The sequence below is a fragment of the Rhodococcus sp. P3_B8 genome, from assembly GCF_056402775.1.
On sequence record NZ_JBFUGT010000020.1, the window covers coordinates 1 to 104,465 of the forward strand.

Here is a 104,465-nt window from a genome sequence, read left to right on the forward strand (position 1 = left end):
GGCGTGGGTGCACTGGTACAACACCGGCCGGCTCATGCATCGTCTCGGGCGGATCCCACCGGCCGAGTACGAAGCCAAGTACTACGCTGAACACCGTGCCGATCAACCGGTCGCACACAAATGACAGTGTGTGCATGAGACCCGGGATGGTTCATGGCGTGGGAGGGGCCGGGGTGGTCGGTGACCGGATCTGCAGGCGGCCGCCGCGCATCGACCACCGGACCGGGCAGCGCCCGGCGACCGTGTCGTCGTGGGTGCTCACGACCAGGGCGGCGCCGAGCATGTCGACGGTCTCGAACAGCACGTCGAGGACCTCGGCGCCGGTGCGGTGGTCGAGTTGCCCGGTTAGCTCGTCCGCCAGCACGAGCTGCGCGGTGCCGGCCAACACGCGGGCGAGCGCAACCCGGTGTGCTTGCCCACCGGACAGTTCCTCCGGAAGCCGCCCGGCCAGCGGTTCGAGCCCCAGCCGAGCCAGGGCGGTCCTCGCCCGCGCCCGGGCCGCGGTGTCCGAGCAGCCGGCCAAAACTTGAGGGAGCGCCACGTTTTCAGTGACGTCGAGGGCCGGAATCAGGCTCGGGGCCTGAAAGACCACCCCGATGCGGGTGCGGTCGCGGCGGGGATCGGCGCCCAGCCCCGGCCAGGAAATGTGCCCCGCGCTGGGGGCGTCGAGGGCCGCGAACAGGTGGATCAGGGACGATTTCCCCGAGCCGGACGGGCCGGTCAGGGCGATGCGGGCACCGCGGTCGATGTCGGCGCTCACCGAGTCGACCGCCACCCGCGCGGTGCGCCCGGACCCGAAGACCCTGCTCAGATCCCGGCACCGCAGCAACGGCCCGGCCGCGGCACTGCCCGGCCGGGTGCTCATCACAGCACCCGGCCGTCGACGAGTTCGATCACCCGGTCCGCCCTCGCCCGCACCGCCGGGCTGTGACTGGCGACCAGCACCGCTGCCCCGCGTCGGCACCACGCCCGCAGGAGTTCGAGCACCGCATGTTCGGAATCGGGATCGAGCTCCCCGGTCGGTTCGTCGGCGAGGACCACCGCGGGATCGTTCGCCAGGGCGACGGCCAGCCCGGCGCGGGCCGACTCGCCACCGGACAGCGAGGACGGATACGAATCGGCCGCCGCTGCGAGCCCGAGCCGCGACAGCAGATCAGGCACCGGCACCCGGCGGACAGGAGCAACCAGTCGACGTACCAGGTGCACGTTCTGGGCTACGGTCAGGTGTTCGAACAGGTTGTCCTGCTGAAACAGCACCCCGATGTGATCGGCGCGGAGTCGGGCGCGGACGGTCTCGGGTCGATGGCTGAGCGCTTCGCCGTGCACGCGCACCATGCCGCCGTCGGGCTCGGCCAGGCCCGCCAGACACGCCAGCAGCGTGGACTTGCCAGATCCCGAAGGGCCCGCGACGGCGACCATCTCACCCCCGCTAACCCCCAGCGACACTCCGCGCAACGCCAGCGTCTCCTCGCCGGCGGCGCGGTAGAACCGGTAGAGCTCCACGGCGCTGATCACCGCAGCTCGGGGGTCGGCGGTCACGAGGTCCACCGGACGGAATCGGTGACCGTGCGCCACGGATCGACGTTGTCCGCCCCGACCGGACCCGACAACGTCACGGTCACCAGCTGGCCGTCGCGGAAAAACTCGTACCGCTCCACCTCGTCCGTGACGGACTTCCCCGAGACGGGATTGGTCGGCCCGGCGATCCGGTAGGTCGCCTCCACCGCAGTGCCGGCCGGCCGGGTCACCGACGTCACGGTGCCCGACACATATCCGTCCGCAGAAGCGAACTGTTGATCGACGTCCTGTCGCACCGCGGTCTCGGACGGAGCCGTCGCCGCAAACTCTGAATCGACGGTAATCGCGTTCAATTTGTCGGTGAACGTCACCGCCGGTCCCGCCGTCGTCATCGCCCACCCCTCGGGCACCTTGACCGCGAACCCGGGAAACGGGGTCACCTCGACAAAGGCCTGATCGTCCGGAATATCGCCCGGCGCGGCCACATCCGGGGCGGGCGTGGTCGGGCCCGCACCCGAGCAGCCGGTCACCAAGGCCGCCGTGACAACCCCCAGGGCGGCAACCACCGACAGCGTAGCCACCCAACTATCTCGTGCACTGATCATCGATGCCTCCCATCGGCGGCACATCTACCCATCAGGGTGCGCGGATGATGCTGTGGACACGCTGAGAACCATCGCCCCGGCCGTATCGACCTCCCCAGCGCACCGGACCACCCACCTACGTCCACTACCCACCCAGTGGCAGCAGTGAGACCCGCCAGGCGCGACGTGTCAGGCAGGTCAACGTACGCCGACAGCACGACGGCATTACCGTGCTCGTCCCCTTTCGTCCTGTCGACGTCACCGCCTCTCAGCGTGCCTTCAGCAAGATCCCCCTACGGTCAGGGTTGTGACCGAGACGACGAGCTCTGCCAGCAAAACCCGGCGCGTGATGCTGAGCAAGGTCCCCGAGATCACCGTGTGGTTCTGGATCATCAAGATCCTGTGCACGACCGTGGGTGAGAGCTTCGCCGACTGGATCAACATGACCTTGGGTCTCGGCCTGAACACCACCGCGCTCATCTTCACGGTGATCCTTGTCGCGGTGCTGGGATGGCAACTGCGGCTGAACCGGTACGTGCCGTTCGTCTACTGGCTGACGGTCGTCGTGCTCAGCGTGACCGGCACGCTCTACACCGACATCCTCACCGATGACCTGGGCGTCCCGCTCGCGGTGAGCACCAGCGCCTTCGCGGCGGTCCTGGCCGTCGTGTTCAGCGTGTGGTTCGCCCGCGAGCGGACACTGTCGATCCACAGCATCGTCACGACCCCGCGAGAGGTGTTCTATTGGCTCGCAGTACTGGTCACCTTCGCCCTGGGCACAGCAATCGGTGACTGGATACTCGAGCTCACCGGCTGGGGACCCGGCATCTCGGTACTCCTACCGGCAGGCCTGATCGCCTTGATCGCGATCGGCTGGCGACTCGGCGCAAATCCGGTCCTGTCATTCTGGCTGGCGTACATCCTGACTCGCCCGCTGGGTGCGAACCTCGGCGACTGGCTCGCGTCCCCCTCGACCGATCACGGACTCGGTTGGGGTACCGCCCTGACCAGCGCGATCTTCCTCCTCGCGATCCTCGCCACCGTCATCTACCTCACCCTCACCCGCAGCGACGTCATCGAAGAGCACGAACGGACTTTCGCCCCGACCGTCACCACCACTCCGGCCCGCGAGCGGCTCATGCTCGGGTACTACGCCGCCGTTGCCGTCGCCACCGGCGCCCTGCTCATCTGGGCCGCCGGGCAGCCGCACGCAACCACGGCGAGCGAGGAGGAAACCGGCACCGACCCCGTCACCGAGACACTCACCCCGGGGCAGGTGACAGCACATTTCCCGCCGACTGAGGTCGCGAAGTTCCGCACCATCGCCGAGGACACACTCACGACAGTGCAGGCGGGTGACCAGACCGACGCGACCGCCCGGATCAAAGACCTCGAGACCGCGTGGGACGACGACGAGGCGACCCTACGCCCCCTGGACGAAACCGCCTGGACCGTCCTCGACGGCCGGATCGACAACGTCCTCAAAGCAGTGCGGGCGAGCACACCCGACACCGCGACCGAGACACAGACTCTCACAGCACTATTGACCGAACTTCACTGAGACCGCCGATGCGGCCATGGCATGGTCCCCGCCACCAGACAACAGAAAAGCCATCCCCGACGTCCGCGTGAATAGTCGGTGCCGGTCTCAGCATCCTCACAGGGAACGGTTGCCACACTCATCCCATTCGATTCACCACCACGATCTTGGGCGAGGCCCGGAACTCACCCTGCCCTTGGGTGGGATTGTCGGCGAACTGACACCACCGGAGTCGCCCAGATACCGTCCGACGCATCGCGACGCCCGACCATCCCGAGTACATCGACGACCGCACACAAAACCACGCAACATAACCCATTTGTCCCATTCTTCGCGGGAGAAACAGGGAGCATCCCCGGACGCGACAGGCACTGTTCAGATTCCGTTCATTTCCGGTTAGAGAGCAGACTTGTTGCATCCCTATGGTTCTCGTGCATCCTCGAAGCGGCCGCAGTCGGCGCCGCCCTCCCAGCAAAAGGAACAATCACGCATGAAGATGACCAAGTTGATGGCTGCCGCAGCCATGACCATCGCGTCGATGGGCATCGCGGCCGGCACCGCCTACGCCGATCCCGCCCCCGCCCCCGCCCCCGGTGTCGGATGGAACGTCACCAGCAACGGGAACCAGGTCATCGTCGATACCGCAGCCGGTTCGCTGAGCAACGAGAACAATCACCTCGTAGTACGTGACGCCGCAGGAGCCCTCGTCGATTCGGTGCCGTTGGCGATCGCCGTCGACGGCGTCAGCCATCCGGTCGCCGCTCAGATCGACGGACACACCGCAACCCTCACCACCGACACCAGCCCGGCCGCCGCTACCCCGGTCAGCCTCCCGCTCCAGCAGGTCGACCTGCCTGCCGCTGTCGCAAACGTCAAGGACAACATCACCCTCACCGCGGCGGTCGGCGGATTCCTCGGCGCCGCGAGCGGTTTGGTCGGCGGTTGCCTCCTCGGCGCGATCGCCGGCGGTATCGTTTCCGCACCCGCTGCGCTGCTCTTCGGAGCGGGACCGGTGGCGGGATGCATCGGTGGGGCGTTGCTCGTCGGCGCGGGAGCATCGCTCGCCGGCACCGCAATCGGCGGTCTCGGCGCGCTGGGAGCGAACGCACAGCCATTCATGACCTTGCTGAACCAGCCGCCAGCCGCCAAGAAGTAGTCAGCACAAGCGGGTTCCCGGATACGCGAAAATTCTATTCCCGAAGCATCGCCGGTCCCCACTCCGGGACCGGCGATGCAGCTCTACCGGGGGTGAACGCATGACCCGAACGGCCTCGAAGCACGGCAGGACCGGTCACAGACCTGCGCCTCTCGAGCATCGCCGGCCATCTCTGCGCACACGCCGCCCACGATCACGACACAGCCCGGATCGCCGACCTCGAACAGGGGCCCGGAACGTGCGCAGAGAGAACCTCCACAATGTTCAATCTCGCCGTAGCAGCCATGGACCTCAGCCGCGCCGATCGATACAGACTGTCGCGTCTGGCTACCGCTCGTTCTTGCAAAAGCAGCCACCTTCGCCGCTCGGTACCGGGCACGGAAGAACCGAACCGACCGGTCTCAGGTCCACAGATTGGATTACGGTTCTGGTTGCGGCGGGTGGGGTATTGCATGTCCCCATCTGCAGCGTCTTCTCAGCGTTGCATCCGGACGATTGCGGGTGTACGGCATCCGTGTCAGGCGACGATCCCCATCGTGACGGATAACCCGCACCGACACGCGCCAGGCGCTTGTCCCACGACCCCGAGTCACGCTCAAAACGTCTACCGCCGGCGCGGCCGCCGCTTCCCGCAGCCCGACAGTGACCCCGCCCAGACGTTCGAATTGTCGGGCCGACGAGAAGGACGATTTCAACGTCGGTATGCGGCCCAGGACATCGCAATTACCACATATGCGAGCAACATTGCCAGCGCTGCCGCGACGACCAGGACCACGCGACACAGCGTCACTTTCATTGCCCCACCCCGCCCCGAACGCGTGGTCCCCTATCCGGGCCGTCCGGGATGCGAAGGAGATCGTCGTCGCTGTCCTTGATGCTCATCGTTTCCCTACTACGGCGGCGAACCTGGTGGGCGCGGTCCGGTGTTCCATTCTGGCCCAGGCCTCGTCGGCGGTGAACGGTCCGAATGTGCGACACGCTCCGTCGTGTCGGTCCACTTCAACCACCCAGTACTCGGTCACTTGGAGGGCTGCTACAGCGACGGCGGTGTCAGTCATCGGTGTTCCTTTGCAAGAGTGAAGCCTCGCGATTGTGTCAAGATTCATTGTCCGCCTATGTGAGCGTGCAGGACGAGCGTCGGCATTCTGATGCGAAACACCGTTTGCGATCCTCATAACTCCCGGCACATCGACGAACTCGACGCGGTACGCTGCCGATGCACCGGACTGCAGCACCCACAATGGAGCGGTCGTCGAACTCCACCGCCGCCGCACCCCGGGCATTAGGCATCGCGGAATGCCCCGGTGCGGCGCCTGCCCAGGGGTGCGATGATGAACGGATGCTCGCTCTCATCGGCTTCCTTCTGGTGGTGTGGTTGGTGTGTGTCGTCCTCGGGCTGGCGGTCAAGGGATTTCTGTGGCTCGCGGTGATCGGGATTGTGCTGTTCGGCGTGACCGCCGGGTTTGGCTGGCTCAAACGCAACACCCGCACCTGACCTCGCCGCGACCAGCCCCTCCGGTGCTCGATCAGCACCCGCCGGCAGGCCGGCCGGCCGGCCGTGGCGACGCTCGCAGGTGCCCACTTCGTGGTCAAGGATGAGGAGTTATGCCCACGCTGCCCGGGCTCGGCTCCCCCGACGATGCCGACCACCGACCCCAGACCTCTACACATCTAGAACCCTCCGGCGGCGACACCGATCCGGTGCCCGACGCCGAAGCCTTCGCCGCACGATCAGCACCCCCCACCAACCCCTCGGCCGCCCCGGGGCCCGGTTCAACCGGCACTCCCCCTTCTTCATCGGCGCCACCGGCGCCGCGGGGGTCGCCCTGACCTACGGTCTCGTGCACCTGCTCATCACCGCACAGTCGATCCTCATCCTGATCGGGTTGGCACTCTTCCTCGCCCTGGGACTCGACCCCATCACCTCCTGGCTGGTTGACCGCAACCTGCCCCGCTGGCTGGCGGTGGCCGTCGTCTTCACCGTCGCGCTCGCGTTCGCGGTGGGCTTCTTCGCGGTCGCGATCCCCCCACTGGTAACCCAAACCGAACAATTGATCGACCGAGCACCGGACTACCTGCCCTCGTCGCCATCCCGATCGCTGCCGCCATCCACCTGCTCGTCGAGGAAACCGTCTTCCCCCGCCTCGACAGCACCTGAGCCCGTAGTCACTGCTGCAGTGACGCGGCCGACCTACTGGCTGGACTCGTCCTGAGGTGGGTTCAGTGATGCCTGGCATCTGTTCGGCGGCATTGACAACGTCTGCAGCAGAGCGTCCGGAATTGGTTCGAGCCCGGGTTACTTGGGGCTCTTCGGTCGCGGCCGTCAGGGGTTGACGTGGCGGCGGGCGGCATCGAGTTCGTCGGGTGTGCCGAGCGCGATGAGGATCGTTCCGGCTTCCAGGTAGATACTGGGGGCCGGATTGGCGATGAACTGACCGGAGACAGCGCGTATTGCGAGAAACAACGCGCCGCTCGTCTCCTGGAGTCGCATCTGCGCGAGGGCGTGCCCCACCCAGGGTGAAGTCGGGTCGACGGTGATCTCCTCCATGCGGTAGTCCAGGCTGTCGTCGTGCATCACCACGTCGAAGAATTCGGCCACGTGGGGTTGCAGTGCAAACGATCCCATTCTGCGGCCGCCGATCAGCTGCGGGTTGACCACCCGGTTGGCGCCGGCGCGCATCAGTTTGGACATCGACCCCTCGTTGCGGGCGCGGGCGATGATGATCAGGTCGGGGCGCAGCGCCCGGGACGAGAGGGTGACGTAGACGTTGTCGGCGTCGGTGTCGAGCGCGGAAATCAACGCGTGCGCATGCGCGATGCCGGCAGCTTCCAGGATGTGGTCGTCGGTGACGTCGCCGATCACGGTGGGGTGCTCGAGATCTCGCAGTCGCTCGGGATCGCGGTCGACGACCACGATCTCACGGCCGAGCGTGTCGAGATACTGCGCGCTCGCCGTGCCCACTCTTCCCCATCCGCAGATGATGATGTGGCCGGTCATCCGGCTGATACGTCGGTCCATTCGCCGTCTTTCCATGTGCTGGCGCAGGTGGCCTTCGATGAGCGCCTCGAGGAGGACGCCGAACATGTAGAGCGCGGTGCCGACCCCCGCCAGGATGAGAATCATGGTGAATAACTGTCCGACGCCGGTGAGCGGGTGTACCTCGCGGAATCCGACGGTCGTGATCGTGGTGACGGTCTGATAGAGCGCGTCCTCGGCCCCGAAGCCGAGGATGAGGTAGCCGGCCGTACCGACGACGACCACCAGCACGAACGCCAATAGCGCTCGACCGATCCGACCCAGAGGGCTCACCTCCCTGATTCTTCTCCTCGGACCAGCCGGGGTGAGGGCATTTGGGGCATCGCTTCACCTCCCGGCGACCGGGATGTCCGGTATGGGCGTATTGCGTGTGGAACATTCTGCGCCCCTGCCGATCCGGGCAATGCGGACATGGGCGGCCTCCGTCGCGCTGTGCGGGTAGCGGCGTGGCACGCTTTGTCCGCAGCACCGCCGGTGCTCAGTGGTTGTGGTCGGGCGGGTCGGAGGACGGGTGCGGACGTGGCAGAGAGGTCATCGGCATCGTCGGTGAAGCGGCGGGCACGGGCCTGGTTGCTCGCGGACGTCACCGAGGAACCGGCCGGGCATCAGGGTCCGCACCGGACGGCGTCGAAACAAGAGCACAAACATCCCTGGTGGAAGGTGATGTGCCTGACCGGTGTCGACTATTTTTCGACGCTCGGCTACCAGCCCGGGATCGCCGCTCTGGCGGCCGGAACCCTGGCCCCGCTGGCGACCGTCGTGCTCGTCGCGCTCACCCTGCTTGGCGCCCTGCCGGTCTACCGGCGGGTGGCCCGCGAAAGCCCCCGCGGGGAAGGGTCCATCGCGATGCTCGAGAAACTCCTCCCCCAATGGGGCGGCAAACTTTTCGTGCTGGTACTGCTCGGGTTCGCCGCCACCGATTTCCTGATCACGATGACCCTGTCCGCCGCCGATGCCAGCGCGCATCTGATCGAGAACCCCTTCACCCCGCACTACTTCTCTGAGCACGCGGTCGCCGTGACGCTGGTGCTGTTGGCGCTGCTGTCCGCGGTGTTCCTGCGCGGGTTCACCGAGGCCATCGGCATCGCCGTCGCCCTGGTCGCCGTGTACCTGGCACTCAACCTGGTGGTCATTGCCACCGGACTCTGGCACGTGCTCACCGCCCCGTCGCTGATCACCGACTGGACCTCGGCGATGACCACCGAACACGGCAACCCGGCGATGATGATCCTGCTCGCGTTGATCGTCTTCCCCAAACTCGCCCTCGGCCTGTCCGGCTTCGAGACCGGGGTCGCCGTGATGCCCCAGATCCAGGGCGAACGCGGTGACACGGACACCGATCCGGAAGGCCGTATCCGCGGCGCCCGCACACTGCTGACCACGGCCGCGTTGGTCATGAGCGGGTTCCTGCTCACCTCGAGCGTGGTCACCACCATCCTGATTCCGGAGGACGAGTTCCAACCCGGCGGGCAGGCCAACAGCCGCGCCCTGGCCTACCTGGCCCACCTGTACCTCGGCGAGGCCTTCGGCACCGTCTATGACGTGAGCACGATCTTGATTCTGTGGTTCGCCGGCGCCTCGGCGATGGCGGGGTTGCTCAATCTCGTTCCGCGCTACCTTCCCCGGTACGGGATGGCGCCGGCCTGGGCGCGGGCGGTCCGCCCGCTGGTGCTGGTCTTCACCGTGATCGCGGTGACCGTCACCGTGTACTTCGACGCCGACGTCGATTCCCAGAGTGCCGCCTACGCCACCGGTGTCCTGGTGCTGATCACCTCGGCCACCGTCGCCGTCACCCTGTCCGCTCGCCGCCGCGGTCAGCATCGCCGGGTGATCGCCTACAGCGCTATCGCCGCCGTGTTCGCCTACACCACCGTCGCCAACATCGTCGAACGCCCCGACGGGGTGAAAGTGGCGGGATTCTTCATCGCCGCGATCATCGTCGTCTCCTTGCTTTCCCGGATCTCCCGGTCCTTCGAGCTGCGGGCCACCTCCGTCGAGTTCGACGAAACCGCCCTCCGATTCCTCACCGAGGCCGCCGCCACCGGCACCGTCGACATCGTCGCGCACGACACCGACCGCCTCGACGAGGACGAATACCGCGACAAGGAAACCCAGCAACGGGCCGAAAGCCATATCCCCGAATCCGACTCCATCCTCTTCCTCGAAGTGAACGTCACCGACTCCTCCGACTTCAGCACCGACCTCGTCGTCCACGGCCGCCAACGCGACAAATACCGGATTCTATGGGTCGACAGTCCCGCGATCCCCAACACCATTGCCGCCGTCCTGCTGCGAATCCGGGACATCACCGGCGTCAACCCGGATGTGTACTTCGAATGGACCGAAGGCAACCCGCTCGTCAACCTGCTCCGGTTCCTGTTCATCGGCGAAGGGGAAGTCGCCCCGGTAGCCCGAGAAGTACTCCGGCGAGCAGAGCCGAATCGGCAGCAGCGACCGCACGTGCATGTCGGTTGAGGTTCTGTAAACCGGGAGAGCCGGGCGCATCAACCTTTCGCACCCCGGCCCGGACGAACAGGGACCTCCAGGGTCCTCGCGGGGCGCTCTCTGTCACTGGCCCAGGCTGCTGCTGACAAGACCATGCGTGTTGCGACGACCGCTGGAATCCGCCAAATTTTTGCTTGGGTACGTGCGGTGACGCACCACCGTCCTCGGACGAGGTCCCACCCGGCGCGCGGGCATTTAGGATCGGGCGATGCCCCGGCTTTCCGCAGACGTCCGCCGCACCCAATTGCTCGAGGCGGCCCTCGCCGTCGCCGAGGACCGCGGAATCGGGGACGTGTCTCTGCGCCGGGTTGCCGGGGCCGCCGGAGTGTCCCTCGGGTTGCTGCACTACCGGTTCGCCGACAAGGACGAGCTCATCACGGCGATGGCCGATGCCCTGATCGGACAGATCAGCGACGGTTTGCGGCTGGCGTTCGGACAGATCGCCGGCGCCCCTCACCGCCACGGCGTGGCCGGGCTGCGGCGGGTACTGCAGACCGGATCGGGGCCCTGATACCGATTCTCGAATCCCCCGCCGGACGGCAACTACTCACCTACGAGATCACCACCACGGCGCTCCGCCGCCGCGACACCGGAGACAGCGCGGGCGGGCAGATCGCCGACCGCCAATACCGCACCATGGACACCGAAGCAGTCGCGTTCCTCCGGCGGTGCGCGGAGCGGACCGACACCACCTGGCGCATCCCCGTCGCCGTCGTCGCCCGCTCCGCCCTGGCCGGGTTGGATGGGCTGGTGTTGCGGTGGCTGGTCGACCGGGATACCGATGCCCTGATCACCGGCCTCGACGACCTCACCGCAATGATCACCGTTAACGCGATCGCATCCCCCACCGATGCAACACAGGCGGTCCGTCCTGGTCCCTCCGTCGTTGATGGTCAGGTCCCAGATCTGGTGCGGCACCGGCGGATATCACCGCATCCTCCCGGTCCTCCACAACCATGAGCCCGGTCGGGCCAGCTCCATGGCGGAACTGCTCGCTGGCTCGTCGAACCTTCGGCCGGCCACCGCCGCCAAACGGCGGGGAAACCCGCGACCAGGATGTGTCCACCGGACGGAACTGAGCCGAGCGTTGACCATAGACGACCTGACCAGGGGCAGGTCGCCGATGTGACGCGGACAATGGGAAGCAGGGCAACCCAGCACCGGCCGAAAGGCGAACCGATGAATCGGGCGGAAACCGCGGTCCGCCGAATCGACCGCTTCCAGCAACGCCACGCGATCCTCGCCGTCCCGTTCGCGGTAGTGCAGAAATTCGGCAACGACCAGGCCGGCGGCAAGGCCACCATCATCGCCTTCTACGGGCTTTTCGCCGTCTTCCCCCTCCTGCTGCTGTTCTCCACGATCCTCGGGTTCGTCCTCGCCGGGCACCCCGACCTCGAACAACGCATGATCAACTCCGCCCTGGCCGACTTCCCCATCCTCGGCACCCAACTCCGCAGCTCCACCCACCCCTTGCGAGGCAACGGCTGGGCCCTCGTCCTCGGTGTCCTCGGCGCCCTCTACGGAGCGCAGGGCATCGGGCAGGCCGCCCAGAATGCCATGAACACGGTGTGGAACGTGCCGTTCAAGGACTGGCCCGGGTTCGTCGGCCGCCGGGTGCGGGGACTGACGATCCTGGTGCTCCTCGGGATCGGGGTCCTGGCCTCGACCACCCTGATCGGATTCGCACCCCGGTTCGGCCCCCTCTCCGACGCCTGGGCCTCGGCCGCCGCTGCCGGGGTCAACTTCCTCGTCTTCCTCGTCTGCTTCACCGTCCTGACCTCGGCGACCGTGCGAGTACGCGACGTGGCCGTCGGGGCGGTGTTCGCCACCGTGTTCTGGGAAATCCTGCAACGCGTCGGGGACTGGTTCGTCCGCTACACCATCAGCCACTCGACCGATGTGTACGGATTCTTCGCCATCGTCCTCGGCCTGCTGTCCTGGCTGTATCTCGGCGCCCGGCTGACCCTGCTCGCCGCCGAGATCAACGTTGTACTCCGCTACCGGCTGTGGCCCCGATCGATGACCCAACCCCCGTTCACCCCGCAGGACAAAACCGCGATGGTGCTGCTGGCGAAGATGGAGGAACGACGCCCCGAGGAAACCGTCGACGTCGCATTCACCCCCGAAGCCGACCGTCAACCACTCGACGAACCAGGCAAGACCAAACCCGCCCCCAACCGACCCCCTCCCTGAACACCCGACAGAGCACCGACGCCCAGAGCGTTACCCAGGCCATCACCAACGAACTCATCGCTGACCTTCTCCCCCATGGCGGGCACCTCGACTGTGATCAGCGAGCCTCGGACTGGCGGCTGACTCCCCTTGGGTGCTGGCCCACATCTCCTTCAATCAGCTTCCCGGGCGGTACCTTGAACAGCGTCGGCATCAGAGCCGAGATCACCGCCGCCGAAACCGCGATCGCCGCCGGCGGCCACCCGCCAGCGTTGGCCCAACCGCTGGAAGGCAGCACTGAACGCCTTCGAGATTACCTTCGACGGACGCCTGTCCGCCGGACGAAAGTAGCTAGAAATCAACCAGTTACACCGTTATCTGTACAGACCCGCCAGCCGGCGATTCACCGAAGGCATCCCTCATCCTCGGGGTACCCAATCCCCGCGTTGGATTCGGTCGCTCGTTTCGAGCCTCGTACTTGGCGCGGTTGACCCTCCATCAATCCGGCGATCCGCCCGTGGCGAAGGAACCACCAGAGTTCGGATGGATGGCACTGGCCGGAATCGCTGCCGAAGGCGTGTCTCAGTTCGACGTGAGGTCGTCGCTCGATACAGACACCGGAGGTGTCGGAACCGACGGAGTCGTCCTTGCGGTGCTCCGCGCGCGGTGGAGAGAGGCCCGTCGCCGTAACCCTTGCCAGTGGCGAGACAGTCCCCATCCATCATCCAAGCCTGCGGCCCGAGCGCCCGAGATGAAAGGCCCTTGAGGAGTTATCGGGTAGGCGTCTGGCAAGACGGTGGGGGCCATTTGATCGACCCCTGCGGAGCGGTACCTAACCACCTTGCATGCGCTCTTGTGTTGCGCCGCGCGGTGACATGGCAAGGAGTTGCCCGAGATCGCTCCGCTAAACGGATCGGTGACCGTCACCGATCCCCTTGCGAGCCAGGTTCCCGGTTGCAGTTCAGCCGTTCGGGAAGTCGGCCAACTGCTGATATTTCTCAAAGGCGGCTTCCTGGTCGCCGTTGTTGTACAAGATCTGCGACATCTGCCCGAAGAGCATGCCCGCCCGCTCGACGGCGTGAAAGACCATTTCACCGAGCACCGTGGCATCCCCCACGCCGCGGACACCAACGAAGACGTCCCAGAGTTGCTGGCCGGGCTGTTGTCGTGGGCTGGGATGTTCTTGGTGAAAGCGGACTGCATTCTCCGATGCGAGTGCGGGGTCGAGGATCTGCCACCGACCGATCCCGCCGAGAACGGGTGCGATCACTTGATCGAGCGCGGACACGTAGGCGGCGGCATCGCCCTGCGTGGCATTGATCTGGAATCCGAATTCGAGGACGTCGGCTTCGTCGAAGGGATCCGGCGGGGCCGGAGGTGTGTCCCATACGTGCCTGCGTAAACGTCGGCGCCTCCAACGGGCCCGAGATCCGAAGCAGTTGTCTCCACCAAGCACAGCATGAGGTGCCCGTAGAGAGCCGCCAAGCGCGCCTGCCTTGCGAAGATCTCAAGGATCTTCCGGCCAGTGCGATGGTCAATCTGCAGCAGCACATCGAAGTCCGCGATCGCAAGGACGGTTCCCGCCGTCGCAGGGTCGCTGCCGTAGCTGAAAGTCGCGACATCACTCAGGACGTCGTCGAACGCATCGAGATTCTTTCCGAAGTAGTCCGGGAACGACATCGATGCTGCGAACGCGGCGTGCATGCACTCAACGGAGGTCCATCCCAGAGCATCGAACTCGTGCACCAGTTAACCGAGGTCTGTGAGTCGCTTGCACGCGCTATCGAGCTGGAACCGAGTGGCGCACCGGAACACGAACCCTGACTGCAGGAGCGTCCAGTCGAACCGCTGCCGCTGGTCATCGAACAGTTCCTGCTCAGTCGGATCGAACACCACGGTGCGCGCCATCCACCGAGCGTATGCGTATCTGACTGCAACCGATCGATTCAGTGACCGGTCAGCGATCCGCTCACGGGATCGCCAACCACTCCCCGGTGTGGGTGTTAGGGCGTCCTGATCGCCGTCGCGGCCAGGTGCATCGGCACGGCCCGTCTCGCTTCGTAGTGACTGAGGAAATGCCACGGTCTTGAGACAGATTGCTGTGGCCACGCCGTCAGACAAGCAACAAGTCCGCAGAGCGCAGCGTCTCGAAATGCCACTGGCAGCAAGACCCCTACAGGAGCATCTGTAGGGTCTCGAGTTCGGTGGCGGAATCTCACGGTTAGTGGCGGGCCGGTGGCGGATCCGCCATCGTTGTGAGACACGCCCATTTCGAATGTCGGGTCAACAGGTCGCCGGGGTTGATGATCGATGGTGAGGCTGCAGTGGTGCGGCCTGCTTCGGTATCGAGTTTGTCTGATGGCCGTTGATCTTGATCCGCGCCCGCCCTCTGTTGTGGCGAGTGTCCGTCGCAGGGCCGATGGTGCTGAGTCCGCGGATGATTGGGACGATGTAGCGGGTGGTGTGTCGGCGGCGGTGTGTTCGGCGCCGGTGGTGATGTTGGCGAGGGCTGCGGGTGCGTTCGGATCCGTGGTGGCCGGCGAGGTGACCGGATTGTTCGAGGGCGGCGTCGACCATGGCCGGGTTGTGGGGTGCGCCGCCGCGGATCGGGCGGGTGATGAGGCGGCACGCTCAGCGACGGACAACTCGCATGTGATTCATCCGCCGTTTCGTCGTCCACGCGCTCGCGAATCGCTGGGATCGGAACCCCGGTGAGGGACAATCTCCGCATGCCGAAAGTGCGGTGGCGCGAGGCGCCCGAGGAACACGATTACCCGGCGGCTGCCGCGTACCTGGATCTGCTCACCTCCCGGGATACCGTCGAACGTATCGTCGCGGGTTTGAGGACGGCCCCGGTCACACTCCACAAGGCCAAGGACATCCTGCGCGCCTCGCGGCTGCGGTTGCTGCCTCCGGACAACGCGCATGTGGCCGCCGACCTGCGGAAGATCGAAGACGGCACACCCCTTTCACCCATCCTGCTCGTGCGTGGCGTTCTGGCGGCAGGCACGGCACTCGAAGTGGCAGATGGTTATCACCGCGTGTGCGCGAGCTATCACACCGATGAGAACACGCAGATTCCGTGCCGGCTGACGAGCTTGCCGCCGACGAGCTGAGGTCCACGGATGTCGTTCGAGATCCTCGCCCTGATCTCGGCAGCCGCCCTGGCCGGTCCCTTGCTCGCGGTTCGTCGGGAGTGGCACCTGCCGGTGATGCTCGGTGAGTTGCTCGTAGGGATTCTTCTGGGCACGACGGGTGTCCGATTGATCCACCCAGAAGATCCCACCCTCACCTTTCTCGCGGACATCGGATTCGCGCTGATCATGTTCGTTGCCGGCACCCATGTACCCGTCCGCAATGCGACCATCCGGCCGGCTCTCGCAAAGGGCACCGCGCGGGCTGTAATCGTCGGGGTCCTCGCGGCGGCAGCCGGGTTCGGGATCGCCCGGGCATTCGGCACCGGCCATGCGGCCCTGTACGCGGTCCTCCTCGCGTCGTCGTCGGCCGCCCTGGTGCTACCGCTGATCGACTCGTTGCGGCTCGAGGGCACACCGGTAGTGCAGACCATGGCCCAGGTCGCGGTCGCAGACACCGCGTGCATCATCGCGCTTCCACTCGTGATCAACCCCGCCCAGGCCCCCCGCGCCGCGATAGGTGCTGTCGCCGTGGCCGCGTCGGCGGCACTGTTCTACACGTTCCTGAAGTGTGCAGAGGGCCGCGGCTGGCTGCACAGTCTGCACCAGGAATCGAAGGACCGCCGCTTCGCGCTGGAGCTGCGGATCAACCTCGGCGTGCTGTTCGCCCTCGCGGCGCTGGCCGTTCACACCCACGTATCGATCATGCTTGCCGGTTTCACGCTCGGGCTGGCCGTCGCGGGCGTGGGCGAACCGCGGCGCCTGGCCAAGCAGCTGTTCTCGATCACCGAAGGATTCCTCGGTCCCCTGTTCTTCGTGTGGCTGGGCGCCTCGCTGAACCTGCGTGACCTCCGCGCGCACCCTTCGCTGATCCTGCTCGGCGTCTCGCTCGGACTCGCAGCGGTTACCGTTCACTGCGCGATACGGCTTCTCGGGCAGCCACTGGCCCTTGCCGCATTGGCCTCGGCTCAGCTGGGTGTCCCGGTCGCGGCGGCGACCATCGGAGAGCAATCGCATATCCTGCAGCCCGGTGAACCCTCGGCGCTGATCCTCGGTGCCCTCGTCACCATCGGCAGCACCACATTCGCGGCCGCAATGGCGGCACGCCAAGGTTTCGCTTCGCCCTCCGCTGCGAAACCGGGCCAAGGACCAGAGCGCCGGTGATCACCACGGTCGAGAAACACCACCGTTCGAATTTGCCGCAGCCATTGCCCCAGTTACAACACCACCGCGATCGCCGGTGGTGTCGCCGCCGCCCCGCAGCGGGCAGGTCATGGCCCTGGCTCGCCGAGAAGTCGAGCGTTCCTCAACACCATCGCCCTCCAACGCCGATAATTCGGCGCCCGTGAAATAGTGCGAGGTGCACATCATTGCCCGACAACCGATTACACCTCGCGGGTCTACCCCAATCGATCACCTCCGACCCGCCCCGGCGGTACGGGGTCTGGGAGCAGCTACAGCGCGCATCGCGGCGTGGGTGGCGCCGATGCTGATCGAGGTCTCGCCGAACGCGTGCGGACGGCTCGAGTGCAGGTACAACGCGCCCAAGGTGTTTTCGGTGCGGACCGCCTTCCCGTTGCGTCCGCACCAGCGCCCCGAAACCATCGGACGCGGGCAGTCGGTGGCAGCGAGATCATCCTCTGAAGAAATGCCCAGAAGGTTGAGACAGATCGCGGTGGCCACACCGTGAGACAAATGACAAACATCCCGGTTGCGGTGTCTCAAAATGTCATCGGCAGCGAGACCCTACAGCATCCTCTCGGAGGACACCGCAGGTGGCCTGGTAACCGCCGGAGGCGGGTACATCGGGATCGGAACTCGCCCCGTTGAATTGGCCAGCGGCTTGCTGGCCGTTTAATCAGTCGTGCAGGGTGTGGCGTCGCGCCTGGCGGCGGGCGTGCCGGGCCATGAGGTGCGCCTTGTGCTTCTCGCTGCGGAAGATCTCTGGTGAGGTCACCGGGTTCGTCGAGTAGGCGCCGGAGGGCGACCCGAAGCAAGGACGTATTGAGCTTGGGCCGGCGAGTCTCCAGATTTGCTGCTTGCTGGAAGGGTTGACCATGACGTCGACCCAGTCGGACAGTCCGGTGCGATCGGCCTCGCGGAGCATCGGGTGCTTGTAGCGACCGGGGGTTTCGAAGAATCGGTGCAGCGCGATCCGCATGAGTGCGCTGACCGTGGTGTCGTGCTCGGCGGCCAGCGCCGAGAACTTCTGCGCGGTGTCCGGTTCCAGCTTTATCTTGAGCATGAGCAGCGGGATCGCCCGCAATGCTTCCGAGAGTCGACGCTGTTCGTCGAGGCCGTTGCCGACGGCTTTGGGTTGGGTGACAAGCCGTCGGCAGGCGACACGGATCAGCGCCCCGAAGCGGCGGGGCCCGATGCTCTCGGCCATCTCTTCAAGTCGGCGTTTGGTCTCGAAGTCGAAGCGCAGCGCGATGGATCGCCCACCGGGATCCGCCCTGGCCTCGTCTCCGTCATCCCTCGATCTTCTCGTCCGGCTGTGCGCATGGTTGTGCCCCGGCATCGGGGGGCGGATTCCAGCGGTCGTCGCAACACGCATGGTTTGGCGGAAGCATAGTGCAGCTCCGATTGAGGATCGTCAAGCGGGCGGCGCGAGGGTGTCGTCGGGGAGGGGGCCGCCGGGTTGCAGGGTGCCGGCGCGGACTTGTTCGGTGGCCCAGTCGATCCAGTCGAGTTGCATCTGGTAGAAGCGGCGGCCGAATTCGATGGTGATCCGGCGGGCTCGCGCGGACGGGTCGGCGGCCCAGTCGTGGCGGGCGAGGACGGTGTTGATGTAGTCGAGGTGGCGGGCGTATTCGGTGCGGTCGCGGGCGAGGTCGGCGAGCGCTTCGTCGGTGGGCAGCACCCATAGGGCGAAGATGCGCAGCAGGGCGTCATAGCGGATGGAGTAGTCCGGTTCGGTGTCGCGCAGCCAGGCCCGTAGCGTCGATGCCGGTGTCGGTGGTTTGGTAGGTCTTGCGGCCGCGGGGGGCTTCGTCGCCGACCTGCTTGATCAGGCCTTCGGCGGCCCGAACGCGGCCACAACCTCGGAGATCGCGGCCGAGGCGATCGCTCTGTCCTGCTCGCCCCGCCCTCCGCTGACTCCGACGGCACCGACGACGGTTCCATCGACGACGACGGGGACGCCGCCGCCGAGCAGCATGGTGCCCTCCACGGCGGCCGTGAGCATCGCGGCTCCGTCGACGCCGAACCGCTCGTGGGTCTGCTCGTGGAACTCGTCGGTCGGCATCCGGTACGCGACGGCCGAATAGGCCTTCTTCCTCGCCACCTGCACCGCCTGCGGGCCGGACCCGTCCATGCAGTAGGTCGCGAGCTCCTGGCCCATGTCTCCGACGACGGCGACCGCGACCTGGAGGCCCTGCTCCGGCGCCGCCCTCTCCGCAGCGTGGATCAGCGCCAGGGCGGCAGCGTCGGTGAGGCGCGGGACGAAGCGGAGGAGGGGCGTTGCTTCATTCATGTGTCCTCCCGAGCATGAAATCGGCCATCAGGTCCTGGACGGCCTCGACCATGTGGCCGCCGGTCGCGGTCCGGCAGCCGGCGGCCTGGGCGGCGGCGATGAACGGCGTGGTGCCGTGGCCGGAGATGACGTCGCCGACGAACATCGACGAGGCCAGCCGCGACGCATCCACCGGCAGGGGGTCGCCGTCCTCCATCCCCAGCGGGGTCGCGTTGAATACCAGGTCGAACCCGGTCGGGTCAGCAGCGCCAGCCGTCGCCTCGCCTGTGCCGACGCCTTCCAGGACGCCGAGCAGCTCTTTGACACGGGCCTCGTCGGTGTCGTGGACGACGAGCTCCTCGAGTCCAGCCTCGAGCAGGGCGATCTCGATGGCGCTGCCCGCTCCGCCGGCACCGACGAGCAGCGCGCGGCTGCCCTCGATGGTCGCGCCGTGGTCCTGCTGGGCCTTGACGAAGGCGAGGCCGTCGAGCATGTCGCCGTGCCAGGAGCCGTCGGGGCTGCGGCGGATGACGCTGACCACACCCAGCAGCCGGGCCTGATCGGAGCTGGTGGCGCAGTAGCCGAACACGGTGCGCTTGTGCGGCATGGTGACGAGGACGCCGTCGACGTTCGGCGTCGCCGACAGCCCCGCCATCACCCGGTCGAGAGCGCCCTCGGGCACCTGCATCGGCACGCAGAGCGCGTCGTGGCCGCGCTCGGCGAAGGTGTTCGTGAGCCAGGTCGGGGACTCGACGTACTTGATGGGGTCTCCGATGATCGGGTACAGCCGGGACGCTCCGGTCGGTGGAGGGGCCATCGTCGTCTCGCTTTCGTTGGGGCTCGCGCGTTGAGCGGAGTGGAGTCATTCGTCGGGGGGCCCGCGCCGAGGCGTGACGCGGAGTGTGGTGGTGCGCGGCCCGTCGGCGATCGTGGGCGCGACGTAGGGGCTGCCGCTGTACTTCTCTCGGTCGGCCTCGTCGACGGCGTCGAGCACGGTCGGATCGGCCGGGGCGAAGGCGACCTCGTGCTCCGCGCCGTTGATGCGGATGCATCCGCCGCCCTGCGACATGGCTGCCCGGTACCAGCGCGAGCGCTCACCGGTGTAGGGGCGCACGTAGAGGTCGCCGTCGACGACGACCGACCAGATGAAGGTGGGCGTGCCGTGGGTGACGCCGTCCTCGCGGAACGGGGAGATGTGAAGGTCGTCGGCGGGCGCGAACGATCGCAGCACGGCGTCGATTCAGGTGCTCATCGTGGGTTTCTCCTCTCGTCAGTGCGCGGTGAAGCCGCCGTCGACGGGCAGGGCGACGCCGACGACGAAGCTCGCTCCGGGGCTGCAGAGCCATACTGCGGCGGCAGCGACTTCGTCGGCCTCGCCGAGGCGTCCGATGGGCTGCTCCTTGAGGATCTCGGCCATCGCGTCGGCCTGGGTCTCGAGCATGTCCGAGACCATCGGGGTGTCGATCGTGCCGGGGCAGATCGCGTTGATGCGGATGCCCTTCGGCGCGTACTCGACCGCGGCGGACCTGGTCAGGCCGATGACGCCGTGCTTGGAGGCGTGGTAAGCGGCGCGCTCGGGCAGGCCGACGAGGCCGCCCAGGGAGGAGCAGTTGACGATCGCGCCGGAGCCCTGGGCGCGCATCTGGCGCAGCTCGTGCTTCTGAGCGGCCCAGACGCCGCGCAGGTTCACCGCGTTGACGCGGTCGAAGTCCTCGGCCGCCTCGTCGGCGGCGTCGGACGGCGGGACCTGGATGCCGGCGTTGTTGAAGGCCATGTCGAGGCGGCCGAACGTCTCCACCGCCTTCTCGACCATCGCGGCGGCCTGCGCCTCGTCCGAGACGTCGCACGCGACGCCGATCGCCTTGTGGCCGGCGGCGACCAGCGACTGAGCGGCCTGCTCAGCAGCATCCTGGTCGATGTCGGCGAGGACCACGGCGGCTCCGCTGTCGGCGAAGAGGCGGGCGGCTGCCAGGCCCATACCGGGGGCCGCGCCAGTGACCAGGGCGACCTGGCCGTTGAAGTCATAGGTGGGGTTCGTCATTGCAATGCCAATCTGTCGTGTTTGTCGGTCGTTCTCACTGCTCTCACGCCCCGGCGGCGTGGCTCAGCGGGCGCGGACGACGTCGATGTTGAGCTCGAAGGTGCCCAGTGCGCCGACGAGGGTGAAGTAGAGCCGGGAGTACATTTCGACGGCGCGGGCGGCGGTGATGCCGCCGAGGTCGATGATCTTCCCGGCGGGCCAGCCGAAGCTCTCCAGCAGGCCTCGCACGGTCTGCTTGGCGTCAGGGTCGTCGCCGGCGACGAAGATGCTGTGCTGGCCGGGGATGCGGGACGGGTCGACCATGACCTGGCAGAACACGCTGGTCAGGGATTTGACGACCTTGGCGTCGTGGTGGGCGCGCTGGATCTGCTCGCCGAGGCTGTCGGTGTTCGCCACGGTCAGCGTGGGCGGGAAGCCGTCGGTGAAGTCCAGCGGCAAGGCCAGGTCCAGCAGCACCTTCCCGGCGAGGTTCTGCGCGCCGACCCGCGCGAGCGCTTCCAGGGAGGCTGCGCCGCCGGTGGCGTTGAGGACGAGTTCGCCATGCGCGCCGCACTCAGGGAACCGAAGCAGTTTCACGTCGGGGTGCTTGGCCTGCCAGTGCGCGTAGGGCGGGGTGTCGACGTTGCCGGTCTTCGTCCACTCGTCGCGGGCGAGCGTTGCCTGCGGGTCGCGGATGCCGATCACGACGTCGTGGCCGAGGTCGTCCAGCTTGGCGGCGAGGAGCCGGCCGACCAGGCCGGTGCCTAGGACGGTGATCTTCATCTGGGTGCTCTCCTTCAGGCGGTGCGGTCTCAGCGCGCGTCGCGTGGGGTGATCTCGACGGTGGCGGCCCGCGGGCCGGCGGCGACCATCGGCGGCAGATAGGGGCTGCCGGCGTACCTTTGCCGGTAGGCCTGGTCGATGCGGTCGTTCAGGTCGGGATCGTCGATCGGGGCGAACTCGACCTGGTGCTCCTGTCCGGCGGCGGTGATCTTCCCGGCACGCTGGGCGACCGCGGAGCGGTACCAGCGTCCGTTCACGCCGTTCCAGGCGCGGACGAACAGGCGTGAGTCGACGACGACCGACCAGATCCAGGTGGGGGTTCCCGTGGTCTTCCCGTCGGCGTGGTAAGGGGCGATGTGCAGGTCGTCGGTGGCTGCGATCTGCTCGATGCTCCCGCTCGGCCAGGAGGTCACGTCAGTCGTCTTTCTCGACGATGCTCTTCAGGACGGTGGTCGCTGCCATGCCGTTGGGCCAGCCGGCGTAGAAGGCCAGGTGCAGCAGGGCCTCCTTGAGCTCGTCGTCGGTGACGCCGTTCTGCCGGGCGAAGCCGAGGTGGAACTGGAGCTGGTCGGTCTTGCCGAGCGCGGTCAGCGCGGCGACGGTGACCAGGCTGCGGTCGCGCTTGGACAGGCTCTCGCGCTCCCAGACCTCGTCGAAGAGGACTTCGTCGGTGTAGTGGACCATCCCGGGGGCGAAGTCGCCGAAGGCGTTCTTCCCGCCGGTCCAGCCGGTGCTTTCGTTGTCAGCCATGATCGTTTCCTCTCGTTCGTCGGTGTCGGATGCTCCTATGACAGCGCGGATGCGCTCTGCGAGGGAGTCTCCAGTGAGGGGTGTACCAGCGGAGACTCCCTCCGCGGCGCTGGCCGACTTAGCGTTGAATGCATGGACAACAGGAACGAGGCGCGGGAGTTCCTCATGTCCCGCCGCGCGAACATCGGCCCCGAGCAGGCGGGCCTGACGGTCTCCGGGCACCGGCGGGTGGCGGGGCTGCGGCGCAGCGAGGTCGCGATGCTGGCCGACGTGAGCCCGGAGTACTACGCCAAGATCGAGCGGGGCAACCTCGTCGGCGTCTCCGACTCGGTGCTGGAGGCCGTCGCGCGGGCCCTGCAGCTGGACGAGGCCGAGCGCGAGCACCTCTTCGACCTCGCCCGGGTCGCGAACGGCGCGGCCCAGCCGGTGCGCAAGCGCCGTCCGAAGACGTGGGTCGCGCGGGAGAGCCTGACCCGGGCGCTGGACGTCATCGCCTACGGGCCCGCGTTCGTACGCAACGGAAGGATGGACATCCTGGCGACCAACCCGCTGGGCCGGGCCTTCTACGACGAGGTCTTCGACGGTCCCGGTCGGGGCAACCTGGCGCGGTTCTGCTTCCTCGACGAGCGCGCCAAGTCGTTCTACCCCGCGTGGGAGGCCGCCGCCGACATCACAGTGTCGATCCTGCGCACCGAGGCGGGGCGCGACCCCCGCGACAAGCAGCTGCACGACCTGATCGGCGAGCTGTCCACGCGGTCGGATGAGTTCCGCACCCGGTGGGGAGCGCACAACGTGCGCCGCCACGGGTCGGGCACCAAGGAGTTCTACCACCACGAGGTCGGCAACCTCACCCTGACCTACGAGGGGATGGAGCTGACCGCCGAGCCGGGCCTGTCGTTCCTCATCTACACCGCCGAGCCCGGCTCGCCCAGCGAGGAGCGGCTGAAGCTGCTCGCGAGCCTCGCAGCCACGTCGCCTGCAGCAGCGCCCCGCGACGGGCACTCGACCATCAAGGAGAACTAAACATGCACACCAGGACACTCGGACAGGGCCTCGAAGTCTCCGCCATCGGGCTCGGCGCGATGGGCATGTCCCAGAGCTACGGACCCAACCCCGGCGACCGCGCCGACATGATCGCCGTACTCCGCTCTACCCTCGACGCGGGCGTCACCTTCTTCGACACAGCCGAGGTGTACGGGCCGTACGTCAACGAGGAGCTCGTCGGCGAGGCTCTCGAGCCGATCCGCGACCAGGTGGTCATCGCGACCAAGTTCGGCTGGGACATCCAGGATGGCCAGAGCGTCGGCCTGAACAGCCGACCCGAGCAGATCCGCCGGGTCGCCGAGGCATCCCTGAAGCGGCTGCGCACCGACGCGATCGACCTGTTCTACCAGCACCGCGTCGACCCCGACGTGCCAATCGAGGACGTCGCCGGCACAGTGGGCGAGCTGATCGCCGAGGGCAAGGTGAAACACTTTGGCCTCTCCGAGGCTTCGGCCGCCACCATCCGCGCCGCGCACGCCGTCCACCCGGTCACCGCGGTGCAGAGCGAGTACTCGCTGTGGACCCGCGACCCCGAGGCCGAGGTACTGCCGACGCTGGCGGAGCTGGGCATCGGCTTCGTGCCGTTCAGCCCGCTCGGCAAGGGATTCCTCACCGGCACCGTCGACACCACCACGAGCTTCACCGAAGGCGACATCCGCCACCGGGTCCCGCGCTTCGAGGCGGCGAACCTCGCGGCCAACCAGGCCCTGGTCGAGCACGTGAAAGAGCTCGCTGCGACTAAGGGCGCGACGCCCGGCCAGATCGCGCTGGCCTGGCTGCTCGCGCAGCAGCCGTGGATCGTGCCGATCCCCGGCACCCGCCGCACCGCCCGCATCCAGGAGAACGCCGCCGCCACACAGGTCGCCCTGTCGGCGGACGAGCGCGCCGACCTGGACGCAATCGTCCGGAGCGTCGGCGTCCACGGCGACCGGTACAACGCCCAGCACATGGGCTACGTCAACCGTTGATCAGCCGCGGCGCGGGCGGGCCCGTTGCGGGGACCACGACGGCCTGCGCCGCACACGACACCAACGAAACCAAGCATCTGAAGGAGACGTTTTGGAACACACGCACCTGGGCCGCTCCGGCCTCCTCGTCAGCCGCATCGGACTGGGCACGATGAACTTCGGCGACGCCACCGACCAGCCGGAGGCATTCGAGATCATGGACCGGGCCGTCGAGCTCGGCGTGAACTTCTTCGACACCGCCGACGTCTACGGCGGCCCGCAGTCGCCGGACATGGCCCAGGGGTACGGCACCTCGGAAGAGATCCTCGGCGAGTGGCTGAAGAAGTCGGGCCGCCGCGACGAGATCGTCCTGGCCACCAAGGCCTACCAGCCGATGGGGCTCGGCCCGAACGACCGACGCCTGTCCGCCTACCACCTCAAGCGGGCCTGCGAGGCGAGCCTGCGCCGGCTGCAGGCCGACCACATCGATCTCTACCAGATGCACCACGTCGACCGGGCCACCCCGTTCGAGGAGATCTGGCAGGCCATGGAGCAGCTCGTCGCCGAAGGCAAGATCACCTACGTCGGATCCAGCAACTACGCCGGCTGGGACGTCGCGACCGCGCAGCTGACGGCAGAGCACCGGCACTTCCTCGGGCTGGTATCGGAGCAGAGCCAGTACAACCTCGCCAACCGGGCGATCGAACAGGAACTCATCCCCGCCCTGGAGCACTTCGGCATCGGGCTGATCCCGTACGCACCGCTGGCCTCGGGCGTCCTCGCCGGTTCGCCGAAGGACGAGGAGACGGTGCGGCGGAAGGCCCCCGAGGTGCAGGAGCAGCTGCGCCGGGCCTCCGACCAGCTCGCCGAGTACGAACGCCTGTGCGCCGACCTGGGGCACTCGCCCGCCGAGGTCGCGCAGGCCTGGCTGCTGCACCAGCCGGCCGTTTCCACGATCATCGCCGGAGCCCGCACGGTGAAGCACCTCGAATCCGCCGTCGACGCGCTCACCATCGACCTCGACGCTGCGACGCTGACGGAGCTCGACCGCACCTGGCCGCGGCCCGGTGTCGCGCCCATGTCGTACGCATGGTGACGACTCATCCAGAACGAACAGAGGGAGAACAGGATGACTGACAACGGATTCGACCAGATCTTCCCGCTCGGGGAGCCCAACGACGCCTTCGCTGAGTACTTCATCGGGCAGAGCTACCTGGCCCCGCTGACCGACGGCAGCGTCCCGGTGAGCAACGTCTCCTTCGAGCCGGGCTGCCGCAACAACTGGCACATCCACCACGGCACCGCCGGCGGCGGCGACCAGGTCCTGCTGTGCACCGCCGGCTCCGGTTGGTACCAGGCCGAGGGCGAGGACCCCATCAGCATGGAGCCGGGAACCGTGGTCCGCGTCCCGGCCGGCACCAAGCACTGGCACGGCGCGAAGGCCGACTCGTGGTTCAGCCACCTGGCCTTCATCACCCCCGGCGAGGACGTCAGCAACGAATGGCTCGAACCCGTCACCGATGAGGTGTACGGGCAACTGCCGAAGAACGGAGAGAACGCATGACCATCTTGGACGAGACCTACACACTGTCGAACGGTGTCGAGATCCCCAAGCTCGGGCTCGGCACCTGGTTCATCGACGACGACAAGGCGGCCGACGCCGTGAAGGCGGCGGTCGAGATCGGCTACCGCAACATCGACACCGCCCAGGCGTACGGCAACGAACGCGGCGTCGGCGAAGGCGTGCGCACCAGCGGCGTCTCCCGCGACGAACTGTTCGTGTCGACCAAGCTCGCGGCCGAAATCAAGGACTACGACGGTGCGGTGGCCGCGATCAACGGATCGCTGGAGACGCTCGGCCTCGACTACATTGACCTGATGCTGATCCACAGCCCGCAGCCGTGGGACGACTTCCGCGGCGGCGACTACGCCGAGGGCAACCGCCAGGCTTGGAAAGCATTGGAGGAAGCACACAAGGCGGGCAAGCTCCGCTCGATCGGCATCTCGAACTTCCTGCAGTCGGACCTGGACAGCCTGCTGGAGACGGCGGAGACCGTCCCCCGCGTGAACCAGCTGCTCGTGCATGCCGGCAACACGCCCTCCGACCTCCTGGACTACTGCGCGAGCAAGCAGATCCTCGTCGAGGCCTACTCGCCCATCGCGCACGGCGAGATCCTCAAGAACGCCRAGGTGCAGGCGATGGCCGAGAAGTACGGCGTGTCCGTGCCGCAGCTGTGCATCCGCTACACCCTGCAGCTGGGCACCGTGTCCCTTCCCAAGACCGCCAACCTGGAGCACATGCGCTCCAACGCCGAGGTCGATTTCGAGATCTCAGACGCGGACATGGAGGCGTTGAGCGAACTGCGCGCCCAGGACTACGGCGACTCCAGCGCGTTCCCCGTCTACAGCGAGAAGTGACGCCCCTGCGGGACGATGTCCGCGCTGCACTGGAGATCGCCCCGGACGCCTCGTCCCGCGAACGCACGATCGACATCACGACCTACGGCGCGTCCACCGGGAAGGCGCGGCGGATCGAGATCTGGTTCCACCGCGTCGACGGGCGCTGGTTCCTCTCCGGGAGCCCCGGCCGGCGCGACTGGTACGCCAACCTGCTAGGGGACCCGCGGCTGGTCGTCCACCTCAAGCACGGCATCGCGGCCGACCTGCCCGCGAAGGGCGTGCCGATCACCGACCCGGACGAGAAGCGCCGGCTCGTCACCCTGATCCTGCGCGGACTGGAGGCGATGGGCGGCTGGACGACCGCGTCGGCCGAGAACATCGACGACTGGACTCAGGGGAGCCCGCTGGCCGAGATCTTGTTCGAGGAGAGCATCACGCCGTGAGTCCTGGTGCGGCGACCGGCGTCTGGTCAGGACGACGAGCCGCGCCGCCATCTCATATACATCTCATTCCCGGGACGCGACGAGGCCCCGCGCTCATGCTCTTCCTCGTCTCGGAGGCCGTGGGACCCGGCCAAGATCGGGGAGCAATGCGAATCCGACGACCCTCGGGCTACAGGCCGGCGGCCCTGCGGGATGCGCGGACGACGGGGTTGTCGGGCATGTCGGCCCAGACGATCTCGAAGTAGTTGCCCTCGGGGTCGCACAGGTACGCCGATCGCCCGGTGAAGAACTCCGCGTCGACGGGTTCCTTGGTCACCCGTGCGCCCGGCGGCGCGCATGTGCTCGGTGAGCCGGTCGACCTCCGCGGGGCCGCCAACCTGCAGTCCGATGGTGGAGTGGATGCCGCCGGTGCACGAAGCGGCGTCGGTGTTCCCGTCGTGCGCGAGCCGGGCGAGCGGGAACAGGGCCAGCACGATGCCGCGCAGCTCGAAGACCGTGAACTCGCCGTCGTCCATCACCTGCGGCCAGCCCACCCGCTGGTAGAAGTCGCGCAGAGAGGCGAAGTCGCGGGCACCCAGGCCTGGGTTCGACCAAGTGAGTTGGGATGACCGCCGGTCAGCATTTGGGTGAAGGACACGGGCACATGGGGAGAGGATCGCATGCCCGTGCGACAAGCGGCGTCGCAGGTTTGCCGACCTAGGTAGGAACAGCGGCGTTGCCGCTGGCATCCCGTTTCGCCGCCGAAACGACGCCGTGGACGGCGCGCCGGATGAGGAACCACCAACGGGGTACTCCGACCGATAACGCGCCGACGGACAGGTGGTTCCGTGAGCGGATCCCTCACGGGTGGCTGGCGTGTGGACGCGGCTTGGCCTCGGCGCTGATCGGTTGATCCTATGAATTGAGCCGCGTCCCTCATCCGATCATTACTGGGCACCGGACTTGTGAGACATCTTTTCGGCTACACCGCCAAAGCGCTTTGACGTGCTAACCATCAGTGACAGCGACCTGGCACGAGAGGACGATAAACGGACCGGTCTCTATTCTTCCGCCCCTCACCGATTCGTGAAGCGTGAAGCGGCGGGTCACGGCCGATCCAGCCACCACCAAAGGAAATCACCATGCCGGTTGTCCAGCAGTCCGTCGTCATTGCCCGCCCCGCGTCGGAAGTATGGGACTTTCTCACCGTTGCGGAGAACTGGCCGTCGTGGGAGGCATCGATCGTCGAATGCGAGCAGGTCACCGACGGGGAGCTCGGGGTGGGCACCAGGTGGCGCGGGGTGAACCGAATCCTGGGTAAGCGGTTCGACTGGGTTACCGAATTCATCGAGTACCAGCCCGGGAAGGTGGCCACGTCCAAGTCGGTGGAAGGCAAGATCGGTTTCACCGCGACGACGAGGCTCGAGGAGGTCGACGACGGGACACTGTTTACCTACCGGGTCGACACCGAAAGTGGTCTCGGAGGGGTCTTCGGCAAGCTAGCGGACCCCATCGTCACCAAGGCGTACTCACGCACGGTGCGGGCAAGCTTGGACAACCTCGCTGACCTGCTCACCACCGACAGCTGACCCGCTTGAGCGCAGATACCAGGGACTGGTGGCGCTCGCTCTGGGCCTCTCACTGAAATTGTGTTCGTTGCCCCGAAACCGCGGGTACCGCCGATGAAGGAGCCACATGCCCGATCGATTGGATGTGCAGTTCACCTCGGGCGATGCACTCTGTGCCGCCTGGTTGTTACTGCCGAACAGTGACACTCCGGCCCCGGTGATCGTCATGGCTCACGGTCTTGGCGCGGTCCGAGAAATGCGCCTCGATGCTTACGCCGAACGATTTCAGGCTGCGGGTTACGCGTGTCTGGTGTTCGACTACCGACATTTCGGAGCCAGCGGGGGTGAACCTCGCCAACTGGTAGGCATACCGAGCCAGCTCGCCGATTGGGCGTCCGCGATCAGCTATGCACGTAACCGTGATGGCATCGATGGCACCCGAGTCATTTTGTGGGGGACCTCGCTCGCAGCTGGACATGTGATCGTCGCATCGGCACTCGACGGCGGAATCGACGCGGTGGTAGCTCAGTGTCCATTCACTGACGGGATCGCATCGGCACTGGTCACGAACCCGCTGACGTTGGTGAAGGTCACGGCCCGGGCACTGCACGATGTTGTCGGAGCACGATTCGGAAGGCCGCCGGTAATGGTCCCCTCCGCAGGTGCGCCTGGAAGCACCGCGCTGATGGCCACACCTGACGCCCAGTCGGGTTACCTGGATCTCGTACCCGCCGGTGCCCCGTTCCGGAACGAAGTCGCGGCTCGCTTCGTGTTCCAGATCATCAAGTACCGTCCCGGTAGGTATGCCTCGAAAGTGCAGTGCCCCATCCTGTTCAACATCTGCGAGCGCGACAGTCTCGGGCCGGCCAAGACAACACAGCGTTATGCACGCAGCGCACCGTACGGCGAAATCCGGCTGTATCCGCAAGGACACTTCGACATCTATGTCGGCGAGCCCTTCGAACGCGTCGTTGCGGACCAGATCGCATTCTTGACGCATAACGTACCCTCGGCCCGGTCTGCCCAAGAGCGCAACGATGCCTCGCTATGACCTCGCAGGTCACGCAGTCGCTATCAGCATGCTCTACCACCGCACGAATGATGGGCGTCAGTTTGGCGCCGAGAGCATCCAGATCTCCCGCCTGTCAGAGTGCGGGCATGACCACGGTCCGCGACTAGCCCGAGTTCGACCGAAACGCATGTCGACGCAAAGACAGGCGCGGCCCTTCGTGCCGCATAGTTATGCGGCAGTTCGGGTCGTCGCTCATTTGACCGCTACTGAGGCGCTGCATCCATGAGACACCGCAAGCGGATCCGCTTGTGGGAGGGGACTGGGCACTCAACATTCGGCCGATCCGTGCCGCGCAGCACTCCGCTACCGGACGGCGTTGATCGTCGGCTGAGCCGCGGCAGCTTTACGGTGCGAAGGACAGAAGTCCTGCGACGCGTCTGACAAACTTTCGGAGATGGCAACAATCAAGCCGGACAAGCTCCTGTCGCGGTGGTCAGTGATCGTGCTCACTAGCGGGTTCGGTGTACTCGCGGGGCTTATGTCTACCGTCGCGTGGAGGTGGATGGATCCGCCTAGTTTCAGTACGTTCGAGGCAGGGATCGCGATCTATTCCACCGGGCGTCTAAAGGATCCCTGGATACCGTCTCTCGCTACTGTGGGCGGCTTCTTCTGTGTTGCCGGCGCCGTACTGGGGGCATTGGTCGGAGCTGTTCGCGCATGGTTGGGATGGAACACCTCTCGTGACAAGGACACGGGTGCTGGCGCAGTCATGGTGTTGTTTGCTGTTTTCGGATTGGTGTTCGGCTTGCTTGCTGCCGTCGCGATACTTGTCCTGCCCTTTGGATTTCCGGCGAGCTTCCTTCCTGAGAGTCTGACTGAAATCTCGTCCGTCCAGTTTCGGACAGCCGACATGATCTGGTGGCTACTGCCGCTTATGGGTGCTGCGATAGGGGCTGGAGTAGCTGGACTGGTTTCCCTCAGCGGCTGGAAACTTCGACCTCAGAAATGACTCCGCTGGCCTCAACGGTCAAGGCTGCCCACCCTGCGGACATAAGCGTGCAGGACTCGCACGCGCGTTTCCCAAACCAGGCAAATCCCTAGCCGACCTGTATCCGACGATCGCAGCCGAATGGCACCCCCACCTCAACGCCGACCTCCAACCAGATTTAGTCAAACCCGGTAGTAGCAAGAAGGTTTGGTGGAGATGCCAACTCGCTCACGAGTGGGAGGCCATTCCGAAATCCAGAACAGGGTTGGGTTCCGGATGCCCGACATGCTCTCGACTCCGTCGCCGATAGGAACTACCGAAAAGGCGTGGGAGACTTCGTGAGCTTCTCCGCCACCTCGGCATACCCAAACGAGTACAGCGCACCCTTGGCCGCCAGGTAGTTCTCCTGCTGGTTCGGGCCGGGGCCGACACGAACGCCGACAACGGCGTCGGCTGGCACCGACCAGGTGGCGTACGGGATGAGCTGAGCGCCGCGGTTTCGATACGACGCGCCCTTGCTGTACCCGAGGTGGATGACTCGCCATTCGGCTTCCTCTGTGAAGCCCTGATGTTTGAGTTGGGTGGCAGATGCGGATAGTTCCCGAACGCAGTGATTGAGCATCCCAGAGGTTGTTTCGGGCGCATGCGTTGAAGAGAGCCGCCGGTTCAGCCAGTCATTCACGTTACCTGTCACCATCGACGACGTCGGGAGGCTGTCACTGTAAGAGACCTCCCTCACCAGCGTTTCGGGAGTCTCCGAAATCTTGTCCCTGTCGATGCCGATGGTGAAACCGTCGAGTCCTCCGCAGTAGCCCCGCCACTGACTGAGTGCGTCCGGGTTCTTCGAGAACGATGTGATGTAGCAGTGGATGTGGTGGTCGTAGGTGCGGGTTTCGACCTGTTCGATCGTCTCGCAGAGCGCGCGGAGGAACTTCGCTTTAGCGGGAGCGTTGGCGATTTCGTGGTACTCGTTGGGCTGGTAGTCGATCGCATCCAGTTCGGCGGCCCGTTTGAGGAGTACCTCGTTCTTGATGATCTCGAGGCCGTGGATGAGTTCGCGGCTGTCGTTGAGGTACTGGACCGCGGTTGCTCGGAAGGATGGCTGGCAGCTCTGCGGCCCGACCACACTAGGATCTCGCTGCTCGGGGTTGCTTCCGAGGATTCCGAGCAGTCCGGCTGCGTCAGTGTAGTGCCACATCGTGCTGTTCTCCGCCAACGGACCTCCCGGGTTCGAGTCGAGGACAGTCAGCGTATGTGCCCGCGTCAGGGAGGATCTTCGGGGGTTGGCAGCTTCGGCGTCTGGTTGAGCGGGACCGGTGGATCGGTACGTGAGTGACCACGGGGTTGAGCGGACCGCGGTGACCGACGAGGCGTCGTCCTTGCGGGCCCTACTCGGCGTCGTTGCCGGCGCCGCGGGCATCACCGTCCGCGATCGCCCTGCTTCCCATGCTGACGCGCCTGTGAATCACGAACGTGACCAGAGCAGTTGCGCACGCCATCCGGCCTGACCCGACCGCCATCCCGGCACCACCGTCCCCGGCCCGAGGCGACTCCATCGCGACCATCACACCTCGGGTTGCTGAACCGCCGGAGATCACCTCGGATCCGGTGATCGGACGAGACTGTCAGCTCATCGAGAACCTCATCGAGCGCGGCCGTCGGGATGCGGAAGTCTTTGCCCTCCGACGCGCGGAGGCGTCCGCGTGCGTAGGCGAGCATGGCGAGTTCACGCTCGAAGTCTGCCGCGGTTCGATCGCCCACGGTCTCATCATGCCTGCGCCACGAGCCGTCTCGAAAACGGACTGTCAGGACCGCATCCACCACCACGACCCCATTCCAGATAAGCCGACCGTCACCGCGATAGACACCTCATCCCTCCGGACCTGACGACTCACCGCGGTCCCGCCAAACCGGCACCATAGGCTCTACGCCCTCCCCCGCACGCCCACATACCCCCGAACCCTCAGCGTCAACGCTGTCCCCGAGGATGCACTGGCGGCTCCTGTTATGTGCGTCTGTCTGACAGGGCCGACCTTCAACCGGACGGACCCCTGGAAAACGCACTGACCTGCACTTCCTCGACCGAACACCCTCGGCCTGCCCATTTACGCAGCAGCTTGCTGCGTAAATTCCGGTTCACCGCGTCCTTCCTCGTCTCGAGGAGCGGTCCGGTGCCCCAGGCGGACGTGTCGGTCCGCCCGGCTTCACCCACCTGTCGGCCGGATGCGAGAAGATGGCAACGATGAGTCGAGCAGAAGAAATCGAGCCCGCCGGCTACGGCGCATTATTCGAGGACATCAAGTCCCAGGTCCGCACCGCCCGCGTCCACGCCGCTCGCAAGGTCAACACCGAACTGATCCTCCTGTACTGGAAGATCGGGAAGCTGATCCGCGCTCGGCAAAGCGAGGAAGGGTGGGGAACCCGGGTCATTGCCCGACTCGCCGACGACCTCCGCACCGCGTTCCCCGGCATGCGAGGACTGTCCCAGCGCAACCTCGTCTACATGCGCACCCTCGCCACCGAATACCCCGACCCCATTRCGCAGCACCCTGCTGCGCAATTGCCGTGGGGACACATCCTCGTCCTCCTCGACCGTCTCCCCGACCCCCGTGTCCGCGACTGGTACGCCGGCCAGGCCGCCCATCACGGCTGGTCCCGCGCGACACTCGTCCATCACATCASYWCSGRTCGGCAYCTGCGKGTSGGTGCCGCMCCGAACAATTTCCCCACCACGCTGCCGGCGCACGAATCCGACCTCGCCCACGAGATCCTGCAGGATCCGTACAACCTCGACTTCCTCAGCCTCGACGCCGGTTACAGCGAGCGCGACCTCGAAGATGCCCTSATCGGTCGGCTCACCCATTTCCTCACCGAGCTCGGTGGTGGYTTTTCCTTCGTCGGACGCCAGTACAAGCTCACCGTCGGCAACTCCGACTTCTACCTCGATCTGCTGTTCTTYCACCTGGGCCTGCGCCGCTTCGTCGTCTTCGAGCTGAAAATCGGCCACGCCGAGCCCGAACACATCGGCAAGCTCAACTTCTACGTCAACGCCGTCGATGACCTGCTCCGCAAACCCGACCACGGCGACGGCACCACCATCGGAATCCTCCTCGCCGCCGACCGCGACGACATCGTCGTCGAATACGCGCTTCGCGGTCTCGACTCGCCGCTCGCCGCTCGCCGTCAGCACCTACACCACACACCGGTCCCTGCCCGCCGACGTCCGACCCGCCCTGCCGACAGCCGCCGACCTCGCCGCCGCCCTCCGGGACGTCCGACACCCGCACAACCCCCAAACCCCCTCCCCGGACCGGAACCCGACAGCTGAACACCCGCGCCCCTGGGTGCCGGCGGAACGCTCTGCAACGCAGAGTCCGGACACCTTCGCGAGGCACCGCACGTCAGGTGTCCCGCGCCAGATACCGGTCGATGACCGTGCGGCGGAACCGCAGCCGGGCCGGTGACGCGGCATGGCGGATCATCGTGCTGGTGTCGGATTTGGTGTGCAGCGGGCCACCGGGTACGGACATGGCGGTGAGCTGCGCGGCGACCTTGCCGCGCAGCGGATCCGGGGAGTTCACGCAGACCGTGCCGCCTGTTCGAGGGCATCCTTGTTTCGTTCCATCAGCCGGCCGATCTCGTCGTCGGTCAGCAGGCCTCGGTAGTAGGCGCGTTCGATCTCGTCCCTGATCGCTTTCGCCACCGACCCCTGATGCGGCTCGAACAGCCCGCGCGGAGCGTCTGGTCGCGGCCGCGGCCGATGCTTTGCCGCCCCTCATGCAGCGTGGCATGAGAGGTGATCGCCGCGGATCGGATTCTGTTGACGACTTGGAAACCCCGATCATCGAGGCAGCAGTACGACACCAAGTGCGTCTTCCTCAACCGCTCCGACTCCTAAGAGGCGATGGATGTTCCCTATTCAGGAACCCCGGTCAGGCAGGTTCGTTGCGGAACTGCAGGTCGATGGCGCCGAGAGTAGACTATGCGGTGGGTCCGAGAAGGCGAGGGTACGAGATATGAGCCTGCTCCCGTCCGAGAGCGCCGCTGGTTTAACCGCACCTGTCGCCTCCCCTAGCGTCGTCGAGCGAGCCGAGCAACTCGTCCAGCTGTTTCACGACCTCGTAAGATGCGATGCGGTGGCGCTGACGGCATCGAACCCATTCGCGCTGAGTCCACAGCACACGTTGCTCGCCTCCGACGGCTACTCCGACACGGCCCTCAGGCGGCTGTTGGACGACTTCGTTCCGAACGCAGAGAACCCGGGATTCCGCCTGCTGCGTAACGGGGTCCGTTCGGCGTTACGCTGGTCCGACCTTGACCGTGATTGGCAAATCAGGTTTGCCACAACCTCCCTTGCCGAGCAATGCCTACTTCCCGCCGGATTCCATGAAGGTGTGACCGCCTGTTTGTGGTTACCTGACGGGTCTCACGCTGGTGCCATTCATATGAACTGGGGTACGTCCCATGCGGCCACGGACGACAGGCGTCGAACAATCGAGCAGTTTCTTCCCCTTCTTGCCGACGCCAGTAATCTATTGCAAACTCATCGTGTTCTCGCCGACGAAGTGTACGGAGACGCGCACGTCGCGTTGGTCGGCGCCGGTCGCGAGCAACGAATTCCAGGCCGTGACGTTGGCCCGATTCTCCAATCGGACGGCCGCCTCTGGCCGTTGCTTCTGATGTCGGTTCCACACAGGGATGGGAGCTACATCTGGATCCACGAATCCGGGACGTTTCACCGAATCGATCTGACCCGGTGCGTGGGAGGAACGGTGCTCGTGGCCGAGCGTGAGATGTCTGCGCCCTACGACCTCACCGCCCGAGAGCTGCAGGTTGTCACGCTCCTTGCGGAGGGCGCGAGCAACCCCCAGATCGCTGATACTTTTGTTGTGAGCCGGCGCACGGTCTCGACCCATGTCGAACACATCCTGGCGAAACTCGGGGTGGCCTCTCGTGCGGAGGTAGCGGCGCTGGCCACTCGCGAGGGTGTGCGGTTGCTTCAGCCAGGAGTTCGTTCGCCACTCTGACCCATAGCTGGGCGGCCCGAAGGTGGGCAGACCCCGAAGCACCGCGACACTGACCTGAGCTAACTGCTGCGAAATCTTTCGGCGCTGACCTGGTCAGATATGTAGTTGACCGAAGAGTTGCTACAAGAGCGAATGTGCTTATCCCATGATTTCCAGCGCAAGTCTCGGTGGTGGCCAGTCGCTTGTTCGCTCTCTCCAACTCGCGTTTGAGGCGTGCGATCTCGGCCTGCTCGGTGGTGAGTTTGCCGATCTTTTCGCCGGGCTTCTTTCCGTCGAGGACGCCAGCATCGCGGTATTTGCGCCACTCGCTGATCAGGGACGAGTACAGGCGTTCGCGGCGCAGGTACGCGCCCACCGTTGCTCTCGCAGGCCTGTTCATAGGCGGTCAGGTGGGCGAGCTTGTCAGCGGCGCTGAAGGCGCGTCGTCGCTGCGGGCCTTCGGCGCGTGGGTGCGAGGGCCCATCCGGACATTGTCCTCGACCAGAGCCGTGGGTGAAATCGTCATCGCGGGTTGATCCATATCTCGCCCTGCAGGCAGGATAACTGTGAACCACTGGACGCAACTCACCCTGACACCCAGGGGTGGCCGACAAGGCGGAAAAGCGCAGGCGGGATCGTTGTGGTCGGGGTTCAATCCGGCATCGCTGCAGCCGCCGCCGGCGGCGGTGCACCATTCGGAGTCGGCGGCGTCGTGGCCGTGTTCTCGGTTTTCGGAGTCGTGCTGATTGCGTCAGCACTGTTCATCACGTTGTCCGTATAGAACCCCGACCACCATGTGTGACATCGGTTCACTTCCGCCTGAAACAGACCGGGACTGCGGAACCGGCGGCGTCAGCTGATCGGTGCGGTGTGGTCCGCTCAGCTGTCGAGAAGTTGCCGCGTCTCGAGCTGCGCCGCGAACGACAGAAGATCAGCCTCGGTATGCGGGTGCCCGACGAGCTGTAAGCCGACAGGCAAACCGTCGACGTCGGCTGCCGGAATGGACACTGCGGGCAGTCCGATGAGACTCCACGGCGCGGTGAGTGAGAGCAAGCCAGTTGGAACGTCGGCCGTCTGATCCTCGACGTTCACCCGACGACTGAACAGCGGCGGTGCCGAAATGGGAATCGTGGGCAGGGCAATGAAATCGACCGTTTTCAGTAGCTGAGCAATATCTACACGGAACTGTTCACGAATGGCGATCGCCTGCGAGAGTTGCGAATCGGTGTACGCGCCGCCCATCTCGAGACGCTCACGCACCTCTGGGTCGTACAGTTCGGTTGCGAGTCTGAGCCGCTCGGCGTGGACGGCGTGAGCTTCACGCCCTTGGATGACACGATAGGAGAAGCGAAGGTCGTCGGCGCCGTGAATATCTATTTCGTCGGTAAGGAATGGTGCGACAAGATCGCGAGCAGAACGGGTGATCGATGACTGAGTGAGATGAATCGATCTCGGCGATATCCAGCGAACGCGCACGTCGGCGACGGAAGCCTGCTCGGCCGGTGGCGGGAAATCGTGGATCAACGCTGACAGTACGACGTGTGCATCAGCCGCACGACGGGCCAGAACGCCCACGGTGTCCATCGAACTGGCCAGAGGGAGTACTCCGCGCGTGCTGATTGCCGCCTGGGTGGGGCGAATACCGACGACGCCGCAGCATGCGGCGGGGATTCGTACTGAGCCACCGGTGTCCGTACCGAGTGCGGCGGGAACGACGCCGGCGGCCACTGCGGCCGCCGAACCGCTACTCGACCCCCCTGACATGTGCCCCAATGCATGTGGGTTACTAGTTGGTCCAGTTACAGCACGGTCTCCTGTCGACCCGTTCGCGAACTCGTGCGTCGTCGTCTTCCCGATCAGTATCGCACCTGCTCGCCTCAGTCGTCCGACGCAGTCAGCGTCTCGATCAGCGATCCGATTCACGAAATGAAGCGAACCGGCAGTCGTCGGCAGACCTCGAACATCGATCATGTCCTTGACCGCTACAGGCACACCGTGTAGCGGACCACGGTCGACGCCTGCCGCCAACTCTCGATCGGCCATAGCGGCAGCTGCCCGAGCTCCAGCCCCATCGATGGTGACGAACGCGTTGATCGTCGACTGCGAGCGTTCGGCCTCGTCGATCGCAATGCTGATCAAGTCCGAGGAAGAGATCCGACGAGCACGAAGGTCCACAGCTAGATTCGCTAGGCTCCTTCGCCCGAAGTAGCCGTCGGGCAGGGGTTTCGGGGTAAGCGAACGGGGAACTTCCGTCATGTCGCCGTCGCAGTGAGGGCCGCGACGGCATCGCGGAAGGGTTCGAGAGGGGCGATGAGTAAACCAGCGCCTGCGTGTCCGCCTTCGCGTAGGGCGGCGCCCATATGGATACGTGGAGTGACCGCGGTGGAAACGACACGCGCCGCGTCGATTCCGAACGGGACGCCGCGAAAACCTAGATACGGAATCTTCCACTGGGGGTGCTCAGCCTGAGTTATCCCGTACATGGCCTCCGTCGTTTCGACCATATGCTGARCTGATCCGCCGCTGTAATCCTGGAGTGAAAACGCAGCCGCTGCCGAAAGACCGCCGAGCCCCACGGTCTCAGTAATCAGGCTCTCGCCGCCCATGAACGCAGTGTCCTCAGCAGTGATCCCGTCGAAGTATTTAGCCTGAAGAGGAGGAATGGGCGCGCGGAACCATCGCTCGCCGGTGCCTGCTGTGCGAATTGCGAACTCTTTCTCGCTCAATGCCATAGCAGTGACGATGCTGCTCTGCGGTGTACTGCTGGCGGTGGTCGCGATGCTCTTACCCGTCGCCATGGCGACGTGGAGGAAGAACAGGTCGTTCCGACTGAGGAAGTTCAGAACGTCGCGGGTTGCTGCGGTGAAGCCATTGGCCTCGAGAATAGATCCGTAGATCTGTTCAAAGAAAACCGCTGTCGCCGCTGTGTTACGGCTGTGTAGGTCGTCGCCCATGCCAAGGGCACGCCGAATGATGGGACTGGTGCGTAGGCCGCCGGAATGTCGCAGTGCTGCTGAAAGGGCTGGGCCGAGCACGTCCTTGACCCAGGTCAATTGTTGATGTACAGCCTCGTTCCATACCCCGTACGTGAGGCGTTCGCGGACACTTCCCTCGTAGAGAACGCAGTGTCCGCGCGAACCCGACGTCGAATCCTCGACAACTAGGACGGGCATCGACGCCGAGGTCACCCCGGTCACTGAGCCTACGCACCCGTAGTCATGGCACGGCCGGACGAGGATGTCTCCCGCATGTAGAAGAGCGTCGGCCTCCCCCACCGAGTTCGCGAGACCTTCGAAGAGTACCGCTCCAAGTATTGCTCTGCGCTGACCTCCTTCGTATGCAGACCAGGGCAACGGCGCTCCAGAGGTGAGGATGGTGCTGCGGGTCATACCGGGCAGCGCATCGAGGGCCGGGGCGACATCGATCAGGACGGGATCTGCTTGAAGCATCGCATTCACAGCCGCGGTATTTGCGTGAATTCGTCTGTCCAACAGCATGTTTTTTATGGTGTCTACCTGTTGATTGAGCTGCTTGTCGGTCATGCCCACCGGCCGAGGAAATCGATCACCGCAGCATTGACTTCAGCAGGCTTGGACGCGCTCAGAAAGTGATGCCCGTTCGGGATCGTCTCGAGACGTGCTTCGGTAGCACGTGTGAACAGTTTGATTTCTTCCTCGGCGTTGGCCACTGAGTAGACCTGGTCTGCGGTGCCGTGGAGCCATAGGACCGGCTGCGTCACCTCGTCCAACCGCCCGTACAGTCCGTCGCGATCACGGAGGTTGATCGTGCAGAGCCGCAGGCGGTGCCGGCCAGCGTCGCCAGAGTAGTTCGTGCGGTATATCTCGAGCCACCTCACGCGGTCTTCCGGGCTCAAGCCACCCAAGGCAGCATCGAAGGTAGCATCGACGAAATCATCGGGAACAACCCAGTCGTCGCCGACCGGTTCGCCGAAGGCGTCGATATAGGGGGTGCAGAATCCCGGCCCATCCCAGCACCCGCGGTCTCGGCTGCGTTGGCTCTCGACGTCCAGCGAGGTACCCAGCGGAATCAGACCTTTGACTACGTCGGGTGCCAGCAAGCCCATACGAGTGGCAATCCAACCCCCTTGCGAAGTCCCCAAAACGAATGCGTTCGGAATGTCGAGTGCCGCGAGGGCCTGCAGGTTCGCAACTGCGCTGTCCCAGTAGGTGAAGTGCTGGAACGTCGAACGAGTTCGGCCATGACCGTACGGCTCTAGCGCCAGTAGGTTGGCCCTGCCGTTCAGCGCGGAATCCGCAAACTGGGCGCGGTATAACTCTGCGGAGGTGGTGTACGAGTTGATCATGACCAGGGTCGGCAATTCGGGCTTGTAAGGTCGCCCGAAGGTGGCCCCTATGACCGAGCCGCCGAGATGGGGGATGGTGATGGTTTGGTCGAACGGACTCATGAACTCAATCCTCTTCTTTGTGGAAAACTTTCGAGAGTGGGTCAGGACAAAGGCACGGGCATTGCCTGGCTGGGACTCGGCGCGGTCACCGTCTGGTCGGGGCTCTGAGATAGCTCTCGGGCCGACTGGAAGAGCTGATCAACTCGTTCCAACTCTGTCCGGTCGCTGGCTCGAAGTAGGCTGACCACAACGAAGACGACAAGATTGGCTACGAGACCGACCAGGCCAGACCCCAGTCCGGCGAGCCACGGCACCGCCCCGCCTTGGTCCATGTATGGAACCGTCAGCGCCAGGGCGATTACCGCACCGACGAGCAGTCCGGCGATGGCGCCGTCTCTGTTGCCTTTACGCCACATGAGTCCACCGAAGATCGGTACGGCTAGTTGGATGATGGCTTGATATGCCAACTGCGTGACGCCGGCCAAGTTGGGTGAATCGTAGATGCGGTAGGCGACGATCGCGGCGATGATCGCGGTAACTGCCATCGCAGCCTTCGCGAGGTACAGCTCTTGCTTGTCCCGCAGTGGGTGAACTACAGCGACGATGTCGTTTGCAACTTGTGTGCCGATCGCTTGAGTGACGCCGTCGACGAAGCCCATCCCCGCTGCGAAAACTATGACAAGGGCGACAGCCAACAACCAGGTACCACCGGCGTCCTGCGCGATCGCGAAGAACGACGATACTGGATTTGCGGCGGCGAAAGGAAGCGGCGCCGCGCACAGCGCGACAAACATGAGCAGAACACAGAAAACGAAGCCGATTGCCATTGTTTGCAGCGAACCCTTCTTCACCTCACGGACGCTGGAAGCGGTATAGATTCGAGTGAATATCATTGGCCAACAGAGGCTTCCAATGATGCCGGCAGCCACGATGCCGAAGTAGTAGAGTCCGCCTTCCTCGGATCCGAAGCCAGGCAGGCTCAGTTGGGCCTCGGTAAGCTGGCTCATGTTCGAGATGCCACCGAAGTAGAAGAACAATAGACCCAGGCACAAGGTGGCTGATCCGATGTAGGCGACAATACCCTGGACCATATCGGTGACGATAAGTCCCCTCATGCCCATCTGGACGGTCCAGAACTGACGCACGACTAATACTGCAATCCCGATCAGAATGGAGTCGGCGTCAGAGAGTTTACCCAGCGATGCCCACTGGATTACTGCTCCCATTGCAATGAGCCCGAGAACGAGCCAGGGTACAAGTGCGACGACGCTGATAGCGCTTCCGATCAGCTTCAGACCGCGGCTGTTGTACCGCAGATCCAGTAGATCTGCCTGGGTCCGCAAGTCGAACTTCTTACCCCACTTCCATACTGGTCGGGCGATGAAGTACATCGCGAGAACACCAAGGACGGAGTAGACGAGAAAGTACAACCCGATTACGCCGCTGGCAACGGTCAGACCGAAAACCGCAGTGAAAGTCGAACCGGGCCACCACGAATTCGTGTACGCCATCGACACGAACCAGCTGGAAAACGAGCGCTCGCCAACGGCGTAGTTGCTGAACGTCGCGACGCTTTGGCGGTTCTTGGAGATGTGAAGGACACCAACGATGAGGACGAAGAAGACACCTAAGGCGCCAAAAGTGATGATCATCAGTCCACTGCTCCCTGTCGACACTCGGTGACCCAGAGACCGGTGACCGCTACGATCGCAGCTGCGGACACGAGGACCAGGTACCAGACCGAAATCGGTACCCCGACCACCAAGCCGTGCTGGTGCGAAAGTGCGATGTATACAGGTGGCAACAGTGCGATCGCGTTTACCAACGCGAACAGCGCGATGAACACGCTGTTCGCAGGTAAGGACCGCCGGAACATGTCGTTGCGTTTCACTTCTACCTCTTCGTCTCAGCGGCCGTTGTCATGGCGACCGGTTGACATGTAGCTAGGTGAAGAGCGTATGAACAATCGCATACCTCTGACCATCGGTCAGTTGACGTATCCTCCGGATGCCGCCACCGCATTTCCCGTCGCTATCCGGCCTGACCCACTCCAACCCGGCACCGCCGTCCCGGGCGACAGCAACTGTCGATGCCCGAGCTGGGGCGGGATGCAAACGACTCGGCTGCTGCGCGCACTGCTTCTCGTGCCAACCTGGCTATGGGGCGGGAGCTGATTTCGCCGCCGATGGTCGTGGTCATACGACACGTCCACAGTAGTCCCGCGGCAACCGCACCTGCGCGGCGGTGTCTTCCCGTAGCGAGAACGGGCGGTGTCGCACCGCCCGGCTGCTGGCGCTTGGCAACCACTGGGAGAGCTGGTGGCTGACGTTGCTGGGGATGGTGAACCTGCGACCGGGCAGCACCGAGGTCTTGGGGGGTAGTCGTTGGCAGGTTCGACGATGCAGTTCGATTCCGGATCGTAGAGTTTGACCGAGGACGCGACATTTGTCGATGGTCGCCTGCTGAAGTCGCAACATGCGACCACTGCCCGTCCCGATAGGGAGGCGCCATGCTGTATCAAGCAGCCCGACGTGCGGGATCCTCCCCCTGTTCAGGAGACTAACCGTTTACAGATCCAATCCTCGATCTTCAACAACCCAAGGGAGAAAAATGCTACGCAGAGTCGTTACGGCTACGGACGATCACGGAAACCCCTTTATTGCCGAGGATTCCACCATCACCGCTCGATCAGCCGATGCGTTGCCCGGCGTTGCGATGCACTACATCTGGGGCGCTGACGACCGATTTCTGCCACGGGATGGCTCCCAACCTTCCTGGAAGAGTCACTTTCCGCCGACAGATGGGTGGCGGTTCGTACTCCTCACCCTGCAGCCCGGACAGTCTGCGGCCCCTCATGACAATCCGACTGACAGTCAGCTGAAGGAGCTTGAGGAGACCTTCAGCGGTCTCCTTAACACTGTAGAGCCCGGCACCGCCGGCATGCACATTTCCGAGACGATAGATCTGGTAGCTGTCCTGACTTGCCCGATCACGCTGGAACTAAGCGATTCGCTCGTGAAAGAGCTACATACTGGGGACGTCGTTGTACAGGTGGGCAATGTTCACCGGTGGGTTAACCGGGGTACCGAACCCGCTGTTGTTGCGGCCGTGGTCGTAGGCGCGTCCTACGGCGCCGATAGCGCTGCAGACTCCTGACGCACCCGAGCTCGATGGATTCGGCAGATGAGCAGTGCCGCCGGCTTCTTTCGAGTTGGCAACGATGCTCATTGCTGCTGTAGCTCGATCCTTGAGTATTAATCGGCCCAAATTGTATGGCGTAAAGATAATTCACCCTGTTGCTTTGGGGGATATCGATTGCTGCGCAATAGTTCTCAATTAACCCTGCATTTACCGCAACGTAGACGAATACAGGAAATGCATCATCGTGGGCGCCTCGCAGGTGAGTTCCGTCGAGGCGAAAGACCGGGAGGTTATGTGACGGACACATGGTACGCGGGCGGTAGGGTCGCGGACGGTTCTGGTACGGAGCCATCGGTTGTGGACGTCTGTGTGACGGACGGAATCATCACAGCTGTCGGCAGTGCGCCAGCGGGCGCGGCGACGGTGGACCTGGACGGCAGGCTTCTCACACCCGGACTGATCGATGCTCACGTTCACTTGGGTCTGTCCAGCCCCATTAGAGCGCAGTTCGGATTCGAGCTGTCGGCCGCCGAGATTGCTGCCGACATCTTCACGTCGGCGGGCTTCACGCTCGACGCTGGCTTCACGACGGTTCGCGACACCGGCGGCATCGACCGTGGTGTCGTCGACGTCCTCGCGAAAGGCAAGATGAGAGGTCCGCATGTGCTCTCCTGCGGCCCTGTCCAATGTCAGATCGGCGGGCACGGCTACTACGGCGCCGATTGGGAGCCGACGGCGTTGTGGACCGAGCACCACATTCCTGGACTGTGCGCGTTGTCGCTGATGTCGGGCAACGCCGACGAGCTTCGAAGGAACGTCCGCGAGACGTTCCGCAGGGGTGCCACCTTCGTCAAGTTGTGCGTGACGGGTGGTGTCGTCGGGGGGCACGACCGCCTCTCCGACACACAGTTCACCGTCGAGGAGATCGCGGTGGCCGTGCAGGAAGCCGCAGCGCGTGGCACCTACGTCACAGTACATGCGCACGGCAAGGAAGGCATCCGCAACGCGGTGCGGGCTGGAGTGCGGTGCATCGAACATGGCACCGACATTGACGAGCCGACCGCGGCTCTAATGCACAAGCATGACGTAGCCTTGGTCCCCACCTTCTCCGTTATCGATCAGCTCTTGAGCGATGGGGTGACGGATGTGAACCCCTCGACTGTGGAGCGGGCGACTGGGGTCCGGGAGCGGATGGCGTCCGCCCTCGAGATCGCTCGCTCAACCGGCGTCAGGATCGGCCTTGGTTCTGACCTCATCGGTCCGAATCAGCAACGAAGGGGCGAAGAACTGCGAGTGCGATCAGAGTTGGAATCACCGATGCAGGCATTGGTGTCTGCGACGAGCGTCAACGCGAACATCCTCGGCGTGGGCGAAACCGTGGGAATGGTGCGTGTTGGAATGCGAGCCGATCTCGTCGTTTGGCAGAGCGACCCCCTCGAAGATGCCAGCGTCTTCGCAAATCCAGAGATGGCCGTTCTCGTGGTCAAGAGCGGCGTGATAGTAAAGGACATTCGATGAGCACGATGTTGCATGGTTGTCTGGCTGACACCGAGTACCTCGAAGTGACGTCCCGGTCGGGACACCGCTTCGGTGTTTGGGTTACCACACCTCCCGGCTACGCAGAATCCACTGAAGCGATGCCCCTGATCTACGTGTTGGACGGGAACTGGACCGTGGGTTACACGGCGCCGCTCATCGTCACGCAAAGGGATCCGTATCTGAGCATTGCGCCCTATATCCAGGTCAGCGTCGGCTATGCCAGCGATGAGGCGTCGGACTGGTCGCGGCTTCGCAACCGTGACCTCGTACCGTCCGGGGAACCGGTCGGCGATGACGTCGTCGCTGCATTGGAGTCGGCTCGCGAAACAGGGACGATGAGTCAAGAGGACATAGATGCGTATCTCGAGCAACTCTCGGACTGCAATGCGGACGCGTTCCTCGACTTTCTTGCAAAGGAGCTTCACCCTCAGTTGCAATCGCGCCTTCGTGTCAGCGATACCGGTCACGGTCTTTTCGGGTACTCGTATGGAGGCCTTTTCGCTCTGTATGCGTGGCTTCGTGGTGGGACACCATTCGCAACGGTTGGCGCCGGCACTCCTGGGATCAGCAGTGTCGACAGTCAGGTGTTCGACCTGATCCGTACTCTCCCGGAACGCGGCGACGGCGACTCGGGCACTCCTCGCCTCCACGTCACCCTGAACAGGGTCGAACTCCTGGGTGACGTCCCCGTGTATCGCGGCATCGCTCGCAATGTCCTGAGGGCACTGGAAGAGTTGCGAACCAACGGCCGTTCTGACTTTCTTTCGAACTCGATGCTCGATGAGACGCACGCCACCGGGGTACAGGCTCGTTCCTGAGCTATTTGAAGGAATGTCATGTCCGGTGATTGTCGCCTTGCCGCGCGGAGTTGGATGTGCGTATCCGGCGGAAGTTCGTGATTTGGCAGCGTGTGGTTCCGGGTAGGGCTGCGACTGACTGGATCCGCCGTCGCCTTCCACACCGCAGGCATGCCTGTCGGCTCGGGTACAACAAGCTGCTGGTCCGCGTGAGACGGCATTGAGGTGCGGGGGTCGTGAACTACGTTCCCGCCGAGGGGGAAGGTGCGCGAGCTAGGGTTTCGGTGAGCTGGCCCTGCGAAGCGTTTCCGCGCCGCGAGCAGGTGTGCGTCGCGGCGGCTCCTCTGGGCGAGTGGGGAGTGCTTTCAGGCCGCGAGAATGGCCAAGGCGCGACTATCGCCCTGGCCTTCTCGCCGCACCACCCGAGCCATCGAACGCGTAAAACAAGCGGAAGGACGGGACCGGCTGCCAGTCGCCGCAGCCGATTCCTCCACCGTCGGACAACGAGATCTACCGACTCTTCGCCGCTCTCTCCCCGCGAGCCGTTCACACGCATCGACCACGTCCTCCCCACGATCGCAGGGGCGCCGCGGGTGCAGCGAAAGTCAGCAGGGGAGAACTGAACGCCGCTGCACTAATATGCAGGAGTGCCTGTCGAGAGTTACGAGGAGAGTGCACATGCCCACCGACGACCTGCAGCCGCTCGTTGACGACCTAGCCGGGCGGCTCCACCGTTCTGTGGCCATTGATGATCCCTCGATCCGCCTCCTCGCCGCCAGTCGACACTTTGGCGACGAAGACTCCTTGCGGGTCACCTCCATTCTGAACCGAGCAGTACCCGACGAAGTCACTCGCCCACTCCTCGCTCTCGGCATCGGCACGTGGATCAAGCCGGGCCGAGCCCACCCTGATGTGCCTGGGTGCGAGAAGCGGCTTTGTGTACCCGTACGATGCAAGAGTCTGCTACTCGGCTTCCTCTGGCTTATTGACAACGATGAGAATCCTCTTACCGAGTCCGATGTCGAGATGGCGGAGGATACCGCCTCGCGCGCGGGCGTAGTCCTCTATGAACGCCTGTTGCGTCGTGAACGTTCGAATGTCCATCGCGAAGCAATCCTACGCAACCTCGTCACCTCAGCCGAAGAAGTCAGGAGGCAGGCAGTCGAGGATGTCCTCGCTGAGCAGTTGGTCGTTGAGCAGGCGACGCACTATCAGGTCATCGCAGCGCAGCGAGGAATCGCGCACTCGGTCGAAACATCGGACGACATAGCAGTAGAAGTGGCGGTGCAGGAAGGGTTACACACTCTTCCGGACGGCGCCGGCCTGATGGTTGCGGATAGATCCCGAGCCTGGTTGTTACTTGCCCTCACAGGAACATTCACCCAACAGCAACTAGATTCCATCACTCAGCGTATGACTTCCCGCTTCCGGCAGCTGAGTGGATATGACAGTCGATTCGTACTTGGTGTCAGCGACACTGTGAACGAACTTGGTCAGGTATTCCGCGCCTATCGACAGGCTTTCGTCGCAGTTCGCGCTGCGCTGCTGGTCCCCTCGCTGGGCGACGTAGCGAGATGGGGACGCCTAGGCCCTTACGACATCCTTCTGCGACTATCGAGCGACGAAATAGCGCGCGCTGCAAAGGCATCACCCCTCGAGACGCTCGAAGCCGCGGACAGGCAGCAGGTTCTCGTAACCACCCTCAATGCGTTCTTCGACAACGCATGCGATATTCGACGCACCGCGGACCTGCTGTGTATCCATCGAGCGACGCTCTACCAACGACTCAAACGCATTGAGCAGATCACGGACTGCAGTCTCGACAACGGCGACGACCGCCTCACACTGCATCTGGGACTGAAGATGAGAGCGCTGGCGGCGGCCAATGACATGTCAACCAGCAGCTGGCCGCTCTAGTGATGCAGAGGATCGACGCAAAGAAGGCAAGAGTCTGCACTGCACCTCGGATTCGACGAACGACCTCGTCGGGCGATTCGTTCGGCAAGCGACCTCGTCAGGCGGCGTCTCCATCGGACGATGCGTTCACCGCCGCATCGGCGCCGTCTCATGGTATCCGTGCCCGGGAGGAATCATCGGCTCGCACTTGCGAGGGGCGATCAACTCCTAACCTACGGCGCCGCTGAAAGACCTCAGCGCGGCACTTCCGACGGGAGCTGCGGCGGACGCTCGATATCGGCGACTGGATCCCGACCGAGATGCTCGTCCTCGACGTCCTTCCGATCCGAATCGCACCGGATGGCCCGACCCTGCGTGATATTACATTCGTCCCGTGGCTAGCGTGCCTACGCTTTCCGAAGGTCCAGCAGGCGTGCGCCTTTGAGGCCCAGATGCACTCCCAGTCGGTCATTTCCGTCCCCGAGGTCGGTACCTGTAATCTCTTGAATCCGGCGCAGACGGTAGTACATCGATCCGCGATGAAGATGCAACTGTTCCGCAGTGCGCTTAACGTCACCTGCATGGTCGAGAAATGCTTCCAACGTCGACACAAGAGAGTCGATCTTGCCATCCGCGTACTCGAGGAGCGATGCAAGGCCGCGATGCAGGCTGCGTCGTAGGCGGTCCGGCGAAAGCTCGGCGAGAAGCCCGTAAGCACCGAGATCGCATTGGTACACAACTGATCCCAGGGCCTTGACCATACGGGCGATGTCTGCCGCTCGCTGCGCCTCGACATAGGACAGAGGGATATCTGCTAAGGATTGACGAGGTTCACCGATGCCGGCCCAGCATTCGTCGATCGACCGTTCGCATTCGGTGAGCAGTCTTTCCTGTGCACAGGAAATCAGCGTCGGAAGGTCGCGTCGTGTCGTGGGGCTCACCATCGACGTGAGAAGCAGGCTGTGGTCGGGTCGATCCGCTTAAATAGCATGGCGGGCAACCAGACGGTTTTGACGGCAGTTCATTCCGAGAGCGAGGGCCAGGCGACCAGTATCGCCGAGGGCTTGGTTGTCAGACCGTCGAAGACCGATCACGACCCCCGCCACAGGACCGGAAACGAAAAGCTCCTCGTCAAGCAGTGTTTTCGCCGCGTGCTCGCGGAAACGTGGGATCGTCAGCCAACAGATCGCGGGCCAGTTCACGATCTGTCGAGAGCACGACAAGCAGCAAATCCATTCTCGGTTTCGAGTGAGTTCTCCCATCAGGTGTTCGTGCAGGAGCGCCGCGACAGACGCGACCGTATGTCGCAGCACCTCTGCTTGCACCTCGTCGACCGGCCCTTCGCTCAGGAGTAGCCAGACAAACCCGAGCAGCACACCGTGGATCCTGATAGGCATCACTAGTCTGCGAGATGTCATGCCCAGTACAGCATTCGACGGGACTTCGACGGGCTTCGAAGGGATCATACGCATCTGCGACGCCGCAAGAGTAGACGAAGTCCACGACCTCGCGGTCGACTGCCCGCCGGAGTATGGAACTGGTTCGTGCCGCATCGACCTCGTCACGACGCGAGTTGTACGCGAGAAGGTTGATCTTCGGGTCAACGATGGCAACCGATCGACCGAGTCGACGGCCGACGTTGTCAACAAGCCGCTACAGTTCGGACGACATTGCGGGCACGGTACCCGAACCACGCCGCAACTCGACAATTGTGCAATTCGCAGGCTGCAAGGTTGAACAATTGGCCATGATGCAGGTCACGACCCCAGGCTAGTATTGGGGGGCGATGCAGGGCCGCGATATGGAGTGGCAAGCACTCCGCCGACTGACCGGATGTCAGCGTCAGGTGTGCGACGCTCTCGGTGGAGGTCCGTCACCGCCCCGAAGTCACGTCTCGGCTTGCGACTAGTTTGACCGGCTGTCGACCTTTCAGTCTTTCCGTAAGTCTCATCGCTTCCGTTGGCTGGTACCGCCTTTCGAGTCGAGCAGCAGGTCTCCGTCGCGTGTGAACTACTCCATCTCCCCGTCCAATCGAAAGGGCTCCGATGTCGAGCAATGTGGAAGACTCGGTCGAACACGTCCGGGTGTCGGAATCGCGCCAACAGACACGCACTCGGCGACGAGCACTGTTCGCCGCGTCGGCTGGCAACTTTGTCGAATGGTTCGATTTCACGCTCTATGGCTTCACGGCTGTGACTCTTGCTGCTGTCTTCTTTCCGCCGGACTCTGGCACGTCTGCGCTGCTAGCCGTCTTCGCCGTCTACGGAAGCGCGTTCATCGCTCGACCTGCCGGAGCGCTGTTCTTCGGAATCATGGGCGATCGTCTTGGCCGCCGCGGTTCCCTGTCCTTGGCAATCGGACTGATGGGTCTGGCTACCGCCGCGATCGGACTGCTGCCAAGCTACGCAACAATTGGGGCCGCTGCTCCAGCGCTCCTGTTTGCGTGTCGGCTGATCCAAGGGTTCTCCGCCGGCGGCGAATTCACCGGCGCTGCAACCTTTGCCGTCGAGCATGCCCCGCCCGGACGACGACCCCTCTACCTTGCAATTTTGGGCGGGTCGACGTCACTCGGGCTCGTCGGCGCCACCGTGACCATTCTGGCGTACCGGTCGATGGGCGCTGAAGCGTTCGATGGTGGCGGATGGCGATGGCCATTCCTCATCGCCGGCGCACTCGCCATTGTAGGGTTGCTTCTGCGCCTCGGAGTCGAGGAGACACCGGTGTTCAAGGCTATCGCTGCGCAGAACCAGGAGACCACGCGACGATTCCCACTGCGGGAACTGCTGACTCAGCAGCACCGCAATTTGGTGACACTGTTCGTGTACTTTGCGTGCCTTGGGGTACTCAACCACATGATGCTCGGCTACATGCCCACTTATCTGGTAGTGTCCGCGGGGATCTCGACCAACACCGCGCTGGTGTTGACCACGATCGCGATGGTCATCCCGTTTCCCGTGGCTATTGCCTTGAGCGGAATTGTCGAGAAGGTGGGGCGCCGCCCCTTTGTCCGTCTCGGAGCGGCGGGTACAGCGTTCGCCCTCATTCCGTGCTACCTCCTCATCGGCACAGGCAATCTCCTTGTGATCGGTGCCGCGCTGGTCATTCTTATGCTGGGCGCAAGTATGCTGACTACCGGATTGCTCTCGATCTTGGAACTCCTCCCCGGGCAACTGCGGTACGTCGGGACTGCCGTCCCGTACAACCTCGCGTACGCGGTCTTCGCTGGCACGGCTCCACTGGTCAGTCAGGCACTGGTCGATAGCACCGGCAGTATCCTTGCACCGGCGTTTTACGGAACCGCAATCGCTCTGATCGCCTGCCCCTTCATCTTCCGCGGCATCCCCGAGACGAAGGGCGCGGATCTGCGGACGGGTCTCACACAGCCGTGAACGTGCAGTGCGTGGCGGACTTGAACGCTTGACCATCAAGGGTCTGCGCCCAGGGATCACTACACTATCAACGGCCTCCCCCGATGGTGTCCTGATACTGGGGCTCGCTACCGCTCCTGCTTGTCGCAGAGAGCCTGTGGGCGTCACCGCTCGACACAGTGAATCGTGAGGTAGACGGGTACTCGACGCGCACTGGCGGTGCCGCTGCTCCTCGGAGAATCTCACCGAGGAGCAGCGGCATCGCCATCATCCCAGGGGTGTCATGTCCGCGGCTACTCCACCCTTAGTAGTTGCGGTCAACCAAATACGCTGTGTTAGAGGTCGTCTGACAGTCTTGCTGCTTCAGGAACACGGCTATCACATCCTCCGTTCAGAATTGACCGATGCCGCGTCTCGGCCAATGCGGACCTTGGAGATCTTTCAAATGCCAATGCTCATCATTCATGCTGCGATTGCGTGCGTCACCCAGTTCGCACCCCGTCGCGCCGCCGTATCGATCCAACGATTCCTAACGAATATCGCTGTTGCACGAGCCGATGCGAGATGGTTAGCCACGGCGGTGAGCGCACAATACGAGTAGGCCGCCTGGCGAACTAGCACCGGTGGGTGACCGCGCACCGAACACCTCTGTACACAAGCGCGAAGGACATCTGCCGCGCTACAAACCCTGCGTTGCATGTAGCCGAAGTGTTCACAAATGTAGATAGCTTTGCCCGCCGGCCTCAGCGAAGCTTGTGTTGTGTAGAGACTTGCTTCGCGTAGGACTATCGCCAGGGTGACAACCGCGCGGGTCAGCCTCGTCGATGCACTCGGACTGCAGGATCATGTCGTCGATGTCGCCATCAGGGCAGGTCCAGAGATCTACTGTGCCCTAACCCCTTTCGTGTCAGCAACGTGACAAATTATCTGGAGGAACGATGCCCAAAGCAACCGATGCGATAGTTGTGGGAGCCGGGGTGATTGGCAACTCCATCGCTTACGAACTTGCTGCCCGCGGCTACCGAGTGTTGGTGATTGATAAGGAAGGTGGCTCGGGCTTCGGATCTACCAGCGCCTCGAGCGCGGTCATCCGATTCAATTACTCGACCTTCGACGGGATGGCCGCAGCCTGGGAAGCGGCGCACTGCTGGAGGAGCTGGTCCGAGCACCTAGGCGGTTTGGGCTCTGCGGATCTGGCCCGCTTCCATGAGTGCGGCATGGCATTCCTCGATGTGGACGTCGCCCCACGTGAACGCATGGTTCGCCTCTTCGACAAGATCGGCGTGAAGTACGAGCTGTGGGACTCGAATACATTGGCCAATCAGATTCCAGGAATCGATGTCGGGTCCTACTACCCACCGAAACCCGTTGATTCGGAGTCTTTCTACGCTGACACAGATACCTCACTTGGAGCGGTCTATACCCCCGAGGCCGGCTTTGTCGACGATCCCCAGCTCGCCGCCACCAACCTCGGTGCTGCCGCGGTCGCAAAAGGAGCCGTCTATTCATTCCGTACGAGAGTGACTCGTATCGAACAACAGGCCTCTGACCGCTGGATTCTTCAATTAGATAACGGCAACACTCTCGAAGCCCCGATAGTTGTCAACGCCGCTGGCCCATGGTCAGGCGCCCTCAACGCAATGGCAGGGGTGGGCGCGGACTTCACGGTCACCGTACGCCCCCTGCGACAGGAGGTACATCACGTCACGGCGCCTACGGGCTACAACCAGGATGTCCGACTCGGCCCGATGATCGCCGATCTCGACCTAGGAACCTACATGCGACCGGAGCAGGGCGGAGGTTTCTTGATCGGCGGCACCGAACCTGAATGCGACCCACTGGAATGGATCGATGACCCCGACAGTGCCAACCCGAACCGCACTGCTGCCCGTTTCCAAGCACAGGTCTTGCGGGCTGCCCGGCGGCTTCCCCACTTGTCAGTGCCATCCCAGCCCAAAGGAATCGCTGGCGTGTATGACGCCGCTTCGGACTGGACCCCCATCTACGACAAAACCGATCGACCGGGCTTCTACGTCGCGATTGGCACAAGTGGGAATCAGTTCAAGAACGCACCTGTTGCCGGCCGATTCCTGGCGACCCTGATCGAGGAGGTCGAGGCGGGGCGCGACCATGATGCCAATCCAGTTGTCTATACGGGCCCACACACGGGTTTGAAGATCAATCTGGGATCTTTCTCCCGTCGCCGAGAATTCAACACTGAGTCGACCGGAACTGTCTTGGGTTAGGCGCCGCAGAGCCTTGGGCGAGGGGAATGTTCCTGTTCGTACTGATTCAAGGGGGTATCGATGATGGTCTCGACCGCATCGATGCTGAGGTCATCGGTGAAGACCCAGTTGCGGCGGCCGAGGAGTTCGTAGAACGTATCGACGATCGAGATCAGCCGGCGGCGCTGCTTCTCGGTTGCTGCGATCTGGTCGTCGACATCCCTGTTTGTCCGCACTAGCGACCCGAGTGCTTTGAATTCTGTGAGTTGCTGTTCGAGTTCGATGAAGCTCGGGAGGTCAGCGGCCGAGCCGTAAGGCTTCGGCGGCATTGGGCTGTTCATGTGGTGACGATAGACGTCGACACCGACAGCGCCGACGGAGTTATGTCGCCGGAGTCTGCGACGCGCCGCACTCAAAACGGGCGAAATCAGGCCGGGTCCCACGGTGATCGTTCGAGACTGTTGAGCTCATCGAACCTGGTCGACGGCGGTGGTCGGGATGCGAGCATCACTGCCCTCTGATGTGCGGAGGCGGTCACGTACGCAGGCGAGCATGGCGAGTTCACACTCGAGGTCTGCTGCGGTTCGGTCGCTCACAGTGCAATCCCGCCCTCTCGGGGGGGTGATCGGCTTGACGCTCCTATCGAATGTCAACTCAGGAAGGCACCGTCGGACGGGCTGAGTGGGGCGATCCGAGGTCACCGGCAGGGAGGTCCGATCCGCAGCAGACGCGAAAGGACTACCCTCCCCCGGACGTCCCAGCCACCGCGTCATGGCAGCGACCGACCATCGACTGTAGCCACATCGGTGGATCCCTCGAGGACGCGGCTTCTCACATTCGCCCACTAGCACTCGACTGGGCGTCCGTGCCGGTGAGCAGGTGAATAACACCTTCTTTGGAACAAATGCGACGTGATTGGTATATTCCATGGTGAAGCCACCCCATCGAGGTGGGGCTGGAAGTGAGCCACAGGATTACTCGCCGGACGACGAGGCCTGTGGCTCGCGTCGTTTCCGGGTCAAATCTGTCGCAGGTCGACCGCACCTGAGAGTTTCGCCAGGTAGGTGGGATTCCCGACCCGGGATTGGACCACCGCGCCACACACGATGTCCGCGACCCAGAGCGCCGGCTCAACCATGCCGACTGCATGATTCACCCGCAGCGATGAGGTGATGACCTTCTGTGCCCGAAACTTCTGCAGGATGTCGAGGTCGCTGGCGTCCAGGTGACTGCGGGATTCGAGTGCGATGTGACTGCAGGGCATCTCGGCCAGGTTGGGGAGCAGGTATTCCAGGCATTTTCTGCGGTGGCGCCGGTCGGAGACGGCGGCTTCGGTGTGAATGACGACGAGGCCTGCCAGCGGGAGGGCTGCGACGGCCTCGATGAGGTCGTGCCGGCGGTCGGCGCTGCTGCCGTGCCAATGGACCTTTTTCTCCGTGGCCAGGCGAAGAGATTCCATTGTTTTGCGGACGTCCGGGACATCGTCCTCGTCGCACAACGCTGCCGCGATCAGGTACGTGTCGGGATCGCGGTCGGGCTGCGCTCCACTCTCATCGCCCCAGGCAGTCAGCATGAGCCAAAAGTCTAAGGAGTCGCCGCGACACCGATCACCGGAGCACCAGATCAGCGTGATCCCTGTGCCACCCGTCTTCGTCGATGATGCGGTGTATTGCGTTGACGCCGTCGCCGGTTCGCCCCATTGCCGCTCTTCGCGGCGGGCCTCCCCGCGACCAGCACCGTCTTGAGCTCACGTACTCGCAGGCCCGACAACTCGTCGAACGAATGCGCCCGCACCCCGCCGGAGCGCAGGGCGGCCACGGCTTCCGGGTCGTCGTCGACGAACGCCGACAACCACTTCCCCACAGCCCGACAGTGGCCGGCCTTGACCTCGACCGCCGGTCGGACATCACCACGAGAGCGGCACAACAGCGCCCGTCCGGACGGAAACCCGTTATGCCCGAGCCACATCCGGGTCTGATCCGCGCAGGAGACGGGCCGGGTCGTGGAATACACCACCACCAACCCCAGACCGGCCACCGCCTCCACCAGATCCAGGCCCGGTTCGATGACCGCCGCCTGCCCGACATGGTCGAAGAACCGCTGCCACGCCTGTCGGCGGCTCCCGTCCGAGTCGCCGGTCAGGAGGGTGGGTGAATGCCGACAGGTCCGCCAGGCCGCCGTCGATGTCGAACATCACCACCCGCTCGCTGCCGCTCACCTGCCCGACCCTAGCCACGTGGCCCGTAGAGGTCCCGGCGCCACGCCCACCGCCGCGGATTCTGCCAGTCCCACCCCGTGGTCACTAGAGAGCGCAACAACCGTGTTCAACGCACCACCAGCTCGCCACCCTCAGCAGCGAGGGGCGTTCATCGTATGCGGGTGGGCGCGCAAGGCTGGAAACCGCTGGGTGGGGCTGCCTACTGGGGGGTGCTTACGCCCCGGAGACCTCCTACACGAACCACCTCCCTCGGCTACTGCCTCGGGCATCCATAGCATGGCGGCCGCTGTTGCGTCGACGCAACAGCCAGGACCCTGACCTGCACGGCGGCGCGGGGGCGGGGAGGTGCCACAGACATACGTCGGGCGGCGCCCCGGATGAAGGGGAGCCGCCCGCGAGCACGAACATCTGGTTACCAAGCTGCATGGTTGCGCGGGGTCAAATGTGGCCTCGGCGTCAGAGAACCCCCTCGTCCTGACGCAGGCCCACCGCGCTGAGCCCAGTTAGTGGGCTGTGCTTTTTGCGTGGGTGCCTACAACTCGTGCCGGATGCCACGACCGAGAGGTGGAATCTTCTCTTCCGGTTCGACCTTGGTCTACCGTGGATCCGTACCTCAGGTCTACCCCGCATATCCCGTTAAAGCAATGGACGTGCGTCCGGGCGCCCCGGAGCGATGCCCCCACTCGTCCGGTATCCAAGCCGCACAGGTCACCGACCTGGTCCACTGGGGGCGACAGACCTCACCTCCGAGGCGTACAAAGGAAAGACACCGATGAGGCACGGCCAGTGGCAACAGAGGCCACCACCCGCGCGAAATACGTGACTGGTGGAGCGATCTCCTCTCGTCCTACACCGAGAGGACATCGCATGAGCATTCCGTGGATGCCGCGGGCACGATCGGATGCATACTGGGAGAAGCAAATCTGCGTGGAAGCACACACCGGTGAGAATGCCGATGCGAGTGAATCCACAGCGGCTGCGAAACGCCCGACCCTGGTTGACCACAGCCACGGGCTCCGCATCGTCGCCGACCCACCAGCAGATCACGGCGCGTAGTCAAGTCACCTCGGACAGTTCGCGTCCTCGCTTGCGGGATCTTCTGCCCCTGGACACTTTTCGCCCACGCCGGGGGATGCTCGCGGTGGCCACAATGGCATTGAACCACCTCCGTGCCCAGGCACTATCCAGTGCTCGACGCCGATGCCGCCCGGCGTTCATCCGGGACCATATCGGGATCGACGGACACCACGCCGTCCACCTGCCCGATCCGGCCAATCATCGGCCGCTGCGTGACCCCGACAGCGCCGACGACGACCGACTCATCGGGCCAACCGTCCGGAAGCCGCAGGATCGTCACGGCCTTCCCGCCATCGATCGTGCTGGTTACCGGTCGACGTCATCGACCGTGCTCCGTGCGACCGGCTGGTCCTTCGTCATCCGCACCGCGTCCTCGACACAACACCCGGTCGTGCACCCTAGTCCGGTGCCTGGAAGCCGCCAATCTTCTGCGCGAGCAGTTCGGCCAACCGTAGCGGGGTGCGGTCCTCGAACATCGGACCGACGAGCTGCACTCCCACCGGCAGCCCCTCGGGGGACCGGCCCGCGGGTATGGCGGTGGCAGGCAGACCCGGCATGGTGGCCACACCGGCCCAGACGAGCTGGTCGAAGTACGGATACTCGACGCCGTCGATGTCGATGTGCCGATTCTCCAGACCTCCGTTGTGGTCGTGCGGGAAGGCGGGAGTCGGCGTGATGGGGCACACCACAGCATCGAACTCGGCGAAGAGCCGCCGCCAGCGGTGGCGGTGGAGTTCGCGACGGTGGTTCGCCTCGACCCAGTCGCGGTGGCTGAGCACCATGCCGCGCAGCCGCGCCGCATCCAGACTCCGGTCGTCCACGTTCAGGGCGGCGGCGTGGGTCTGCAGCTGCTCGTAGACGTCGACGGGAAGACCTGCGGCGGCGTTCGAGAGCATCAGCAGCATGTAGAGCGTCGCCGCTTCGACCGGATCGGGCAGCAGCGAACTGCGCCGTTCGACGCGGGCGCCCCCGTCGACGAGGGCGCCCGCGACCCGGTTCACGCCCGCCCGCACCGCCGATCCGGTCGCAATGAGCGGATGGTCCTCGAGGATCAGGACACGGAAGTCCGACAGCCGCTCGTGGCGCGCGGGCGGCAGTGCCACATGGTAGGCGACGCCGTGGGTCAGCGGGTCCGGTCCGGCCATCACCTCGAGCAGCAGCGCGAGGTCGCGGGCGGTGCGCGCCATCGGGCCGACGACGGCGAGGTCGAGGTCGATCGGCAAAGCCGGCGCGGGCGGTGCGACCATGCCGCGGGTCGGCGCCAGCCCGAGAGACGGCTTGTGCGCGTAGACACCGCAGAAATGCGCCGGGGTGCGCAGCGAACCGGCGAGGTCGGAGCCGATGGACAGCGCACCGAATCCGGCCGCCAGCGCCGCCGCCGAACCGCCGGACGACCCACCCGACGTCCGGCCGTGATCCCACGGATTGTTGGTGGTGCCGTAGATCTCGTTGAAGCTCTGAATATCCCGCAGCATCAACGGCACATTGGTCTTACCGAGCAGCACCGCCCCGGCCGCCTTCAACCGCGACACCTGAACCGCGTCCTCGGCCGGCATATGCTCCTTGAACTGCGGCATACCCCAGGTCGTGGGCAGCCCGGCAATGTTGTAGGACTCCTTCACCGTCACCGGAATACCCAGCAACGGCCGGTCCTCGCCCCGGGCGCGCGCCTGATCAGCACCGCGTGCAGCGGCCCGCGCACCGTCGAAGTCCGGCACACAAATCGCGTTGATCACCCTGTCATCGCGCTCGATACGAGCGATCGCCTCCTCGGTCAACTCCACCGAAGTCACCGCACCCACACGCAAGGCAGCCGCCATCTCCTCGGCCGACCGAAAATTGCACTCCATGAAACCGACGCTATCGGCCCGCCGCAGAGGACATAAAATGCCGCTTCGCACAACCGGGAAGTGTCACCCCGGAACGTGCCATCTTCCCAGTTCAGAGCACTCCCCGAGGCTGCGGCTCTACCCCGTCCATCCACGCGATCACATCGAACACCCGCAGCGCCGAGATCGCCTCGGGGAGGCCAGCCTCCACCTGGAACGGCAGCAACCGGCGGTGCAACGCGCCGTCGCCGTCGCGCAGGGCCTCCCGGACTGGGTTCAGTGAGTGTTTGGAAATGGTCACGATGCGCGGTTCGATTGCCATGGGCGGCGTCCCGATGTCGGTGCGAGTCGTCGTGTCATGAGCCCGATCGTGGCCCACTTGATGAACGCCTCCGAGTGGGCGGGCAGGCGCTCATAGTCGTGGTCGAGGCGGCGACAGCGCGCCAGCCGCCGCGCCCGTTCGATCACCCAGCGGTGCGGCAGGACAGCAAACCCACGCTGCGCTTTGGGTTTCCGAACGATATCCAGTGCGATGCGGCAGTGCGATGCGGCAGGCGTGTCGACCCAGGCGACCAGCTTCCCGGCGTAGCCGCCGTCGGCCCACACCACGACCATCGACGGAATCACGGTCTTCGCCCGCGCCAGCACCCGACGCCCGCCGTCACGGTCCTGCACACTCCCCGCCGTCACCAACACCACCACGAGTAGACCGAGCGTGTCGGGCACCAAGTGCCTCTTGCGCCCATTGACTCGTTCGCGCCATCCCAACCGCGCGTATCCGTGCCGACGGTGCCGGCACCCTGATCGCCTGGGCGTCAACCATCCCCGCCGAAGCCATCGGATCCCGACCACCGCGATCGCGCACCCGCGCCCGCAGTGCGTCGTGGATCAGGTGGGTCACCCCCGACTCCGGAACCATCGGTGCGACCAACTTCCACTGTGCGTCGGTCAGATCGGACGGATACGGCTTCGGCTTGCGACGCTGCTTACGAGAACCCACACCCCATCATGAGACACCGATCCGCTTCGGGGCCGAAATCGCACAGCTTTCCAAACACTTACTCAGATTTCACCTCGTCCGTGCTCAGCAGRCAATGGGGGTCATTTCGAAGCCGCCCGCGGCATTCTGCTCCGACACCAGCAGCGGGATGTCCATCAATTGGTTGTACAGAGCACCCGTATGCCTTGGGTCAACAGCGAGTCCGAGCCGTCATCGTCAGCCCTCACTATCCGCCAGCAGCCCGTCTCTGATAATTCCGTGACCGGGGTCCCCTTCGTCGACGGGTTCGATGGGCGCTTCGGCGAACAGTCGACGACGAGACGCTTCGAGGTCGCGACGATCTCGGGCAAAATCGGGGTCCGCGAGATCGTACTCCGCATCTTTCATGACGATGATTGTTTCGTCGATAACGCGGAAATCGTTGAACCTAGACGCAAGAGCGATACCCACATCCGCAAGGACTCGATAGTTATACCGATCATACGGCTGCTTTCCGATGCATAGCTTCGCGATCCGCTCTGCTTCCAAAAGCATGGCCAAACGATCCTCGTCCAGAAGCCCCTCGGTCTGTTCGGAGCGCCGCATTGCCAGTACGGCTCTATATCGATCAACAATGTTGTCCGGTCCCAGCTCTCGCTGACTAACGGACACCGCACGCTCAGCTTCCTGCAGATCTCCGGCATTAAGGAAGAGTCGAATTAACCTTCTCCTGGGTGTACGCTCTCCCGGAACGACCGTTATCAGTTTCCTCAACAAAGAAGCCTGCTGAGAAACGCTCGACAACCGGCTTATTCCCATGTCATTTGCAGCAATTGCCCGCGCCGTTTCCAACTCGATGTGTATCGTCGGGTTCAGTCCTTCTATCAGGCGATCAAGCAAGGCATAGAGCTCATTTTGATCCGCATACTTGTACGTCGCAATAACATTGGCGATGACGTCGTGTCGAGTAGACCACCCGTAAAGTCCGGCATCATGCTTGATATCGTACTCGTCGACCACACCATCCATATGTCCCAAGAGAGCCTGTAGACCACCCGCCTCCAGCCCGAGCAACCGCATGATGAGCTGCCGGTGAACCTTACCTCCCATCGACTGAAGGGCAGCTACGTGACGATATATGTCTCGAGCCGACTCCTCAAGATCTGTAAATTCTTGCAAAAGGATGTTGTCGAGGTTCTCGGTGCGGAAGATATTCTTTAAACACACGAACATGTCCGCGCTGCACCGGTCACGAAGCCTACGCACCTTGTCTGTATGGCCCAGGTGGAGAAAATCAGACTCCACCATTTCGCGAATCTCCGGCTTGCGATCGACCAGATTGACCATTTCCCTAATGTCGCCATCCGATAGAAGCGATAGGCGCTCAATCGAACCCCGGCTAAAGAAATACCTGGATTTCGTTCGAGTTTTCCACTGAGAAGCGTTGACAGTGAGTACGAGACGTAAGAACGGGCGGTCAATTGCGCCCAGGGCGTCAACCAACTTGTTGACCGACGGAAGATGTTGAGCGCAGTCGTCGATTAGGAGCACTCCTTGGCGATTGGCTTTTCGCAAAGAGCTCTCGACCTCCAACCAGGACTCGACACTTAGCGGGAAGGAATTAAGATGCTCCCAAGCCAAGAAATTATCCTGAAAGCGGCGGTACACCAGCCTGCGCGCTAGCGAAGTCTTCCCGACTCCCGCAGCGCCAGCAAGAACAAGAAAGAAGCCACGGGCGCTGTTCTGCGTTTTCTCCAAGCGTTGCTCGATCGCGCGAGGAATCGTCAGCTCATGGGAAATATCGGCATATGTAGCGGGACCTCCGTTGAACAGTCGCACCGGATTCGCTGGAAGCCCCACCGCGTGAGCGACATCCATCGTGGCAGTTGTGAGGCGGTAGGGCAGTATTTCCGGATTTGTCTCAGACTCAACAACGTCAATGCTCGCTAGCGTCGGCTGAACCTCACCAAGCTGATGGAGGAACGTTTCCAGTGATCCTGAGATGACCTCGATACCACGTTGTTCGAGCAGTCGCGCTCGATCCTCGTTATAGTCGAACACAAGGAGGAAAACGCGACCCTGAACCCCCTGCCGTCGCAGTGCACCAACCTTCTTCGCCAGATCCCTGAGATGAGCATCCTTCAACGATTGACCGACGATCAACGTATTTGCTGTGTACATGTGTGTTTGGAGACTACTGAAGAGCGCATCCCTATACGCCTCGACCTCGTCATAGTCTAACTCCGTAAGGACCATTCGCGCGTGATCGCCGAAACCCACATCCTTGCGTATGCAACCATGAATCTTGTACAGAACAGCAGCGTTCTGCTCTGGTTGCGAGAAATCGAAGTTCGATCGAATCACCTGCAAGTCGATTCCTGCGGCACGATAGGACTCTTCGACCAGACGGTCGAAATTCGTGCTGTAGATCGCCCTCCATTTGTACGCCGGAAGCGCTAGCAAACCTCCTGTTGGCTTCAGTCCACTGAGCCGATCACGCACAGTCTTTGCGAGTTCAGTTCGGCCAGAACGGTTCTCGAAAATTCCACAAACCTCGGACAAGTCATCGCTGTCCGGGTTTGGATTCAACTTTGATGCAAGATACCGCGCAAGACCAATACCTGTGGGAGCCCCCGAAGGGATTGATGCACCCGCGCCGAGCAACAATACGGTGTGCTCAGGTCGAATTGTCCTCGCAAGCTCTTTGAGATCCACAGCACCCATCCTTCTCGATGTATCTAGCTACTGAGTTGTCGAGCAATCGGCACCGGCACTCCCCGGAGGTCCGAGAGCGAGACCCAGGCCTAATCCGACCCCGTCGCGTACCAGAGCGCGACTTACGGCGTCGGTCAATTTCCGTCGAGGGCGTCGGAAGATGCTTGTTCGCTCTGTTTCGGCGCTGCCGGCACCCATTCCCGCAGTTGTTGAACCACAGTGCCGTAGAACGCGTCGGTCGATGACGTCACGCTGGTGATGAAGCTTGCCGCGGTGCCTGACCGCCGGCCGCCCATCGGGAAGGTTTGTTCGAGGGAGAAGGAGACGATGTCGCCGAATCGCCCATTGGTCAGTACCTTCGGGTCCGCYCGCACCGTGTCGAGGTGCTCGCAGGCTTCGTTGCCGCGCTCGGAGAACACCGCTTCGACCTGAACGTCTCCGGGTACGTCCTTGAGTTGCCTGAGTAGCCACGACAGCCGRCGACCGGAGGTTCCCTCGTTCGGWGCCTCCACRGTGGTGCGGCAGCGGATCTTGTTGGTSCGCACATCCGCGATCACCACCAGATCACCGGCGGTCTCCGGGATCCGCAGCMCCGCTTCGAACACCCCGTCGGTGGCCAACCTTTCGGCTACCGCCGCATTGCGGGCCGCCGGGTCGCTGCCGTGACGGCGCGGCAGGATGTGTTTGACGGTGACACCGAGTTCGGCGGTCAGYCGCAGCGCGAGATGRCGGGAGAGGGACACCCAGGTGTCGGCCACGGCGGCGGCTTTCTGGTCGCCGGCGCGGAGGGTRCCGGCGGTGACCGCGTCGCGGACGGTCACCCAGTGCCGGCCCATGTCGACGAACTCGGCCGCCCCGGAGCGGGGGTGRTCGAGGTAGCGCAGGAACTCGRCCAGSATCCAGGCCTGSAGGTCATCGTCGATACCGCCGTGCGAGAGCAACATCCGTGCCTCGTGCGCCACCTCCGCCCACGACAAATGSCGCAGCGCGACCTTGGCGAGCTTGCGGCGGTCGACCTCCACCGGCAACTCCCCGGCACYGGCGGGGACGTCGTTCGACAGGCTGACCACCACGTCGTACTKCTTCTTCCGYGCCACGTCGAGATAGTTCTCGAGCTGCTCCTTCTTGAGCTTGCCGTTGCCGGTCTTGACCTCGAGCAGGCCGGTCCACACCCTGGTGCCGCGGGAGACCTTCAGCACCGCGTCGGAGATCACCTTCGTCTCACCCCGCTCGTACGCCACCTCGACATAGCCTTCGAAGACACCGACCGGGGCCCCCATCCGGGCGCACACCGCCCGTGCGAAGGGGCGCACGGCCTGCATGGTGGCGATCAGGGCTGAGGTAGCGCGCCGCTCCTGTTCCTCCCCGGTCCCGACGCCGATGACCGAGAACAACCGCGCCGGCTGCCAGGTGTCGTGTTCGGCGAGGGTGAATTCGACCGGCTTCGACTTTCTCACCGCCCGCTTGGCGGTGCGGACACCCCGGCCTCTCGCCTTCGTCTGTGTCGCCGGTGCGGGGGGTGTGGTGGGCAGTTCGGGCACCAGTTGCGGGGTCTCGCCGGCGGACCCGTGCGGCGCCGGCACGGCGGGTTCGACAGGGTCGGACGAGGTATCGGGGGTACCTGTGGGTTCGGGTTCCGGCTCGTTGTCGATGTCGACGCCGAAGTCCGTGGCCAAACCCGCCAGGCCGGACTCCCAGCCCTGCCCGACCGCCCGGATCTTCCACTCGGCGTTGCGGCGGTACACCTCGCCGAACACGAACGCCGACTCGGTTGTGGCATCGGCGGTGACGTACTCGGCAAGGGTGTACCCGGCGCCGTCGACGACACGCAGCGCGAGCTTTCCGAGATCACCGAATCTGCCGTCGGCGACACTGCCGACCAGGGCCACGGTGTGCACGTCTTCCGGCACAGTGGACAGGTCGATCGCGATCCGCGCCTGCGCACCTTCCTCGGTGCCGCTCGTACCCAGGAACCGGATTGACCCGTCTGTCGACTCGGGCTGGTTGTAGAACACGAAATCCTCGTCGGAGCGGACCTTCCCCTCCGCGTTCAACAACAGCGCGGAGGCATCGACCTCGACCTCCGACTCGGTCCACCCGAGCACCACATCGATCTGCTCCGCCTCAGCGGGCAGCGACAAGTTCTGTCCCTTGGACAGCATCGGAAACTCCACCAGAAACCACCCTCGTTCGACCCGGAACCGCACCAACGCTGCGCGGCCGGACAAGAGCCGAAGTCTGGCTACCGACGTCCGTCGCATCAACTGCGCATACTAATCGGTTCGTTTCATACTCGGGCATCACCTGGCAAACACCGTGTCACCGTTAGACCGCACGGCGTCCACGGGTTGATTCTCCCGAGCCGTCCGGTGTCATCTACGTGAATGACACTGCACATCAGCAGAAGTGAGCCCCGGAGTGGCGGCAATCCGATAACCGCGGGTTCAACGCGCGGCTCCGGGCCGGCGCACCTCGGAGAAGATGCGCGCGCTGCAGCTAATCCCGTCCGCGACCGATCACCGTCTCTGCTCGTGCCCCCGTCGCCGCGCACACGCCGATGTCGCCACTGGAGTCCGCGATTCCGGCAACCCGTAGTGGACGTCCGGCGGAAGATGGCATTGCATCGCCCGAGAGGACCGGTCATGAAGGATTCATCGCGCCCCCGTCTGCCGCGCSTTCKCGCGGCCGGAATCRCAASCCTGGCGACGCTGACKGCTGCGATYGTCGGTGCACCTTCCGYGTCCGCGGCACCGGTCGATACGGTTCTGCCMGTGCCGGTGGCMGGCAACACGCTGTCGTTTCAGTATGCGACGTGGATGGGCATCTKMCAGGRCCGCGYCATCGCGCGAACCSATACCRCGACACCGGGTCTCACGTACTTCCGCATGGAGACCGGATGCACCGGGACCGTGCATTGGCGCAACCTCACCACCGGCGCGACCGGGGATGCCGAGGTGCGAGCATCCAACTCCCCGCMATCACCGCCACCCGYSGCCGCCGCGACCGGGTCCGGTGTCCTCGTCGCCACCATCACCCTGGGCATCCCCTACAGCACCACATTCTGGCCGGGGATGGGCATGTGGAAYGTGCCCTGACCTTGTAGACGTGGGCTGGTTTCCAGGCACGCGGGTGACGTGGCAGCGGATATCGGCCCCGGTGACGTCATCGGGGCGCGACCAACCCCGTGCCCCCGCCCCTTCACACCAGTGACCAGCACCCCGGGCCCTAACACGGCATCAGGTGGGATCCCACGGTGATCGTTCGAGCCTGTTGAACTCATCGAGAACCTGGTCGACTGCGGTGGTCGGGATGCGGAAGTCGTTGCCCTCCGAAGCCCGCAGTCGGTCACGCACCTGGGCGAGCACGGCGAGCTCACGCTCGACGTCTGCAGCGGTGCGGTCACTCACGGTCCCATTTCGTCCTGAATGGGCGGTGATCAACAGCATGCGCGCCCCTCTCTACTCGTCTACTCGCCGCAACGAAAGCAACGATGTAATATAGCGGTGCAAACGTAGCAAGGAGTGCTCATGTCGACTCACCGATCGATCTCTCCCCGGCGACACCACAAGCTCGCCGGCCACCGGCTGCGCCGCGACACCGTCACCGGCCGCTCCACCCGTGCCAGTGACCGCCCGCAGAGCACGCACTCGCCGGAGGAACGGCGTTTGTCGGACCTGTCGACCCCCGAACTGATCGACGTCGTCGCCTCCGAACTCGCCGCCCGCCCCGAGATGCACCTGGTCCGCAACCAGGTCACCGCTCTGCTGGCGATGGCACCGACCCTGACCGACCGCACCCAGGCCGCCCGGATCGGCGCCGACCTCGTCGACGACGCCATCGCCCAGGCCGACCTCGAGCAAGCCGCCCGCCGGCACATCCTCGACCACCCCATGCTCACCGCCGGCCAGGTCGCCGCCGTCCTGCACCGGCCAGCATCCGATCGCACCGTCGCCTCCAGGCTGCGCACCACCGGCAAGGTCGTCGCCCTCCCGGTGGGCAACAGCTACCGGTACCCGGCATTCCAGTTCGACGAGGCCACCGCCTCGGTCCGCGACACCGTCGCCGCCGTCAACACCGCCCTCGGCGCCGCCGCCGACCCCTGGGGTGTGGCGTCGTGGTGGCTGACCCCCTCCACCCGCCTACCGAAGGGGCAGACACCCGCCGACCTCGCCGCCGACCCGGACCCCGCAGCCGGCCGGAAGCTCGAGCGGCTCGCCGCCGCGGTGCTGCCCGACTGATGCCGAACATCGAACCACCGGCCGCAGGTCTACTCCGGCCGGCGCACCGCACCGTGCTCACCGCCGGAACCATGGTGTGGCGGGTACACAGCAGCCACCGCGCCCCACACGCCCCCAACCCCACCGCCCAACCGGACGAGCTCGCCGGCGGCCGCTTCGACTCCCTCGACGGCAACTACGCCTACCTCTACATCGCCGACAGCCCCGACGGGGCGATCGCCGAAACCATCTGCCGGGACCTCCCACTCGATCCCACCATCGCCCGGATCGTGCCCGCCAGCGCCGTGACCGGCCGCACCCTGACCGCCCTCACCGTCACCCGCACCCTCACCACCGCCGCACTCCACGACGGGCATGGCCGCGGTCGGACAAGACCTCTGGCTCACCAAATGCGAAGCCCGGCACTACGTCACCACCCGCCGCTGGGCCCACGCCGTCCGCACCGCCGACCCCGACATCGACGGCCTCGCCTACCGGCCCCGGCACAACGAAGACACCCTCGCCTGGATCCTCACCACCGACCCCGCCATCACACCCCACCCCGACCTGACCATCGACCCCACCACCACACCCCTGCCACTCGACCACGGCCCCGGCCGCGACCTCGTCGCCCGCATCATCGCCGACCACAGCGCCATCCTCTCCCCCACCTGACCCACACCAGCGTCAACACCCGCCGACACACGACACCGACGGTGAGGCGTACCGACCGCAACGAACGGCCCTCGCCTTCTTTCTGTGAACGATCCTTCAGTTCAGGCCACCACCCCGGAAGCGCACGGACCAGTGCGGGGTTCGCCCACCTGACCCAGAGATGTCGTGCAAGCTGCCTACCTGACTTCCGGAAAGGGCAGGGTCCTCGCTTGGATGATCGTTGACTGGACAAGGCTTAATATGAATATCTCTACCACACATCGCATTTCAAGCACGAAGAACTGGGGTTCACCGAGGCGCCGACGGATCACCGGGCCACCCTCAGCGCTCCCGCCCGTCGCGGCGCCGCTCCGGCGAGACCGGCGAGTCGGCCTGCACTTGCGTCGGCGGGATAGCATCGGTGGCGGGCAACCACAGCACCCGATAGCCCCGGATGCGTGTCCCAGCGGCGGACCCTCTAATCTGGCGGATCCGAATACCCAGAGCATGAAGCAGCAGGCATGGCCACCGACTACGACGCCCCGAGAGTCACCGATTCCGACGAGGCGGACACGTCCCTCGAACAGCTGACCGCCAGCCGGAAGGAGACCCAGTCCCCCGTCGTGGACGTCGAAGACTCCGACACCGCCGAGTCCTTCGAACTGCCCGGCGCCGACCTGTCCGGTGAAGAACTCACCGTCCGCGTCGTCCCGAAGCAGGCGGATGAATTCACCTGCACCAGTTGTTTTTTGGTACATCACCGCAGCCGCCTCGCCGACGCTGCGCAGCTGATCTGCCGGGACTGCGCCTGAGACGTCGGAGTATCCGAGGACCCGCACGTCTCCACACCAGAAACGGTGCAATCCTCCGTCTCGGCTGATCTGCACGAGACCACCACCGCCGTATATCACCGCATCGCACACACTCGACCCGCCTGACGTCGTCCTCCCACGGGCCTCCCGGCGGCCCTGTGATGGAGGCGGCGGAGCTCGAACCCGCGACCACCGGTTCCGAGTCCACGGCTCTCACCGACTGAGCTGCCGCCCCAGCACCGCACTATCCAACCATCACGGGACATGGCGATGCTGATGGCCACCCTGCTGGCCGGTCTCCGCTCCGTGCCGGGCGGCAGTCTTCATGCGCGGCCGAAGAGCTGCCGCACACGACCGTCCTCATCGACTGCATACAGCGCCATCCCCAACAGATCCAGAATCCGCTGAGGTGCCCGCCCCGCAGCGTCCACCGATCCAGGCTCATCGCGCACGACCAACGCAAACGACACCGACTAATCCGCCTCGCTCGGCATCCGCCGCACCAGCTGCCCGATCGCGGTATCGACGTCCAAATCCGGCGCGGCGCTCGCACCCTTGACCTCGACGTAGAGCCGGCGGCCGTCCTTCTCGGCGACGATGTCGACGACATCCGTATCGGTCACCACCGTCCAGCCCTGAGACGACAACCATCCCGCGAAGTCCCGGACCACGCGTGCCTCCTCACCTGCCATACCGCCACGGTAAGGCAGAACCTTCAGTTCAGCGGCATTTTCTCCCGCGACGCGAGCCCATAAGTGCGAGACCCCCGGGTGCGGGCCCTAACTCGACTCGCGCAGGCCGCATGACGCCAGGAGATGGGCTGTCCACGGCGCGATCCTTGCGGGCCCACTCCAGTGCGGTCCTGTAATCGACTCACTGCTAATGAGATTCGCGCAAAATGTCTGATGCCACCCGGAAGCGGACTGTGACTGTGCGGGCCACGTTCCCGAGCAGCCCTGCACCTTACACGCTCAGCACCGTGTCGGCGCGGGCTCCCCCCGGAAACGTGCCGCGATGAACTCGTACGCATCCGGAAAACCCACCACCGCAGTGGTCATGTGCTCGGAAATGCCGTACGGCACGAACGTCAGCTTCGCCCCGCCCGCGCAGTACCGGCGCGCCACCTCCGCCACCGAATCAAACGGCGTGAGCCCATCAAGCGTGCCGTGCCACATGTACACCGGCACCGTGGGCACCCCCTCGAAGTATCGGAGACTGTTCTCCCGCAACACCAGCCGCGCCGCCGAACTCGCCATCAGACTGGTCGACGCCGCCAACTGCCCGGCGTTGCGGAACGCACCATGGAACAGCAGGAACCGCCGGCACCGGTCCTCGAGAGCGAGCTCGCGGATGTCAGCGCACCTGCGGGGCTCCGCCCCGGCCGCGGGGCACCTCCCGATCACCGGCGAAGACAAAAGGTCCTCGAGGGCAGCCTGCGCCAGACCCTGCTCGGGCTGATCCGCGGTGGACACCAACGCACTACCGAAGAGGTCTACCGGGCGATCGCCGCCGCGGTCGCGATACACCACATACCGATCACCCCGCTGCCAACACCCACGTAGTCCTTCGCCCCACCGACGAATGTCCTCTTCTCTTCGGCGTCGCTCGGGTTTGTCGGAAATATCCGCCTCCTACGATTCGAACACCAGCAGCGGTTTGCCCCCGTGTTCGGGAGCTTCGGCCAAATAGACTGCTTCGCTGAACTTTTCGACGGGGATCGGCTGGCCCTCCGGCACGCGCAACACGCCGCTGTCCGCGAGACGAACTGTCCGGTCGATCGCTGCAACCATCCGATCCTTCGGAGTCTCGGTGAACCAGCGGAACAGCCAAAACCCCCGAACGGTCTTGGTTTCGTAGATCAGTGAACGCGCGAAGATCGGAATGGTGAGCTTGTCGGGATCGGTTTGGCGGTGCGTGGACAGCGCACCGAAGACGACCAACTCACCATTCGCGGCCAATGCACGCGACACGTCCGCACCCACCTGACCGCCGACACAATCGATCGCCTTGGACACACCGTCCGGGCCTGCGATGTCGGCCACCCGTTCGCGCAGGTCTTCATCCTCCGTGCAGATCACCGCGGTGCCCCCCAGCGCGAGAATGTCCTCGACGGCGGATCGACGGCGGACCACGTTGAGGGTCTTGAAGCCGACGTGCATTCCGAGTTGGATGACCGACTGGCCCACGGTGGAACCGGCTGCGGTCTGCAGGAGCCATTCACCCTGTCGAACATCGAGCACATCACCGGTCAAGATCACGGCGGTGAGCGGGTTGGCGAGAATCTGAGCGGCCGTGGAATCGCTCATCCCGGCGGGAACGGGCAAGACCCGCCCGGCATCGGCGACAACATACTCCTGCCACGTGCCCGTGACTCCGATCGTGAGGACGCGTTGCCCGACGGTCAGACCGTCTGTGCCGCTGCCGAGTTCGTCGATCACACCGACGGATTCGATTCCGGGTACGATCGGGAACTCCGGGGTGAATCCGTATCTCCCGCGGATGGTATGCAGATCGCTGGCATGGACAGGTACAGCTGCCACCCGGATCCGGACCTGGCCGGGACCGGGCTCCGGAAGCGGGCGGGTCTGCAGGCGCAGGACCTCGGACGGTTCGCCCAACTTGTCGGCGACGACAGACCGCATCGTTCGCATCTTCATGACGCTCCTTCGGTCGGATCCAGATCTCACGGTGGTTCGGTCGCAGAGGCGGCGGCCCGCCCTTCGGCGGCGAACATGCGGATCAGCGCGGCCGACTACAGCCGTACTCGCTCCAATGCTGCCACCAACGGGACCTGGACTTGCCGGCCCGCGCGCGCCCGCTCCAAACAGGGAAGACGCCCATCGGTAGTGATGCACGTCACATTAGATCCGGGTTGGCCGGTGTAACGTTCCCGGCCCTTCCGGACACCGTTCGAGTAGCCGCAGACGCTGGGCCCGCGGCACTCGGATGAGGACCACCCACCATGAGCACCACACAGCTCCACCGGATCACCCACTCCACCACCAGCACCTCATCCTGGAAGCGAGTGGCTGCCGTCGCCGCCGCGACCGTCGCGCTCGGCCTCATCCCGGTCGGCGCCGCTACAGCCGCCACCGCACCGGCCACCGCACAGCCGAACGCCACTCAGCCGGTCGCCGCCGCCGTCGCCCACGACAGTCCACTCGACCGCGACAACGATATGCAGCAGCAACGTCAGCACGACCGCCAGCGTGACCAGCGGCAGGGCCGGCGCGCCGAAACCACCGTGCTCGACCAGATCCTCCTCGCCGGCTGGAACAGCAGCAGCACCCAGATGTAGAGCAGCCGCTCCTCCCCCCTGGGGGGCGCCAGCGGCGAACAGCTCCCCTACCAGGCCCTGACGGCCTCACACCCGACATCACCCCGCTTTGAGAACCCCCGTGAGAAGGCAACCATGAGCACCACCGACACCCGCCCCGATCCCGACGGCAACACCTGGGCCGACCGGGAAGTCACCAACCGACTGCCCGGCCACATCACCACCGCCGCCACAACATTTAATTCTCACCGCGTCCTGATGAATGCTCTTCTCCGCGCGGCAGTCGCCCATGGTGAGCACGAGAAGCGCACCGGTACAGAGGATCTGAACTGGCCCGACTGGTACGCCGCCTACCTGGTCGCCGAACAGGCGGGGACGGAGCCGCCCCTCTAACCGCCCTCGACACCACCCACCGATCAACCCGTCACCCTGCACCACCCACCAAGGAGAACGTCATGTCCACGATCCACCTGCACCAGACCACCACCGCGACACCCGAACAATTCCTCGACGCACTCACCGACTTCGGGCCCGGCCGCGAGGCGGTTTTCGGCAACAGCGCCGACAACTACCTCCAGGTACACGGACTCGGCACCACCACCGCCGACGTCACCGAGGGCTCCGGCGGGGCCTGGGAACGCCTGCACTACGACTGGACCGACCCCCACCGCATCGTCATGACGACCACCGACTCCAACCTGTGGGGCGGCAACTCCGGCCACACCTACACCCTCACCCCACGGCCGGACGGCACCACCGACGTCGACGCCGTCGTGGTCCGCGACGGCAAAAACCTCAAAGGACGCGCGCTCGGGGCCGTGCTCGGCGTCTTCGGCACCCGCGTCCTGGGAAAAGCGTTCGACAACACCGTCGCGGCCATCGAAGCCCGCAACCACACCCCCGCGGACGGCGAACAACACTTAGACCCCACGGTCGCGCCGTCGAGCACCGCAACCACGGCCGCAGCAGTGGAGGTAGGTAGGCCGGCGACATCCGCGTAGGCCCACCGTCACGGTGTCGACGAGGGAGGTGTCTTCGCAGACGATGTCCTCGCCGGTGTTCGGCGCCCCCGTACCGCCTTCGCTGCAGGAGCAGGCGTCTTCGCTTCGGCCGCAGCCCCGGCCGGGGCCGCCGGCACCGCTGCCACACTCTGCGCAGGAGTGGGAGTGCTTTGCAAGGAAGAACGCCGACTCGATGGGGCTACGCCAACCATCAGATCCTATACGCCTCAAATCCGCAGGTAACGGCATTGACCACTACGATGTGGCTACGGTTGCGGCAGTATGACCAGAGGTTTCGTCACCGAAGTGCTCACTGTGTCAGAGATGAAGAAGTTACCCGAGTCGAGAGAATGGATCGCTCAGGGCCGCGGACGCCAGTTTCGACGCGTGGGGGCGCCGGCCCAGGTCAGATCGATGTTATTGATCGAGCGGAAGTTGCGTTCGCCCGCCGCGAAGGATTTGTAGGATCAACACTGGGCCAGCATGCGCGGCGGGGACAGTCGCGCGCCAGCCATCACTAAGGTCGCAGCAGAAGTCATCATGTGTCGGCCATGACCTTGCCGAGAGGACCAAGCGCGAAGAAGGCTATCGCTTAGATAACGCTCGCGCGATGGTCTTGCCGATGGCGCACCCGAGCGGAATCGGTACCGCATTGCCGATCTGCCTCGCGATCGCGGTCTTGGAACCCACCCACTGGTGATCCTCTGGGAATCCTTGAATTCGTGCTGCCTCGTAGTGCGTAATCGCGCGGTTTTCCGTCGGGTGCAGGTATCGCCCCTTCTCCGGCTTGAAGAACTCGGTGCGTATTGTCACGGACGGGCGATCCCAATGTAGGCGGCCCATGACGTCTGTGGAGCCGGACTTGTGGTTACGCCAGCAATTGGAGAGCAGATGGTCTGGAATATCGAACCGATTCCCACCTGTTGGAATGCAGGCGAACCTTTCCAATGAGATGTCTTCATATTGTCTGCTGAGGTGCAGATCTGAAGATTTGAACGCTCCCGGGAGTGTCTTACCGTTGAACTCGATGTAAGACTCGGGAAGCTGTGTCTCCCTGACTGTCGGAGCGACGCCGTCGAGGACTTCACGTACAGTCACGGCCGACTCGAGGTGTGTCGATTCAGGCATTCCCGGTGAGTCCAGGTCCCGATGCCACCCTATGACAATAGTCCGTTTACGCACTTGGGCGGCGCCGAAATGTGCAGAATTCAGCACAGCGGCATTGAAGGTGTAGTCCGCCAGCTTTCCATCTGGCTCGGTGCTCCGGTGAAATAGGTCGAACTCGGGAGACGTCATGAACTGAGGGACATTTTCCATGATGAAGTAACTGGGTCTTGCGCGGTGGACCGCTTCGGCATATTGCGACCACAGAGTGTTGCGAGCGTCTGCTGTGTCCTGCCGGCCCAGGGAGGAGAACCCCTGGCACGGCGGCCCGCCGACGACGACATCAACCGCGGGCACGTCCTCTTCGAGGAGCCAGTCTTCGATCTTCCCGGCGTAGACGTGTGTGCGGAAGTTTGTGGCGTAGGTCGCGGCTGCTACCACGTCCATTTCCACGGCCGTGACCGGCTTGAAGCGCTTGTTCGCAGCGTGCAGACCTGCGGAAAGTCCCCCGGCGCCTGCAAATAGATCAAGGGTTCGGATGGCTGAGGCGCGCGGCATGGGCACACCATAGCGTGCGGCTCAGACAGAAATCGAAGCGTACAGGGTGTGTCCTGGGACGAGCTTCCGCGGGCCGGGCCTGCGGATCCGTCGCCTGCAGACTTTGTCGGAGGCGTCAATATCGCCCCTTGTCTGGGTTGCCCGGTCGGACCGGGCGCTTCAGCTACGAACCAGCGTCCCCCGGCGTCGTTGGATGGACGAGGCGGCGGGGCCCAAGTAGGGGACCTATATTCTTTCCCTCGATGCTGCCACCAAGGTCAGCGTCGATCGTGAAGACGCGCATGTTCTGGGGGGCGAATGACAACCGACGAGATCTCCGACGAGCAGGTGGAGCAGCTGTACGAGGTGTTCCTCAAGTTCACCGAGTCGATGACTCCGCACGATGCCGTGAAGAATCTGCGGTTGTTCGGCGCGGACGAATCGGTCGTCAAGCTGGTGCGCGCGAAGCATGAGGCCGAGAGCCTGCGGATCCGTGAACTCGACGAGCCGCCGTCGGTGTTCCTCAACGGGCGCCCTACCTGGTACACGGGCCCGGACCTCGACAAGGACAAGAACTGGCCCGCCCTCCTGGGGTCCATGCGGAAAAAGGACTTCGGCGAGGAGAACATTCAGTCGGTCGACGAGTCGTCGACGAAGGTCGTCGCTCTGCTCGATCACCCGAAGCAGGACGAATTCCGGACCCGTGGGCTCGTTGTCGGCTTCGTCCAGTCCGGCAAGACCACCAACTTCACCGCGGTGATGGCGAAGGCCGCCGACCGGGGCTACAAACTGTTCATCGTGTTGTCGGGTATCCACAACTCGTTGCGCCGGCAAACTCAGATTCGACTCGTCAAGGACCTTGTCGACTCGAACCCGGGGCAGTGGCACCAGGTCACCAGCGAGACCCAGGACTTCGTTCCGCCGCCGAATCCGAAGGCGTTCTTCGCGGCGAAGGGGCAGTGTCTGCTGCTGGTGGTGAAGAAGAACCCCGTTGTCCTGCGAAAGCTCAGCAAGTGGCTCGGCTCGGCCGGGGAGTATCTCGACAAGTGTCCGACGCTGATCATCGACGACGAGGCCGACCAGTCGACGGTCGCCACCCCGAAGATCAACCCGCTACTCTACGACGTGCTGAATAAGTTCCCGCAGGTCGGTTATGTCGGGTACACGGCGACGCCGTTCGCGAATCTCCTCATCGACCCGTCGGTCGAGGAGGATTTCTACCCTCGCGACTTCATCGTCAACCTGCCCCAGCCCGAGGGCTACCACGGCACCGAGGTGCTCTTCGGGCGCGATCTTCTCGCCGGTGAGGATCCCGAGGATCTCCCCGGTGGCTGGGACATGATCCGGGAGGTCCCCGAGGACGAAGTCGACGACCTCAAGCCGAAGAACAAGAAAGAAGCGACCTACTTCGAGCCGGCGATCACCCACTCCCTCCGTGCTGCGGTGGAGTGGTTTTGGCTTGCCACCGCGGCTCGTAGGGTTCGCGGTGGCGGCAACCCGCATTCCACCATGCTCGTGCACACGACGACCGAGACGCGCGTGCACGAGGCGTTCAAGGAGCCGCTGCTGAGTCTGCGTGCCCGGACATTGGGTCGACTGGATGCCGGCGACACGGCGTTCGTGGAGCGCCTCCGTTCGACGTGGGATCAGGAGACCGCTCGGGTGCCGGCGAGCGACTTCGGTGAGGAGAAGGTGCCGTTCGAGGAGGTGCTCGACGAGCTCCGAAGCGTTGTCCGCGATACCCGCGTCATCATCGACAACTACCGCAGCAAGGACCGACTGAACTACGAAGCCGGCCCGGTGACGGCGATCGCCGTCGGCGGCAGCACCCTCTCCCGTGGTCTCACCCTCGAGGGCCTGGTCACGAGTTTGTTCGTCCGCGCGGTGTCTGCCTACGACACGTTGCTGCAGATGGGCCGGTGGTTCGGGTACCGGAACCACTACGCGGATCTGCCTCGAATTTGGATGACCGACGAGCTCGCCGGGTGGTTCAAGCACCTCGCTACGGTCGAGGCGGACATGCGGCAGGACATCAACCGATATATGACGTCCAACGAGACCCCGCTGACCTTCGCCGTCCGTCTTCGCTCGCACCCGAAGTTGAGCATCACGTCCAAGGCGAAGATGACGAGCGCGATTCTCGCCCACGCCGCGTATGGCGGGCAGCTCGTGGAGTCGCGGTTCTTCGACGTCTCCGACGCGGGCCGTGAGTGGCTGACCGGTAACGCGGCGGCCGCCCGGGCACTCGTGACGGCCGCAGCCAAGGACGGCGTCCGCCACGAGGAGGTCCGGAAGCAGACGGCAGTCTTCACCGACGTTCCCTACGACGACGTCATCGACTTCCTAGGATCCTATGAGTTTCACAAGGAGTCGTCGGACGGCGACCGCGACCGCCTCGTCAGCTACATCACGAAGCGGGTCCGGGCCGGCGCCCTGCTCCGCTGGAGCGTCGCGGTGATCGGGAACGGCCGGGACGAGACCGAACCCCGCGACATGGGTGGCGGAGTCTCCGTGCGGATGGTCAAGCGCGCCCGACTGGGGCAGAAGGACCAGGTCCTCAGCGATGTCGCCGACATCAAGACCCTGAGCAGCCGGCGCGATGAGACCATCGATCTCACCCTCGATGGCCCAGTGCCAGCGACGCACAAAGAGATCCTCGCGCTGCGCCAGAAGCAACGACCCAATCAGGGCCTCCTGCTGATCTATCCGATCGAGCCCGAGTCCAACACCGGGGACAAGGTCGGCCGTCGACCGCTCGCCGCGCCGACCGACGACGTCGTTGTGGGTGTCACCATCCTGTTTCCTGAGCCCCGTCCGGGGAGCCAGGATTCCGACGTCGAGTACTGGAGCGCTGACTTGTCCAATGTCGCGGTTGAGGTGGAAGACGATTCCGTTCTCGAGCAGGACGACGAATCCTCGTGACGGTCAACGGTGCGCAGCTCCAGCACCTCTGGACCGCGGTGGCCACACAACCGGCGACGAAGGCGTTTCGGACGGTCGAGGTCGGCGTCGACTCCTTCCGAGGCCCATTGCTCGCCGCGGTGGACCGCTCGGACCGGCGCGCTCTGCTCGTCCCGATCCTGGCGAAGCAAACACTCAAAGAAGACCTCGACGGTCAGGCGGTCGTCCTCCGCCGGCGGGCGTTGGAGGACGAGCAGAGCTATCGCACGTACGCGTGCCTGGAGCTGGTCGAAGCAAATCAGGACGACCTGTTCACCGCGCTGTGTGTCAAGGTAATCGAGCGGATCGCCGCGGACCCGGACAAGGCCGTGGCCGCGCTCAGAAAAGTGCTCTCCGACTGGAGTGCGCTCCTCGCCGGTGCCCGCGAGACGCTGTCGCCGTCAACCTTGGCCGGGCTGTTCGGTGAGCTGTATGTGCTGCGCGAAATGCTCCGGCAGGACCCGGGCGCCGTCGCCTTCTGGACCGGCCCGGAGCGGACTGCACAGGACTTTCACCTCGGTGTCGACGCCGTGGAGGTCAAGACCACGGTGGCGGTGGAGGGGCGTCGGGTGCAGATCAACGGCGCCCGACAACTCGATCTTGCGACGCCGGGACGACTGGTCCTCAGATGGTTCAGACTCGGTAAAGGACAGGGGATCTCGGTTCCCGAACTCGTCGATGAGATCGTGGCACTCTCGGACGACCCGCCCGGCTTCCACAAGCTCCTCCTGGAGTACGGTTACCGCGAACCAGAGCGCGAGATCTACGCGCGGCGGTTGTTCGAGGTCCTCGAGCACCGCGCCTTCGAGGTCGGACCCGCCTTCCCACGGGTCGTCGCGGCCAGCTTCGTCGGACACGCGGTGCCCGCCGGCGTCGAGGACATCGGCTATGTCATTGATCTGGACTGCGCACCCGCGGCCGCAGCCCGCATCGACGACGAGGCGCTCGCGCAATTTATGAGGCAGTCGTGACGACACCGCAGTGGTGGTCCCAGCCGTTCCCTCCGACCGGCGCGATCGCGTCGGAGGGCATCCGAAACCAGCTCGGCAGGCCACCGGTGGACCCGTTGACCGTGTTCGTTCGAGAGACCGCGCAAAACTCATGGGACGCACGGCTGCCGGGACTGCCGACTACCTACCGGATCGAGTTGACGACCGTCTCGCCGACCCACCGGCCCGCATGGGAGCGCCTGCTGACCCCGCCCCCGCAAACCCAGCCGTTCCTTCAGGTCCGTCAGGCCCTGCGGACCCCGAACCTCAGACTGCTGTCGGTAGTCGACCGGGGCACCAAAGGCCTCGGCGGGCCGACCCGCGCGGACGAGCTCGCGCGAGACCGCCGGGACTGGGTCTCATTCGTGCTCAATGTCGGCGAGAAGCGAGACACCTTCCAGGGCGGCGGCACGTACGGCTACGGCAAGGCCGTGCTCTATCGGTTGTCCCAGGTCGGGACGATTTTGGTCTACACACGCACCGAGGTCCCCGGTGTCGGACTGACCTCGCGGTTGATCGGCATCGCTCTCGGCGACTCCTACGACAGCCGCGAGCGCGTCGACGCGCAAGCTCGGCCGTACACCGGGCGGCACTGGTGGGGCGACGTCCAGGGTGAGCACGTCGAACCTCTGGTCGGCAACCAAGCGGACAGCATCGCGCAGATGCTCGGACTGCGTCCCTTCGCCGAGCGCGAGTCGGGCACCACCTTGATCGTCCTCGATCCTGATCTCGAGGATTTCGACGACACCGAGTCGGCAGCGCAGCACCTCGCCGACACCATCGCCTGGCAGATGTGGCCGATCATGCTCCCGGAGCGAGGTGACCATCGCCTGATCCCGCAGGTCGTCGCGGGCGGTCGAACGTACGACGTTCCCGATCCGGCAAAGACCTATCCGCTGCGGATGTTCGTCTCCGCCTACCGCCGTCTGCCATCGGATCGGGCGATGACATTGGAATGCAAGAGCCCTCGTAAACCATTGGGTCGCTTCGCGCTCGAAAAAGCCGTCGTTGTTCCCCTGTCGCCCGATTCAGTGCCCTTGGCCGCCAGTTACGCGGGCGTGGACGGGGATCCACACCATGTGTGCTTGATGCGCTCGCCCGAGCTGGTCGTCCAGTACTACAAAGGCCCCGAACCCGGGTCGGTGAACAAGGCATACGCGGGCGTCTTCCGAGCCGATGACGAGCTCGATGAAACCTATGCCGCTGCCGAGCCACCGACCCACGACCAGTGGGTACACGAGCAGTTGACCGGCCACGCCAAGACCTTCGTGAAGGTCACCTTCACCAGGATCCGAGAACAGCTGTCGGCGTTTCGGACTCCGGCGACGACCACCACGGCGACATCGAGTGGAGTCGCGTTGGGCGCCGCGAGCAACTTCCTTGGCGGTCTCGTCGCGGCAGCGTTCGCTGAGCCTGACGGACTGGACGCGAGCGGGGACGATGACGCTGCCGAGGGCGGCGGCCGCGGCGGCGCCGGGGGTTCCTCCGGTGCCGGTCGAGGGGGTCGTTCCTCGCCGAAACCCCGTGATCGAGTTCGCGTCGGCGCCGTCGGCGAGCCCCGCGTCGAGGAACGGGACGGTGATGTCGTGGTTGTCCAAAAGTTTGCGGTGACCGGGCCGGGGCCCGTTCGGCTCAGCGCTCGTCTCGCCGTGGCGACGTGGGAGGGCCGCGAGGACGAGGCACCGGCCGGCGCAGCACAACCCGTGGTTCGCTGCTGGGTGACCGCCGCGGGTGTGGAGCGAGCCGAGGCGTGCATCGTCGAGAGCCCGTCCGAGGTCGACCTCGTTGTCGATCCGGTGCTGGACACGGTGACCGACATCGCTGTCGTCGGCTCCACTGTCGGGGAGGATGCCGCGTGAGTCGGGCCTTTCCGTTCATCCGGCCACCGGCGGACGTGGTTTTGGCGGGACCGTGGTCACGCGCAATCGCCGACGGTACCGAAGAACTTCCGCGGGAACTGCCGGATTGGGACTACGACACCGTCCTCTCGATCCGCCGGCCGGTGCAGGTCGACGGCCTGCGCGCGCGTCGGCTCAGTGGACTCGCCGACGACGCGGAGGTCGACCTCACCGTCCGCTGGGCGGCGTCGACCTCCGCGCTGCGAGGCCGGGCCTGGCGTGCCGGAGTGCCGCCGCGCGACGGGGTCGAGTTGAACGTCGAGTTCGACCTCGACGGCGATGAGCTCGGAGGCATCCTCGAGCTCAATACCGTCCTCACGTTGCGGCGGTCCACCGGAGGTGCCTCGAAGGCGGCGGCCCGCCGCCCGGGCAGTGTGCTGTGGAACGACAAGTTCTCGATCCGGTTGCAAGGCGACGCAGTCCTGTTCCCGCTCGCGATCGCCGATTTCCACGATCTGCCCTACCCGACCAAGGCCAGCTGGTACCTCGAGGTCGGCGAGGATCTCGAGGCTGCCGCCCTCGGGTCCATCCTCCTTCTCGCCAACGAGCGGCGGGAGGTCGTAGTCAACGCCCTCGCGGTCGCGGGCTCGCCCACAGACGCCGACCGCCGGGTCCTCTCCACACTGCGCACCGACGTTCAGCGAACCCTCATCGAGCGAGCTCTCACGCACGAAGACTTCGCCGACGATGTCGACTACCCGACGGGGTCGCTGGGCGCCCTACTCGCGGCCGTGCTCCGCACGACCTTCCCGGCGTTCACCTTGGAGGCGCTGCGACGTGAACGACTATCCGAGCCTGCGCTGTTCACGAGCCGCATGCAGGACGCGACGAATCTGTTGGCGGCGCCATGACCAGTGTGCTCTACCCACGTCTCCTCGACCGAGCCGCCCGCGAACTGCACCAGCAGTACACGCGCGCGACCCTCGAGCAGCTGCAGGACCGTGCCGCGTTCGCTCACCGATCGGCGGTGTTCGCAGCGACGGGCGGGCGTCGGGTAACCGAGGACGAGCTGCAGGATCTCCGAGATCGAATCGTCAAGGCGGCCGAGAACGCCGGTTTCCCGGGCGAGGGTCGGCGTGCTGATCGTGCGAACTTCGACCTGGAGGTGRCCCAGCTCCTCCACGAGCGCTCTGGGTTGGTGGCAGCCGAGGCGTCCGTCCGCTCGATCTGGGCCTTCTTCGCCCTCGTGTTGCTTCCCGACGTCTCGTACTGGCGCTACCCCAGCCCGCCGGTCGACCGAGTCATCGGCACCGACATCACTCGCCACGTCTGGGGACGCCTGTGGTGGCGTGCCCACCTCCTCGCTCTGCCTCAGCAGGTCGAGCCCTATCGACTCCTCGACGCATTCGGCGAAGCCGCGTTCGATCAGATCTTCGCCCGCCGCAGGTCACTCGGCGGCAGCCGCGCACTCGTCCGGGCACTCGCGGAGACCTGGCCGAACATCGAGCGCGGGGGCGTGAACGACCGTCAGCTTCTCCGCGACGTACTCAAGCGACTCCTCCGGACGAGCGTGATCGTCGAGTTCGAAGCCCTCGACGAAGACGAGCTCCGGAGACAAGTCGCCGAAGCAGTGGCCGAAACGGTGGCCGTCCTCGCCGAGGACGCACCGCCATCCGGGCGCCGACATGCCCAAAACGACTAGACGGCACTAGAGAGCGCACCGACGGCGCGCACGACCGGGATTCCTCTCCGGGCGGTGTGACGGCCCGGAAGGTTCACCACCGACCGAACATTGGATCGCCGAACTCGAAGACGAGCGTGGGCCATGATCAGTTCACGCGACAGTTCGGCCGGCACTGAACAGCATCTATCCCGAACATGACTCGGCCTTCCTCGAGGGTGACTTCAGCTCATGTCCGAGTCTTCAAACGGCTCACCGGCGGATAGCAGCCGGCCTGTCGTAGGGCTTGTCGGGTACCTCTGCGCTCTCGGGTTGACGGGGTGTGTAGACACCATGCTAGGGTGTCTACACACCCCAACGGGAGGAACTCGAAATGCGCACCCTGGCCGACTGGATCCCCGCCCTCGCCGCCAAGTACGACACCCCCGACGTCGTCATGCATATGACCGCGCAGCGACTCGCCGGAAGCCTCGGCATCACATGGGCGAAGGACATGCCCGACAGCGATGTACAGGCCGTCATATCCGCAGTAGACGCACGCTACACCCAATGAGCGCGAGCACGCCACATCAGCAACTGCCGACGAAAGGTTCGCGACATGAACACCAGCAGCAGCGCCAGAACCCTGCCCGATACACCATGACTATCGTCACCGCCACTGGCGGAACGCGAGCACAGATACCCGAGAAGTTCGCCGCCACGCTCGACCAGAAGGCGATCAACTCGATGGTGATGCAGGCACTCCGAGGGAGCGCACTCGACCACACCACCCGCGCCGCAACGGCTTGCACACCGGTCGCTGCCGAATGAGCAAGGGCACACCCCAGAAGGCGATACGAGTCGACCCGGAACTATGGGAGACCGCGAAACAGATCGCCTACCGGCGAGACGAGACAATCTCTGACGTGATCCGACGATCACTGCAGGAGTACATACAGAAGTTCGGATAACAAGCCGGGGCACTATACCCACCAACGGCAGAGCGAACTGCCGGGCGGGCCGCCACGGAACCGTCACCAACCCGCACGCCACCACCACAACCGCCGGTCCCGTCCAGCTCACCCGTAAGAGGTCGGCGGCGGATCAGACCCGAACGAGTTGAACGAACCGTGCGGATACACCCGCGGCTGCGGACCACCCCCGTAGTGCTGCCACAAGATCACCGCCGGCAGATAACAGAAGAACCCCAGCAGCAGACCCACGCACACCCCCAGCGAAATCCGCCAACCCCGCCCCGACCCTGTCGGCTGCGGTCTCAGCTCATCGGCGCGACGGGGATCATCAGAGGTCAGGTCAAATCCTCGGTGGGAGCGGATGCGGCATTGTCCTTGATCGACGCGATCCCGGTCTGAGCCGCCGCCTTCGAGGTGTAACCCTGACTCGCCGCGATGATCTGGAACAACCCGACACGAGAGGTCGGATGCTCAACCACGCCCACACACCGTCCCCTGCCGCCCAACGAAACTCGCAGCGATCAGGTCAGCGAATCGGTGAATTCACGCTATGGTGTGAAACACATCTCAAGTGCCGGTCTCGCCGGCATGCTCAGCGCCGACCGGATCCGGAGAACCGCCTGTCGTGTCAGTCCTGTCAAGCTTCGTAAGGAGTGTCGCCGACACTCTGCGCGGTCCCTATTCTGAAGCCGAGTACGTGATCGCAGCGGCCGGAATGGCCGAGGAAGACCAGCGGATCGCCGACCAAATCGACCACTACGCCGTCAACCAGTTCCTGGCATCACCCGAGCTGCGCGAGACGCTGACCGATGCCGCGGTGCTCACCGAGGGCGCGTTCGGCAAGCTCGCAGGCGCGCTGACCGGTGAGAACGAGCGCGCCGACGAGTTCATTCGGCTCATCGGCGCGTATCTCTACCAGTCGCGCCGGATGCGGATGACGGACGATGGAGCGGCCCCGGATGACGTCGAAGCCTCGGACGAGAACCGGTAAGTGCGATGCGAGTAGAGGGCGCTCATCCAGCGATTCGCGCCGTTCTCCAGGCTCCGACGAGCGAAGCATTCTCCGACAAGGAGCGTGGTTCAGTCGGTCTGGAGCAGACCACGAGCCTGTCCTTGGCCCGCGCTCTCGCAGTTGGGTGTCTTAGCCGCCTGGATACAAGCCGTAGGTCAGTCGACATCTGGGATCCCGCAGCAGGTTCTGGATTTGCAGGCCTCATGCTTGTCACTGCACTGGAATCGGCCGGATTGCAGGTCCGGTATCGCGGCCAGGACATCAGCGAAGGCGCGGTGGTGGCGAGCCGGGATCGCTTCAAAGCTGTTGCCGACGCGGAACTGGCTCTAGGAGACACTCTCGAGCACGATGGCTTCGAGGACTTCGAAGCCGACCTGGTGCTCGTCGACGCTCCGTGGGGCGCGGACTGGAGGGGTGCCGCGTCGGCTGTCAGAGCGCGTCAGCGTTCGGGCGCGTTCAGATTCGGTCTTCCGCGAGGTTCCGACAGCACGTGGCTCTTCATCTCACTGGCGCTTGAGAAGTTACGGCCAGCGGCCGATGGCGGCGGGCGGGTCGCAGCTCTCGTTAGCCCCAGGGCATTGAGTTCCGGAGGTGCCGACGAACTCGTGCGGCGGAAGATCGTGGATGCTGGCTTGCTCGAGTCGGTGACACGATTGCCGGAGGGTCTCGCCCCGAATACGTCGATTCCTCTGTACTTGCTGACCTTGACGAACCATGACAGCAAGGGCCAGCGAGGCAAGGCGATGATTGCCGACCTTCAGACCCAGTTCACGAGTGAACGCCGTCATCGTTCGATGCCCGTCCAGGCATTCGAGGAGCTCGAGTCGGGACTGAGGGCATGGAAGGCGGGGCCCCGGAACCGCAGCGTCAGCCTTCGGCAGTTCATCCGCAGGGAGGCGCAACTCTCGCGTGTGTCCAGCGAAGGGAACCAGCTCTCGTGGCGTCTCACGACGTACAACGACTCACCGATCGACGCTCTGCTCCTGGAGGCTCGATACGGTCCAGGTTCCGGCGTCTCGGTCAGCGAAGAGCAGCGCGAGTTCGTAGACCTGAACCCCAGCCGCATCTTTGGCGATAATTCTCGTGAGTTGCTCGCTGATCTGGCGGCGAACGGCTGGCCCGGCCGACGGCTCAGCACTCTCCTTGCGCGGGAGCCCATATCGGTCAAGGACTCGACCGGAGTGGCCCACGGGCAACTTTTCATCCCGACAACGCGTGTCGGCACTGTCTCCGTTGATGCAGCTGGCTCAGGATCCGATGGCCGAATCCTCTCGATCGCACTCGACGGCGATCTGGTTGAGCCAGCCTTCTTGGCTGCGTGGCTCAACTCGGAGCAAGGGATCGCCAGCCGGCGCAGGGCGATCGATGCCAGCAGCTCCGGCACGCATGTGGTCGCACTGAGGTCTGCCCCCCATTCGCTAATGCGGTGGGCCGACGAGCTCATCATCCCGGCTCCCAGCAAGGCGGTGCAGTTCGCTCTCACTTCAGCCGACGAACGCCTTGCGTCATTTCAGGCTGAGCTGAGCAGCCAGCGAGAAGGTATCTGGGCCTCGCCCGAGGACGCGGAGGAGGTCGTGAGCAAGCTCGCGGACGCGTTCGATGACTCGCTCACTGCATGGTTCGAGCAGCTTCCCTTCCCCGTCGCATCAGCTCTGTGGACAGCGGAAACGGCAACCGCGCTCGGAGACCAGTTGCAGGCGTACCTCCATGCCTGGGAGGCTCTCGTGACCTTTCACGCGACGGTACTGCTGTCTGCCTGCCGAAGCGATCCGGGTAGCAGCGCCGAGATCGAAGCGGCCATTCGACAGGCGTTGAACGACCAGCACATCGGCATCGAGCGGGCCTCGTTCGGGACCTGGGTGGTCATCCTGGAGAGGACTTCCAAGCATCTTCGCGCTGCTGCCGACAGCGGCGATGCGGACGAGGTTGCGCGTATCCGTGCGACGTTCGGTGATCTCAGTGAGTCCGCGATTGAGCGTCTGATTGCGAAAGACGTCGTCAACAAGTTCAAAGAGGTGAACTCGAAGCGCAACCGATGGAGTGGCCACGGCGGGCACACATCCGAGGAGGAGCGGAGGGGACAGGTTGACTCTCTTGTATCGGACCTACGCGAGCTTCGCCAGCTTCTTGGCAACGTCTGGGCGCAGCTCCTCCTCGTCCGCGCCGGGAGTGCCAAGCGCGGCCGTGACGGGTACACCCAAGCTGCAGAAGTAGCACGCGGTACTCGCTCCCCATTCGTCACGAGGAACTTCAGGGTGGGTGACGCCATGCTCGACGGCGAGTTGTATCTGGTGCGCGATGGCTCGCAGTCGCCGCTGCGTCTCTGCCAGTTCGTCCAGCTCCGCGCGGCTCCGCACAATGCCCAGTACACGAGCTACTTCTATAACCGCACTGAAGGGTCCAGGGTTCGTATGGTCACCTACCAGTACGGGCCGGCGAGCGAAGTGGGGGACGATGCGGAGAGACTCCGCCACGAGTTCGGGGCGCTGGTACTGGAATGACTCTGACGCTCGAGCCGATCCTGCGGAGCGCTGGCATCGACCCCGCGACGCCCAGGTGATCCGCCACGCCTACGTCCGTGAGCACGAGGACACGGGTCTGGCGGGCATCGACGCCGACTCCACCGATGAGGCCATCCTGGCGTACACGAGTCGGCAGTCGGCGAAGCCACGGACCTTCCCGGTCGTGCCGCCCAAGATCTGGGTTGTCTTCGTTCGCGAGGGCGGCGACCGCGCGCGCTTGTGGTCGGTCATCGAGAACCGCGGCGAGACATCGACCGACGGCACACACCGCATGTTCGACCTCGTCATCTCCGAGCACATGGTGGAGCTCAGGAACCGTCTCGTAATCGGCTGGAGGTCGCCGCGCACCTGGCGGCTCAATGGTCCAACCGCCGCCGGTTACCCGGTCATGGAGATCGCCGACGCCCAGCCGGTCCCGTTCCCCGGCTTCGACCGGCTCGTCCTCGACCGTGCGCAGCTCCAGTCGGTGATGCGCGAACACAGGTACGCGGCCTGGAGGACGGCGCTCTCATCGGTGGTCGGCGTCTACCTCATCACCGACACGAGGGACGGCCGCCAGTACGTCGGCAAGGCCGACGGCGCGGAGAGCATTCGCCAGCGCTGGAGCGCTTACGCGGCCAACGGCCACGGCGGCAACGTCGAGCTGCGCAACGTCGATCCGACCGGATTCCGCTTCTCAATACTGAGGGTCTTCGACCCGGCGACGCCGACGACGGTGATCGACGAGGCGGAGAGCCATTTCAAGTTGGCGCTGGACACCAGGAAGCACGGCCTGAACCGGAACTGAACGTGGGGCTGACCCGTGGTCGTTGACGCGGCTTGGGTCGCGGCCGCTCATCCTCGAAGGGACGACGATCTCAGCGACCCGGCGGCGGTGTCTGATCGATGTGCGCGCGCAGGTTCGCGTAGCGGTCGCCTCTTTGCGCTGGAGCACCGTCCGGGTGTTCAGCAGTCGGCAGAGGCTCAGGCAGTGCGATGAACAGGTCATCGTCAGACGTCACCGTGCTCTCGATAGAAGGCTTTGAGCTGAATGTCGTCGTTGACAGAGCCAACGGCGAGTTCCAACCCTGCGGGCATCAGCGGTGGCCGCGATATCGACCTCGTCTGGCTGGGACCAGTCAATCGACTGTGCGATGTCGAGGTACTCGTTGGTGGCGTCGACGTCGGTTCGGGCGAGGCCCTGGTCGACGTTCTCGATGGCGAGTATCTGAGAGCCGCTGCGGGCGTGAATCTTCCATCCGTGCGGGGCGGTGATGTCGATTGCGAGTGCGTCTGCGCTTCCGTAGCAGCGAGCGTCGAGCTGGTCGGGGCGGGCGTGGTGATTACAGTGTCCGAGTGGTCCTCTCCCCAGCCGATGATGATGCTGCCCAGATCGGTGCTCGCATCGGTGACGATCACTCCGCTGGTCAAGGCTGAGACCGCCGCGGCCATGCGGCCCTCGTCGCCTCCGCAGGCGGTCAGCGCGCTGATGCCGCCGACGGCAAGAGCGACAGCGGCAGCTGTCCGGCGGGGCCGCCTGTGGGACAGGGTCATCGGTTCGTGGTTCCTTTCGGTGATCGGTGGCCCTACCGCCTCCGCCCCGGGGGCGGGGTTACTTGAAGACGTCGACGAACCAGCGGCCATCGGTCTTCTGGGTAGTGACGGTCTGGGTGCCGCGGTCCACCGGCTGTCCGGGCTTCATCAGGGAGAGGTCGACCAGGTAGACCCCGCCGGATAGCTTGATCGTGCGGATGCAGTAGTTGGTGCCGACCGGCATAGCGTCGATGAACTTTTGCAACTCGGGTGCGGGCTGCACCGATGAAGTAGGCGTCGCAAGCGCTCGTGCGGCTTCCCCGTTGCGCTGGCTGTAGTACGCGTGGTTGAACGCTGCGATGACGCCCGCACCGCTCTTCTGATCACCGCGATCGGCGCGGCAATCGCCGTCCCCTGCAGCCTCCGATTCCTCGACCCTTTCAGGTTCAGGCAGGTTGAGCGTGGGCAGTCCGTTCTCGTCGGTCGGGGCGGCCGCCGTCATCGCAGCCTGAGCCGGATCGGGGTTGCCCTCGCGCATCTGGTCGTTCGCCACCACCACGGCCGCAACGATGGCGGCGGCCATGCCAATTGCGGCTGCGGTCTTCACGTATGGGCGGCGACCACCGGAAGGGCCACGCGTTCTCCGGGCTGCTGTTGGTAATGGCTGGGCCGGCCCCCCGGGCACCGCACCAGTGGTGGGAGTGCCTGGGGGGACGACGCCGGTGGGTGTACCACGGAGAAGGTCGATTACGGCGGGATGCCGTGAGGACTTACGTCCGAGGTTCGGCTTCTTCATGGTGTTGCACCCACTCTCTCGGTATCAGTTGCCGTGCGCGACGCCGCCGCCGACGGCGTTCGCCAGCAGGTTCCCCGCCAGACCCGGCGTGGCGTCGTTGAAGAACGAATTGAGGTCGTCGATGCCTCGAGCGCCAAGCCGACCACCACATCACGTCCGGCACCGACAACGACCACGGTCGCCGCCCCGGTCACCACGTCGCCGGCCGCCGTGCAGCCCGTCGCCCCGGTCGTTCCCACCACGACAATCGCGGTGGCACCACCACCAGCGCCGGTCGTGATTCCGACGACCCCACCGGCTGCCATCGCGCCCGCGCCGAAGTCGACGGTCAGCTACGGCTCGTGCGCCGAAGCGAAAGCCGCCGGCGCGGCACCGATGTACCAGGGCGAGCCCGGATACTCGACGAAGCTCGACCGCGACAAGGACGGAATCGCCTGCGACAAGTGACACGTCGCGGAACGTACCGAAACGTCAGCCGAGATCGTTGTACGACTGCGTAACCCGCCATTCTTATCGACGACCGAGCAGACCGGACACACACAAGGTGGAGTGAGCTTATCTGCGCCGGTCGAGTGGTCGTTCCCATCGACGGATTCTTGCTAAAGACACCCATGGGTCAGTCAGGGAATTAGTCAGCGTGGACGACCAACTCGCATCGGATCGTCATCGAGTGACCCTGGTCGGTCTCTTTGAGAGTCATGCGATGGCCGACCTTCATCGGACTTCGATACGTCGGTCAGATCCCCATCCGGTCCGTACCATCTCCACGGAGACAACCCGCGGTGGGCAGCGTTATATTCGAGCACCCTTTGTGAGATTGCAGCGGCGGCATAGGAGTTGAATATTGTTGGCGTCGTTCGACCCTCCCATCGAGTGGGGGATGATGTGGTCGAACTCGAGGTACTCGGTTGCGCTGCACTGTTGACACCGTCCCCCGTCCCGTTGGAACACCGCGTTGCGGACATGTGGTGGGATGTGTCGCGATCGCTGGCCTGCCTGGCCGGGGAACAATTGTCGGCGGTCGATCCGCAGTGCGATGTCGACGATGAGCGCGGCGTACTCCGCGTCGTCGACGGTGAATCGGCCGCTCAGTGACCTGCTGGTCGCCTCTAAGAGGATCGTCCGGGGATCGAAGTACGACACTCGCTGAAGTTTCGACAGCGGTACCTCGCCGCCGTGTTGCGGAGCGATGAACAGAACCCGTCGGTTGGTGACACCGAATTGCCCCGGGGTTGCTTGCGGCCCGGATTTGAGGTCACGCCAACGCGTCGCACCAACGATCATGTGGCAGATCTCCCCAGAATGGAGGTGCAGACCCGACACGGTAATGTTCGGAAGTGCTCCCTGCCGGATGGCGCCGAGCGCCTGTTCACGTGCCAGCTGTTGCCTGAGGGGAGCGACTTGCCGGTCGGGAAGGTTCAGTACCGCCGTCGCCCTGGTGAAGGTGTGCATCTCGCGATCGGTGACAATTCCGTCGGCGCATATGTCTACGACGAGTCGGTTCAGCCATACTGACGCTTCGCGAGCGATCGCCGATGTCGCTTCCTGAGGGGGAACCCCTGATCCGCTCAACCACCGCTGCAGATTGTCCCACTCGGGGCTAAGTGGTCCTGACCGGTCAAGAACCTGCTTCGCAGCATCGGCATACTCGCCGAGGATGCGCCGGACGAAGGGTTGACAGTTCGGACAGTACGTGCGGAACAACTTGGTTCGCTCGCCACACCGACGGCAACCGCCCCTACGGGGGGACTCGCCTCCGGGCGGCATGCTGTTTGCGCCACCCGACCACTGGTAATTTGCGCTGTTCGTCACTGTCCTCATCCTCAGCGGCCGCGGGGGCGGACCATCAGTTTGTTCAGCCCGAGAGAGTCACACTCCTCCGGCGCGGGGAGCATATCCGAGGTCTGCGACCTGGTCTTCCCCACAGCCCTGACGTACGTGGCCGAGTCGATGGCGACATCGCCCCGTCGGTCACCTGACCGTCGGCAGGTCCCTGTCGGTGGTCTCTCGCGAGGCCTGCGCGACCTGTCATTCAGTTGAATGAATCTGCCGATCACGGTTATTGGGTTTCGACTGGGCTGCTTAGACTCTGCGGAGCAGGGCGGATCATGCCTGTTGTGCGGTTGTAACGGCGCCATCGCCAGCAGCTATAGAGAAGTGCTTCCAACGAACAGAAGGACAGACGGAATGACTGACCCGGGGGGATTTTCATACCCGTCTCCGCCGCAGCCGTATGGCGCGCCGGATTCGGCCACGCAGCCGTTTTCCGCGCACGCGACGGAATTCGCGCCGGCTCAGGTGGAGGTCGACGAAGCACCCGTCGCACCGTTCTACCTGCTCTTCGATGTCTCGTACTCGATGGAGGACGAGATGGGAGCGCTCAATCAGGCATTGCGTGATCTGAAGGATCAGATCCTGCGCAGTCCGATTCTTGCGGACATCGCGCGTGTCTCGGTGATGAGCTTCAGCGACTCGGCGCGAGTGGATATTCCGATGATGGATCTGGCGCGGGACACCTTCATCGGCAGCGGCAACATCCTCGAGACGCGGGGCGCGACCTCGTTCGCTGCCGCGTTCGATGCGCTCCGCCGGCAGATCGAAGCGGATGTTCCGGCACTGAAGGCTAAGCACTCGACGGTGTATCGACCGATGGTCTTCTTCGTCACCGATGGGTATCCCACCGAAGACGACGCCGAGTGGCAGCGCGCATTCAACGACCTGGTATCCGCCACGCCGTACCCGAACATCATTCCGTTCGGCTTCGGTGATGCGAACGCGGCGAATCTCGCATACACGACGCACCCGAAACGCCGCAATGAGAGCTTCTACTTCATTGCGAAGCAGGGGATGACACGCGCCGATTCGATCGCGGCGATCGCGAAGATCGTCGTGCAGTCGGTCGTCAGCTCCACCCAATCTGCTGCCGAGGGCTCCCCCAAGATCACCTTGGAGAAGGCCGGAACGGAAGACGTTCTGCAGCAAGCTCCGGCATGGGACACCGTGTGAGCCAGGACGCGCTGGCCGACGACCTCCCCGCGTTGCCCGAGCCCTACACGATCGGCGATCCAGGTCGGTCCTATGGGGAGATCACCGGAAACGAGCCCTCCGCGGAACCCGCGCCCCCGGACACGGTCTGCGATGCATTCGACTTCGGGGGGTGGGCAGTTCGCGCCGCCTCCGTTCGCGGCCTGTCGCACCGGTACGACGGGTCCGTCCGGCAGGACGCGTATGCGGTGCGGTACTCCGCCGGCACGGGCCGTCTGGTGGTCGCGGTCTGCGATGGAGTGGGCAGTGCACCGAAGTCTCACGTCGCCGCAGCGGCAGCAGCGGACTTTCTGGTTGACGAACTTGTCGGCGTCGATCTGGAGGTGTCCGAGCCGTTTTGGACTGGTTTGTTCCGTGATGCCTCCGAACACGTGAATGCTGTGGCCAGGAGGTACGGCGTGAAGGATGGCACCCTCGCCGACGTTCGGAACCTGATGGCGACAACGGCACTGGTTGCCGTCATCGACACCGCTGCTGCGGACAACTGGGCAGTGACCTGTGCCGGCGTCGGAGACTCGTCACTATGGCTGGGCCGAACAGATCGCAGTCCGGGTGCGCCTGCGTCGTGGAGTGCGTTGATGGGCGGCAAATCCCCCTCCACGGATGTCACGAGCACCACCACCTCTGCGCTGCCTATCTCCAAGCACACCGCCGTCGAGCCGTTGCAGGTCACGGTCGAATCCGCTGCCGTTCTGCTGTTGTGCTCGGATGGCATCGGTGATGCGCTCGGTGACGGAACCAACCAGGTCTCTCGCGCTCTCGGAGACCAGTGGGCTTCGCCGCCGACCGCGTTGAACTTCGCGGCCCAGGCTTCGTTCGGAAAGCGAGGGCTGTTCGATGACCGGACCGGAATCGCGATCTGGTCTCCGCGCCCCTGACCACCGTCTGCAGGTACAGCGTGCCTACGGTCGGTTGAGGTCGACCCTCGTTGATCCGGTCGCTGCGTGCACGGCGGTGGTCGCGTCGATCCCCGTGGTTGCTGTCGGTGCCCTCGGCAGCGTCGTGTGGAAGCCACTTGCGGTCGTGACCGTAGCGTGGGGAATCTACTGGTATCCGCGGTGGCACCGCATGGTGGTCGGTGTCCGTGATGCTGTTGCACGGTCCGAACAGGGCGACAGAGCGTTCCGACTGCAACTGTACGGAGTGGTTGTGGCGTTGGGGATCGTCGTGTCGATCCCGATCGCGCAGGCATTCTTCGCGAACGACCTGCGGGCCATGGCGGCACCGACAATCTCCGCGGTCGAAGCCCGCGCACCGGACGTCGACCAGACGATTCCCCCCGCGATCTATGGTGATTCGCCTACCGTCCCCTCCTATTGGGTGTGTTCTGCGACCCACTATTGGACGAACTCGGCGATTGCATGGCCTTGTTACTCCAGTGTGGGATATCTCAGGTTGTGGCAAATGCGCGCGGCCTTTCCGACGGTGTTGGGGCTGACCCTGCTCGTCGCTGCACTCCCGTTGGCCCTGATGTGGCACGTTCGGCCGACGGCACGAGTGTGATGTCCCCTCGCTCGTCCGCTGGTTCCATTCCGTCGAAAACAAGTAGAAGCAGATGACGCCCTCCCTATTTCTCGCTCGTCTCACCGGCGCACGTCTCGATGTTCTCGAGAAGTTGCCCGGCCAGGTACCGCGCCAAGCCGCGATGGGTGCGGTCCTGTTGACCACCGCCGCATTCGCGGCGATCTCGGCCGGCTACGCGCTTCACGTCACCGGTGTCACTGGTAGTTGGCCGGTCACGATCATCGCCGCCCTTTTGTGGGGTCTGGCGATCCTCAACCTCGACCGCATGCTCATCATCGGTATGGCGCATGAAAAGGAGGGCAAGAAACTTCTTACGCTGGCCGTTCCGCGGGTGCTCTTGGCCCTCATTCTCGGAGCCGTGATCTCGACACCCCTGATGCTGAAGATCTTCGAGTCGGAAATTGAAGCGCAGCTAAATCGCAACATCCTCACAGCCCAGGAACAGTTGCGCACCGAGATCAATAGTTCGACCGCGTCCGCGGACCTCTCGGCCGCGGAGCAGAAGTCCGGGGAACTGCGGGCACTGATCAACGCCGGGCCGACCGCCGATCCGGCGGCGCATCCACAGGTGCAAGCGGTCCAAGCAGAGATCGACGCGCTGCAGAAGACCGGCGACAAGCAGAAGTCCGAATACGACACGGCGCGGTCGCTCGCGCTCGCCGAAGAGGAGGGCACCGGCGGTACCGGGATCGCCGGCTGCGCGGCCATCTGTGTCGAGAAGAAGCGTCTTGCCGACGAGGCCATGGCCCGATGGCAGCAGACGGTCACCGCGATCGACGGTAAGAGGCAGGAGAAGGACCGGGTCGCACAAACCCTGCAGGGAAACCTTCTCGACGAGAGTCAGCGCCGCATCGACGACGCGGAGCAGGAACTGCCCATCGTCGAGCAGAAGGTCACCCAACTGCGTGAGCAGATCGCCTCGTCCCAGGACACCAGCTATCAACTCGAGCAGGCCAACGGCGGCATCATCGCGCGGATGAAGGCACTCAGCGACCTCGTCGGAAGTGATGCGACCGTGGCGATGGCCCGATACACGGTGTGGGCGATGTTCATCGCGCTGGAACTTCTGCCGGTCATCTTCAAAGTCCTGGCCGGTTTCGGAACGCCAACGAAGTACGACGAAGTTCTCGACGAACTCGAAAGTGCCGAGGCGGCGGCGGCGACCGCCGATATCGGCGCAATGAAGAAGCGCCACGAACTCAGGGACGATGCGGAGATGGCGGCAGAGAAGGACCGCATCGACAAACAACAGCACACCATCCTGAAGATCAACGACGCGGTCGTCGAACATCAGACCGAGGTCATCGAGGCAGCATTGGCGCGGTGGCGAGAACACGCCAAGATCGCCGCGGAGGACCAACTCGATTCGTGGGCCGCGAGTTTGGCCACCACTGCCACCCCACCGGTCCTGATCGGGAGCGCCGGAGCATCGGTGGCGTCCAGTATCCCGGCACCAGGTCACGGGCCTGGTGCACCACACGGCAACAGCCACGGCGTGTCACCCGGATCGGCACCCACCAGTCGACACGCCGGAGCCCCCGGACCCGCAACGACGCCGGGGAACGGACCGACCACCGCCACGGGGACAGGTCATCGTCCGGGCACCGGCTACGCCAGTGGCCCCCGCACGTCGACAACCTACGGTTTGCCGGACCCCACGGACGTCTGATCCGAGAGGAGATCGACATGTCAATGCCCGTGTTCAACATCGAAGTGGACCAACCGAGATCGGTCGAGCTGATCATCGAGCACTCGGACGCACACGGTGCGACCGATCTACTCGAACCAGCCCTGCTGGCGCTGTCCAACCACATTCGGACCCAACCGTTCCTCGCCGACGTCTTCCGTCTCGTGATCACAGCGGACGGCTTTGCTTCCTTTGACAGCACACGCAATAGTTGGGAAACCCTGCACCGAAAGCACGTCAACGGCGCGCCAGTGGCCGGACAACCAGCGGGTTCGGCATCCTCGGACGGACTCCGCATCGTTGTTGCCAAGGCCGATTCGATCCCAACTCGACCCGCAGACGGCGGAACCTGGCCGGTGCTGCTGTGGATCATCGGCGACGGGGCCGACAACCGCTACCTCGCCGCCCACACCGCCTGGGCCGCGAACCGAACTGTGTCGGACCCGAGTGCCAGCCCCAACCGTCTGAGGGACGTGTGTGTGCGCTTCCTCCAGGATGTCGTTCTCGCCGACGCCGGCGACGCCCACGGCTGGGTTTCGGACGGTATGGGATCTCTGCTCAGCGGTCTCGGATATGCAGCGCAGTAGCTCGCCGACGTCAACGGAACGGTGGACAAGCAGATGCCGATCGATCACGCAGCACTGAGGATCCGCCGTGAGCTCGGCTCCGGTGGGTTCGGGACCGTCCATGAAGTCGACACACCTCACGGTCTCGTGCCCGAACCTGTCTGCGCCTTCAAAGAGTTCAAGAACGCCAACGCCGAGGAACTCGCGAATCTCGCAGTACTCGTCCGTTACCGGCACCAGCTCGACCGGACCGACCGCCGGCTGCTCGACGAGCTGACGACCTGGCCCCTCGACACCGTCACATCAGCAACCGGGACCGTCGTCGGATACCTGATGCGCCTGGTCCCCTCCGAGTTCGTGGAGACTTCGATTGCGCAAGTCAATGCCAAAACGACCGTGATGCGGTCCATCGACTGGCTCGCCAACCCCGACCACTCCCGCCGCAACGGAGCCTCCGTCGTCATCGACGAGAACGACCTGGTGCAGCGCCTGTGGTATTGCGCGTGGGTAGCCCGCGTTTTCCACTTCCTCCATCACCGCAACATCGTCTACGGGGACCTCAGTCTGACGAACATCCTCTACAGCGAATCACGGGCCGCTCCGATCCTGCTGATTGACATCGACCCCGTCAGGATCGAAGGACAGTCACCCGCGGTTCGTCAAGCAACCTCCCCCGGTATGCGGCCCCCAGAGGCGAAAACATCGGGACCGAACTTCACCCAGAACCTCAACACCGACCGATTCAAGCTCGCGCGGTTGCTGTACAACATTCTGGGTTCAGCCCTCCGAGTCGACCCGCAACTGCAAGCACTGCATGGGAAGGTCGACGTCGCAGGCATGCAGATGTTCGCCGCCGGACTCGGCGCAGACGCCGCCAACCGGCCCACCGCCCACCAGTGGTACCAGTACTTCTTCGACCGCTATACCGCGTTGATCCAGCCACCCAAGATCACCCGACTGACCGTCACCCCACCCCACGCCCTCGTCGGACAGAACGTCACGGTCGAATGGGACGTCGAAGGCCACCAATCACTCGAACTCACCACCCCAACGGGCGAGCGACGCCGAATCGGCGTCAGCGCACCGAACGAACTGCGTGTCACACTTCCGAGTTCCGGCCAGTTCGTGCTGACCGCAACCAACTCACACGGAACATCCGAGTACGTCAGTGACATCGTGTACGCGGTCGAACCCCCACGCGTTGAATGGGTCGGCGTGCCCGCCATCGGACAGATCAGCAACGCGATCATCGGCATCGACATCGACCAACTGGCACACGTCGTCGACCCAGGACGCGACCTGCATTGGGTTGACAGTCTGCTCGCCCATGTCGCTCCCCCTCCCCTGCCACCAACCCTGAACGACTCCACATTTCTCATTCCACAGTTCTCAGGGCTGATGCTCGACGAGCAACGATTCACCCGTCTACTCGACGCAGCCATGTCCACCGCTGAGCAACAAGCCCTCATCCCTCAGCCATCAACTTCCACGTCCCACCAGCCGCCCCGAGTCTCGCACTAAAGGTTCGTGTCAATGGCGGTCGGGTTGCCCCCGCCGGTAACGGGACGGCGGCATCGCCTTCCCAGCCGCGTTCTCACACCCCAACTGAGATCGACCGCGGTGATGGGTGTGCGTTGATGACCGTGTTCCACGCCATCGTCGATGAGCCAGCGACGTCCACATCGATGTTCTGTTTCACCGGCCCCGCGCATTCTTATGAGGGCTGTATTCCGGCCATGGCGGACCTGCCCGATGCACGGTCTGCCGCGGATTCGCCAAGGTCATTTGCTTGAGATCGGCGAGACATCACGGAGGACTAGCGGGATTTGGTATGCCTACCACCGACGGGTAGCCATACAACCAATCCACAGTCAGTCGTGTCCGCTGGCCGCCCCGCCGACACCGGCGGTCACCCGAACTGCTCATCCAAGTCGGTGTCCTGACCACCTGCGGTCCACTCGGCGAGCCATTCCCTCGTATGCGCGGGAAGCCGGTTGGCTACCCACGCCCATTGGTCATCGTGCAACTCCACCGGAAACGACGCCCGCTGCGAGTCGTGGAGCGGAGATCTGTTGACCCACAATCCGGATGATTTCATCTCGCGTGAGTGGATCCATGATTCGGGCGGCAGAAGGTACAAGGTCCAGTTCACGAAGGCGTCCCCGTGCCGGTTGAACCACGGGCTCGAGCTGATCTGGGCGACCGCGACGATCGCTCCGGGATCGCGGCGTGTTGCGTGCGCACCTACCCGGTAGACGAGCGCCACGTCTCCGTCTTCGACCGAGCGGGCATTGACTCGCACCGAGTAGCTCGTCGGGGCGGGATCGGTGAGAACGTCGTAGGCCATGCCGTCTGGCGTGATCCATCCGCCGTTGGTTGCCGTCAGGTGGGGGTTGTTGACGAACAACAGAACCCGGCAACCGTTCAACTCAGCCTTCGCCATCGCTGACCTCCTCACTGGTCGCGACCGGTGCCTGTTGGTGTCGGCGAACTCGGGTGAGGATCGCATCGAATGTCACCGGGGTTCGGCCTTCCCGATACAGCGACACCTCGGCGCCCAGCCACGCCCGGTGGGTGTTGCCGGTTGCCTGGCCGAGTTGGTACAGACGCGATTCGATCGCCTCCGGTGACACACCGTGATGCTGGGACCAGTCGTGCAGGTCGCGACAGTACCGGGCGTAGACCTCCACGGGCTTGCGAGCGAGGGAGTAGTGCTTACCTGTGACCATCGGCAGGGCCGATTCCACGCGGGAGTCGAAGATAAGGCACCGCGGCTCGTATGAGGCGCGGTCGCCGGTGAAGAACAGCACCTTGCTGAAGAATGCCGGCCCGAGCCTGGGGATCTTGTGGTCGACAAAGGCCCGGTAGGCATCTTCGATCTTGCCGGCGTAACTGGCGTCCGCGGCCGTACGTAGTGCGGTCACCAACCGAACCCGGCCATAGTCGGTCGCAGCGAAGTCGACGATGCGGCCCGCGTTGCGGAAATTGCCCATCACACCCCACGCGAGGATGTCCCAAAACAATTGCAGCAGTCGCTCGTCGCCGCCGTTACGGGCGTCCGCCGCCACGCGGAACAGGTCGTCGCGGCCGAGGTCTTCGGATGAAATCCGCAATCCCCTATTCGACCACTGGGTCGTGTTCACCCGTGCTGGGGGTAGATCACTCGACAATAGATCCGATTTCATTAGATCTCCGATGCCGGCCACGGACTCACGCCACATACGATTCCCGCCCCTCGTCTCGCCTTGTACGCGTCATGACATCAGTCGCCCGCAAGGCGTCCACCGTTACTGCCACACCGCAGCGTGACCGTCTCGGATGTGGGCGTCGAATCCACTGAACGCCCACCACAGCCAGAACCCGAACCCAACGGACGGGGACTGCTATTCTTCGGCAGCTGACAACCCTGCCCCATGCTCGGGTCTCAGCACTGAGAGACCGAGACTCGCCACAAGTTCGTACTCGAACGTGCCCTGCTAGCGGGTCTGTCGAGCCCCCGGTATCGCGTTGTAGGCGCGCATCATGGTGCTAGTTGGCCGACTGCCAGCGCATCTTGCCGTCTTTTGCTGTCGCGCACACCATCGGCTTGCCGGTGCTGGAGACGCCGGTTCCGCCGGAGCAGAACGATCCCGGGTGTACCGTCGCCGGCCCCGAGAATGCCGGCGGCGTGTACGCGGGCGCCGGCGGCACATACGCGGGCGTGGTCACCACCGGTGGCGGGACGTAGGCCGGGGTCGTGGCCGCCGGCGGCGGGATGTAGGTCGGCGGCGTGGTCACCGCTACCGGCGTGGTCGACGGGGCGGCAGGAGCAAGACGAACCGACGGCGTCGCCGACGCAGCCCCCGAGGCCGAGACGGACGTGGTCACCCGGGTCGTACTGGTCGCCGCGGTCGTGCTGGTTGCGACGACACCAGCCGGTGCCGGCTTTGCCTGTTCATTGTTGTCGGTGAACGCGCCGACCGCGATAACGCCCACCACGGCCGCACCGGCGACCCAGGGCCATTTCTTCCGCTTCGTCCCGCTGCTGCCCGGCCCCTGAGACACTGTGGTCTGATCGCCTGTCGGGACGCGAGGCTGGGGGTTCCCGGTCCACTGCGCCCCGTCCCAGTAGCGCAGCGAGTTCTGGGGATCCTCCGGATCAGGCTGCCAGGACGCGGGGGTTGTCATAGGGGCATTGATAGCAGACGAACCAGACACCGACAGCACCGGCGCCTACCCATGTCATTCGCCCGAACGACACTGCCACCGAGAGAGATTGAGTCTCACGCTGGGTGTGAATCGCGGACTGCGAGAGGGACGCGGCCGCGCCGCACCAGCGATAGACCTGAGCGGCACTCAGCAGCGTGATTCTCAGCTCTCCCGTTGAGGGCCGTCCGCCGGCAGTGTACGAGCGCCGCTGGATCCGACGTCGATGCCCCACTTACCGCATGCCCACCATCTGCACCCCCAACGACCGTATACTGGATGAATGACATTGAAGGGGTGAAGAATTCGACGATCCACGAGCGATACGCGGGACCTGGTATGAGTACGCAGGACACATACACCTGAGGAGATGCCATGAAGACCCCCGTCACGCTCGTACTCGCACTGTTCGCGGCCACACTGCTGCTGTTCCACCCCGCTGCAACACCATCTGCCAACGCGCGGCCCCACATCAACGCGCCCGCCTCGACCCGGCAGAGCGCTGACAGCCCCGCTACATCCGTGTCCGCACTACCCGCAACAGATGTGGCCCTGCCGCCTGGCGACACCGTAGAACTGCGAACCGGTGTCGGCGCAGCGATCGGCGGCGTGCTCGGCGGACTCGCTGGCCTCCCTTTCTTCGTCGTCGGCGCGGTACCCGGCGCCATCATCGGCGCGGTCATCGGCGGCGCTATCGGCTACGCATCGCACGGAATCGCCACGACCTACGCGGGCTGACACCCAAACTAGTCCCGGGCGGACCGTCGGCCCTCGTCGTCGTTGGTTCGGCCACCTCGTCAGGTGTGCGAAGCCACCAGAGGCGAAGTGCGTTCGGTGCCCGGCCTGGTGAGGCCGTTTGGTCTGAAAAACTGTCCGGCCGGGATCACATTCGGGAGCGGGCGACAGGCGGAAATGCCGTCCGCATCGTTCCTGACCACCTCGACGCACACGCCCTTTCAGACTGCGCGATCTGCCCCTTCAATGTCTGGCGTCGTCCTCACCGGTCGATCCCGCCGTGACATTCACCGACGTTGTCATTGGAACCTTCAGGAGCACAATGCCCATCTCCGGCAAGCAGTACCCTTCGGCCTCCGAGAAGATCTTTCGCGAACTCGCGTCCCTTCCCGAACACGACGATGCCGTGGCAATCCTGCGCGAGTACCTCGACACCGCCATCGCGAAGGCCGCGGCGACGCAGCAGGAAGCGTGGGCAGTCAGCTGCCTGCCGACCACCAACAGGACCGCCGAGAGCCGCCGGTTGTTCACGGTCAACGTCGGCGCCATCGAGACCTACTACCTGTGCCTGGTGAAGGACGAAGAATACGGGCCGCTTCTGAGCGGCACTGTATTCGTCACGCAATCGATCCTGGAAAAGGCTGCCGGGCGTCCCGTTGCGTTACTGCAGGACCAGTACGACGCCCTGGAGTTCGAGACGCCGGTTCACCGAGCCGCCGGTGGTGATGCCGTCGCAGTCAGTTGGATCGACGACGACAGCAGCCTCGACCAATTCGCCGAACTGCCACTGGACGCCGCAGCCAGGGACCTCGCGGACCGGCTCGCCGCGGCAGGACCGTGCAACTACGCCCGCTACCACAATCCGTGGCTGGCACAGGCCGCGCTTTCCCTCACTCCGGACCTCGCCTCATGACCCACATCGACCCCACAGGCCGAAGGCCCTATTGGTCGCGGGCTACCGCCGCTCGAAGATGCATCACCGCATGCCAAATGTATGTCGCGTGAATGACACAGGTGCACCATCCTTCTCGGCCATCCGCGCCCGGACTGCCTGTCAGCATGCCCAGCGGTGAACACGTGACGCCGAGGAAGTAGCGTCACGCTGGATCCGGGCCGGCGATCGGGCGGACGAGAAACTCGAGGGGGACCCATGACGGCGTATCGATCCCGGCTCCGGCACAAGGCCACACGGACGCTCGTGCGCGTGGCCTTGTACGCGACCGTCGGCACCACCGCGACCGTGCTATGCGCGCCCACAGCCTGGTCGGCTCCGACCGAAACCTATGCGGTCACGGCCACGATCCCGGTCAACGGGCTGGCAGAAGGAATCGCCATCTCCCCGGACGGCTCACGGGCCTACGTCACCCACGGCGACGACGGCGCGCCCGGGCAGCTGTCAGTCATCGACACCGCCACCAAAACGGTCCTCAACACCGTCGCGGTTGGGAACTTCCCCGTCGGCGTCACCGTCTCCCCCAACGGCCAGACCGTGTACGCCGGCAGCAACGGCGACGACACCGTCTCCGTCATCGACACAACCACTTTCGCCGTCACCGCAACGATCCCCGTCGGCGACGGCCCACTCGGCGTCACCGTCACCCCTGACGGGACCAAGGTTCTCGTCGCCAGCCAGTTCGACGGCCACCTCACGATCATCGACACGGCCACCAACACCGTGAGCAACACACTCGCACTGGGAGGAACGACAATGTTCCTCGCCGTCTCCCCCGACAGTCGAACCGCCTACGTCACCGACAGTTCCGGCAACGCGATCGACGTCGTTGACATCGCCACCGGCACGGTGGCGGCCAGAATCCCCGCCACCGGATCACCGCTTGATATCGACATCACCGACAACGGTCGCACGCTGTATGTCACCGGGATGGACGGGTTCAGCGCTGGTTCGGTGTCCGTCATCGACACCGCAACCCGCGCCGTCACCGCGACCATTCCCGTTGCGGCAGCCGCCGGCGGCATCGACGTCGCACCCGACGGACACACCGCCTATATCGCCCACAGCACCCCCACCAACGCAGTCACCGTCATCGACACCGCCACCCGAACCGTCACCGCCACCGCCCCCATCACCGAGAACGGCCAACTCATCGCCGTCACACCCAACAGCGCCGACGCCTACGTCACCAGCCAGTACGACACCGTCTCCGTCGTCTCCAAAACAGCCACCCCCACCGACCCGCCGACCACCACACCACCCACCCCACCCGGCACCGGATCACTCGGAACCATCTTCGGGAGCTGACCCGGGCCGAGTCCCCGACAGGGACCCTCCACGTCCAACCCTCCCCGCTGGGTCCGGCAACGACTGCATTGCCAACCTGAGGTACTCCGGCGCCGCGGGGGAAGCACCGGTTCCCGGCGTGGGTCGAGATGCCGTCGTGCGGCCACCCGCGGAGACTCGAAATCGACCGAGATCCGCGAAGACAATCGGGCACCGCCCGCAGTGCCACGCCCAACCCAGGGGCGAACAGACCGGCCCCTCCCAGCGTGCCCCCTCGAGGCGACCCTGTGAGCGGCAACCCAGTCAGCACACTCGACGTCATTGGCGCGCCACCCCGTCGCACACCCTCGGGGGTGCGAACTCGTGTCGGCCATGCCCTCGAAACCGCTGCGAGCCAATACAAATACCCCGTTGGTGGTTATAGCCCGCGAGAAAGGGCACCATCGCCGGCGAGAGCCGACCGGGTCCAGCACAGTTGCACCGATACGAGACCCGCCGGGCCGCGTCTGTTCCTGCATCAATACCTGCTACTGAGGTGACGGCGCCTACTGGTCACCTCCACCAATCCCGCCTGCGACGCGGTACAACGATGTCGTCGAAAGCCGTAGTGTCGTCGGCTTCCCACCGGCGACGGCCCTCCGCGAGGATGCGCGCGGTACGGCGACGCTCGCGACGGAGATCACGAGCATGACCCTCACCGTCGTGGCACAGCGAGCACGAGCAAATCCCGGTGCCCGTGTACGCGAAAACCCAGAAGCACCTCGTTGCGGACAACCAGGCCCGACCTCCCTGAGACCGGTCAGGGAGGTCGCAGGCGTCATGGCAGTCGGCGTGCCACGGTTCAACAGAAAGTTCGCCACGGCGAAGGCGAACCCAAACAGGAGAATGTGCATCGGTACGGGACAAGGCGGTGCCTTTCAGCGCTCATGCGCCCCGGCCCGCTACCCCCGAATGAGGACGGACCGGGGCGGCGATAGGAGCACCGCGTCCCTCGCCCGCCGAAGCGGGCGTCGCCATCCACCAGAACTCATACCGCCCATTCTGACACCCACCTACGACAAAACCGAGCACGCGCCCCCGCCCGCCATCGCGGCACAACTACAGCAGCCTCCGCCCCACCAGTCCCGGCCCCACCAGCGGCGCGACGCCACCGAGCAACGCATCGAAGCTCGGTTCCCTGCGCCCGCTGGGCAACCCGCCCCTGCTGGGCGTCGTTGCCAGCGCCGCCGGGGATCACCGTCTCCGCGATCGCCCTGTTCCCCACGCTGGCGCACCTGTGAACACGCGGGCGGCCACCGCATTTGCGGTCACCATCCGGCCTAACCCACACCACCCCGGCACCACCGTCCAAGGCGACTCCAAGCGACCACCACACCTCGCGTTGCCGTACCGCCGAAATCACATCGGATCCGGTGATCGGACGAGACTGTTCAGCTCATCGAGAACCTCATCGAACGCGGCCGTCGGGATGCGGAAGTCTGTGCCCTCCGACGCGCTGAGGCGTCCACGTACGTAGGCGAGCATGGCGAGTTCACGCTCGAAGTCTGCTGCGGTTCGGTCGCCCATGGCCTCATCATGCCGTGCGTGGGCGGTGAGCCGAACTGCGCCACTAGCCTCTCGAAAAAAGAACTGTCAGTGCCGCATTCACCACCACGACCCCATTCCAGAGAGGACGTACCGTCACCGCGTAGACACCTCATCCCTCCGGACCTGGCGACTCGCCGCGGACCCTCCAAACCGGCACCAGCGGCCCTACGCCCTTACCCACGCACATGCCACGGAACCCCCCAGCGTCAACGATGTCCGCGGGGATGCGCTGGCGGCTCCTATGTTCGTCTGTCTGACAGGGCTGACCTTCAACCGTACGGACGCCTGAAACGCACTGACCTGCACTTCCTCGACCGAGCACCCTGCCTGCCCATTTGCGCAGCAGCTTGCTGCGTAAATTCCCATCACCGCGCCCTTCCTCGTCTCGAGGAGCGGCCCGGTGCCCCAAGGTCGACATGAAGAGCGGACGTGTCGGCACGCCCGGCTTCACCACCTGTCGGTCGGATGCGAGAAGATGGCAACGATGAGTCGAGCAGAAGAAATCGAGCCCGCCGGATATGGCGCATTGCTCGAGGACATCAAGTCCCAGGTCCGCACCGCCCGTGTCCACGCCGCTCGCAAGGTCAACACCGAACTGATCCTCCTGTACTGGAAGATCGGGAAGCTGATCCGCGCTCGGCAGAGCGAGGAAGGGTGGGGCACCCGGGTCATTGCCCGGCTCGCCGACGACCTCCGCACCGCGTTCCCCGGCATGCGAGGACTGTCCCAGCGCAACCTCGTCTACATGCGCACCCTCGCCACCGAATACCCCGACCCCATTGCGCAGCACCCTGCTGCGCAATTGCCGTGGGGACACATCCTCGTCCTCCTCGACCGTCTCCCCGACCCCCGTGTCCGCGAC

General features: G+C 64.6%; 100 protein-coding genes and 4 pseudogenes. 58 read left to right on the forward strand and 46 right to left on the reverse strand.

Annotation, left to right across the window (positions count from 1 at the left end; translation table 11 throughout):
- Nucleotides 1–151 precede the first annotated feature (151 nt).
- Genes AC1D1G_RS10590 through AC1D1G_RS10600 form a run of 3 tightly spaced genes read right to left on the reverse strand, consistent with a single transcriptional unit; the run spans nucleotide 152 to nucleotide 2,099 of the window.
- Nucleotides 152–865: an ABC transporter ATP-binding protein gene (locus AC1D1G_RS10590; protein WP_477951994.1), complete on the reverse strand. Its 714-nt coding sequence runs from the start codon at nucleotides 863–865 to the stop codon at nucleotides 152–154.
- Complete coding sequence (locus AC1D1G_RS10595; protein WP_477951995.1) at nucleotides 865–1,539, reverse strand: ABC transporter ATP-binding protein; 675 nt, start codon at nucleotides 1,537–1,539, stop codon at nucleotides 865–867. Before AC1D1G_RS10595 ends, AC1D1G_RS10590 begins: the two co-directional genes overlap by 1 nt.
- Complete coding sequence (locus AC1D1G_RS10600; protein ID WP_477951997.1) at nucleotides 1,536–2,099, reverse strand: hypothetical protein; 564 nt, start codon at nucleotides 2,097–2,099, stop codon at nucleotides 1,536–1,538. Before AC1D1G_RS10600 ends, AC1D1G_RS10595 begins: the two co-directional genes overlap by 4 nt.
- Nucleotides 2,100–2,409: 310 nt before the next feature.
- Between AC1D1G_RS10600 and AC1D1G_RS10605 the strand changes: the two genes are divergently transcribed.
- Nucleotides 2,410–3,663 carry a COG4705 family protein gene (locus AC1D1G_RS10605; protein ID WP_477951998.1) on the forward strand — a complete coding sequence of 418 codons (1,254 nt, stop codon included), beginning with the start codon at nucleotides 2,410–2,412 and terminating at the stop codon, nucleotides 3,661–3,663.
- 469 nt (nucleotides 3,664–4,132) lie between these two features.
- Nucleotides 4,133–4,798: a DUF8020 domain-containing protein gene (locus tag AC1D1G_RS10610; protein WP_477951999.1), complete on the forward strand. Its 666-nt coding sequence runs from the start codon at nucleotides 4,133–4,135 to the stop codon at nucleotides 4,796–4,798.
- A gap of 878 nt (nucleotides 4,799–5,676) precedes the next feature.
- Here AC1D1G_RS10610 and AC1D1G_RS10615 read toward each other — a convergent pair.
- A complete protein-coding gene (locus tag AC1D1G_RS10615; protein WP_477952000.1) occupies nucleotides 5,677–5,856 on the reverse strand; it encodes a hypothetical protein in 180 nt (59 codons plus the stop codon).
- Nucleotides 5,857–6,137: 281 nt separating this feature from the next.
- On the opposite strand from AC1D1G_RS10615, the gene AC1D1G_RS10620 reads away from it, so the two are divergent.
- Both AC1D1G_RS10620 and AC1D1G_RS10625 read left to right on the forward strand, forming a co-directional pair.
- Nucleotides 6,138–6,293 (forward strand): hypothetical protein, encoded by a 156-nt coding sequence (locus AC1D1G_RS10620; RefSeq protein WP_477952001.1) that lies wholly within the window; start codon nucleotides 6,138–6,140, stop codon nucleotides 6,291–6,293.
- Between the two features lie 346 nt (nucleotides 6,294–6,639).
- Nucleotides 6,640–7,011, forward strand: coding sequence for an AI-2E family transporter (locus AC1D1G_RS10625; protein WP_477952002.1), 372 nt, complete (start codon nucleotides 6,640–6,642; stop codon nucleotides 7,009–7,011).
- Nucleotides 7,012–7,121: 110 nt separating this feature from the next.
- Here AC1D1G_RS10625 and AC1D1G_RS10630 read toward each other — a convergent pair whose 3' ends face one another.
- Entirely contained in the window at nucleotides 7,122–8,108 is a 987-nt protein-coding gene (locus AC1D1G_RS10630) for a potassium channel family protein (RefSeq protein WP_477952003.1), read from the reverse strand.
- Nucleotides 8,109–8,498: 390 nt separating this feature from the next.
- Here AC1D1G_RS10630 and AC1D1G_RS10635 point away from each other — a divergent pair, with 390 nt between their 5' ends.
- From AC1D1G_RS10635 to AC1D1G_RS10645, 3 genes and pseudogenes are all read left to right on the forward strand, one after another.
- Entirely contained in the window at nucleotides 8,499–10,310 is a 1,812-nt protein-coding gene (locus tag AC1D1G_RS10635; protein WP_477952116.1) for an APC family permease, read from the forward strand.
- Between the two features lie 238 nt (nucleotides 10,311–10,548).
- A pseudogene (locus AC1D1G_RS10640) lies at nucleotides 10,549–11,177 on the forward strand (TetR/AcrR family transcriptional regulator); the annotation flags it as partial.
- Nucleotides 11,178–11,519: 342 nt separating this feature from the next.
- Nucleotides 11,520–12,533: a YihY/virulence factor BrkB family protein gene (locus AC1D1G_RS10645; protein ID WP_477952004.1), complete on the forward strand. Its 1,014-nt coding sequence runs from the start codon at nucleotides 11,520–11,522 to the stop codon at nucleotides 12,531–12,533.
- 940 nt (nucleotides 12,534–13,473) lie between these two features.
- Here the strand turns inward: AC1D1G_RS10645 and AC1D1G_RS10650 are convergent.
- Complete coding sequence (locus AC1D1G_RS10650; RefSeq protein ID WP_477952006.1) at nucleotides 13,474–13,800, reverse strand: hypothetical protein; 327 nt, start codon at nucleotides 13,798–13,800, stop codon at nucleotides 13,474–13,476.
- Complete coding sequence (locus AC1D1G_RS10655) at nucleotides 13,779–14,258, reverse strand: barstar family protein (protein ID WP_477952008.1); 480 nt, start codon at nucleotides 14,256–14,258, stop codon at nucleotides 13,779–13,781. The genes AC1D1G_RS10650 and AC1D1G_RS10655 overlap by 22 nt, the downstream gene beginning before the upstream one ends.
- Nucleotides 14,259–15,241: 983 nt before the next feature.
- Here AC1D1G_RS10655 and AC1D1G_RS10660 point away from each other — a divergent pair.
- Together AC1D1G_RS10660 and AC1D1G_RS10665 are read left to right on the forward strand one after the other, a co-directional pair.
- Nucleotides 15,242–15,628, forward strand: coding sequence for a hypothetical protein (locus tag AC1D1G_RS10660; RefSeq protein ID WP_477952010.1), 387 nt, complete (start codon nucleotides 15,242–15,244; stop codon nucleotides 15,626–15,628).
- Nucleotides 15,629–15,637: 9 nt separating this feature from the next.
- Nucleotides 15,638–16,810, forward strand: coding sequence for a cation:proton antiporter (locus tag AC1D1G_RS10665; protein WP_477952011.1), 1,173 nt, complete (start codon nucleotides 15,638–15,640; stop codon nucleotides 16,808–16,810).
- A gap of 694 nt (nucleotides 16,811–17,504) precedes the next feature.
- Here the strand turns inward: AC1D1G_RS10665 and AC1D1G_RS10670 are convergent.
- The 9 genes from AC1D1G_RS10670 to AC1D1G_RS10710 form a co-directional block, all read right to left on the reverse strand.
- On the reverse strand, nucleotides 17,505–18,035 hold the full coding sequence (locus tag AC1D1G_RS10670; protein ID WP_477952013.1) for a hypothetical protein: 531 nt from the start codon (nucleotides 18,033–18,035) through the stop codon (nucleotides 17,505–17,507).
- A 207-nt stretch (nucleotides 18,036–18,242) separates the two neighbouring features.
- Nucleotides 18,243–18,575 (reverse strand): virulence activator alpha C-terminal domain-containing protein, encoded by a 333-nt coding sequence (locus tag AC1D1G_RS10675; RefSeq protein ID WP_477952117.1) that lies wholly within the window; start codon nucleotides 18,573–18,575, stop codon nucleotides 18,243–18,245.
- An 81-nt stretch (nucleotides 18,576–18,656) separates the two neighbouring features.
- The gene (locus AC1D1G_RS10680) at nucleotides 18,657–19,121 is read right to left on the reverse strand and encodes a GlcG/HbpS family heme-binding protein (protein WP_477952014.1); all 465 of its coding nucleotides are present in this window, start codon (nucleotides 19,119–19,121) and stop codon (nucleotides 18,657–18,659) included.
- Nucleotides 19,114–19,917, reverse strand: a complete 804-nt coding sequence (locus tag AC1D1G_RS10685) for a shikimate dehydrogenase family protein (protein WP_477952015.1) — start codon at nucleotides 19,915–19,917, stop codon at nucleotides 19,114–19,116. Before AC1D1G_RS10685 ends, AC1D1G_RS10680 begins: the two co-directional genes overlap by 8 nt.
- A 45-nt stretch (nucleotides 19,918–19,962) precedes the next feature.
- Entirely contained in the window at nucleotides 19,963–20,331 is a 369-nt protein-coding gene (locus AC1D1G_RS10690; RefSeq protein WP_477952017.1) for a DUF2255 family protein, read from the reverse strand.
- A gap of 39 nt (nucleotides 20,332–20,370) precedes the next feature.
- Entirely contained in the window at nucleotides 20,371–21,141 is a 771-nt protein-coding gene (locus AC1D1G_RS10695; RefSeq protein WP_477952018.1) for a glucose 1-dehydrogenase, read from the reverse strand.
- A gap of 63 nt (nucleotides 21,142–21,204) precedes the next feature.
- Nucleotides 21,205–21,903 (reverse strand): NADPH-dependent F420 reductase, encoded by a 699-nt coding sequence (locus AC1D1G_RS10700; protein ID WP_477952019.1) that lies wholly within the window; start codon nucleotides 21,901–21,903, stop codon nucleotides 21,205–21,207.
- Between the two features lie 29 nt (nucleotides 21,904–21,932).
- Entirely contained in the window at nucleotides 21,933–22,316 is a 384-nt protein-coding gene (locus tag AC1D1G_RS10705) for a DUF2255 family protein (RefSeq protein WP_477952021.1), read from the reverse strand.
- A 1-nt stretch (nucleotide 22,317) separates the two neighbouring features.
- Nucleotides 22,318–22,653 carry a carboxymuconolactone decarboxylase family protein gene (locus AC1D1G_RS10710; RefSeq protein ID WP_477952022.1) on the reverse strand — a complete coding sequence of 112 codons (336 nt, stop codon included), beginning with the start codon at nucleotides 22,651–22,653 and terminating at the stop codon, nucleotides 22,318–22,320.
- 132 nt (nucleotides 22,654–22,785) lie between these two features.
- Between AC1D1G_RS10710 and AC1D1G_RS10715 the strand changes: the two genes are divergently transcribed.
- From AC1D1G_RS10715 to AC1D1G_RS10740, 6 genes are all read left to right on the forward strand, one after another.
- Nucleotides 22,786–23,676, forward strand: a complete 891-nt coding sequence (locus AC1D1G_RS10715; RefSeq protein WP_477952023.1) for a helix-turn-helix transcriptional regulator — start codon at nucleotides 22,786–22,788, stop codon at nucleotides 23,674–23,676.
- Nucleotides 23,677–23,678: 2 nt separating this feature from the next.
- Nucleotides 23,679–24,665, forward strand: coding sequence for an aldo/keto reductase (locus AC1D1G_RS10720; RefSeq protein ID WP_477952024.1), 987 nt, complete (start codon nucleotides 23,679–23,681; stop codon nucleotides 24,663–24,665).
- Nucleotides 24,666–24,756: 91 nt separating this feature from the next.
- Nucleotides 24,757–25,740, forward strand: coding sequence for an aldo/keto reductase (locus AC1D1G_RS10725; RefSeq protein WP_477952025.1), 984 nt, complete (start codon nucleotides 24,757–24,759; stop codon nucleotides 25,738–25,740).
- A 33-nt stretch (nucleotides 25,741–25,773) separates the two neighbouring features.
- Nucleotides 25,774–26,208, forward strand: coding sequence for a cupin domain-containing protein (locus AC1D1G_RS10730; protein ID WP_477952026.1), 435 nt, complete (start codon nucleotides 25,774–25,776; stop codon nucleotides 26,206–26,208).
- Nucleotides 26,205–27,062: an aldo/keto reductase gene (locus tag AC1D1G_RS10735; protein WP_477952027.1), complete on the forward strand. Its 858-nt coding sequence runs from the start codon at nucleotides 26,205–26,207 to the stop codon at nucleotides 27,060–27,062. Before AC1D1G_RS10730 ends, AC1D1G_RS10735 begins: the two co-directional genes overlap by 4 nt.
- A complete protein-coding gene (locus tag AC1D1G_RS10740) occupies nucleotides 27,059–27,487 on the forward strand; it encodes a nitroreductase/quinone reductase family protein (protein WP_477952029.1) in 429 nt (142 codons plus the stop codon). The genes AC1D1G_RS10735 and AC1D1G_RS10740 overlap by 4 nt, the downstream gene beginning before the upstream one ends.
- 169 nt (nucleotides 27,488–27,656) lie before the next feature.
- Here AC1D1G_RS10740 and AC1D1G_RS10745 read toward each other — a convergent pair whose 3' ends face one another.
- Nucleotides 27,657–27,803, reverse strand: coding sequence for a hypothetical protein (locus tag AC1D1G_RS10745; RefSeq protein WP_477952031.1), 147 nt, complete (start codon nucleotides 27,801–27,803; stop codon nucleotides 27,657–27,659).
- Here AC1D1G_RS10745 and AC1D1G_RS10750 point away from each other — a divergent pair.
- From AC1D1G_RS10750 to AC1D1G_RS10770, 5 genes are all read left to right on the forward strand, one after another.
- Nucleotides 27,796–28,095 carry a hypothetical protein gene (locus AC1D1G_RS10750; protein ID WP_477952032.1) on the forward strand — a complete coding sequence of 100 codons (300 nt, stop codon included), beginning with the start codon at nucleotides 27,796–27,798 and terminating at the stop codon, nucleotides 28,093–28,095. The two genes, AC1D1G_RS10745 and AC1D1G_RS10750, sit on opposite strands and share 8 nt — an antisense overlap.
- A 513-nt stretch (nucleotides 28,096–28,608) precedes the next feature.
- Complete coding sequence (locus AC1D1G_RS10755) at nucleotides 28,609–29,055, forward strand: SRPBCC family protein (protein ID WP_477952033.1); 447 nt, start codon at nucleotides 28,609–28,611, stop codon at nucleotides 29,053–29,055.
- 106 nt (nucleotides 29,056–29,161) lie between these two features.
- Complete coding sequence (locus tag AC1D1G_RS10760; protein ID WP_477952034.1) at nucleotides 29,162–30,085, forward strand: alpha/beta hydrolase; 924 nt, start codon at nucleotides 29,162–29,164, stop codon at nucleotides 30,083–30,085.
- 523 nt (nucleotides 30,086–30,608) lie between these two features.
- Nucleotides 30,609–31,055 carry a hypothetical protein gene (locus AC1D1G_RS10765; protein ID WP_477952036.1) on the forward strand — a complete coding sequence of 149 codons (447 nt, stop codon included), beginning with the start codon at nucleotides 30,609–30,611 and terminating at the stop codon, nucleotides 31,053–31,055.
- A gap of 109 nt (nucleotides 31,056–31,164) precedes the next feature.
- The gene (locus AC1D1G_RS10770; protein WP_477952118.1) at nucleotides 31,165–31,344 is read left to right on the forward strand and encodes a zinc-ribbon domain-containing protein; all 180 of its coding nucleotides are present in this window, start codon (nucleotides 31,165–31,167) and stop codon (nucleotides 31,342–31,344) included.
- Nucleotides 31,345–31,347: 3 nt separating this feature from the next.
- Here AC1D1G_RS10770 and AC1D1G_RS10775 read toward each other — a convergent pair whose 3' ends face one another.
- Nucleotides 31,348–32,250 carry a DUF2971 domain-containing protein gene (locus AC1D1G_RS10775; protein WP_477952037.1) on the reverse strand — a complete coding sequence of 301 codons (903 nt, stop codon included), beginning with the start codon at nucleotides 32,248–32,250 and terminating at the stop codon, nucleotides 31,348–31,350.
- Nucleotides 32,251–33,276: 1,026 nt separating this feature from the next.
- Between AC1D1G_RS10775 and AC1D1G_RS10780 the strand changes: the two genes are divergently transcribed.
- A complete protein-coding gene (locus tag AC1D1G_RS10780; RefSeq protein ID WP_477952038.1) occupies nucleotides 33,277–34,362 on the forward strand; it encodes a PDDEXK nuclease domain-containing protein in 1,086 nt (361 codons plus the stop codon).
- Nucleotides 34,363–34,435: 73 nt separating this feature from the next.
- Here AC1D1G_RS10780 and AC1D1G_RS10785 read toward each other — a convergent pair whose 3' ends face one another.
- Together AC1D1G_RS10785 and AC1D1G_RS10790 are read right to left on the reverse strand one after the other, a co-directional pair.
- Nucleotides 34,436–34,615, reverse strand: coding sequence for a hypothetical protein (locus AC1D1G_RS10785; protein WP_477952039.1), 180 nt, complete (start codon nucleotides 34,613–34,615; stop codon nucleotides 34,436–34,438).
- Nucleotides 34,612–34,737 (reverse strand): hypothetical protein, encoded by a 126-nt coding sequence (locus AC1D1G_RS10790; protein WP_477952041.1) that lies wholly within the window; start codon nucleotides 34,735–34,737, stop codon nucleotides 34,612–34,614. Before AC1D1G_RS10790 ends, AC1D1G_RS10785 begins: the two co-directional genes overlap by 4 nt.
- A gap of 313 nt (nucleotides 34,738–35,050) precedes the next feature.
- Here AC1D1G_RS10790 and AC1D1G_RS10795 point away from each other — a divergent pair, with 313 nt between their 5' ends.
- On the forward strand, nucleotides 35,051–36,061 hold the full coding sequence (locus AC1D1G_RS10795; RefSeq protein ID WP_477952043.1) for a helix-turn-helix transcriptional regulator: 1,011 nt from the start codon (nucleotides 35,051–35,053) through the stop codon (nucleotides 36,059–36,061).
- Between the two features lie 858 nt (nucleotides 36,062–36,919).
- Here the strand turns inward: AC1D1G_RS10795 and AC1D1G_RS10800 are convergent.
- The 4 genes from AC1D1G_RS10800 to AC1D1G_RS10815 all read right to left on the reverse strand — a co-directional run bounded on the left by AC1D1G_RS10800 (nucleotide 36,920) and on the right by AC1D1G_RS10815 (nucleotide 42,058).
- Complete coding sequence (locus tag AC1D1G_RS10800) at nucleotides 36,920–38,179, reverse strand: amidase (protein WP_477952045.1); 1,260 nt, start codon at nucleotides 38,177–38,179, stop codon at nucleotides 36,920–36,922.
- A 113-nt stretch (nucleotides 38,180–38,292) separates the two neighbouring features.
- The gene (locus AC1D1G_RS10805; RefSeq protein ID WP_477952046.1) at nucleotides 38,293–39,582 is read right to left on the reverse strand and encodes a YlbE family protein; all 1,290 of its coding nucleotides are present in this window, start codon (nucleotides 39,580–39,582) and stop codon (nucleotides 38,293–38,295) included.
- Nucleotides 39,579–40,466, reverse strand: coding sequence for an alpha/beta fold hydrolase (locus AC1D1G_RS10810; protein ID WP_477952047.1), 888 nt, complete (start codon nucleotides 40,464–40,466; stop codon nucleotides 39,579–39,581). The genes AC1D1G_RS10805 and AC1D1G_RS10810 overlap by 4 nt, the downstream gene beginning before the upstream one ends.
- Before the next feature lie 41 nt (nucleotides 40,467–40,507).
- Entirely contained in the window at nucleotides 40,508–42,058 is a 1,551-nt protein-coding gene (locus tag AC1D1G_RS10815; RefSeq protein WP_477952048.1) for a sodium:solute symporter family protein, read from the reverse strand.
- Nucleotides 42,059–43,916: 1,858 nt separating this feature from the next.
- Here AC1D1G_RS10815 and AC1D1G_RS10820 point away from each other — a divergent pair.
- The 3 genes from AC1D1G_RS10820 (at nucleotide 43,917) to AC1D1G_RS10830 (ending at nucleotide 47,800) form a co-directional block, all read left to right on the forward strand.
- On the forward strand, nucleotides 43,917–45,065 hold the full coding sequence (locus AC1D1G_RS10820; protein ID WP_477952049.1) for a metal-dependent hydrolase family protein: 1,149 nt from the start codon (nucleotides 43,917–43,919) through the stop codon (nucleotides 45,063–45,065).
- A complete protein-coding gene (locus AC1D1G_RS10825; RefSeq protein WP_477952050.1) occupies nucleotides 45,062–45,904 on the forward strand; it encodes an alpha/beta hydrolase in 843 nt (280 codons plus the stop codon). Before AC1D1G_RS10820 ends, AC1D1G_RS10825 begins: the two co-directional genes overlap by 4 nt.
- Before the next feature lie 657 nt (nucleotides 45,905–46,561).
- Complete coding sequence (locus AC1D1G_RS10830; protein ID WP_477952051.1) at nucleotides 46,562–47,800, forward strand: PucR family transcriptional regulator; 1,239 nt, start codon at nucleotides 46,562–46,564, stop codon at nucleotides 47,798–47,800.
- A gap of 386 nt (nucleotides 47,801–48,186) precedes the next feature.
- Here the strand turns inward: AC1D1G_RS10830 and AC1D1G_RS10835 are convergent, their stop codons facing one another.
- Complete coding sequence (locus AC1D1G_RS10835; protein WP_477952052.1) at nucleotides 48,187–48,723, reverse strand: PucR family transcriptional regulator; 537 nt, start codon at nucleotides 48,721–48,723, stop codon at nucleotides 48,187–48,189.
- 18 nt (nucleotides 48,724–48,741) lie between these two features.
- Here AC1D1G_RS10835 and AC1D1G_RS10840 point away from each other — a divergent pair, with 18 nt between their 5' ends.
- From AC1D1G_RS10840 to AC1D1G_RS10850, 3 genes are all read left to right on the forward strand, one after another.
- Nucleotides 48,742–49,134, forward strand: coding sequence for a hypothetical protein (locus AC1D1G_RS10840; protein WP_477952054.1), 393 nt, complete (start codon nucleotides 48,742–48,744; stop codon nucleotides 49,132–49,134).
- Between the two features lie 690 nt (nucleotides 49,135–49,824).
- Nucleotides 49,825–51,168, forward strand: a complete 1,344-nt coding sequence (locus tag AC1D1G_RS10845; RefSeq protein WP_477952055.1) for an MFS transporter — start codon at nucleotides 49,825–49,827, stop codon at nucleotides 51,166–51,168.
- Between the two features lie 917 nt (nucleotides 51,169–52,085).
- The gene (locus tag AC1D1G_RS10850; protein WP_477952056.1) at nucleotides 52,086–53,393 is read left to right on the forward strand and encodes an NAD(P)/FAD-dependent oxidoreductase; all 1,308 of its coding nucleotides are present in this window, start codon (nucleotides 52,086–52,088) and stop codon (nucleotides 53,391–53,393) included.
- Here the strand turns inward: AC1D1G_RS10850 and AC1D1G_RS10855 are convergent.
- From AC1D1G_RS10855 to AC1D1G_RS10895, 9 genes are all read right to left on the reverse strand, one after another.
- Nucleotides 53,390–53,815, reverse strand: coding sequence for a hypothetical protein (locus AC1D1G_RS10855; protein ID WP_477952058.1), 426 nt, complete (start codon nucleotides 53,813–53,815; stop codon nucleotides 53,390–53,392). The genes AC1D1G_RS10850 and AC1D1G_RS10855 overlap by 4 nt on opposite strands.
- Before the next feature lie 575 nt (nucleotides 53,816–54,390).
- Entirely contained in the window at nucleotides 54,391–54,945 is a 555-nt protein-coding gene (locus tag AC1D1G_RS10860) for a hypothetical protein (protein ID WP_477952059.1), read from the reverse strand.
- 50 nt (nucleotides 54,946–54,995) lie between these two features.
- Nucleotides 54,996–55,409 (reverse strand): HAD family hydrolase, encoded by a 414-nt coding sequence (locus tag AC1D1G_RS10865; RefSeq protein WP_477952060.1) that lies wholly within the window; start codon nucleotides 55,407–55,409, stop codon nucleotides 54,996–54,998.
- A gap of 1,361 nt (nucleotides 55,410–56,770) precedes the next feature.
- On the reverse strand, nucleotides 56,771–56,947 hold the full coding sequence (locus tag AC1D1G_RS10870; protein WP_477952061.1) for a hypothetical protein: 177 nt from the start codon (nucleotides 56,945–56,947) through the stop codon (nucleotides 56,771–56,773).
- A 118-nt stretch (nucleotides 56,948–57,065) separates the two neighbouring features.
- Nucleotides 57,066–58,517 carry an amidase gene (locus AC1D1G_RS10875; RefSeq protein ID WP_477952062.1) on the reverse strand — a complete coding sequence of 484 codons (1,452 nt, stop codon included), beginning with the start codon at nucleotides 58,515–58,517 and terminating at the stop codon, nucleotides 57,066–57,068.
- 91 nt (nucleotides 58,518–58,608) lie between these two features.
- Nucleotides 58,609–58,797 carry a DUF6308 family protein gene (locus AC1D1G_RS10880; protein ID WP_477952063.1) on the reverse strand — a complete coding sequence of 63 codons (189 nt, stop codon included), beginning with the start codon at nucleotides 58,795–58,797 and terminating at the stop codon, nucleotides 58,609–58,611.
- Nucleotides 58,794–59,348, reverse strand: coding sequence for a transposase (locus AC1D1G_RS10885; RefSeq protein ID WP_477952064.1), 555 nt, complete (start codon nucleotides 59,346–59,348; stop codon nucleotides 58,794–58,796). Before AC1D1G_RS10885 ends, AC1D1G_RS10880 begins: the two co-directional genes overlap by 4 nt.
- 364 nt (nucleotides 59,349–59,712) lie before the next feature.
- Nucleotides 59,713–62,190: an SIR2 family NAD-dependent protein deacylase gene (locus AC1D1G_RS10890; protein WP_477952066.1), complete on the reverse strand. Its 2,478-nt coding sequence runs from the start codon at nucleotides 62,188–62,190 to the stop codon at nucleotides 59,713–59,715.
- Nucleotides 62,191–62,324: 134 nt separating this feature from the next.
- Nucleotides 62,325–64,364, reverse strand: a complete 2,040-nt coding sequence (locus AC1D1G_RS10895; RefSeq protein ID WP_477952067.1) for a TerD family protein — start codon at nucleotides 64,362–64,364, stop codon at nucleotides 62,325–62,327.
- 711 nt (nucleotides 64,365–65,075) lie between these two features.
- On the opposite strand from AC1D1G_RS10895, the gene AC1D1G_RS10900 reads away from it, so the two are divergent.
- Nucleotides 65,076–65,285 (forward strand): hypothetical protein, encoded by a 210-nt coding sequence (locus AC1D1G_RS10900; protein ID WP_477952068.1) that lies wholly within the window; start codon nucleotides 65,076–65,078, stop codon nucleotides 65,283–65,285.
- 141 nt (nucleotides 65,286–65,426) lie between these two features.
- On the opposite strand, the gene AC1D1G_RS10905 is transcribed toward AC1D1G_RS10900, so the two are convergent.
- Nucleotides 65,427–65,597, reverse strand: a complete 171-nt coding sequence (locus AC1D1G_RS10905) for a hypothetical protein (RefSeq protein WP_477952070.1) — start codon at nucleotides 65,595–65,597, stop codon at nucleotides 65,427–65,429.
- Nucleotides 65,598–65,717: 120 nt separating this feature from the next.
- Here AC1D1G_RS10905 and AC1D1G_RS10910 point away from each other — a divergent pair, with 120 nt between their 5' ends.
- The 3 genes from AC1D1G_RS10910 (at nucleotide 65,718) to AC1D1G_RS10920 (ending at nucleotide 67,873) form a co-directional block, all read left to right on the forward strand.
- A complete protein-coding gene (locus tag AC1D1G_RS10910; RefSeq protein WP_477952071.1) occupies nucleotides 65,718–66,428 on the forward strand; it encodes a hypothetical protein in 711 nt (236 codons plus the stop codon).
- Between the two features lie 354 nt (nucleotides 66,429–66,782).
- Nucleotides 66,783–67,082, forward strand: coding sequence for a hypothetical protein (locus AC1D1G_RS10915; RefSeq protein WP_477952073.1), 300 nt, complete (start codon nucleotides 66,783–66,785; stop codon nucleotides 67,080–67,082).
- Nucleotides 67,083–67,582: 500 nt separating this feature from the next.
- A complete protein-coding gene (locus AC1D1G_RS10920; RefSeq protein ID WP_477952074.1) occupies nucleotides 67,583–67,873 on the forward strand; it encodes a DUF4193 domain-containing protein in 291 nt (96 codons plus the stop codon).
- A gap of 323 nt (nucleotides 67,874–68,196) precedes the next feature.
- Here AC1D1G_RS10920 and AC1D1G_RS10925 read toward each other — a convergent pair.
- The 3 genes and pseudogenes from AC1D1G_RS10925 to AC1D1G_RS10935 form a co-directional block, all read right to left on the reverse strand.
- Nucleotides 68,197–68,544, reverse strand: a pseudogene (locus AC1D1G_RS10925) (hypothetical protein).
- A 300-nt stretch (nucleotides 68,545–68,844) separates the two neighbouring features.
- Entirely contained in the window at nucleotides 68,845–69,345 is a 501-nt protein-coding gene (locus AC1D1G_RS10930; RefSeq protein WP_477952076.1) for a lipase family protein, read from the reverse strand.
- 159 nt (nucleotides 69,346–69,504) lie between these two features.
- On the reverse strand, nucleotides 69,505–70,530 hold the full coding sequence (locus AC1D1G_RS10935) for a zinc-dependent alcohol dehydrogenase family protein (protein ID WP_477952077.1): 1,026 nt from the start codon (nucleotides 70,528–70,530) through the stop codon (nucleotides 69,505–69,507).
- Between the two features lie 305 nt (nucleotides 70,531–70,835).
- Between AC1D1G_RS10935 and AC1D1G_RS10940 the strand changes: the two genes are divergently transcribed.
- The 3 genes and pseudogenes from AC1D1G_RS10940 (at nucleotide 70,836) to AC1D1G_RS10950 (ending at nucleotide 72,074) form a co-directional block, all read left to right on the forward strand.
- Nucleotides 70,836–71,171, forward strand: a complete 336-nt coding sequence (locus AC1D1G_RS10940; protein ID WP_477952078.1) for a hypothetical protein — start codon at nucleotides 70,836–70,838, stop codon at nucleotides 71,169–71,171.
- 114 nt (nucleotides 71,172–71,285) lie between these two features.
- Nucleotides 71,286–71,543 (forward strand): hypothetical protein, encoded by a 258-nt coding sequence (locus AC1D1G_RS10945; RefSeq protein ID WP_477952079.1) that lies wholly within the window; start codon nucleotides 71,286–71,288, stop codon nucleotides 71,541–71,543.
- Between the two features lie 62 nt (nucleotides 71,544–71,605).
- Nucleotides 71,606–72,074: pseudogene (locus tag AC1D1G_RS10950) on the forward strand (hypothetical protein).
- 662 nt (nucleotides 72,075–72,736) lie between these two features.
- On the opposite strand, the gene AC1D1G_RS10955 reads toward AC1D1G_RS10950, so the two are convergent.
- Nucleotides 72,737–73,813 carry a DNA cytosine methyltransferase gene (locus AC1D1G_RS10955; RefSeq protein ID WP_477952080.1) on the reverse strand — a complete coding sequence of 359 codons (1,077 nt, stop codon included), beginning with the start codon at nucleotides 73,811–73,813 and terminating at the stop codon, nucleotides 72,737–72,739.
- Nucleotides 73,814–74,110: 297 nt separating this feature from the next.
- Between AC1D1G_RS10955 and AC1D1G_RS10960 the strand changes: the two genes are divergently transcribed.
- The 7 genes from AC1D1G_RS10960 to AC1D1G_RS10990 all read left to right on the forward strand — a co-directional run bounded on the left by AC1D1G_RS10960 (nucleotide 74,111) and on the right by AC1D1G_RS10990 (nucleotide 82,050).
- Nucleotides 74,111–76,714 carry a Z1 domain-containing protein gene (locus AC1D1G_RS10960; protein ID WP_477952082.1) on the forward strand — a complete coding sequence of 868 codons (2,604 nt, stop codon included), beginning with the start codon at nucleotides 74,111–74,113 and terminating at the stop codon, nucleotides 76,712–76,714.
- Entirely contained in the window at nucleotides 76,711–77,703 is a 993-nt protein-coding gene (locus AC1D1G_RS10965; protein ID WP_477952083.1) for a PD-(D/E)XK motif protein, read from the forward strand. Before AC1D1G_RS10960 ends, AC1D1G_RS10965 begins: the two co-directional genes overlap by 4 nt.
- A complete protein-coding gene (locus AC1D1G_RS10970; RefSeq protein ID WP_477952084.1) occupies nucleotides 77,700–79,580 on the forward strand; it encodes a hypothetical protein in 1,881 nt (626 codons plus the stop codon). The genes AC1D1G_RS10965 and AC1D1G_RS10970 overlap by 4 nt, the downstream gene beginning before the upstream one ends.
- Complete coding sequence (locus AC1D1G_RS10975) at nucleotides 79,577–80,470, forward strand: hypothetical protein (protein WP_477952085.1); 894 nt, start codon at nucleotides 79,577–79,579, stop codon at nucleotides 80,468–80,470. The genes AC1D1G_RS10970 and AC1D1G_RS10975 overlap by 4 nt, the downstream gene beginning before the upstream one ends.
- Nucleotides 80,467–81,261, forward strand: coding sequence for a DUF6339 family protein (locus tag AC1D1G_RS10980; protein ID WP_477952087.1), 795 nt, complete (start codon nucleotides 80,467–80,469; stop codon nucleotides 81,259–81,261). The genes AC1D1G_RS10975 and AC1D1G_RS10980 overlap by 4 nt, the downstream gene beginning before the upstream one ends.
- 352 nt (nucleotides 81,262–81,613) lie before the next feature.
- On the forward strand, nucleotides 81,614–81,793 hold the full coding sequence (locus AC1D1G_RS10985) for a hypothetical protein (RefSeq protein ID WP_477952088.1): 180 nt from the start codon (nucleotides 81,614–81,616) through the stop codon (nucleotides 81,791–81,793).
- Between the two features lie 86 nt (nucleotides 81,794–81,879).
- A complete protein-coding gene (locus AC1D1G_RS10990) occupies nucleotides 81,880–82,050 on the forward strand; it encodes a hypothetical protein (protein ID WP_477952090.1) in 171 nt (56 codons plus the stop codon).
- Nucleotides 82,051–82,528: 478 nt separating this feature from the next.
- Here AC1D1G_RS10990 and AC1D1G_RS10995 read toward each other — a convergent pair whose 3' ends face one another.
- Entirely contained in the window at nucleotides 82,529–82,672 is a 144-nt protein-coding gene (locus tag AC1D1G_RS10995) for a YegP family protein (RefSeq protein WP_477952091.1), read from the reverse strand.
- A gap of 146 nt (nucleotides 82,673–82,818) precedes the next feature.
- Between AC1D1G_RS10995 and AC1D1G_RS11000 the strand changes: the two genes are divergently transcribed.
- From AC1D1G_RS11000 to AC1D1G_RS11010, 3 genes are read left to right on the forward strand one after another with little or no spacing between them, the layout of a single operon-like run.
- A complete protein-coding gene (locus tag AC1D1G_RS11000) occupies nucleotides 82,819–83,184 on the forward strand; it encodes a hypothetical protein (RefSeq protein ID WP_477952093.1) in 366 nt (121 codons plus the stop codon).
- A 5-nt stretch (nucleotides 83,185–83,189) separates the two neighbouring features.
- Nucleotides 83,190–85,706, forward strand: a complete 2,517-nt coding sequence (locus AC1D1G_RS11005) for an N-6 DNA methylase (protein WP_477952094.1) — start codon at nucleotides 83,190–83,192, stop codon at nucleotides 85,704–85,706.
- A 55-nt stretch (nucleotides 85,707–85,761) separates the two neighbouring features.
- The gene (locus AC1D1G_RS11010) at nucleotides 85,762–86,514 is read left to right on the forward strand and encodes a GIY-YIG nuclease family protein (RefSeq protein ID WP_477952095.1); all 753 of its coding nucleotides are present in this window, start codon (nucleotides 85,762–85,764) and stop codon (nucleotides 86,512–86,514) included.
- An 804-nt stretch (nucleotides 86,515–87,318) separates the two neighbouring features.
- Here AC1D1G_RS11010 and AC1D1G_RS11015 read toward each other — a convergent pair.
- The gene (locus AC1D1G_RS11015; RefSeq protein WP_477952096.1) at nucleotides 87,319–87,846 is read right to left on the reverse strand and encodes a DUF8176 domain-containing protein; all 528 of its coding nucleotides are present in this window, start codon (nucleotides 87,844–87,846) and stop codon (nucleotides 87,319–87,321) included.
- Between the two features lie 222 nt (nucleotides 87,847–88,068).
- On the opposite strand from AC1D1G_RS11015, the gene AC1D1G_RS11020 reads away from it, so the two are divergent.
- A complete protein-coding gene (locus AC1D1G_RS11020; RefSeq protein ID WP_477952097.1) occupies nucleotides 88,069–88,482 on the forward strand; it encodes an excalibur calcium-binding domain-containing protein in 414 nt (137 codons plus the stop codon).
- A gap of 345 nt (nucleotides 88,483–88,827) precedes the next feature.
- Here the strand turns inward: AC1D1G_RS11020 and AC1D1G_RS11025 are convergent, their stop codons facing one another.
- Nucleotides 88,828–89,487 carry an HNH endonuclease gene (locus AC1D1G_RS11025; RefSeq protein ID WP_477952098.1) on the reverse strand — a complete coding sequence of 220 codons (660 nt, stop codon included), beginning with the start codon at nucleotides 89,485–89,487 and terminating at the stop codon, nucleotides 88,828–88,830.
- A gap of 588 nt (nucleotides 89,488–90,075) precedes the next feature.
- Here AC1D1G_RS11025 and AC1D1G_RS11030 point away from each other — a divergent pair.
- From AC1D1G_RS11030 to AC1D1G_RS11055, 6 genes are all read left to right on the forward strand, one after another.
- Nucleotides 90,076–91,041: a vWA domain-containing protein gene (locus AC1D1G_RS11030; protein ID WP_477952100.1), complete on the forward strand. Its 966-nt coding sequence runs from the start codon at nucleotides 90,076–90,078 to the stop codon at nucleotides 91,039–91,041.
- On the forward strand, nucleotides 91,038–91,958 hold the full coding sequence (locus AC1D1G_RS11035) for a protein phosphatase 2C domain-containing protein (RefSeq protein WP_477952102.1): 921 nt from the start codon (nucleotides 91,038–91,040) through the stop codon (nucleotides 91,956–91,958). Before AC1D1G_RS11030 ends, AC1D1G_RS11035 begins: the two co-directional genes overlap by 4 nt.
- Before the next feature lie 94 nt (nucleotides 91,959–92,052).
- Complete coding sequence (locus AC1D1G_RS11040; RefSeq protein WP_477952104.1) at nucleotides 92,053–92,583, forward strand: hypothetical protein; 531 nt, start codon at nucleotides 92,053–92,055, stop codon at nucleotides 92,581–92,583.
- A gap of 52 nt (nucleotides 92,584–92,635) precedes the next feature.
- Nucleotides 92,636–94,273, forward strand: coding sequence for a DUF4407 domain-containing protein (locus AC1D1G_RS11045; RefSeq protein WP_477952105.1), 1,638 nt, complete (start codon nucleotides 92,636–92,638; stop codon nucleotides 94,271–94,273).
- Nucleotides 94,274–94,290: 17 nt separating this feature from the next.
- Complete coding sequence (locus AC1D1G_RS11050; protein WP_477952106.1) at nucleotides 94,291–94,878, forward strand: hypothetical protein; 588 nt, start codon at nucleotides 94,291–94,293, stop codon at nucleotides 94,876–94,878.
- A 33-nt stretch (nucleotides 94,879–94,911) separates the two neighbouring features.
- Complete coding sequence (locus tag AC1D1G_RS11055) at nucleotides 94,912–96,378, forward strand: hypothetical protein (RefSeq protein ID WP_477952107.1); 1,467 nt, start codon at nucleotides 94,912–94,914, stop codon at nucleotides 96,376–96,378.
- A 388-nt stretch (nucleotides 96,379–96,766) separates the two neighbouring features.
- On the opposite strand, the gene AC1D1G_RS11060 is transcribed toward AC1D1G_RS11055, so the two are convergent.
- Nucleotides 96,767–97,300 (reverse strand): hypothetical protein, encoded by a 534-nt coding sequence (locus tag AC1D1G_RS11060; protein WP_477952108.1) that lies wholly within the window; start codon nucleotides 97,298–97,300, stop codon nucleotides 96,767–96,769.
- Nucleotides 97,287–98,078 carry an 8-oxoguanine DNA glycosylase OGG fold protein gene (locus AC1D1G_RS11065; protein ID WP_477952109.1) on the reverse strand — a complete coding sequence of 264 codons (792 nt, stop codon included), beginning with the start codon at nucleotides 98,076–98,078 and terminating at the stop codon, nucleotides 97,287–97,289. The genes AC1D1G_RS11060 and AC1D1G_RS11065 overlap by 14 nt, the downstream gene beginning before the upstream one ends.
- 311 nt (nucleotides 98,079–98,389) lie before the next feature.
- Between AC1D1G_RS11065 and AC1D1G_RS11070 the strand changes: the two genes are divergently transcribed.
- Complete coding sequence (locus AC1D1G_RS11070; RefSeq protein ID WP_477952119.1) at nucleotides 98,390–98,584, forward strand: hypothetical protein; 195 nt, start codon at nucleotides 98,390–98,392, stop codon at nucleotides 98,582–98,584.
- Between the two features lie 42 nt (nucleotides 98,585–98,626).
- A complete protein-coding gene (locus AC1D1G_RS11075; protein ID WP_477952120.1) occupies nucleotides 98,627–98,896 on the forward strand; it encodes a hypothetical protein in 270 nt (89 codons plus the stop codon).
- Nucleotides 98,897–98,928: 32 nt separating this feature from the next.
- Here the strand turns inward: AC1D1G_RS11075 and AC1D1G_RS11080 are convergent.
- A pseudogene (locus tag AC1D1G_RS11080) lies at nucleotides 98,929–99,024 on the reverse strand (DUF2510 domain-containing protein); the annotation flags it as partial.
- A 393-nt stretch (nucleotides 99,025–99,417) separates the two neighbouring features.
- Between AC1D1G_RS11080 and AC1D1G_RS11085 the strand changes: the two are divergent.
- The 3 genes from AC1D1G_RS11085 to AC1D1G_RS11095 all read left to right on the forward strand — a co-directional run bounded on the left by AC1D1G_RS11085 (nucleotide 99,418) and on the right by AC1D1G_RS11095 (nucleotide 102,037).
- Nucleotides 99,418–99,780 (forward strand): hypothetical protein, encoded by a 363-nt coding sequence (locus tag AC1D1G_RS11085; protein WP_477952110.1) that lies wholly within the window; start codon nucleotides 99,418–99,420, stop codon nucleotides 99,778–99,780.
- A gap of 319 nt (nucleotides 99,781–100,099) precedes the next feature.
- The gene (locus AC1D1G_RS11090; RefSeq protein WP_477952111.1) at nucleotides 100,100–100,690 is read left to right on the forward strand and encodes a hypothetical protein; all 591 of its coding nucleotides are present in this window, start codon (nucleotides 100,100–100,102) and stop codon (nucleotides 100,688–100,690) included.
- A gap of 237 nt (nucleotides 100,691–100,927) precedes the next feature.
- Nucleotides 100,928–102,037 carry a beta-propeller fold lactonase family protein gene (locus AC1D1G_RS11095; protein ID WP_477952113.1) on the forward strand — a complete coding sequence of 370 codons (1,110 nt, stop codon included), beginning with the start codon at nucleotides 100,928–100,930 and terminating at the stop codon, nucleotides 102,035–102,037.
- A gap of 1,377 nt (nucleotides 102,038–103,414) precedes the next feature.
- Here the strand turns inward: AC1D1G_RS11095 and AC1D1G_RS11100 are convergent.
- Complete coding sequence (locus AC1D1G_RS11100; RefSeq protein WP_197436257.1) at nucleotides 103,415–103,582, reverse strand: hypothetical protein; 168 nt, start codon at nucleotides 103,580–103,582, stop codon at nucleotides 103,415–103,417.
- A gap of 505 nt (nucleotides 103,583–104,087) precedes the next feature.
- Between AC1D1G_RS11100 and AC1D1G_RS11105 the strand changes: the two genes are divergently transcribed.
- The coding region (locus tag AC1D1G_RS11105) for a DUF1016 N-terminal domain-containing protein (protein WP_477952115.1) at nucleotides 104,088–104,465 on the forward strand (378 nt) is incomplete at its 3' end.

Coding starts and splice junctions, on each gene's coding strand:
- AC1D1G_RS11030 (WP_477952100.1), top strand. CDS start 90,076: ATGAATCTGCCGATCACGGTTATTGGGTTTCGACTGGGCTGCTTAGAC.
- AC1D1G_RS10610 (WP_477951999.1), top strand. CDS start 4,133: ATGAAGATGACCAAGTTGATGGCTGCCGCAGCCATGACCATCGCGTCG.
- AC1D1G_RS10940 (WP_477952078.1), top strand. CDS start 70,836: ATGAGCACCACACAGCTCCACCGGATCACCCACTCCACCACCAGCACC.
- AC1D1G_RS10615 (WP_477952000.1), bottom strand. CDS start 5,856: ATGACTGACACCGCCGTCGCTGTAGCAGCCCTCCAAGTGACCGAGTAC.
- AC1D1G_RS10835 (WP_477952052.1), bottom strand. CDS start 48,723: ATGGTGAGCCCCACGACACGACGCGACCTTCCGACGCTGATTTCCTGT.
- AC1D1G_RS11085 (WP_477952110.1), top strand. CDS start 99,418: ATGAAGACCCCCGTCACGCTCGTACTCGCACTGTTCGCGGCCACACTG.
- AC1D1G_RS10850 (WP_477952056.1), top strand. CDS start 52,086: ATGCCCAAAGCAACCGATGCGATAGTTGTGGGAGCCGGGGTGATTGGC.
- AC1D1G_RS10845 (WP_477952055.1), top strand. CDS start 49,825: ATGTCGAGCAATGTGGAAGACTCGGTCGAACACGTCCGGGTGTCGGAA.
- AC1D1G_RS10830 (WP_477952051.1), top strand. CDS start 46,562: ATGCCCACCGACGACCTGCAGCCGCTCGTTGACGACCTAGCCGGGCGG.
- AC1D1G_RS10660 (WP_477952010.1), top strand. CDS start 15,242: ATGCCGAAAGTGCGGTGGCGCGAGGCGCCCGAGGAACACGATTACCCG.
- AC1D1G_RS11065 (WP_477952109.1), bottom strand. CDS start 98,078: ATGTGGCGTGAGTCCGTGGCCGGCATCGGAGATCTAATGAAATCGGAT.
- AC1D1G_RS10645 (WP_477952004.1), top strand. CDS start 11,520: ATGAATCGGGCGGAAACCGCGGTCCGCCGAATCGACCGCTTCCAGCAA.
- AC1D1G_RS10755 (WP_477952033.1), top strand. CDS start 28,609: ATGCCGGTTGTCCAGCAGTCCGTCGTCATTGCCCGCCCCGCGTCGGAA.
- AC1D1G_RS10920 (WP_477952074.1), top strand. CDS start 67,583: ATGGCCACCGACTACGACGCCCCGAGAGTCACCGATTCCGACGAGGCG.
- AC1D1G_RS11100 (WP_197436257.1), bottom strand. CDS start 103,582: ATGGGCGACCGAACCGCAGCAGACTTCGAGCGTGAACTCGCCATGCTC.
- AC1D1G_RS10635 (WP_477952116.1), top strand. CDS start 8,499: ATGTGCCTGACCGGTGTCGACTATTTTTCGACGCTCGGCTACCAGCCC.
- AC1D1G_RS11060 (WP_477952108.1), bottom strand. CDS start 97,300: ATGGCGAAGGCTGAGTTGAACGGTTGCCGGGTTCTGTTGTTCGTCAAC.
- AC1D1G_RS10765 (WP_477952036.1), top strand. CDS start 30,609: ATGGATCCGCCTAGTTTCAGTACGTTCGAGGCAGGGATCGCGATCTAT.
- AC1D1G_RS10730 (WP_477952026.1), top strand. CDS start 25,774: ATGACTGACAACGGATTCGACCAGATCTTCCCGCTCGGGGAGCCCAAC.
- AC1D1G_RS11090 (WP_477952111.1), top strand. CDS start 100,100: ATGCCCATCTCCGGCAAGCAGTACCCTTCGGCCTCCGAGAAGATCTTT.
- AC1D1G_RS10875 (WP_477952062.1), bottom strand. CDS start 58,517: ATGGAGTGCAATTTTCGGTCGGCCGAGGAGATGGCGGCTGCCTTGCGT.
- AC1D1G_RS10985 (WP_477952088.1), top strand. CDS start 81,614: ATGCGCACCCTGGCCGACTGGATCCCCGCCCTCGCCGCCAAGTACGAC.
- AC1D1G_RS11005 (WP_477952094.1), top strand. CDS start 83,190: ATGCGAGTAGAGGGCGCTCATCCAGCGATTCGCGCCGTTCTCCAGGCT.
- AC1D1G_RS10960 (WP_477952082.1), top strand. CDS start 74,111: ATGACAACCGACGAGATCTCCGACGAGCAGGTGGAGCAGCTGTACGAG.
- AC1D1G_RS10945 (WP_477952079.1), top strand. CDS start 71,286: ATGAGCACCACCGACACCCGCCCCGATCCCGACGGCAACACCTGGGCC.
- AC1D1G_RS10665 (WP_477952011.1), top strand. CDS start 15,638: ATGTCGTTCGAGATCCTCGCCCTGATCTCGGCAGCCGCCCTGGCCGGT.
- AC1D1G_RS10815 (WP_477952048.1), bottom strand. CDS start 42,058: ATGATCATCACTTTTGGCGCCTTAGGTGTCTTCTTCGTCCTCATCGTT.
- AC1D1G_RS10685 (WP_477952015.1), bottom strand. CDS start 19,917: ATGGCCCCTCCACCGACCGGAGCGTCCCGGCTGTACCCGATCATCGGA.
- AC1D1G_RS10955 (WP_477952080.1), bottom strand. CDS start 73,813: ATGCCGCGCGCCTCAGCCATCCGAACCCTTGATCTATTTGCAGGCGCC.
- AC1D1G_RS10760 (WP_477952034.1), top strand. CDS start 29,162: ATGCCCGATCGATTGGATGTGCAGTTCACCTCGGGCGATGCACTCTGT.
- AC1D1G_RS10990 (WP_477952090.1), top strand. CDS start 81,880: ATGACTATCGTCACCGCCACTGGCGGAACGCGAGCACAGATACCCGAG.
- AC1D1G_RS10710 (WP_477952022.1), bottom strand. CDS start 22,653: ATGGCTGACAACGAAAGCACCGGCTGGACCGGCGGGAAGAACGCCTTC.
- AC1D1G_RS10935 (WP_477952077.1), bottom strand. CDS start 70,530: ATGAAGATGCGAACGATGCGGTCTGTCGTCGCCGACAAGTTGGGCGAA.
- AC1D1G_RS11095 (WP_477952113.1), top strand. CDS start 100,928: ATGACGGCGTATCGATCCCGGCTCCGGCACAAGGCCACACGGACGCTC.
- AC1D1G_RS10795 (WP_477952043.1), top strand. CDS start 35,051: ATGAGCCTGCTCCCGTCCGAGAGCGCCGCTGGTTTAACCGCACCTGTC.
- AC1D1G_RS10715 (WP_477952023.1), top strand. CDS start 22,786: ATGGACAACAGGAACGAGGCGCGGGAGTTCCTCATGTCCCGCCGCGCG.
- AC1D1G_RS11055 (WP_477952107.1), top strand. CDS start 94,912: ATGCCGATCGATCACGCAGCACTGAGGATCCGCCGTGAGCTCGGCTCC.
- AC1D1G_RS10620 (WP_477952001.1), top strand. CDS start 6,138: ATGCTCGCTCTCATCGGCTTCCTTCTGGTGGTGTGGTTGGTGTGTGTC.
- AC1D1G_RS10825 (WP_477952050.1), top strand. CDS start 45,062: ATGAGCACGATGTTGCATGGTTGTCTGGCTGACACCGAGTACCTCGAA.
- AC1D1G_RS11045 (WP_477952105.1), top strand. CDS start 92,636: ATGACGCCCTCCCTATTTCTCGCTCGTCTCACCGGCGCACGTCTCGAT.
- AC1D1G_RS11050 (WP_477952106.1), top strand. CDS start 94,291: ATGTCAATGCCCGTGTTCAACATCGAAGTGGACCAACCGAGATCGGTC.
- AC1D1G_RS10910 (WP_477952071.1), top strand. CDS start 65,718: ATGTCGACTCACCGATCGATCTCTCCCCGGCGACACCACAAGCTCGCC.
- AC1D1G_RS10695 (WP_477952018.1), bottom strand. CDS start 21,141: ATGACGAACCCCACCTATGACTTCAACGGCCAGGTCGCCCTGGTCACT.
- AC1D1G_RS11025 (WP_477952098.1), bottom strand. CDS start 89,487: ATGCACACCTTCACCAGGGCGACGGCGGTACTGAACCTTCCCGACCGG.
- AC1D1G_RS10680 (WP_477952014.1), bottom strand. CDS start 19,121: ATGAATGAAGCAACGCCCCTCCTCCGCTTCGTCCCGCGCCTCACCGAC.
- AC1D1G_RS10670 (WP_477952013.1), bottom strand. CDS start 18,035: ATGGCCGAGAGCATCGGGCCCCGCCGCTTCGGGGCGCTGATCCGTGTC.
- AC1D1G_RS10700 (WP_477952019.1), bottom strand. CDS start 21,903: ATGAAGATCACCGTCCTAGGCACCGGCCTGGTCGGCCGGCTCCTCGCC.
- AC1D1G_RS10590 (WP_477951994.1), bottom strand. CDS start 865: ATGAGCACCCGGCCGGGCAGTGCCGCGGCCGGGCCGTTGCTGCGGTGC.
- AC1D1G_RS10720 (WP_477952024.1), top strand. CDS start 23,679: ATGCACACCAGGACACTCGGACAGGGCCTCGAAGTCTCCGCCATCGGG.
- AC1D1G_RS10915 (WP_477952073.1), top strand. CDS start 66,783: ATGGCCGCGGTCGGACAAGACCTCTGGCTCACCAAATGCGAAGCCCGG.
- AC1D1G_RS10860 (WP_477952059.1), bottom strand. CDS start 54,945: ATGCTGACTGCCTGGGGCGATGAGAGTGGAGCGCAGCCCGACCGCGAT.
- AC1D1G_RS10810 (WP_477952047.1), bottom strand. CDS start 40,466: ATGAGTCCGTTCGACCAAACCATCACCATCCCCCATCTCGGCGGCTCG.